75 protein-coding genes and 1 tRNA gene are annotated in these 88,235 nt (G+C 51.9%); 18 read left to right on the forward strand and 58 right to left on the reverse strand.

Annotation, left to right across the window (positions count from 1 at the left end; all coding sequences use genetic code 11):
- The 7 genes from FCN15_RS15165 to FCN15_RS15195 all read right to left on the reverse strand — a co-directional run.
- Positions 1-279: hypothetical protein (locus tag FCN15_RS15165; RefSeq protein WP_138495839.1), on the reverse strand; the 279-nt coding region annotated here is incomplete at its 3' end.
- A gap of 130 nt (positions 280-409) precedes the next feature.
- Positions 410-958, reverse strand: coding sequence for an outer spore coat protein CotE (cotE, locus tag FCN15_RS15170; protein ID WP_138495840.1), 549 nt, complete (start codon positions 956-958; stop codon positions 410-412).
- 91 nt (positions 959-1,049) lie between these two features.
- Entirely contained in the window at positions 1,050-2,021 is a 972-nt protein-coding gene (locus FCN15_RS15175; RefSeq protein ID WP_138495841.1) for an aromatic acid exporter family protein, read from the reverse strand.
- A 236-nt stretch (positions 2,022-2,257) separates the two neighbouring features.
- A complete protein-coding gene (locus FCN15_RS15180) occupies positions 2,258-3,094 on the reverse strand; it encodes an ABC transporter permease (protein WP_138495903.1) in 837 nt (278 codons plus the stop codon).
- A 2-nt stretch (positions 3,095-3,096) separates the two neighbouring features.
- The gene (locus FCN15_RS15185; protein ID WP_238996710.1) at positions 3,097-3,885 is read right to left on the reverse strand and encodes an ABC transporter ATP-binding protein; all 789 of its coding nucleotides are present in this window, start codon (positions 3,883-3,885) and stop codon (positions 3,097-3,099) included.
- A 24-nt stretch (positions 3,886-3,909) separates the two neighbouring features.
- Positions 3,910-4,908, reverse strand: a complete 999-nt coding sequence (locus FCN15_RS15190; RefSeq protein ID WP_138495843.1) for an ABC transporter substrate-binding protein — start codon at positions 4,906-4,908, stop codon at positions 3,910-3,912.
- Positions 4,909-5,165: 257 nt separating this feature from the next.
- Positions 5,166-6,683 (reverse strand): carboxypeptidase M32, encoded by a 1,518-nt coding sequence (locus FCN15_RS15195; RefSeq protein ID WP_138495844.1) that lies wholly within the window; start codon positions 6,681-6,683, stop codon positions 5,166-5,168.
- 255 nt (positions 6,684-6,938) lie between these two features.
- Here FCN15_RS15195 and FCN15_RS15200 point away from each other — a divergent pair, with 255 nt between their 5' ends.
- On the forward strand, positions 6,939-7,505 hold the full coding sequence (locus FCN15_RS15200; protein ID WP_203232163.1) for a beta-class carbonic anhydrase: 567 nt from the start codon (positions 6,939-6,941) through the stop codon (positions 7,503-7,505).
- Positions 7,506-7,701: 196 nt separating this feature from the next.
- Here the strand turns inward: FCN15_RS15200 and FCN15_RS15205 are convergent, their stop codons facing one another.
- The 5 genes from FCN15_RS15205 to FCN15_RS15225 all read right to left on the reverse strand — a co-directional run bounded on the left by FCN15_RS15205 (position 7,702) and on the right by FCN15_RS15225 (position 16,248).
- Entirely contained in the window at positions 7,702-9,774 is a 2,073-nt protein-coding gene (locus tag FCN15_RS15205) for a thioredoxin domain-containing protein (protein WP_138495845.1), read from the reverse strand.
- Positions 9,775-9,953: 179 nt separating this feature from the next.
- Positions 9,954-11,510 (reverse strand): ABC-F family ATP-binding cassette domain-containing protein, encoded by a 1,557-nt coding sequence (locus tag FCN15_RS15210; protein ID WP_138495846.1) that lies wholly within the window; start codon positions 11,508-11,510, stop codon positions 9,954-9,956.
- A gap of 179 nt (positions 11,511-11,689) precedes the next feature.
- The gene (locus FCN15_RS15215) at positions 11,690-13,564 is read right to left on the reverse strand and encodes a beta-glucoside-specific PTS transporter subunit IIABC (protein ID WP_138495847.1); all 1,875 of its coding nucleotides are present in this window, start codon (positions 13,562-13,564) and stop codon (positions 11,690-11,692) included.
- A 157-nt stretch (positions 13,565-13,721) separates the two neighbouring features.
- Positions 13,722-14,582, reverse strand: coding sequence for a BglG family transcription antiterminator LicT (gene licT / locus FCN15_RS15220; protein ID WP_138495848.1), 861 nt, complete (start codon positions 14,580-14,582; stop codon positions 13,722-13,724).
- 208 nt (positions 14,583-14,790) lie between these two features.
- Positions 14,791-16,248, reverse strand: coding sequence for a glycoside hydrolase family 1 protein (locus FCN15_RS15225; protein WP_138495849.1), 1,458 nt, complete (start codon positions 16,246-16,248; stop codon positions 14,791-14,793).
- 378 nt (positions 16,249-16,626) lie between these two features.
- Here FCN15_RS15225 and FCN15_RS15230 point away from each other — a divergent pair, with 378 nt between their 5' ends.
- Positions 16,627-16,869, forward strand: coding sequence for a hypothetical protein (locus FCN15_RS15230; RefSeq protein ID WP_138495850.1), 243 nt, complete (start codon positions 16,627-16,629; stop codon positions 16,867-16,869).
- A gap of 250 nt (positions 16,870-17,119) precedes the next feature.
- On the opposite strand, the gene FCN15_RS15235 is transcribed toward FCN15_RS15230, so the two are convergent.
- The gene (locus tag FCN15_RS15235) at positions 17,120-18,013 is read right to left on the reverse strand and encodes an AraC family transcriptional regulator (RefSeq protein WP_138495851.1); all 894 of its coding nucleotides are present in this window, start codon (positions 18,011-18,013) and stop codon (positions 17,120-17,122) included.
- A 120-nt stretch (positions 18,014-18,133) separates the two neighbouring features.
- Between FCN15_RS15235 and FCN15_RS15240 the strand changes: the two genes are divergently transcribed.
- From FCN15_RS15240 to FCN15_RS15250, 3 genes are read left to right on the forward strand one after another with little or no spacing between them, the layout of a single operon-like run.
- On the forward strand, positions 18,134-19,507 hold the full coding sequence (locus tag FCN15_RS15240; RefSeq protein WP_238996711.1) for an MATE family efflux transporter: 1,374 nt from the start codon (positions 18,134-18,136) through the stop codon (positions 19,505-19,507).
- A gap of 19 nt (positions 19,508-19,526) precedes the next feature.
- The gene (locus FCN15_RS15245; RefSeq protein ID WP_138495852.1) at positions 19,527-20,147 is read left to right on the forward strand and encodes a sugar O-acetyltransferase; all 621 of its coding nucleotides are present in this window, start codon (positions 19,527-19,529) and stop codon (positions 20,145-20,147) included.
- Between the two features lie 46 nt (positions 20,148-20,193).
- A complete protein-coding gene (locus FCN15_RS15250) occupies positions 20,194-21,000 on the forward strand; it encodes an HAD family hydrolase (RefSeq protein WP_138495853.1) in 807 nt (268 codons plus the stop codon).
- Positions 21,001-21,119: 119 nt separating this feature from the next.
- Here the strand turns inward: FCN15_RS15250 and FCN15_RS15255 are convergent, their stop codons facing one another.
- Both FCN15_RS15255 and FCN15_RS15260 read right to left on the reverse strand, forming a co-directional pair.
- A complete protein-coding gene (locus tag FCN15_RS15255) occupies positions 21,120-23,084 on the reverse strand; it encodes an elongation factor G (RefSeq protein ID WP_138495854.1) in 1,965 nt (654 codons plus the stop codon).
- Between the two features lie 63 nt (positions 23,085-23,147).
- Positions 23,148-23,930, reverse strand: a complete 783-nt coding sequence (locus FCN15_RS15260) for an MOSC domain-containing protein (protein WP_238996712.1) — start codon at positions 23,928-23,930, stop codon at positions 23,148-23,150.
- 210 nt (positions 23,931-24,140) lie between these two features.
- On the opposite strand from FCN15_RS15260, the gene FCN15_RS15265 reads away from it, so the two are divergent.
- Positions 24,141-24,947 (forward strand): lipase family protein, encoded by an 807-nt coding sequence (locus FCN15_RS15265; protein ID WP_138495855.1) that lies wholly within the window; start codon positions 24,141-24,143, stop codon positions 24,945-24,947.
- A gap of 94 nt (positions 24,948-25,041) precedes the next feature.
- On the opposite strand, the gene FCN15_RS15270 is transcribed toward FCN15_RS15265, so the two are convergent.
- The 3 genes from FCN15_RS15270 to FCN15_RS15280 all read right to left on the reverse strand — a co-directional run bounded on the left by FCN15_RS15270 (position 25,042) and on the right by FCN15_RS15280 (position 27,647).
- Positions 25,042-25,647 (reverse strand): polymer-forming cytoskeletal protein, encoded by a 606-nt coding sequence (locus tag FCN15_RS15270; RefSeq protein ID WP_138495856.1) that lies wholly within the window; start codon positions 25,645-25,647, stop codon positions 25,042-25,044.
- 130 nt (positions 25,648-25,777) lie between these two features.
- Positions 25,778-26,650: a tetratricopeptide repeat protein gene (locus FCN15_RS15275; RefSeq protein ID WP_138495857.1), complete on the reverse strand. Its 873-nt coding sequence runs from the start codon at positions 26,648-26,650 to the stop codon at positions 25,778-25,780.
- Between the two features lie 40 nt (positions 26,651-26,690).
- Positions 26,691-27,647 (reverse strand): ATP-binding protein, encoded by a 957-nt coding sequence (locus tag FCN15_RS15280; protein ID WP_138495858.1) that lies wholly within the window; start codon positions 27,645-27,647, stop codon positions 26,691-26,693.
- Positions 27,648-27,836: 189 nt separating this feature from the next.
- Between FCN15_RS15280 and FCN15_RS15285 the strand changes: the two genes are divergently transcribed.
- Entirely contained in the window at positions 27,837-28,832 is a 996-nt protein-coding gene (locus FCN15_RS15285) for a serine hydrolase domain-containing protein (RefSeq protein WP_138495859.1), read from the forward strand.
- Here the strand turns inward: FCN15_RS15285 and FCN15_RS15290 are convergent.
- The 8 genes from FCN15_RS15290 to FCN15_RS15325 all read right to left on the reverse strand — a co-directional run bounded on the left by FCN15_RS15290 (position 28,825) and on the right by FCN15_RS15325 (position 34,769).
- Positions 28,825-29,964, reverse strand: coding sequence for a phosphotransferase (locus FCN15_RS15290; protein WP_238996713.1), 1,140 nt, complete (start codon positions 29,962-29,964; stop codon positions 28,825-28,827). The genes FCN15_RS15285 and FCN15_RS15290 overlap by 8 nt on opposite strands.
- Positions 29,965-30,052: 88 nt before the next feature.
- Positions 30,053-31,012, reverse strand: a complete 960-nt coding sequence (locus FCN15_RS15295) for a metallophosphoesterase (RefSeq protein WP_138495860.1) — start codon at positions 31,010-31,012, stop codon at positions 30,053-30,055.
- 235 nt (positions 31,013-31,247) lie between these two features.
- Entirely contained in the window at positions 31,248-31,694 is a 447-nt protein-coding gene (locus FCN15_RS15300; RefSeq protein WP_238996714.1) for a MarR family winged helix-turn-helix transcriptional regulator, read from the reverse strand.
- 227 nt (positions 31,695-31,921) lie between these two features.
- The gene (locus tag FCN15_RS15305) at positions 31,922-32,665 is read right to left on the reverse strand and encodes a nucleotidyltransferase family protein (protein WP_138495861.1); all 744 of its coding nucleotides are present in this window, start codon (positions 32,663-32,665) and stop codon (positions 31,922-31,924) included.
- 46 nt (positions 32,666-32,711) lie between these two features.
- Complete coding sequence (locus FCN15_RS15310) at positions 32,712-33,014, reverse strand: hypothetical protein (RefSeq protein ID WP_138495862.1); 303 nt, start codon at positions 33,012-33,014, stop codon at positions 32,712-32,714.
- A 68-nt stretch (positions 33,015-33,082) separates the two neighbouring features.
- Positions 33,083-33,379: an antibiotic biosynthesis monooxygenase family protein gene (locus tag FCN15_RS15315; RefSeq protein ID WP_138495863.1), complete on the reverse strand. Its 297-nt coding sequence runs from the start codon at positions 33,377-33,379 to the stop codon at positions 33,083-33,085.
- Between the two features lie 51 nt (positions 33,380-33,430).
- Positions 33,431-34,345, reverse strand: a complete 915-nt coding sequence (locus FCN15_RS15320) for a hypothetical protein (protein WP_238996715.1) — start codon at positions 34,343-34,345, stop codon at positions 33,431-33,433.
- Between the two features lie 43 nt (positions 34,346-34,388).
- On the reverse strand, positions 34,389-34,769 hold the full coding sequence (locus FCN15_RS15325) for a MerR family transcriptional regulator (protein WP_138495864.1): 381 nt from the start codon (positions 34,767-34,769) through the stop codon (positions 34,389-34,391).
- A 113-nt stretch (positions 34,770-34,882) separates the two neighbouring features.
- Here FCN15_RS15325 and FCN15_RS15330 point away from each other — a divergent pair, with 113 nt between their 5' ends.
- Positions 34,883-35,299 (forward strand): carboxymuconolactone decarboxylase family protein, encoded by a 417-nt coding sequence (locus FCN15_RS15330; protein ID WP_138495865.1) that lies wholly within the window; start codon positions 34,883-34,885, stop codon positions 35,297-35,299.
- Positions 35,300-35,932: 633 nt separating this feature from the next.
- Positions 35,933-36,202: a hypothetical protein gene (locus FCN15_RS15335; RefSeq protein WP_138495866.1), complete on the forward strand. Its 270-nt coding sequence runs from the start codon at positions 35,933-35,935 to the stop codon at positions 36,200-36,202.
- A gap of 42 nt (positions 36,203-36,244) precedes the next feature.
- Here the strand turns inward: FCN15_RS15335 and FCN15_RS15340 are convergent, their stop codons facing one another.
- Entirely contained in the window at positions 36,245-37,099 is an 855-nt protein-coding gene (locus FCN15_RS15340; RefSeq protein WP_138495867.1) for an AraC family transcriptional regulator, read from the reverse strand.
- Between the two features lie 226 nt (positions 37,100-37,325).
- Here FCN15_RS15340 and FCN15_RS15345 point away from each other — a divergent pair, with 226 nt between their 5' ends.
- The 5 genes from FCN15_RS15345 to FCN15_RS15365 all read left to right on the forward strand — a co-directional run bounded on the left by FCN15_RS15345 (position 37,326) and on the right by FCN15_RS15365 (position 46,077).
- Positions 37,326-40,274 carry a beta-L-arabinofuranosidase domain-containing protein gene (locus FCN15_RS15345; RefSeq protein ID WP_203232164.1) on the forward strand — a complete coding sequence of 983 codons (2,949 nt, stop codon included), beginning with the start codon at positions 37,326-37,328 and terminating at the stop codon, positions 40,272-40,274.
- A gap of 39 nt (positions 40,275-40,313) precedes the next feature.
- Positions 40,314-41,954 (forward strand): extracellular solute-binding protein, encoded by a 1,641-nt coding sequence (locus tag FCN15_RS15350; RefSeq protein ID WP_138495868.1) that lies wholly within the window; start codon positions 40,314-40,316, stop codon positions 41,952-41,954.
- A gap of 339 nt (positions 41,955-42,293) precedes the next feature.
- A complete protein-coding gene (locus tag FCN15_RS15355) occupies positions 42,294-43,151 on the forward strand; it encodes an ABC transporter permease (RefSeq protein ID WP_420819583.1) in 858 nt (285 codons plus the stop codon).
- Positions 43,152-43,202: 51 nt separating this feature from the next.
- Positions 43,203-44,099, forward strand: coding sequence for a carbohydrate ABC transporter permease (locus FCN15_RS15360; protein WP_138495870.1), 897 nt, complete (start codon positions 43,203-43,205; stop codon positions 44,097-44,099).
- A gap of 61 nt (positions 44,100-44,160) precedes the next feature.
- A complete protein-coding gene (locus FCN15_RS15365) occupies positions 44,161-46,077 on the forward strand; it encodes a beta-L-arabinofuranosidase domain-containing protein (RefSeq protein WP_162515377.1) in 1,917 nt (638 codons plus the stop codon).
- 150 nt (positions 46,078-46,227) lie between these two features.
- Here the strand turns inward: FCN15_RS15365 and FCN15_RS15370 are convergent, their stop codons facing one another.
- The 10 genes from FCN15_RS15370 to FCN15_RS15415 form a co-directional block, all read right to left on the reverse strand.
- A complete protein-coding gene (locus tag FCN15_RS15370; protein ID WP_138495872.1) occupies positions 46,228-46,974 on the reverse strand; it encodes a hypothetical protein in 747 nt (248 codons plus the stop codon).
- Between the two features lie 94 nt (positions 46,975-47,068).
- Complete coding sequence (locus FCN15_RS15375; RefSeq protein ID WP_420819584.1) at positions 47,069-47,695, reverse strand: glycosyltransferase; 627 nt, start codon at positions 47,693-47,695, stop codon at positions 47,069-47,071.
- A gap of 225 nt (positions 47,696-47,920) precedes the next feature.
- On the reverse strand, positions 47,921-50,350 hold the full coding sequence (locus tag FCN15_RS15380) for a bifunctional diguanylate cyclase/phosphodiesterase (protein WP_138495874.1): 2,430 nt from the start codon (positions 50,348-50,350) through the stop codon (positions 47,921-47,923).
- A gap of 262 nt (positions 50,351-50,612) precedes the next feature.
- Positions 50,613-51,761 (reverse strand): ABC transporter permease, encoded by a 1,149-nt coding sequence (locus FCN15_RS15385; RefSeq protein ID WP_138495875.1) that lies wholly within the window; start codon positions 51,759-51,761, stop codon positions 50,613-50,615.
- A 2-nt stretch (positions 51,762-51,763) separates the two neighbouring features.
- Complete coding sequence (locus FCN15_RS15390; protein WP_138495876.1) at positions 51,764-52,888, reverse strand: ABC transporter permease; 1,125 nt, start codon at positions 52,886-52,888, stop codon at positions 51,764-51,766.
- Positions 52,889-52,899: 11 nt separating this feature from the next.
- The gene (locus FCN15_RS15395; protein ID WP_138495877.1) at positions 52,900-53,841 is read right to left on the reverse strand and encodes an ABC transporter ATP-binding protein; all 942 of its coding nucleotides are present in this window, start codon (positions 53,839-53,841) and stop codon (positions 52,900-52,902) included.
- A 95-nt stretch (positions 53,842-53,936) separates the two neighbouring features.
- Positions 53,937-55,091: a sensor histidine kinase gene (locus FCN15_RS15400; RefSeq protein WP_238996716.1), complete on the reverse strand. Its 1,155-nt coding sequence runs from the start codon at positions 55,089-55,091 to the stop codon at positions 53,937-53,939.
- A complete protein-coding gene (locus FCN15_RS15405; protein ID WP_138495878.1) occupies positions 55,084-55,791 on the reverse strand; it encodes a response regulator transcription factor in 708 nt (235 codons plus the stop codon). Before FCN15_RS15405 ends, FCN15_RS15400 begins: the two co-directional genes overlap by 8 nt.
- A 180-nt stretch (positions 55,792-55,971) precedes the next feature.
- Positions 55,972-56,283, reverse strand: a complete 312-nt coding sequence (locus FCN15_RS15410) for a PilZ domain-containing protein (RefSeq protein ID WP_138495879.1) — start codon at positions 56,281-56,283, stop codon at positions 55,972-55,974.
- Between the two features lie 104 nt (positions 56,284-56,387).
- Entirely contained in the window at positions 56,388-57,167 is a 780-nt protein-coding gene (locus FCN15_RS15415) for an ABC transporter ATP-binding protein (protein ID WP_138495880.1), read from the reverse strand.
- A gap of 314 nt (positions 57,168-57,481) precedes the next feature.
- Between FCN15_RS15415 and FCN15_RS15420 the strand changes: the two genes are divergently transcribed.
- The 3 genes from FCN15_RS15420 (at position 57,482) to FCN15_RS15430 (ending at position 60,093) form a co-directional block, all read left to right on the forward strand.
- Positions 57,482-58,357, forward strand: a complete 876-nt coding sequence (locus FCN15_RS15420) for a GNAT family N-acetyltransferase (RefSeq protein WP_138495881.1) — start codon at positions 57,482-57,484, stop codon at positions 58,355-58,357.
- A 135-nt stretch (positions 58,358-58,492) separates the two neighbouring features.
- Complete coding sequence (locus FCN15_RS15425) at positions 58,493-59,356, forward strand: class I SAM-dependent methyltransferase (RefSeq protein ID WP_138495882.1); 864 nt, start codon at positions 58,493-58,495, stop codon at positions 59,354-59,356.
- Between the two features lie 2 nt (positions 59,357-59,358).
- Complete coding sequence (locus tag FCN15_RS15430; protein WP_138495883.1) at positions 59,359-60,093, forward strand: RluA family pseudouridine synthase; 735 nt, start codon at positions 59,359-59,361, stop codon at positions 60,091-60,093.
- A 174-nt stretch (positions 60,094-60,267) separates the two neighbouring features.
- Here FCN15_RS15430 and FCN15_RS15435 read toward each other — a convergent pair whose 3' ends face one another.
- The 6 genes from FCN15_RS15435 to FCN15_RS15460 all read right to left on the reverse strand — a co-directional run bounded on the left by FCN15_RS15435 (position 60,268) and on the right by FCN15_RS15460 (position 68,329).
- Complete coding sequence (locus FCN15_RS15435; protein ID WP_138495884.1) at positions 60,268-60,684, reverse strand: MarR family winged helix-turn-helix transcriptional regulator; 417 nt, start codon at positions 60,682-60,684, stop codon at positions 60,268-60,270.
- 247 nt (positions 60,685-60,931) lie between these two features.
- Positions 60,932-63,394, reverse strand: a complete 2,463-nt coding sequence (gene parC, locus FCN15_RS15440; RefSeq protein WP_138495885.1) for a DNA topoisomerase IV subunit A — start codon at positions 63,392-63,394, stop codon at positions 60,932-60,934.
- Between the two features lie 29 nt (positions 63,395-63,423).
- The gene (parE, locus tag FCN15_RS15445) at positions 63,424-65,403 is read right to left on the reverse strand and encodes a DNA topoisomerase IV subunit B (RefSeq protein WP_138495886.1); all 1,980 of its coding nucleotides are present in this window, start codon (positions 65,401-65,403) and stop codon (positions 63,424-63,426) included.
- A gap of 80 nt (positions 65,404-65,483) precedes the next feature.
- Positions 65,484-66,461 carry an ABC transporter permease gene (locus FCN15_RS15450; protein ID WP_420819585.1) on the reverse strand — a complete coding sequence of 326 codons (978 nt, stop codon included), beginning with the start codon at positions 66,459-66,461 and terminating at the stop codon, positions 65,484-65,486.
- A gap of 4 nt (positions 66,462-66,465) precedes the next feature.
- Positions 66,466-67,461: an ABC transporter ATP-binding protein gene (locus tag FCN15_RS15455; protein WP_138495888.1), complete on the reverse strand. Its 996-nt coding sequence runs from the start codon at positions 67,459-67,461 to the stop codon at positions 66,466-66,468.
- 46 nt (positions 67,462-67,507) lie between these two features.
- Positions 67,508-68,329: a GDSL-type esterase/lipase family protein gene (locus tag FCN15_RS15460; protein ID WP_138495889.1), complete on the reverse strand. Its 822-nt coding sequence runs from the start codon at positions 68,327-68,329 to the stop codon at positions 67,508-67,510.
- Between the two features lie 209 nt (positions 68,330-68,538).
- Between FCN15_RS15460 and FCN15_RS15465 the strand changes: the two genes are divergently transcribed.
- Positions 68,539-68,611: transfer RNA gene (locus FCN15_RS15465), tRNA-Lys, on the forward strand.
- Positions 68,612-68,740: 129 nt separating this feature from the next.
- On the opposite strand, the gene FCN15_RS15470 is transcribed toward FCN15_RS15465, so the two are convergent.
- From FCN15_RS15470 to FCN15_RS15540, 15 genes are all read right to left on the reverse strand, one after another.
- Entirely contained in the window at positions 68,741-69,268 is a 528-nt protein-coding gene (locus FCN15_RS15470) for a CAP domain-containing protein (protein WP_138495890.1), read from the reverse strand.
- Positions 69,269-69,362: 94 nt separating this feature from the next.
- Positions 69,363-70,244, reverse strand: coding sequence for a GNAT family N-acetyltransferase (locus FCN15_RS15475; protein WP_138495891.1), 882 nt, complete (start codon positions 70,242-70,244; stop codon positions 69,363-69,365).
- A gap of 182 nt (positions 70,245-70,426) precedes the next feature.
- A complete protein-coding gene (locus FCN15_RS15480) occupies positions 70,427-70,933 on the reverse strand; it encodes a DUF4178 domain-containing protein (RefSeq protein ID WP_138495892.1) in 507 nt (168 codons plus the stop codon).
- A 150-nt stretch (positions 70,934-71,083) separates the two neighbouring features.
- Positions 71,084-71,755 (reverse strand): PspA/IM30 family protein, encoded by a 672-nt coding sequence (locus FCN15_RS15485; protein ID WP_138495893.1) that lies wholly within the window; start codon positions 71,753-71,755, stop codon positions 71,084-71,086.
- Between the two features lie 196 nt (positions 71,756-71,951).
- Positions 71,952-72,959 (reverse strand): galactose/methyl galactoside ABC transporter permease MglC, encoded by a 1,008-nt coding sequence (gene mglC / locus FCN15_RS15490; RefSeq protein ID WP_138495894.1) that lies wholly within the window; start codon positions 72,957-72,959, stop codon positions 71,952-71,954.
- 26 nt (positions 72,960-72,985) lie between these two features.
- The gene (locus tag FCN15_RS15495) at positions 72,986-74,488 is read right to left on the reverse strand and encodes a sugar ABC transporter ATP-binding protein (RefSeq protein WP_138495895.1); all 1,503 of its coding nucleotides are present in this window, start codon (positions 74,486-74,488) and stop codon (positions 72,986-72,988) included.
- Positions 74,489-74,506: 18 nt separating this feature from the next.
- Positions 74,507-75,529: a galactose ABC transporter substrate-binding protein gene (locus tag FCN15_RS15500; RefSeq protein ID WP_138495896.1), complete on the reverse strand. Its 1,023-nt coding sequence runs from the start codon at positions 75,527-75,529 to the stop codon at positions 74,507-74,509.
- Between the two features lie 279 nt (positions 75,530-75,808).
- The gene (locus FCN15_RS15505) at positions 75,809-76,786 is read right to left on the reverse strand and encodes a substrate-binding domain-containing protein (RefSeq protein ID WP_238996717.1); all 978 of its coding nucleotides are present in this window, start codon (positions 76,784-76,786) and stop codon (positions 75,809-75,811) included.
- Between the two features lie 3 nt (positions 76,787-76,789).
- Positions 76,790-78,571 carry a cache domain-containing sensor histidine kinase gene (locus FCN15_RS15510; RefSeq protein ID WP_138495897.1) on the reverse strand — a complete coding sequence of 594 codons (1,782 nt, stop codon included), beginning with the start codon at positions 78,569-78,571 and terminating at the stop codon, positions 76,790-76,792.
- Positions 78,568-80,247, reverse strand: coding sequence for a response regulator (locus tag FCN15_RS15515; RefSeq protein ID WP_138495898.1), 1,680 nt, complete (start codon positions 80,245-80,247; stop codon positions 78,568-78,570). The genes FCN15_RS15510 and FCN15_RS15515 overlap by 4 nt, the downstream gene beginning before the upstream one ends.
- A 223-nt stretch (positions 80,248-80,470) precedes the next feature.
- Positions 80,471-80,860, reverse strand: a complete 390-nt coding sequence (locus FCN15_RS15520; protein WP_162515378.1) for a GNAT family N-acetyltransferase — start codon at positions 80,858-80,860, stop codon at positions 80,471-80,473.
- 69 nt (positions 80,861-80,929) lie between these two features.
- A complete protein-coding gene (purT, locus tag FCN15_RS15525; RefSeq protein ID WP_138495900.1) occupies positions 80,930-82,108 on the reverse strand; it encodes a formate-dependent phosphoribosylglycinamide formyltransferase in 1,179 nt (392 codons plus the stop codon).
- 154 nt (positions 82,109-82,262) lie between these two features.
- Entirely contained in the window at positions 82,263-84,149 is a 1,887-nt protein-coding gene (locus tag FCN15_RS15530) for an ABC transporter ATP-binding protein (protein WP_138495901.1), read from the reverse strand.
- Between the two features lie 4 nt (positions 84,150-84,153).
- Positions 84,154-85,908 (reverse strand): ABC transporter ATP-binding protein, encoded by a 1,755-nt coding sequence (locus FCN15_RS15535; protein WP_138495902.1) that lies wholly within the window; start codon positions 85,906-85,908, stop codon positions 84,154-84,156.
- Between the two features lie 337 nt (positions 85,909-86,245).
- Positions 86,246-88,235: dynamin family protein (locus FCN15_RS15540; protein WP_203232165.1), on the reverse strand; the 1,990-nt coding region annotated here is incomplete at its 5' end.

The raw sequence follows: 88,235 nt of genomic DNA on the forward strand, positions 1-88,235 counted from the left end.
GGCCGCGCCGCTGTTCAGCCGCAGCGGCGCGGCCCCCGGCGGCAGCAGCGCAGCTCCTGCCGCCAGCCAGCCTCCCGCGGCGGCTCGAAGCGCAGCAGCCCGGGCCGCTGCGAGGGGAGCTTTTTCCCCTGCAAAGCTCCCTCCCGCTTCACCCCCCTGCGCTGCTTCAGCTCCCGAATGGAGGAGGCTCAGCCCTCGAAGGAACTGTCTGACAAACAGGTCCCGGCCAGGCCCCTTCCCGACATATAACCACAGCGGCTCTTCTGATTTCCGGTTCATCGGCTGCATCTCCTTGCTTTATGAAGGTTTATTTTGACCATCAAAAAAAAAGAGGGCATACGCCCTCTCCGCTGCCGTCACAGCTGCATAACATACATCAATTGTTAGTGGTTGTGGGGCGGGCTACTTCTTACAGATCTTCGTCCAGAAGATCCGGGTCCAGATCGTCGTAATCCCCGTCGTCTCCGCTGAAGTCAAAATCTTTGTCCTCGTAGTCATCCCCGCCAGGAAGAACGAGCACATTAAGTTTGGTTTCAGCTACCAGTTCAACGGCGAACTCGCGCTCTACCCGGATCAGGACGCTGCCGCCGCCGGACACCGTTGCTTCAACGGTGCTTGGCTCCTGGAGGGCTTCCGCCGTCACTTCCACTGTGGAAGAGCGGTGTCTTCCATCCAGGTAGGTCAGCGGAACATTTTCCACATAGGAAACCTTCTCTTTCGCCACTGCCGTCTGCGAGTTTCTGTCATAGGAATACCAGATGTTCACATCGTAAGTACCAATAACTTCAATTCCGTCTCCCGCAGCTACCGCTTCGTATTGGTGGTTGATAATCCAGGCCCCCAGAATACTCGACGGATTGTGAGGCGGAGTCACGGTATGTGTTACGGTAGAGAACTTACGACCTTTGCCGCAGATCGCCTTCGTGATAATCTCTCTACTTTGATATTTCGATGGCATTTTCGAACCTCCTCCATACAATCATTCAATTCATGTGTATGCAGGACATCAGCCCAGGGTGACAACTATTTTTCTGACCGCAGCATTTTCCTTACGAAACAGAAGGTTTAATCCCCGCCGCCATCGGTTTCTTATCCCTTTTCGAAATGTTCAAATATTCATTAAGCTCGCGGCACAGCTGCAAAATCGCCGCCCGCATCTCAAATTCCTCACGTGTCGTCGGAAGATCCATATCCTTGAAATCGGCCTCAAGCTGCCTCAGCCTGCTCTCCGTCTGGCCGGTATAATGATCCTTCAGCACGTCCTCGCTGAGCTGGTCAAACACCTGGGCGGCAAGCTCCGCCTGGGGCATTCTCCTGTACACCCGGGATACCAGCTCCATCATGCTCTCCACCCGGTCAAGATGCTCTCCCCGCATATAGAAATATACGGCCCAGGATTCATCCGTATGAATGACCTGATTCTCCAGGCTCCGTTTGGCGAGCTTCATCCCGCTCTCGATTTTCTTCTCCGCCAGGATCAGCTCCTCCCCGCTCCACTCATCCTCGGGATTGCGCAGCGTTCCGGCAATATGCTTAAAAATGACAGCAAATAAATGATTCACTTCCTGCCGGATGGAAGCCAGCTTATCCTCATCCTTCGGCATATAAACCAGATTGACCAGCATGGCCGAGCCCAAGCCTATCACCAGAAGCAGAATCTGCTCCATAAACATGTGCAGACTGACATCACTGCCGCTGTACACCCGGAACACGCACACCGAGCTGGTGACGATGCCTTCCTTAAAGTTCATCCTGGCGATCAGCGGAAAGCCGATCAGGATATAAATAATGAGCACCCAGATGTGAAAGCCGACAAGGCGGAATAATATAAAGCACAGCACCAAACCGACCACCGAAGCGAAAAAGCGCGCCGACACCGTTTTAAGGCTTCTCTTCCGGGTGACATCCACTCCCAGGATCGCCAGAAGCCCCGCTGACATGGCGCCCGGAAGCCCGGCCGTATCCGCCGCCAGTATCGCGATCAGCGTCGCGATTGCCGTTTTAATTACACGAAACCCCATAACGTTCCTTCCAACCTTCCCTTTGCAAGTGCGGGAGATCTCTCTATCCCGGTTTCTTCTCTCTTCTTCCATTATTTCACCGTTCTGCGCCGCTTGTCCACGTGACATGACATGTGACAAGGTTGGAGGAGGGCAGCTGCGAAGGGCTCTGCGCCTGAGACAGGTACTATTTTTGAGGGAATCCTCTATGGAAATGCTGGTTGCCTGCCTCCTCGAAAATAAAAAGGCGAAGAGGCTTAATGCCTCTTCACCAGGAAGCGCTCAAGATAAACCACCAATTGATACATCAGCGTCGCCACAACGGCAATAATGACCAGGCTGGCGAACACAAGCGTGAAATTAAACACCTGGAAGCCATAGATAATCATATAGCCAAGCCCGACCTTGGCGACCAGAAACTCCCCGACAATAACTCCAACCCAGGACAAGCCCACGTTGACTTTAAGGGTGGACACGATCGCCGGGAACGAAGCAGGCAGCATCACCTTCATAAAAATGTCTCTCCTGCCGCCGCCAAACGTCCGCACGACTTTGATATAATTGGCATCCGTCTCCCTGAAGCTCGTATAGACGACCAAAGTCGTCGTAATGACGGTGATGGACAGCGTAGTCGCCACAATTGCCGTGAAGCCGCCGCCGAACAGCACGATAAAGATCGGTCCGAGCGCGACCTTCGGCATACTGTTGAACACGACCATATAGGGATCCAGCACCTTGGACAAGAAAGGCGACCACCAGATCAGCACAGCAAGGAGCGTTCCGGCCAGCGTCCCCAGCAGAAATCCGATCACCGTCTCTGTTACAGTCATTCCGATGTGCGGCCAGAGCTCACCGCTCCAGGCATCCCTGCCAATCTGGCGGAACACCTTGGAAGGATAGCTGAAGATCAGTACATCAATCCAGCGCATCCGGCCTGCAAGCTCCCAAAGTCCGATCAGCACGATCAGGATGAGGAGCTGCACGCTGCGCACCAGCCTGATCGTATGCCGCGTCTGCCGCCGGTAACGGAGTAATTCGGCCTGCACGAAGTCTCCGGAAAGGCTCTGGCCGCTGCGGCCGGCCTCATTGGTCATTTTCACAGCTGCGCACCTTCCTTCCCGGCCTCGAGTTCTTTCCAGACCAGATGAAACAGCTCTGCAAAGCTTTCATGGTCTCTGGCGTAAAATGGAGCCGTCTCGCGGATTTCGTCCGGAATAGTAAATGTTCGGCGGATTCTGCCGGGTCCTGCGGCAAGGACAATGACCCGGTCGCTGACCGCAATCGCTTCGCTCAAATCATGAGTGACCAGCACGGCAGTCTTCCGGCGTTCACGGAGCGTATCCGCAATCAGGTCCTCCAGCTGCAGCTTCGTCTGGTAATCCAGAGCGGAGAACGGCTCATCCAGCAGCAGAACCTCGGGGTCTGTCGCCAGTGTGCGGACAAGCGCCACACGCTGGCGCATGCCGCCGGACAGCTGGTTCGGGTACAGGTCCCAGGTTCCTCCGAGACCCATCCCGTCCAGCAGGTCCTTTACCTTCTGAATGCGCTCCTCTGTCAGCTGATGCGTAAGCTCAAGCCCGATCAGGGCATTATCCAGAATCGTTCTCCACGGAAACAGATAATCATGCTGCAGCATGTAACCTGCTCTGCTATTCGCGCCTTTGCGTATCGGGTGTCCGTCCTGCAGCACTTCTCCTGCCGTAGGCTTCAGAAGACCGGCCATCATGGAGAGAAGCGTGGTTTTGCCGCAGCCGCTGGGGCCGACCAGACTCACGAACTCCCCGGGCTGTACCTGCAGGTTCAAATCCTGAAGGGCCAGCTTTGCCTCCCGCTCGGTTACATAAACGTGACTGACGCCCCTCAGTTCAAGAACTGGTTCTGTCATTCCGCACGCTCCTTTCCAGATCATTTACTTGCCGTTCTCTGCCGCTTTCTCCGCAAAAGCCGGATCAACCAGCGTCTTCATATCCACCTTCTCCTTCAGTTCGCCTGCCGATTCCATAATGCTCTGCAGATTGGTCCACTGCTCCTCCGTAATGGCGGGGCTTTGGGCATAAGTGCCCTGCTCTTTATACCGCTTCACCGAGCTTGTAATAATGTCCAGATCCGTATCCTTGAAATAAGGAGCGATCGTTTGGGCGATTTCCTCCGGTGAGTGCTCCTGCACCCAGGTTTGAGCCTTCTGCAGGGCATTGGTGAATTTCTGGATATCCGCATTGTTGTCTTTGATATAGCTTTGTTTAGCCATAAAAACGGTGTACGGCAGCTTGCCGCTCTCCGTGCCGAAGGAAGCGACAACGCGGCCCTTGCCTTCTTTCTCAAAGATCGAAGCCTGCGGTTCAAACAGCTGCACGTACTCGCCAGTTCCGGAGGCAAAGGCAGCCGTAATGTTGGCAAAATCAATATTCTGAATCAGATTGAGATCCTGATGCGGGTCAATGCCGTGTTTCTTAAGAGTAAACTCGCCTGCCATCTGCGGCATGCCGCCCTTTCTCTGGCCGAGGAAAGTGCTCTCCTTCAGCTGGCTCCAGTCAAATTCCCCGCTGCTGTCGCGGGCGACAAGGAAGGTTCCGTCAGTCTGCGTCAGGCCTGCAAAGTCGATGACCGGATCCTCCGCTCCCTGCTGGTACACATAAATCGAGGTCTCGGCGCCGACGAGCGCCACGTTAATCTGTCCGGACAGCAGAGCCGTCATTGTCTTGTCTCCGCCCGGCGTGGTCTGCAGTTCAACATCAAGCCCCTCATCCTTGAAAAAGCCTTTCTCCAAAGCGACATACTGCGGGGCGTAAAATACGGAACGGGTCACTTCCCCGATCTTGATATGTCCATCCTTCGCGCCGCATCCGCTCAGCAGAACGGCTGCAGCCAGTACCGCTGCCAAGAGGGCGGCTATCCGCGGCTTCTTCATGCTCCATCCATCCTTTCTATATGCAGCTTTATCTTTCGGTTTACATCACCTTATGCGGGAGGTGCCCAAAAGGTTAAAAAGCCCAGGCACAATGGAAAGGGGAAATTGCATGACACTGCTTTCCAGTCAAAAAAAGACCGGAAACTCCGGCATCTCACCGGTTTCCGGTCTTTCGTTATTTGCTTATGCACCGTACACTAAATGAAGTGCAAATGAAGTGCGAAATGCGATGGATGCAGCGGGAGGCTGACGCGGTACTACAGGCCGTAAATTTCTTTATATTTGTTCTCGAGATATTCCGCCAGATAATCTGGATTCAGATCTTCGCCTGTAATGTCCTTGATCAGCTCGGCCGGCTTGCGGCTCTTGCCGTAGCGGTAGATTTTCTCCGTCAGCCATTCCCGGATTGGAGTGAACTCGCCTTTGGCAATCAGCTCATCAAAGTTTGGCAGCTCCTTGCGGATGGTGTTTGCAAACTGAGCGGCGTACATGTTGCCCAGCGAATAGGAAGGGAAATAGCCGAAGCTTCCGCCGGACCAGTGCACGTCCTGAAGGACGCCAAGGCCGTCGTTCGGCGGCACAATGCCCAGATACTGCTCGTATTTCTCGTTCCAGACCCGCGGCAGGTCTTTAACCGGCAGGTTGTCGTTAAAGAGCTGCTTCTCAATTTCATAGCGGATGATGATATGGAGATTGTAAGTCAGCTCATCCGCCTCAATCCGGATCAGGGAATTCTCCACCTTGTTGACGGCGCGGTAGAACTGCTCCGGCGTCACGTTATCGAACTGCTGCGGGAAATGCTGCTGCAGGTCCGTGAAATATTGCTCCCAGAAGCCGCGGCTTCTGCCGATCATATTTTCCCAGAAACGGGATTGGGATTCATGAATGCCCATGGAGGTTCCGGTAGCAAGCGGAGTCCCCTCCAGCGCCGGGTCCAGGTTCTGCTCATACAGCGCATGTCCGCCTTCGTGCAGGCAGCTGAAGATCGAGCTGGTTACATCATCGTGGATAAAGTTGGTCGTTACGCGGATGTCGCCCGTGTTCAGTCCGATCATAAACGGATGAACGCTTTCGTCCAGACGTCCCGCTTCGAAATCATAGCCCATCTCTTTGAGCAGGAACAGGCCGAATTTCTCCTGCTGCCCTTTATCGAACAGCTGGTTTAGGAAAGAGGTATCCGGTTTGTTCGGCGATGCCTGGATCGCTTCCACCAGCGGAACCAAACGCGCCTTCAGGCGCCCGAATACTTCATCCAGCTTCTCGGAGGTAAGATCCGGCTCATACATATGTAAAAGGGTATCATACCGGGTCGCGCGCGGACCCCAGTAGTCAATAAACTCCTGCGTCTTGGCAACGATTTCCGTCAGGTTCGGCTCAAAGCCCGGGAAATCGGATTGTTCCTTCGCTTCTTCCCACAGCGTTTCGGAATGGGCTGTCAGCACGGTGTAGCTTTGGAATTTATCTGCAGGAATTTTAATGCTGCGGTCGTATTCTTCCTGCACGTCAAGCACCGTTCTGCGGTCGATATCGCTCAGCTGCTCCAGGATTTCAGGCTTGTTCAGCGCAGCCAGGAGACCCGCCATTTCTTCAGAGGTTCCAAGCTTGAATGCTTCCGTCGACAGCACGCCGAGCGCTTCAGCGCGGGCTGCCGCCCCCTTGCGCGGTGCGCCTGTCCGCAGGTCCCAGCCCATAAGCCCGCAGGCTTCGATATAGCTCTTGATCTTCTTGTTCAGTGCCCGGAATTGCTCAAGCTTCTGCTTCCAATCCTGTTCCATGATCAGGCTCACCCCACTCGTAAAATTAGCTTACTCTATTGATGATACTTTTTAAAAATACTATAATCAACTATTGAGGCGTGACCTAAGTCACATTTCAAGCAGCTTGTTTATGCTTCACGCTATAGTCAAGACTGCAGCCGGAAGCTTGCCTGCTTGCATGATGAGGTGCTTTTTACCTGTACTTATGATCCTCATCTCTTTTCTTCACCAAGATTTGAACCTTGAAACATAGAAAGAATGGAGGAAATCATTTTGAGTAAAATTCAATCCATCCTGGCCTTCAACAAAGAATTCGTGGCCAACAAAGAGTATGAGCCTTTTGTCGCCGACAAATTCCCGCAGAAGAAGCTGGCCATCGTAACCTGCATGGACACTCGTCTTATTGAGCTGCTTCCAAGAGCGATGAACCTGCGCAACGGCGACGCCAAAATCATCAAGAACGCCGGGGCTATTGTCTCCCACCCGTTCGGCTCCGTTATGCGAAGCGTGCTGGTTGCGATTTATGAGCTTGGCGCGGAAGAAGTCATCGTTGTCGGCCATCTCGGCTGCGGCATGGCATCCCTGAATGCAGACCGGATGATTAATTCCATTAAAGAACGCGGCATCTCCGATGATGTGCTGGATACGCTGGAGCATTCCGGCATCAAGCTGAAGGATTGGCTGCGCGGCTTCGACTCCGAGCGCGAAGGCGTGATCGAAACCGTGGGCATCATCAAGAATCACCCGCTGCTTCCTGCCAGCGTACCGGTGCACGGTATGGTCATCGACTCCAAAACGGGCGAGCTTGAGCTCGTGGTTAACGGAACCGTCGAGGCATAGAACCTGCCGGATCACATCCATTTCACACAGATGTATCAACAGAGTATTAGCAGATCTATAAGCAGATTTATTTTTAAAAAATAAGACTGCACCTTTATGCTGAAGCAGAGGGTGCAGTCTTGTTTTGTTCTTCTGTACCTATTCTGCGGCAAAGCGCATACATACTGCAGCAGACTTCCCGAGAGTCTCCCCCATTTTATTTTGCCAGCTGCTCCCGCAGCGCCTCACTACTTGTCAGCGGTGCCTCGCAGGCAAAGTGCCGGCAGATGTATGCCGCCGCCTGCCCGTTAACCGGCTTCATCCCGGCCACGTGCGGCAGCAAGCTCCTGAGCGGTTGTCCCTCTTCCCCTGCAAAATGCACCAGCACCGCCGTTCCCGGCAGATACTGGGACTGCACCTCCGCGATCATCTCGTGCAGGAGCGGGTCGTCCGCTGCGCCGCTGAGCACGATTTCCCTGCCGCCGCTGTAAGCGTTCAGCACGGCCTGCATGTACATCGCATGGCCTGCCGGGTAACGCTTGACCTGTCCGGCAAATGCCTCCAGCAGCTGCTGGACTTTGCCCTGCAGCTCCGCATCCTGCGTAATCGCCGCGAGCTTCTGCAGCTGCAGCGCGGCAACCGAATTGCCCGACGGCAGTGCGCCGTCATAAATTTCCTTGCTGCTTAGCAGCAGCTGCTCCGCGTCATGCCCGCTGAAGCGGAAGCCGCCCTGTTCCTCGTCCCAGAAGAGATGGAACATTTGATTTTTCAAGTCCATGGCCTCTTGAAGATATTCGGCCCTGCTGGTTGCTTCGTACAGCTCCAGCAGCCCCCACAGCAGAAACGCGTAGTCGTCGATATACGCTTCATAAGCTGATTCGCCGTCCCGGTAGCGTGCCAGCAGACGGCCGTCTTCCCGCCGCAGCCGCTCCCGGATGAAGTTCGCTGCTCTTGCCGCAGCCTGCGCGTATGTGTGCTGCTTCAGCACCTTGGCCCCGCGCGCCAGCGCCGCAATCATGAGCCCGTTCCAGGCGGTGAGGACCTTGTCGTCCTTGTGAGGGTGGATCCTCTGTTCCCGGTACTGGAAGAGCCGTTCACGGCATTCCTCCAGCCTTGTCCGGAGGCCGAGCGGGTTCAGGCCCTTGAGCTGCGCAATTTCCTCCGGCGTCCCCTGGATCAGATTCGGGATGTTCGAGCCTTCAAAATTGCCCTCCGGCGTAATGTCATAGACATGACAGAACGTATGCAGATCGTCCAGCTCCAGCGCTTCCGCCACCTCGTCACGGGTGAAGAGGTAAAATTTCCCCTCCTCCCCCTCGGAGTCTGCGTCTTCCGCACTGTAGAAAGCTCCTTCCGGTGAGGTCATGTCCCGCAGCACATAAGCAAAGACCTGCTCCGCCACATCGGCAAACCGCTGTTCGCCGGATGCCTGATACCCGTCCAGATACGCAATGGCCAGAAGGGCGTTGTCGTAGAGCATTTTCTCGAAATGGGGCACCAGCCACCGCTCATCCGTTGAATAACGGGCAAACCCAAAGCCGATATGGTCGTACAGCCCTCCGCGGTGCATCGCATCCAGCGTGGTGCGGACCATGGCTTCGGCCTCGATTTTGCGGTACTGTCTGCTGTAAGCCAGCAGGAAAGACAAATTATGCGGCGAAGGGAACTTCGGCGCATCGCCGAACCCGCCGAATTCCGGATCATATAAGGAATGAAACTGCTGGAACGTTTGATGCAAAATATCTTCATCCAGACTGCCTGGCCGGGAGCTGCGCGACCGTTTCTCAAGCTCAGCCATCAGCTCGTCGCTGAAGGCCAGCATTTCGCCCGGGTTCTTGTCCCATCTGGCCTGGATCTGCTCCAGCATGTCCATCAGGCCGATCCGCCCCAGTATGCTCCTTCTCGGAAAATAAGTGCCCGCATAGAACGGCTTCTTCTCCGGCGTAAGCAGAACCGTCAGCGGCCACCCGCCGTGGCCGGTCATCGCCTGGCACACCGCCATATAGAGGTTGTCGATATCCGGCCGTTCCTCGCGGTCTACCTTGATCGCGATGTAATGCTTGTTGAGCAGCGCGGCGACTTCGTCGTTCTCAAAGGATTCTCTCTCCATCACATGGCACCAGTGGCAGGTCGAATAGCCCACTGACAGAAATACCGGTTTGTTCTCCTGCTTCGCCTTGGCAAAAGCGTCTTCCGACCAGGGGAACCAGTCCACCGGGTTATGGGCATGCTGCAGCAGATACGGGGATTTTTCATTGGCTAATCGATTGGCTTTCTTTGATATCGTCAAAGGGATCACCTCTTCTCATTCAGCTAAAATGCTTTACCCTGTCGTAGTATTGGCCAGACAAGTCCTATTTATATATAAAAGGAATCTATCAAAACCAAACAGCAGACATAAGAAAAACCCACGCATGAGCATGGGTCATTCAAAGTCAGTTTATAAGGGCTTGCGCCCTCTTGCATCCATTAAAATACTTTAGTCGTCCACGATTCGCAGTTCCACGTTTCGGTCACTACATCGCGGTAGAATTCAGGTTCGTGGGAGATCAGGAGAATGCTGCCCTTGTAAGCTTTAAGCGCCCGCTTCAGCTCGTCTTTCGCATCCACATCCAGATGGTTGGTCGGCTCGTCGAGCACGAGCAGATTCGTATCCCGGTTAATCAGCTTGCACAGCCGGACTTTGGCTTTCTCACCGCCGCTCAGCACCGCAACCTTGCTTTCGATATGCTTGGTGGTCAGGCCGCATCTGGCAAGCGCCGCGCGCACTTCAAACTGTGTGAAGGACGGGAATTCGTTCCAAATCTCCTCGATACAGGTATTGTAATTCGCTTCCTTCATTTCCTGCTCGAAGTACCCGATATCCAGCAGGTCGCCAAGGTGAACAGAACCGGAAACTGCCGGAATTTGGCCAAGAATGCTGCGCAGCAGCGTTGTTTTACCGATACCGTTGGCGCCGACAAGCGCAATCTTCTGTCCCCGCTCCATACGCAGGTTCAGCGGTCTGGACAGCGGGGAATCGTAGCCGATCACCAGATCCTTCGTTTCAAAAATCACCTTGCCGGAAGTCCGGCCTTCCTTGAAGTTAAACTGCGGCTTCGGCTTCTCCTTGGCAAGCTCGATGACCTCCATCTTGTCCAGCTTCTTCTGGCGGGACATCGCCATGTTTCGGGTGGCCACACTGGCCTTGTTGCGCGCCACAAAATCCTTCAGGTCCGCAATTTCCTGCTGCTGGCGTTTATAAGCCGATTCAAGCTGCTGTTTCTTCGCCTCATACACCTGCTGGAAATAGTCGTAGTCGCCGACATACCGCGATAGAGCCTGATTCTCCATATGGTAGATCAAATTGATAACGCTGTTCAGGAACGGAATGTCGTGGGAGATCAGGATGAACGCATTCTCGTATTCCTGCAAGTACCGCTTCAGCCATTCGATATGCTGCTCGTCAAGATAGTTCGTAGGTTCGTCCAGCAGCAGGATATCCGGCTTCTCCAGCAGCAGCTTGGCAAGCAGCACCTTGGTCCGCTGGCCGCCGCTCAGATCGTTGACGTCCTTATCCAGACCGATATCCGTCAGACCCAGACCACGGGCGGTTTCATCCACTTTGGCATCAATCAAATAAAAATCCTGGCTCGTTAACGTATCCTGAATCGTGCCGACATCCTCAAGCAGCTGCTCCAGCTCTTCTGCGGATACGTCGCCCATTCTGCCGTACATATCGTTCATCTCTTGTTCCATATCGAACAAATATTGAAATGCACTGCGCAATACGTCGCGGATGGTTTGTCCCTTCGTCAGCACGGCATGCTGATCCAGATAACCGACACGCGAGCGCTTGGCCCATTCTACCTTGCCCTCATCAGGCTGAAGCTTGCCCGTAATGATGTTCATGAAGGTGGACTTTCCTTCGCCGTTGGCGCCGATCAGGCCGATATGCTCGCCCTTCAGCAGCCGGAATGAAACATCATTGAAAATAGCCCGGTCTCCGAAGCCGTGACTGAGCCGTTCTACGTTTAATATACTCATGAATTTAACACCTTTTCCTTTTATCCAATATACTCGTCATATTATAAAGGCTAACGCGCTCTAACACCATATTTGTTCAAAAAATAACCTTCATTTCAGGCCGGTTCCGGGAATCCGCCCTGCAAAAAAAGGGCCCGAAAAGGCCCTTTCTTAAGAAATCATCTGAACCGGGGAAGCGGTTATGCTTTCGCTGTATAAAGCAAATCCCGCTCCTTCACGTTACTCTGACCCGCAGGTTCAATATTTGAATACTGATCCATGTTGGTAATGATGACAGGGGTAATGGTATCATAACCGGCTTTTTCAATTTGCTCACGGTCGAATTCCATCAGCAGATCGCCTACTGCAACCTTGGCTCCGGCCTGGACTTTTGGCGAGAAGAATTGGCCTTTCAGCTTCACCGTATCGATGCCGATGTGAATCAGCATTTCCGCGCCGCTGTCGCTGACCAGCCCAATTGCGTGACCGCTCTTCGAGAGCGAGAACACGGTCCCGTTTACTGGCGATACTACCCGGCCTTCAGACGGCTGAATCGCAAATCCTTTTCCCATAATTTCCTCGGCAAAAGCCGGGTCATTCACCGCCTGCAAGGGTTTCACTTCACCCGTAATCGGGCTGAACACTTTTGTTTCCTGTGCTTTAGCATCGGACGCAAGACCAGGAGCAGCAGCGGCCGGCGCAGCCGCAGAAGCAGCAGACGCATCTTCAAAGCCAAGCACATAAGTCACGAGGGCAGCTGCGACGATCGCAATCACAAACCCGATTAGTGCATAAACGAGCGTTGGACCGACTACCATCGGAATACCGGATACACCAGCAAGTCCGCCAATGACATAGGCTTTAACATGGAACATGCTCAAGAATGCGCCGCCGATCGCGCCGCCGATCAAAGCTGCAATAAACGGCTTCTTGAAGCGCATATTCACCCCGTACATAGCCGGTTCGGTAATCCCCATGATCGCGGTAAACCCGGTGGAAGCGCCCAAAGATTTAATCTGCGCATTCTTGGACTTCAGGGCAACGCCGAATGCACTTCCAGCCTGTGCAAAGTTCGCTACCATCATCAGTGGAATCAGGTAATCAAAGCCTTGAGTGGCAATAGCTCCGATCATAATAGGAACGAGGGCATAGTGCATGCCTGTAATTATCAGCAGGGAGAACACGCCGCCGATCAGCAGTCCTGCGAGGAACCCGGTATGATCAAACAGCCAGTTAATACCGCCAGTCAGTCCGTTACCAATCGTCACACCCAGCGGTCCAATTGCAATCAGTGTAATGGGTACGATAATAAGCAGCGTTACTGTAGGAACCACGATAAGCTTAAGAGAAGCATGCGTAATTTTGTCTACAAATTTCTCGATATACGAAGCCAGCCAAACTGCGAGCAAAATAGGAATAACCGTCGATGAATACGTGGCAACAGTAACCGGAACTCCGGCAAAGGTAATCGGGTTCCCTCCTCCGAGCAGTGCCGTTAAACTTGGATGCAGCAGCGAAGCCGCGATCGCCGCTCCGATATACATGTTGCTGCCGAGCTTACGGGCTGTGCTGATCCCGAGAATAATCGGAAGGAAATAGAACGCGCCGTCACCGATGGCCGACAGGATGATGTAAGTTGAGCTTGTATCGTTCATCCAGCCAAAGGTGATCAGCAGCGCCACGATCCCTTTGATCATACCTGCACCTGTAATCGCCGGAAGAATCGGTGTGAATGCGCCCGAAATAAAGTCAAAGATGGCACTCAGCGGATTCTTCTTTGCAGCTTCCTCACCTGGTGCGGCTTTAGACTTCACTCCTGCCTCCGGTGATTTGGACATATTGCCTACCAGGGCGTTATAGACAACCGGCACATCATTCCCGATAATGACCTGGAACTGGCCGCCGTTAACCATTACCCCCATTACGCCAGGCGTGTTCTGCAGCGCTTGTTTATCTGCTTTGCTGTTGTTCTTCAAATTAAATCTTAACCGGGTCATGCAGTGCGTCACCTGGTCGATGTTCGCTTCGCCGCCCACCAGCTTCAATATTTCCTTGGACAATTGCTGTTTATCCATTGCTGTTATCTCCCTTGAAGTAAATTTAAGAATAAAAAAAACCTAAACAATGACTAGCATGTTCCGCAGAAACGGAATCTACTCATCGTTTAGGTTTTGCCTGTCTTACTGCAGTTACAATCCCATCTTATTCAGTTACTCGACCCAGTTACTTGATTCAATTACTCGATTCAGGTTCCTGGTCACTTCTGACAAGCCTTTCAATATGAATCGTCAAGTACAGCAGCTCTTCCTTAGATAAAACTCTGCTGTATATCTTACGCGTGTAATCGTTGATTTTTAAGACACAGGCATAAGCTTCGGCATACTGCTTGCTCACCAAATCATGCAGCGGATTGTCGGACTCTTTCCCTACTGCAGCAGTTCCCAGCAGCACCCGCTGGGCAAAGAACTTCAAATGCGTCATAAAGCGGTAATAATTGAGCGAATCCTCATTTAATTCAATCACAAAACTCCGTCTGACAATATTTAAAATGTCCTTCACGATGTTTGTAATGCTGATGGTTTCCCGCATCTCACCGTTCATCTGCGCATTGACCAAATGCATCGCAATGAACGCGGATTCATCTTCCGGCAGCGAGACGCCGAGCGTTTCTTCAATAATCTGCAGCGCTTTCACGCCGATCGCGTATTCCTTGCGGTACATCCGCTTGATCTCCCACAGAAGCGCGTTGCGGATCTGGAGACCTTGACGATGGCGGTCGATGGCAAAATGAATGTGATCCGTCAGCGAGATATACACGCTTTCGTGCAGCTTCTCACCGAGTACCGTCTCAGCATAGGTGATGATTTCATCCGAGCATTCCACATATTCCATCGGAATATCGGACAGAAGCGTTTTCAGCTTTTGCGAAATCTCATTGCTTGCCAGTGAAAAAACTTTCTCGACCCGGCTTTCATCAATCAGATCACCCGTATGCTTCTTAAAGGCAATTCCCCGCCCCATGACGACCTGTTCGTTACCATCGCTGTCGATTACGGTAATGACGTTGTTGTTGAGCACCTTCTCAATTCTCATTGTCCTAATCACCTTGCACCGATAAATGTAATAAAGGCAAAACCAAGCTGGCACCCTGAAGTGCCATGACTCTGGTTTTGCCTGACTAAACAGTAACAATCCAGTATATTCAATTGCCTGTTTTTTATCGTAGCATAGATCAGGCAGGTTGACAACGTTTATTGAAAGCGGTTGATCATGTAATTTTCCCCAAAACAGCTTTGGGCAATTACAGCTGCTCCCCGTTTGTTGCAATTACCTTTTTGTACCATTCAAACGAATCCTTTTTCGAACGTGCAAGGGTGCCGTTGCCTTCATCGTCTAGGTCAACATAAATAAAGCCGTAGCGTTTGGACATTTCAGAGGTCGACATGCTGACAAGGTCAATCGGTCCCCAGCTTGTAAAGCCGATCAGATCCACGCCGTCTTTAATGGCTTCCTTCATTTGTGCAATATGCTTACTCAAGTAATCGATCCGGTAGGAATCGTGAATCGATCCGTCTTCCTCTACCTTATCATAGGCGCCAAGACCATTTTCAACGATAAACAGCGGCTTCTGATAACGGTCCCAGAATTTGTTCAGGGTGACGCGCAGGCCAATCGGGTCAATCTCCCAGCCCCAGTCGGACGCTTCAAGATACGGATTCTTCACCCCGCCAGCCAGGTTGCCGGCAGTTTGCTCTGCGGTGGCATCCACCGACTTGGTCACGGTCATGTAATAGCTGAAGGAAATAAAATCCACGGGATGCGCAAGAAGAATTTCCTCGTCGCCAGGTTCGAATTTAAGTTCAACATTGTTCTCCGCAAAATACCGCGCCATATAGTTCGGGTACTTCCCGCGTGCATGCACATCCGTAAAGAACAGGTTAATCTGGTTCTCGAACTGCGCAAGCCGGATATCCTCCGGATTACAGGAATACGGATACGTCTCCATGCGGGCAAGCATACAGCCGACCTGGGAACCCGGAATAATCTCGTGAGCCAGCTTGGTCACCATTGCACTCGCCACAAACTGGTGGTGCAGCGCCTGGTAAGTGGTTTCGAGCTTGTTCTCCACCTTGTCAATCAGAATGCCGCCGCCAGTGTACGGACTAAACAGCATCACATTGATTTCGTTAAAGGTCAGCCAGTATTTGACTTTATTCTTATACCGTTTGAACACCGTTTCCGCATACTTCACATAATGTCCGATGACCTCGCGGCTCGCCCAGCCGTTGTATTTCAGGGTAAGACCCAGCGGTGTCTCATAATGGGACAGAGTCACAAGCGGTTCAATTCCGTATTTGGCCAGCTCGTCGAACACATTGTCATAGAACTGCAAACCCGCTTCATTCGGCTGCTCGTCGTAACCGTTCGGGAAAATGCGGGACCAGTGTATGGACAAACGGAACACCTTGAAGCCCATCTCTGCAAATAAAGCAATATCCTCTTTATAACGATGGTAAAAATCGACGCCGTAACGTTTAGGAAAACGCTCGTCGATCTCTCCGGCCAGGATTTGCTCAATCCGCTCCGAGGAGATTTCCATCGCATGTCCGCCTTTGCGCTGCTCTTTCGGAACATGCGCAATCATATCCGCACAGGACAAGCCTTTGCCGTCTTCATCAAAGCCGCCCTCCAGCTGGTTAGCCGCGGTGGCTCCGCCCCACAGGAAGTTTTCCGGGAATCCTTTACTGACTTCTTTCATCTTTAGCAGCCTCATTTCTTTATATTTTTGGTAACGCAATTACATCCACATAGGCAGGCAGTTCTGTGTTAGTATGCCCGAAACCGCCGGCAGTTTCAGCCCTAAAAACAAGAAAAACCTAAATTCATGGAAAAATGACACTCCGCTAAGGAAGCATGATTTCGCCATCAATTTAGGTTTCGCCTGCTGTGCAGTAACAATCCGCCATCGTATGGGGTTTAGTATTCAGCTGTCTGTTAATTAAAGGTTATCATAATAAAAAGCTGAAATCAACCTGCCGGCTCTTGAGTAAATTCAGCCTCTCTAGGACGAAACACAATCATCCTCTTTATTCTGCCATATAATAAACTATCTTCCAAGTGAAAGAGGTGAAAGTTCGTGAAGAAAGCTACTATTAGCAGTCTTAAGAGAGGCCAGTTTGTAGCTGTCGCTTATCAAACACCAAACGGAATCCGGGTTGCAAATGGACGTTTGGTCAGCATCCACAACCCGAACTTGGGACCCACTACCGTGGTCCTCAAACAAGGAGTTTTCTTTAGATTGTCGACGGGCAGAATCGTGTTCAAGAAAGTAACTTATACGAATGTGGTTAGAATTCAAAGATTTCCAAGCGTGCAGTAAGGTCAGCAGTTCTCCAAAATATAATCTTAAACATTCAGGACGCCTTCGGGCGTCTATTTTTAACCAATGCAAATCTATTCATTTCGGAAAAATCAACGTTCACAGCCTACTTATCGTCATACGGCACAAATTTCAACTGGTCAGCGGCGAATTCTCTCTTAGCAGGATCGAATTTATAGGTGATAGAGAGATCCCCTACATAAACAGGTGCCGCTCCAACACTTGCGCCTAAGGTGCAGACGATGCTTTGCTACCGATCCGGATCATTCTCCCTTTGCTTGCGGTAGCTCTGCGGAGTCATACCGAGCTCTTTGCGAAACACATAGGAAAAATAACTTGAGCTTTGAAACCCGCACGAAACAGCGATCTCACTGATCGTTCTATCCGTATCCTGCAGCATCTCGCAGCTTTTCTGGATACGATACCGTGTCAGATAGGAATTCGGAGTTTGACCTAGATAGCTGCCAAACAGCTCGCAGCATCTGCTCCTGCATACAGAACCTGCGGCTGCAATCTCTTCCAGCGTAATCTTGTTCTCATAATGCCGATGAATAAAATCGGTCATTCCCCAAACCACTGTCCAGTAAGGGTCATCTGCAAGTTGTCCTGAACCTGAAGTTACATGGTCTCCGATACTTGCGCATAGTGACATGGCCTGCGCCAGCAGGCGAAGCGGGTTACGTGTGTCACTGTGCATTTCGTTATAGATCTGCTTCAGCGAGAGCAGAACCTCCCTCTGCCAATCACTTTCCTCAGTTAGCAATAGATAATCATCCGAATTTGAACCAAATTTCTCCTCCCAATACTCCTTCCCCGCCCAGGACTGCTTGCCAATCAGCGAAGGATGAATGGCAGCCACAATATAAGAACAATCGGTCATATTGTAGGAAAAGCCATAATGTAATCTTTTGCTGTTAACGAATATCCCGTTTCCCTTCTCCAGATGTACGATCTTTCCGTTTACAAAAAAGTCAATTGACCCTTCAAGCACTGAGATAAACTCTAAATCCGGGTGCCAATGGCATACAGCGGCATACTTGTCAAACTGGCGGAGCGTGCCTTGACGGACATACAGCTCGAAATTCGGCAAGTTGTAGTTTAAGCGCTCTGACAGATCAGAATAGACGTCCAGTTTGCTGTGCATCGTAACACCTCCTCTGATAATAAAATACGATTTTGATACTATTATAATCAATTCTGATGGTAAGAAGATAAAGAATGTACTATTTTTATGGAGTAATACTAAGTAAAAAGGAGGAAAGCAGTGCAAAGCAAAGCACGATTAGAAGTGCCCGCAGACCGACAATTCAACCTTCAATTGATAAGCCTGGTAGTTCCTATTGCTTTGCAGAACCTGATCTCGGCATCCGTCATTATGGTCGACGTATTGATGTTAGGCTCCGTAAGCCAATCGGCGATGTCGGCTGTATCTTTGGCAGGACAAGTCACTTTCGTATTAAATCTGTTCTATATGGGCCTTGCAACAGGAGTTGGAATTCTGGCAGCACAATACTGGGGAAAGAAGGATATGGGGGCCATTCAACGTGTTCTCAGTATCGCGTTGACCTTTTCGATCGGGGTTTCTATTGCATTTTTCCTCCTATCGCTGTGCGTTCCGGATCAGCTGATGCGTATTTTTACTAATGACAAGGAACTTATCCATTTTGGATCAAATTTCCTGAGGTTAGTCTCATTCTCTTATTTGGCTATGGGACTATCTCAAATGTACCTAAGTGTGTTGAGGAGTATGGAGAACGTACGTATAAGTGCCATGATCAGCACATTCTGTCTAGTATTAAACATTGCTTTAAACGCATTATGCATATTCGTGTTATTCCCCGGTATGCCCGAGAAAGCTGTCATTGGCGTAGCTGGCGCAACCGTCTGTGCACGGTTCATCGAGCTTGGGTGCTGCATCATTTATTCAGTGAGACAAGGGTCTGTTCGCTTTCGCCTGCCTAGGCGAGATAACGTGGAACGGTTCTTGCGGAAAGATTTTATACGATACACCCTTCCTGTTCAGGCCAATTACCTCATTTGGGGTGGTGCATTAACTGCGACAACCGCCATCATGGGGCATGTAAGCGCCGATCTGGTGGCAGCCAACTCTATTGCAGCAGTGATCAAGGACCTGGCTATTGTGCTGTGCAGCGGCATTTCCAGCGGCGGGGCAGTTCTTGTCGGCAAATATTTAGGCAGCAGCAATAAAGAAATGGCAATTAAGGCGGGCAGCCGGATCAGTGCTTACGCACTCCTATTTGGCGCGCTGGCTGGTGTCGCTATTTTGCTAATAAAGCCTGCTGTATTTCATCTGGTGAATTTGAATGATACGGCACAAAGTTATCTTAATGGAATGCTTTATATATGCGCATATTATTGCATTGGCAAGTCGATAAATTCAGCCATCATCGGCGGACTATTCCCGGCTGGGGGTGATTCCAAGTTTGGGTTTTGGTGCGATTTTGCCGTTATGTGGGGAGTCATTTTGCCATTAAGTTATTCAAGTGCTTTTGTATGGCACGTACATCCTATTGTACTGTTTGCCGTCATTAGTCTAGACGAGATAATTAAGATACCGGCTGCTGTGATCCGATACCGCCAATACAGGTGGTTAAACAATATTACAAGGGATTTTTAGAGGAAAGGTGAAGCTGGATATGACAATGAGAGAAAGAATTGAGACAGGAAAATTATTTACAGACTATTGTGAAGGCCTGCCGGAGGACAGAGCCAATGCCAAGCGAAGAATGATAGCGTTTAATGCGACAGGACCGGACACTTTGGACGAGCGTTCCAGACTGATGAAAGAAATATTCGGCAAAGAAACAAAGGCTTGGATCGAGCCGCCGTTTTACTTCTGCTACGGGACAAATATCGAAATTGGGGAAGGCTCGTACATTAACTTTAACTGCAATTTTGTAGACGATACAAAGATTATCATTGGAAAGAAAGTCATGTTTGGGCCGGCTGTAACCATCGCAACTGTTGGTCATCCTATTAACCCTAATTACAGAGAATACATGTATGCTGATCCGGTGATAATTGAGGACAATTGCTGGATCGGGGCCGGCAGCATTATATGTCCAGGAGTTACCATTGGAGAGAACTGTGTTATAGGGGCTGGAAGTGTTGTAACCAAAGATATTCCGGCTAATTCTGTGGCTGTGGGTAACCCCTGCAGAGTTCTGCGCACCATCAATGAGCATGATATGAATCATTATTATAAGGACAGACTAATAACCCAAGAGGATCTGGATGAAGAAGCACGGTTGAGATAACCCTACTGAAGTTATTTACAAGCAAACTATTTTTGGAGGTAATGATATGATCAAGCTAGTGTTAACGGATATGGACGGAACCTTCCTGGATAACAGCGGTGAATTTAACAGGGAACTGTATAAGGATGTCAGAAAATTGCTGCAGGATAAAGGGGTTCATTTCGCTCCGGTTACGGGGAAGCAGTGTGAACGTGTTGAAGAGCTGTTTGGTGAGGACGCTAAAGATTTATGGATTCTGGGTGACAGCGCCACCCGGATCAAGCATAACGGGGAGTTTGTGTATGAATCGCTGCTGAGTAATGAATTAGGGCGAAAAATCATCGGGCTGCTTGAAGATCTCAGTCTGGATCATACGATCATCGCATGTACAAGAAGCGGTGCTGTAATTAAAGATACCTTACCTCCGGAGGAAATTGCTGTTGTCAGAAGATCCTATGCCCAAGTCCGGCAAGTATCCGACTTTAATGAAATAACCGAAGATTTTGTGAAAATTACAGTATTCGACTGCGCCCTTAGATGCTTTGAAACGAGAGAGAAATTATCCAGCTTCTTTGAATCTGCCTATATTGTCGCATCGGATGCAGCCTGGATTGACATTGCGAATGCGAATGTTCACAAAGGCACGACCGTCGAACACTTGCAGCAATTATTAAATGTAACGCCTGAGGAAACGATGGCATTCGGAGACGGGTTTAACGATTTAGAGCTCATGGCTCGCGCTGCATACAGCTTTGCTGTCCGGAATGCGGTTCCGGAATTGAAAGATGCCGCGAACTATATTACACGTTCCAATGAAGAAGATGCGGTGATGAACACGATCATTCAAATCTTATCCTTACAGGACAGTCACTAGGAAAAAATACGATAACAAGCATCCAAAGCAGGGCTTGTTCAAATAATGCGAATCGACAGCTCCATAAAAACAGCGGCAGCCAGGACTTTATTTATTCGTCCACGGCTGCCGCTGATTCCCTATATTTCACTATGCATCAGGCGCTCTGCCTCCTCCCAGGAGACCGAGTATCCCGCTCCTTTGGCGCAGAAGATTGAAGAAGACGTATACAGCGGATCCGCATTCTTGTCGTAGCCCCGCCGGGCGATGACTTCGGCCTCATTATGGCACCGGCCGTAGCCGCCGAAGCTCAGCATGAGCGAGCCTTTTCCGCGGGAGATGGCGGCGAATTCGGCAGGATAGTCAAGAAAGGTTGCGACCGGAACACGTCCCTGGACATATACATTTCCGTCTGCCGTTTCCGGCGGCTCGAAGCTTCCGTGCGCCTGCTGAATATCCGACAGCACCCGGCCCATTTCATCCAGTCCGACGCGGATTTTATAGTTGTAGTACGGCTCCAGCAGCACATTCTCCGCCTTCTCCAGCCCCTGCCGCAGCGCCCGGTAAGCCGCTTCGCGGAAGTCTCCGCCATGCGTATGCTTGTTGTGCGCCCGCCCGGTTAAGAGCGTGATGTGAAGATCGGTCAGAGGGGAACCGGTGAGCAGGCCGTGATGCTCCCGCTCCAGCAGATGATGGCGGATCAGATTCTGGCTGCCTACCGCGAGATCCTCTACATGACAGGCATTCGAGACAGTAATCCCGCTTCCCCGCTCTCCCGGTTCCAGCTTCAAATGAACCTCCGCATAATGGCGCAGCGGCTCAAAATGGCCGTATCCCCGGACGGTGCCAGCAATCGTCTCCAGATACAGAATATCCGGCTGTCCGAAGGTGACTGCGAGCCCGAAACGCTCCTTCGCCAGCTCCTCCAGCACCTCAAGCTGAATGACGCCCATTACATGGATGTGGATCTCCTGCAGCTGCTCCTCCCACAGCACCTTTAAGGTAGGGTCTTCGGCCTCCAGCAGCCGAAATACGCGCAGCACCTCCTTCACCGGGATTGTGTCCGGATGGAACACCTTCGCCGTTAAGGTCGGCACCAGCTCGTAGCCCCTATGGCCGCTGAGCTCACCGAGTCCCTGCCCGGCTGCTGCCTCCGTCAATCCGGTTACAGCGATCAGCTGCCCGGCAGACGCTTCCTCAGCCGTTTTGAATTTATGGCCGGACACCAGCCGGATTTGGGTAATTTTGTCCCTCACCCGCTCGCCATCAGGACCATAAATCACCTCGTCCCGGACTCTGAGCCTTCCGCTGAGCACCTTTAAATAAGTGGATCTTACGCCGCTGTCATCGTGGCGAACTTTATAGACTCTCCCCGAAAAATCTTGCTGCTCCGCAGTCCGGTAATCCGGACGAACAAGCGCGTCCAGCCACTCCAGCAGCTCCTCCACTCCCTCGTCCTGGAGCGCACTCCCGCTTAATACGGGGAACAGGCGGCACTGCTGCACCAGTCTGCTTAATGACTGTGTCCATTCTTCGGGCGTAAAGCTCTCTTCCAGGTAAGCCTGCAGACAGGCTTCATCCCGCTCTGCGGCAAATTCCTGCAGCTGTTTATCGGCCCCGCCCTGCAGGAACAAGGAGTCTGTGCAGTCAAACGCGTCGCCCGTTAACTGATGCCGGATCTCCTCAAGGACTCGGTGCTTGTCTGCGCCTGTCCGGTCCATTTTATTGATGAAGATCAAGGCCGGCACCTCATGCTTGCGCAGCAGCTGCCAAACGGTCTCCGTATGTCCCTGCACCCCCTCGGCTGCACTTATGATCACAACAGCGGCGTCCAGCACCTGAACAGCCCGCTCCATTTCGGGTGAAAAATCGACGTGCCCCGGCGTATCAATCACCTGCAGCACTGAATCCTTGTAAGGCATGAGCGCCTGGTCGGCAAATACGGTAATGCCACGGGCTTTTTCAATGTCATGATTGTCCAGATAGGTGTCCCGGTGATCTACCCGTCCCCGCTGCTTAATGGTTCCCGTATGAAAAAGAAGCTGCTCAGCCAATGTCGTCTTTCCTGCATCGACATGGGCGAACAGCCCGATCGTCTTATACATGCTGTCCGCTCCTTTGATGTACTTCTCTAGATTATATCAAGAATTAGGCATGAAGCGATCCGCCTAAGCCTGTCCCACCAAAGTGACCTCGTCCCCGGTCCGGACCGTTCCTGTTCTGACAACCGACGCGTAGACACCGAAATGAAGACCGAAATCCTCGTATACTTTCCGTAACAGCGAAGGGTCCTTCTCCTGGGAATCAGGATCTATTGTAATAAAGACGCATCTTTCACAGAAGCTGTCCACCTGAAGCCTTGCCCCGCCAATGTCCAGCTGGCGTCCGATCCAGTCCCCTTCAAAGAGCGAGTCATCGTTCAAATCGATCACAAAGTTCCCGCGAAAGCGGCGCTGATCCACCGGCTTGCCCCATAACTGCTCAAGCTTGCGCAGGCTGGCATCTGTCACAAGCAGCACACTGGCTCCGTCTACCGACAAGAGGCTGGAATGCTCAGCTTCCGGATGGGGCTCCATAAGCCGTGACATGGAGATTGGCTTCTTGACCATCCCTTGAATTTCCTGCAGCAGCTCCTCATCCCAGCCCATTATCCTTCCGTCCGGCGCTGTTACCCGAATTCCGCGATCCTCCTGGAAGGAAGCTTTGTAATTAAGCATAGCTGGCGTATTCCGTGCCGTGACAAATTGTCCCCAGCCTTGTTTGGTCTCATCCCGGAAAGAACAGATGCGGTCTCCCTGCAGCCCGTATGACTCTATTTCACACATATCCAGGGTTTCACCGCCCAGCGATTTTACCGGATAACGGCTGATCTCCCGAATGGTGCCTACTTTAACATGATTATGAGTAACTTTAACATGATTATGAGTAACTTTGCCTGCTGTATCGTGCAAATTGATCCCCCCGCTTGCAGCTTTGGTTTAAGCTCTATTTTCCTACATCTATGATTGCTTTAACTCTATTTTAGCTGAACCGGCGGGGATATTCCTATAAATAATATTTCTATAAGAAATGTTCCTATAAGAAATTAAGCTTTTCGCATGCAAGCAGGCATCCATTGCCCTTTCTCCTCATAAATAAAGAAGTAGAAAGGTGGGAGAACTGTGGCAAACAGCAGCAGCAATCATCTGCAGCGGGCAATCTTTCTGGCAGCCGTCTGCGGGCAAACGTATGTCCAGTATAATAACCCTGACGGCTCTTTTACCGTTCCTTCACCTTATGAGGTCCGTCATGTCATCCACGCAAAATCCATCACTCGCGAATGGGAAACCTTCGGCTTTATTCTGGAAGCCCCCGAGGAGCTGATCCTCGCTTTCCGCGGAACCGTCTCCACAACCAACTGGATTGCGGATATGCTGGCCTCGCAGAAGAGATTTAAGTACATTAAAGAGCCTGTCCTGACTCACCGCGGCTTTACTTCCATCTATGCTTCGGCGCGGGATGAGCTGCTCGCCGCCCTTGCCAGGCTGCCTTCCGGCAAACCGCTGTTCATTACGGGCCATAGTCTCGGAGCTGCTCTTGCTGCGCTGGGCGCCTTGGATATCGCTGTCAACAGCGCTTTTAAGCATCCGTTTCTGTATACCTATGGTTCGCCGCGTGTCGGGGATCCTTCCTTTGCCAAAGTCTTCGGGAAATACGTCCAAAGCAGCTGGCGGTTCGCCAACAGCTTTGATGTCGTTACATTAGCGCCTCCAACCGTCTACAAGCTTCCGAAACGGGAAAAGAGGTATTATTACAGCCATGTCCAAACGCTTTCGCCCATGTCTTTTCTAAACGGCGCTGTCGGCTCCAACCATGTTATCGGCAGTTATTTCAGCGAGCTCTCCAAACAGGATCCGAACTTTGCAAAGACTTTACAACTGCTGTATCCGGGCTTTTGCCCGACTGATGTTCTAATTGAAATTCCGTGATCAAAAATGAAAAAAGCCTGCAGACCCGCCGCTCTGATGAGCATTCAGGTCCACAGGCTTCCGGCGGTTCAGCCGCCAGCAACTATGATTTGACTTATTCTTTGACTTCGTTTGCGCCGGTCAGTTTACCGTCGAGAACAGCTGTTTTTTGCAGATCAGCGCTCTTGAAGTAGAGGTTGCCGTCGATGGTAGCTGTTTTGTCAAGTGTAAATCCGTTTGCTTCTACGTATACGTCGCCTTTAACTGTGCCGCCTTGAACTTTGAAGTTTTCACTTTGTACAGTCAATTTAGGTACAGTCAGTGTGTAGGTAGCTGTGATGTTGTGGTCTTCATCCTGGGAATAAAGCGCAAGCTTGCGGTAAATGGCATTAGCAGAATCGCCTTTATCATGGAACTCGCCAGATACGACAACTTCTTGGTCAACTGTAAGGTCATTCAGAATCGCTACGATCCAGTTCCCTTTATCGCTGACGGCACTAATAAAAGCGTCCGCTTGGTTTACGATGGAAGCTGTTGTAACAGCATCAGTTGCCTCAGCGCTTGCACTTGTATTGGCACTTGCGCTTGTATTAGCACTTGCGCTTGTGTTTGCACTTGCGTTTGCGCTCGTGTTAGCCGCGTTATCGTTGTTATTTGAGCCGCAGCCTGCAAGCAGAGCTGCTGCCATTCCCATTACTACCAAACCTTTTGCTACTTTCATTTTCATTTCCCCCTTAGTGATGTTTATGAGTGAATTATAAATAGCGGAGGCCCTTTAAGTATGTGATTTTTTTCACCAATAGTGTAAAAAAATGCTCACAGGCTGAAAACCTGTGAGCAATGGGAGCTGATCAGCGCCTGCGCCTCCATCCAAACACCTTAACATGGACGATGAGTTTGGACAGCCAATGGGCAAGCACATACAGGAGGATAAAAACTATGACCAGCGGCCTGAACAGGAGCCAGGCAGCAGCCCAGATGAGAAACAGCTGCCAGCCCTTCAGCCTGCGGATCCACTTGGACGGCCAAAGAAAGACCCGGAACAGCTTATGGTTCTGCTGGAGCGCCTCCAGATATTCGTCCTGAAATTGTCTGCTGTCCGGGTTAAGCCGAACCGCGCTGCGGATATAAGTCTCCCTCAGCTTGAAGTCGCCCCGCCGTCCTGCCGCCCAAGCCAGATAGAGGAGGACATAGGGCATTTCAGCGCCGTATCTGAGGGCCTCGCGCTCCAGTTCGCGAGAAGCCCCGTCTTTGCCCAGCAGAGCTTCCGTATAGCTGAGCGTGGCCAGGTACAGCGGAGCTTCCGGCTGAAGCTCCAGCGCTCTGACCAGCTCTTCTTTCGCCTCATGAAAGCGCGCCTTCTTGTTCAGGCGGTTTGCCTGCAGGAAATAATAATGCGCTTCATAAGGGTCTACCCGGAGTGCTTCCTGCAGAGCTGACTGGAACGACGATTCATTATCGGTTTCGTAATAGACATTCACCCTTACAAACCAGGCAAGCTGTTCCTCCGGATTCCGGCGCAGCGCTTCCGAAGCCCAGTGCAGCGCTTTCTCGTATTCACTCATCAGCAAATAAATATGAGCGATCATGGCAAATACATCCGGATCCTCCGGTTCCAGCTTCAGCAGTTCCTGGGCTTCGGCCAGCGCCTCCTTGTATCTCTGCCACTGAATGAGCTGCTGGACGGCCGTATAACCGGCCTGGTAAGCCTCTTGTTCATGCACCTGGCTCTCTCTCCTCTCTCCCTTCAGGCTCTTCCTCTTGCTACTTCACTCCATGTTTCTTCGCGTAATCAAGTACAGTCTGATAGTCCTTGTTCACGTCACTGAAGGTGGCATAATTTCTGGCAGTTGCAAACCATTCAAGGGTTGTCGCTTTGCGTGATTTAGCCGCTTTCTTCAAATCTTCATTCGTAATCGGCTCGATATTCCCGGATTCAAATGTCCGTTCCATTGCCGATTCCACTGCGTCCTTCACCACCTGCTCCAGGTCAGCGCCGGAGAACAGCTTTGTCTCTGCCGCGATTCTGGCCAGGTTCAAGGCCTCAACCGGTTTGCCGGCCAGCTTCAGCTCCAGAATGGTCTCGCGTTCAGCTTCCTCCGGAGGCGGTACAAAGATCAGGTGGTTGAACCTGCCCGGCCGCCGCAGTGCAGAATCGAGATACCAGGGAGTATTGGTCGCTCCGATAACAAATACCTGTTCATTATGGGCCTGCAGCCCGTCGAGCTCCAGCAGCAGCTGGTTGACAAGCATCCGGTCATGATGCTGGCGCATTTGATGACGGCTTCCGCCCATGGCGTCGAGCTCGTCGATGAAGATCACGCACGGCTTGCTTTCTCTGGCCTTCTCAAAAATATCATGCAAATTATGCTCGCTTTGCCCGGCATACATGGACAGAATGGCCTGCAGCTCAATGTGCAGGAAATTAGCGTCGATTTCGCCTGCTACAGCGCGTGCGAGGAACGTCTTCCCGCAGCCGGGAGGCCCGTAGAGAAGCAGGCTTCCTCCGGCTTCTTTCCCGTATGCGGCGAATATTTCCGGCTGCTTTAATGGCAAGATAAAGTTCATGCGGATCTTCTTCTTGACTTCCTCCAAGCCGCCGACATCACGGAACGTCTCCTGAGGCTTCTCCGATTCGACCAGCGACTGGTCTTCTTTGCTGAAAGTAATAAGCTTTAGCTTCTTGCGCCTTTGATCGGCAATATCATCGCGATCGGACATCATGTTCTCTCCCTTATTCGAACATCGGCATGATATTCGTATCATTTGGTATGATTAAGGCGTGCAGCTGATTCGTGCCGCGTACACGCCATAGTTTACCATATTCCAGTAGATTACTGCTTCCCAATGAGGGTAATTCAATGAATAAGGCTCTAATCCACTTACTACGACTAGAAAAGGACGAACGCTATGAACCTCAATCCGCTACATGATCTGCTGTCTCCTGTTAACCTCAGAAGCTGTCTGATCAGCCGCCGGGGCGAGCTGGTCTATGAGCAGTACAGAAGACCGCAAACGGCCCGCGAAACGGCCAAGATCAATTCCTGTACCAAAAGCATTCTGTCCTCGCTGCTGTGTATAGCCATGGACCGGGGGCTGCTGCCGGAGCCGCATACTCCTGCGTCAGATTTCTTTCCCAAGCTCGCCCATTCGGAGGACTCCCGCAAACGAAGCCTTACTCTTGGACACTTGTTAACGATGACTGCAGGCTTTGAATGGACCGAATTCGGAGGACCGAATTCATTCCCGCACATGACGCGCACCTCCAATTGGATCGACTATGTGCTGGAGCATCCTCTTGCGGATGAGCCCGGAACGAAGATGGTCTACAATTCCGGCGTTTCCCAAATGCTCTCCACGATTCTGGCTCAGGCGGCCGGTATGCCTGTCGCAGAGTTTGCCGAGAAGAACCTGTTCGGGCCCCTGGACATCACGTCCTATGAATGGGAGACCGATCCGCAGGGCGTCCATACCGGCGGGTTTGGGCTTAAGCTGCGTCCCTCAGACATGCTGAAGTTCGGCCAATTATTTCTGCAGGAAGGACGCTGGAAAGACCGGCAGCTCCTCTCCCCTGAGCTTGTGAAGAAATCCGTGACGCCTTATATCACCGTCAATGAGCCCTGGCGCGGGCATTACAGCTGGCACTGGTGGGCAGATACGTTTGAAGAACAGACAGAGCAAGATACAGAACCGGCTTTATCCTTTGATTACTTCTATGCCCGGGGATTCGGCGGGCAGTTCATTCACATTATCCCGTCTATGGAGATGGTTGTCGTCTTGACTCATGATAATCGGAAAAATAGCAAATATCCGGATGTGTTCCGTTCCTATATTGCCCCGCTGCTGCTTGAACAGCCCGGCAGCTCTGCCCTTAAGCCGGCTGCCCCGGTGAACCGGATCAGCTGAGTGCTGTTTGAAGCAAAAATCGCCCGGCCGCTTCCTCAATCCGGCGGCGGCTGGCCTCCAGGCGGTTCAAACTGGCTGACAGCAGGCGAATCTGCTGCTGTAGGACATCAGGGCCGTCTGTTCCGTTCCAATACCGGCTTAAGAAATGAAGGAACACATCAACAGACCTTAGAGCAATTAAGACAGGGATAGCCTGGATTTCTTCCGGGCTGTATCTGACCCGCTCGCCATATCCCCGGCAGAACTCCTCCATAGCCTCCTGCCCAGTCTGGCCTACATCGCCGCTGGCCTGTCCATCCCCGCCTTCTTTCTTCCCTACTTCGCCGTCTTCCCCATCATCGCGTCCGTCTTCCAGAAGACCTGCCAGCACCACCGCAGGCTCCATGACTGCAGCATCCCGGGTACAGAATTCAAAATCCAGCAGAGCCGCAATGTGCCGGGGCTCCTGCTCCTTCACAAGCAGATTGGAATAATTCAAGTCGCCGTGCACGAGCTGCTGCGGCAGCTGCTCCAGTCCGCCAAGGCGGGAGCACACATCCACCCAGGCCTTCTCCAATACGGCGAGCGGCTCCTTCAGCGCCCAGAACGGTTCTGGCGGATGCATGCAAAAGGCGTGCACGGATTCCGGCGTGCAGTCCGGATAGGCTTTGAGAAGATCATAGTAAGGACTGTAAACCGGAGCAAGTCCGATTGCTTCTTCCGCTGCAGCCAGCGATACAGCCAGTTCACCGGCAGCTTGTCCGAACGAATAGGCACAGCGGATATCTCCGTCCTTTGCCGGCAGGCCCTCTATGTATTGAAACAGGCAGGCGTAGCGTTCGCTTCCGTCGTCTAGACGGAGGAAGGTTTCACCTGTTAAGGCTGCTACGGGAACCGGGGTTTGAACAGACAGCCCCGCCTGGTGCAGCGCGGCAAGAACCGCGTGCTCAAATTTGATCCGGGCGGGGTCGCGGTGGGTTTCGTACAACCTCAGCACGGCTGCCGTGCTGCCGGATTCTTTTTTAATCAGCCAGGTCGAATTGTTCCATCCGCCTTCCCTGCGCTCCGGCGTTCCCCTCCATTCCCTCCCATATTGCTCCAGCAGCTGCTCCAGATGTTTGTGCATCCTGTCATCCTTTCCGATTGGTCTCATTTCCATTATTTCATTCCATTATTTCATTCCCATTATATAACAAAGGGCAATAAAGAAGCCCGTCTTCGCAGACAGGCAGGCGCAGCGGCTATAGGTCGATTGTGAACTCATCTTTAGCCGGATACTGGGCTGGGGAATAATAGTTATAGCGGTCTAAGTAGGGTGAGTAGGTTTTGACAAAGACCTTCTGCTGTTTCAGGTCAAACTGGAGCAGCCGGATGAATCCCTCGCCGCCCTTTCTCGCTTCCTGGTAGTCAGCCAGCATCTGAAACACTTTGCGGTCCTGATGCCCGTCATGGTTGTCATCCAGCTCGTCGACCTTCAGCTGCGAATTGTGATAATGGCCGCATAATACAGCAAACACATTCCGGTTCGGAACGACGACATCCTTGTAAATCCTGTCTGCAACCGGTGAGCGCGTGCCATCCGCCAGCAGGTATTCGTGGAAGGCCAAAATGGCTTTCCTGTCCTTATTTTTGGCCAGCACCTTATTCATCCAGCTGATCTCTTTGGAACCGACTCCCCAGCCCATATAGACGACGATCAGCTTCTCGGCTCCGGCGTTGATCAAATCATAATGTCCCTTATTGTTATCGTAGGATTTGCCGAAGACGCCATTTTTCTTGAAGCGGCCGGCCCCAAACCATTTGTAGTAATTGACGCCCGTCCGGCTCCCTTCTCCGACATCGTGGTTCCCTGCGAGCACGCCATAAGGAATCTTCGCTCCATCCAGCACCTTCATGGCAAGATCCGCCTTCTCCCACTGGGTATCTTCATTCCAGTGATTTACAATATCGCCTGTGTGGATGACATATTTAATATTCTGGTCACTCTGATGCAGCGCCGTCCAGTTCACAATGGAATTGTAGATCTCGGGATAGCTCTCCGAGTAATACTGGGTATCGGACATCCAGACGAATGAGAAATCAAATGGGCGGTCCGGATGCTCTTCAGCCTCAGCCTGCACAGGGACGTTCAGCCCCATGACGAAACAAAGAGACAGTACGGCGATTCTGTACACTGCTTTCTTCAAAAGAAATCTGTTCATCGTTCTATTGCCCCCAGTTGGTCTAGTCTTAGGTCGAGTTTAGATCTAGCGTGCGGTCGTCTGTTTATCATTTTCCAAATGTAGAAAAATTAATCGGACTGCGCCATTAGAGGGCGGTTCAGGTTCAGTTCAGGGAACGGTTCAGGTCCTGGTTTGATTGCCCGCAACAAAGCAAAACAGGCTGTCCCCCAGAGGGAACAGCCTGCCGCACTAATCCATTTATTGAAATTCTTAATTAAACCTGCTTCTCGGCACTTTGTTGAACGACATGTTCCGAAAGCATCTTGATCGTTTCATTTAACTCCTGCAGCTTCTTCAGATCCAGGGAACTGGAAGAGATCAGCGACAAAGGAATGCACATTGCGTCCTTCTTCAGCGCTTCTCCGTTCTCTGTCAGCTTGATCATGACTACCCGTTCGTCCTGCTTCAAGCGCTCACGATTGATTAAATGGTTCGCTTCCATCCGCTTAAGCAGCGGCGTCAAGGTCCCGGTGTCCAAATCCAGTTCCTCTCCCAGCTCCTTAACGGAGCATTCGCCTCGCTCCCAGAGGACAAGCAGCACCAAATATTGAGGATAGGTGATCCCCAGCTTCTCCAGCATCGGGCGGTACATCCGTGAAATGGCTCTTGAGCAGGAATATAATGAAAAACACAAATGGTCTTTAAGTTTAAGCTCGTTCAAACCTGATCCCTCCCCGCGCAAAGCTTGCTCTTGATGACTTTAAGAACTAAAAACAGCGTAATTAAACAGCTTTTTCCGATTACATCGTGCGCAACGAAAATATAACCTAATGTGATTATATTGTCAACAACTTATTTAACATTAGGGATACCCCGGCGCTGTGGTTTTTGGCCAGCTTAGCATGTGGAGAAACGTTCGGGATTATGCTTGTGGTTAAGCTTCACTGCTCACTCTCCTGCAGCAAACAGCTTCCGGATCTCCTCGTAAGCTTCATGCGTGCCAATGTCATAAATCCCGCCATCCGCGCTGTAAGCACGGACGTCCTTCTGACGGACAAGCCATTCCGGAAAATGGCTGGGCGAATCGGGGCTGTTGCCTTCTTCCAGATAGTCCGCAACCAGCTTCAGCGTCTCTTTCTTGTACAGATAAAGCGCGTATACGCCGATATTGGAGCGGGGCTCGGCCGGTTTCTCTACCAGCGCAGTCACCCTGCCGAGCTCATCGACTTCCGCTACCCCGATGCTTCTCAGCTCCTCCAGATCATTCGTCGGCTTGACCAGCAGGCAGTCCCGGTCCACAGCGTAGAAGTAATCCACATACGGCTCAAGCTCAAACGAAAATACATTGTCACCGGCCAGCACAAACAAATCGTCCTGCAGCTGTTCCTGTTCGATCACAAACTGCAGATCTCCGATGGCGCCCCGTTTATCCTCCACAGAGGTTGTTCCATCGTCAATAATCTTTATTTCTTTGCCGGATTCCCGGCCTGCCAGCCACTCTTCAAACAGCCCCGCATATTTATGATTGGTCACAATCAAAATTTGGGTGACAGACGCCAGCTTCTCCAGCTTCTCTACAATTAGATCCAATACGACTGCATTCTCCGACACCGGAAGCAGCGCTTTAGGCTTGTTCACTGTAAGCGGATAAAGCCGGGTGGCGTATCCTGCCGCTAATATTAATGCTTTCATTGGCTCCTCCCTCCGGATTGCTGCAATCCATTCGCTCCCTTCCCCCTTAATCCGCAAGCATCCACAGGAGAAAAACGATTACGGTGAGCGCCAGATGAACAACCGGGATCACCGAGGTAAGTCTTTGTTTATTTCTCCTGACTAGATGCACAATCAAGCTGATCAAATAGGTCAGTATATAGGTTGTACTCAGGAAGACAAACAAATAAACGACAATCAATTTGTAAAAATCCGCACCTGCCGCATCCCCTGCCACCTGCATCAAATTGGCAATCAGCACTAACGGGTAAGCAAGCAGCGGCAGGCCGCTCAAAATAAATAAAATGACGTTGACCGCTTTTTTACTCATGATCCTCCCAAGATACGAACCTATAAGCAGGCTGATTTTTTTAAAATTTAGAAGTGAATCCATCCGGACTAGTCCAGTTTAATGTTCACATAATGCTGCACGGAAGGAAACGGATCATAGAAATGGTGAAGCAGGCTTTTCCATTCCTGATATTCCTCCGACTCTCGAAACCCGACCGTGTGATGCTTCAGCGACTGCCACCGCACCAGCAGGATGTATTTGTCCTTCTCTTCAATGCATTTGTGCAGCTCGTGGTTCAGATAACCATTTGCCTTTGAAATAATTTGGGATGCCTTTCGGAAGGCACTTTCAAAATCGTTAATCATCCCGTCTTTAATGTTTAACAGGGCAACCTCAAGAACCATGTGAAGCCTCCTTTAAGAGCTCTGGATTCAAGCTGGTGACAGCTGGCACGTTTATTCAAAGGCTATTCTTTGAAAATCCTTTAACACTTTAAGGTTCTTCAGTGTAATGAAGCCTTGCCATTCTTCCCTGGCGGCCTGCCATTCCTCTTCAAACCGGAACCAGCTCCAATTCGGCTCCCATGAGCCGTCCTGAGCCTGCGAATGGATTAACCGATCCAGTTCGTCCGGCAGGACATCTGCGTATAAAGGGTAGTACTTTGAATCCGGACTGCCGGCAATCTGCAGCGGCGTGGCGCCGTATCCGGCCCGGTCAGCGGGCTGCTTCGGCACACAGTTCGCAATAAACTGCAGCAGCTTCTCCTCAATAAGCGCGTACTGCGAAGGAGTCAATTTCTCAGACAAACGCAGGTAGCAGAAGAGCTCGTGCATTTCGTTCAGCTCACACTCATTGTTCAGATAATGAAGGGAATAGTCCAGGAGCTCTTTCAGCAGTTCCGGAGCAATGGAAGATGGACAGCTTATGAAATAGCCTGCCACCTCCGCATTCGGATTCCCCCAGTGGTCACGAAATGCCCCGAAATCCCACCAAACAGCCCTCGGCGATGCTTCAGCCTCCAGGGGGATAATGTCCCAGCCGTTCCGTTCACTGATGTAGGCTGACAGCAGATAGTTCATCGCCCGGCTGATCATGCCCTCGGCTTTAGCATCCTCGGAGTCCAGACCTTCGAGCAGCTGTAAGGCGGTTGTTGTAGCCAGGACTGAAGATACCGGCGTTCTGAGATCAGGCTCAAGCGCTCTGCCAAAACCTCCGTCCTCATTCTGGAACCTCGCCAGCTCCCCCAATACGTCCTGAATAGAGCCGGATTCAAATTCATAGGCGAATAGAGCTTTTTCTAGCGGCCGCGCCTTATCCATTACAAAGGCTTTAGCTCTTACAAACTGTTCCCGAGATAACTGTACCGTCACTGGTCACGCCCCCTGTTCAAGAATTGTCTTCCTGATTATACCATTACGGGTTCCTGTCCAGCTCCATTGTTTTATAGATTTCAATCTTGTCTTCAATCGCCTTCAGATTTTGGAGGAGTTTGCTGATCTGCGCATGAACCTCGTCCCGGTGGCTTTCCAGAAGCTCGCGTCTGCTGCTTATCGTCGATTCCCCTTGACTGCGGAGCTCGGCGAACCGGACCCTGCCGCTGATCTTCATCCCCGTTTCTTGCAGCCGGATGAGAAATTGAATCCATGAGAGATCTTTGTCCGAGTATTGACGATAACCGCTCAGGTCCCGGCTGATCTCAGTAAGCAGCCCGATTTTTTCGTAGTAACGCAGGGTATGCGCAGACAGCCCCGTCATCTCGGAGATTTGCTGGATGGAATAGGTATTGGTTGTCATGAACAGGATTATATCATATCCGGGGAGACTCGCCTTCCAGAAAATGGCTTGCTTTAGAGCGCGCTCTAAACCTTAAGCTTTTAAACAAGAACATTTTTCGAGGAGGAATAATGATGGATAATGTACGTTACTCACGCGGCTGGTATAAGCTGATGCAGATCGACGGAGAAGGAGGAGAGCGAGTTATTGAGTCGTTAAAAGAGATTGCGCCCGACCTTGGAACGTATATCGTTGAATTCGCATTTGGCGATATCTATTCACGGGACACGCTGGATGCCCGGCAGCGCCAGCTGATTACGGTCTCTTCCCTCACTGCCCTTGGAGGCTGCGAGCCTCAGCTTGAGGTTCATATCAATGCTTCGCTTAATGTAGGGCTGACCCCCGATGAAGTCGTTGAAGCGATCATTCATTGTGCGCCGTACGTTGGTTTTCCGAAGGTATTAAACGCTGTGTTTACCGCCAAGAAGGTGTTTCAGGCACGTCAGCTAATCGGTTCAGCGGATGACCAGGCAGACGGCTCCCCGCTTTGAGACGGCTCCCCCTCATAATTAGGCTCAAGCCCGGGGCATAGGCGGGCCAGTGCACATACTATAGCCGTAGAAGGAAGCAAGCAAGAAACCGCATGTGCACAGGTACGTCCAAAACTGCGGCCACATAACATAAATTAGAATTATGAGGTCTGGCAGCAGAATGCGCCCGGCTAAGCGGCTCAATTCATATGCAAGCGGGAGGATGGGAACCTTGGACACGTTCGCCGATCCCAATTTAAAAGACTTTTTCATCATTCTCATTACTGCCATACTATTCTACCTTGTTTATGTTGCCCCGCTGGGCGGTGAAGAACCTTAAGCCCTAACTAAGCCTTAGTCATAGACCTAGCTCAGGCTGGCATGCCCTGGAGAGCTGCAGGCAGGCGAAGTATCGCGGTCAGCAGAGTGCCCGTTCGGGTTCCGGCGGCTTTCCGGCAGCTTTGGCAGGATGGATGAGGCGGCAGCTTGTGACGGGGGGGAGGGATTGCAGATGGAAGCAAGCGATCCAAAGCGGAACATTAATCTGATCTTGTTTATTATTGTTATTCTGTCATTCATCTTCGGGTATGGCAAAGCTTCGGCACCATCCGAAACGATTATTCCGTCCTAAATCTCAGCAGATGGAGGGGGCTTATGGCTAACGGCAAACAAGGGAAACGCAAAAACTGTGCTAGTCCGCCTCCCTCTCCTATTCTGTCCAAGCTCACGCCCCAGCAGATCGCAGTCATTGCCGGCCTGCTGAGCAATGCCTTATCTGTCGACTCCATACTGATTGACAAGGATCAGCGCCTGGAAATCGTGCTTGGCGGTTCGATCAAGAGAAAGACCCGGCTGGATGAGCTGATCAGCGAGCTCGGCAGCATGAATGTCCAGGATGTATTGGATGCCTTAATGGGAAAGTAGCTTTTGAAATTGAAATGCGCCCCGCTCTCTTCCGCCTCTCTCTTATTCGTAAAATAGCAGCCTCTTCGAATAAGCATTTCGAAAGTCCGTCGGAGTCAGTCCCACGTGCTTCTTGAATGTCTTCATGAAATGATGCGCGTCTTTATAGCCAAGCTGCAGGGCGACCTCCGTAATATTTTGATTCGTGTCGGTCAGCAGATATTTGGCAGCCTCCATCTTCTGGAGCAGCATATGCTGCTTCAGCGTAATTCCGGACAAGCTGGTGAACAGATGGGATAAATATTTTTCGTTATAGCCGAAATGCTCAGCGACTTCGCTGACTTTAATATTTTCATGGCGCCGGTACTGAATGTAGTCTGAAATGTCGTTGTAGAGCTGGTCCTGCTTGGATTTCTTGCGGGGCACTTCGCTCATGCTGGACAGCTGGTTATACAGCTCGCACAGAATCACAGTCGCCATATAGTTGTTCAGCGTCTTCTCATTGTACCCTCTCACAGAGTCCTGGAGCTGCTTCATCATGACGATGATCTTGTCCAGGCTCTTCAGCGTACCCTGCTGGGGGATCATCAGCCTTCCTTCCGTCCTCTCCTGCAGGCTGGAGGATAGGTCCACTTTGCGCGTCTCGCTGTTCAGGGAGAAGTGCAGCCAATAGAAGCTGCAGGCCGATGCCTTATAACCGTATTGGTTCGTTAGAGGCGGAAGCAGCAAATACTCCCCTTTGCTCACCGTAAACTGCTGCTGGTCTCCTGCCAGGTACAGCGTCCCCTCCGTCATAATCATCAGCTCATAATCCAGCAGCAGCCTGCTCAGATGAATCCAGTCCGGACTCGGGGCCTGAAACTTGCCTGTTATCGCCATGGTTACCGGGGAATCCACGATCAGCTCGTAGGCGTTCATCTGAAGTAACACCACCTTATCTGACTTTTTGACACCTGATTAGAAATTGATTCCAGTCCGATGCTATTATATTGCCGCTAGAGGCCGTCACATATCTGTAACATCTAACCTTTTTACACTTATTCAAACTCCAAGCCATTTACCGTGCAGCTGAAAGGGTCTAAGCTTTACCTATAAGTCAAGCGCGCGCCAGACTTCTCTCATATTCCAGGATTGGAGCAGAGCAATGAAGCAGACAACATACCGTGTAAGGCCGCTGATGGCTCAGCCTCTGCGGGACTTCAGGATGGATCAGGTCAAACTGGAAGACGGCTATCTGTTGAACGCGGAGAGCAAAGAGCATGCCTACTTGAAAAAGCTTAATCCCGACCGCCTGCTTGCCGGGTTTCGGGAAAACCGGGGATTGGCACCTCGGGCGGTGAAATACCCGGGCTGGGAAAGCAGTGAAATCCGGGGCCACACCCTCGGGCATTATCTGACTGCCTGCTCCCAGGCTTATCAAAGCTCCAGAGATCCGGAGCTGCTGAGCCGGCTTGAATACCTGATGGAAGAGCTTGCAGACTGCCAATTTGAAAGCGGATACATCTCGGCATTCGAAGAGCAGCTCTTTGACCATGTGGAAAATGGACGGCCAGCCTGGGTTCCCTGGTATACGATGCACAAGCTGATCGCCGGGTTGACAGCGGTTTATCAGGCAACCCGCAGTCAGACTGCTTTAACACTAGTTTCAGAGCTGGGCAATTGGGTCTATGACCGCACCTCCCGCTGGGATGAAGCATTGCAAAGCCGTGTCTTGTCCGTTGAATACGGGGGTATGAACGATTGTTTATATGAATTATACAAGGTAACCCGGGATCACCGCCACCTGTTTGCGGCGCATCAGTTTGATGAGCTGCCGCTGTTTCACAAGGTTCATGACGGCGAGGCTGTGCTGCAGGGCAAACATGCCAATACGACGATTCCCAAATTTATCGGTGCCCTGAACCGCTACAGGACGCTTGGAGCAAGCGAGAAGTTTTATCTGGAGACGAGCGAACGGTTCTGGGAGATGGTCGTGAATCATCACAGCTATGTGACGGGCGGCAACAGTGAATGGGAGCATTTCGGCGAGCCGGATGTGCTGGATGCGGACCGCACGAATTTCACCTGTGAGACCTGCAACACCTACAACATGCTGAAGCTGACCCGCGAGCTATTCAAGGTGACCGGAGATGTGAAATATGCACACTTCTATGAAAATACCTTCCTCAACGCGATCATCTCCTCCCAGAATCCGGACACCGGAATGACCATGTATTTCCAGCCGATGGCTACCGGATATTTCAAGGTGTACAGTTCTCCGTTCGAGCATTTCTGGTGCTGCACCGGTACGGGCATGGAGAGCTTCTCCAAGCTGAACGACAGCCTGTATTTCCATAATGGCCAAGACAGAATTTATGTAACTCAATATTTCAGCTCCACCCTTTATTTGGACCCGGAAAAGGATTCGGCTGAACTTTCGGCTAAAGTTTCCGCTCAAGCTATTGCCGAAGACTTCGCTGAAGCTATTGCTGAAGTCTCCGCTGAAGCCCAGAAAGCTCAGCCGCTGTCCGCCTCCAGGCTCCTGCTCCGGCAGCGCTCCAGTCTGCCGGAGCAGGACACCGTGGAATTTGAAATCGGCATTCCGGACCAGGTGCCGCGCAAGCTGGATCTGTGCCTGCGGATTCCGGACTGGATTGCCGGAGATGCAGAGATCAGGGTAAACGGGGCTCAATATGGGTCTCTAAACGGATCTCTAAACGGGTCTCTAAACGAATATAATCAGGCGGGCCAAATCCATAACGGCTGGCTGAGTGTGAACCGGATGTGGTGCGACGGCGACCGGCTTCAACTCCGGCTGCCGATGGCTGTCCGCGCCCACACACTTCCGGATGCGCCGCATGCTGCCGCATTCCGCTGCGGGCCGGTTGTGCTCAGCGCAGCGCTCGGTTCCGAGCAAATGGAGCTGTCCGCAACCGGCGTCAACGTCAGCGTTCCGACGCGAAGCATGCGGATAAAGGACTTTCTCGTTCTGCAAGAGACGTCGCCTCAGAAGTGGCTAGAGAACATTGAGCACAATCTTATTCGTGCTGAGGATGGCGGAGAAGACGAACACAGGGATGTCAGCGGCGGCCGGCAGATCAGCCGGAATGAAGCGCCAGCCGGTGCCGGCTCTGCCGGGAAGCTCGCTTTCAAGCTGAGGGGAACCGATGAAGACAGCCGGCTGGTCTTCACTCCCCATTACAAGCAGCACCAGCAGCGTTACGGCATCTATTGGCGCATTGTTGAAGGAGATTCACCTGAGCTGCAGCGGCATCTGGTGCAAGCCAAGCTGGACCGCCGTACTGCCTCAGCAACCCTTGACAGTCTTCGGGTAGCGAATGACCAGTATGAGCTGGAGCATCGCATTCAGGGTGAGAAGACGTTTACGGGCAGCTGGGACGGCTACAGCTTCAGGCGGATTGCACCCGGCGGCTGGTTCAGCTATGAGCTCGGCGTACAGCCGGATTCGGACAATTGGCTCTCGGTATTATGCTTTACCGGTTGGAGCAGCTCGGTTCCAATAGTGAAAATGGACGGGACTGAGCTCAAGTCTGTCGCTCCCTCCGCTTCTTCTGCCGATGATCTGCACCTGCTGCTGGAAGCCGGCCTGTTCGGACAGCCAGAGGGCAGCGGTGCCGGCCAGAAGGCGAAGAAGGCTGGCCGGCTATTTTTCGAGCAGCTTTATTTGATTCCCGCAAATGCTGTTCAAGGCCGTGACAAGGTTGAACTCCGGTTTGAATCCACCGGAGACAACGGCTCTGTCTATGACATTCTTCGGACCATGCGTCCCTTCCGGACAAATGCGGAGCTTGCGGCGCTGTCCTTCAATCAGGGAGAACTGACGCCTGCCTTTCATCCGGCTGTTACCGAGTATACGCTGTCGATCCCGCCACAGAGCGGATCCAGCGCCGAGCTCTCTATGCTCACCGCTCCTGCTGACTCTAACGGGCTGGTGCTTGTGGACGGGGTTCTGATCGACGAATCGCTGCCGCGGGTTATCCGGCTGCAAGGCAGCAGCCTTGAAACCGTGCTGCGTGTCACGGTCAAGGCTGAAGACTTGAGTGCGGAGTGCACTTACCAAATTGCGGTCAGGCAAGATTCAGGAAGAGGATGATTCTTCATCAAATATGTATATAAAACGGAGGGGCGTTATATGAAAAAATGGTTGAGTGCCGGTCTCGTATTGTGTCTAAGCACGGCAATTCTGTCTGCCTGCGGCGGAGGCAATTTGGAAAATGACAGCGCTGCCAGCAGCACCGGCAGCAGCGGGAGCACCGCTGCAAGCGGTAAAGTGAAATTGACCGCCATTATTACGAAGCATCCGTTGACCCAGGAGCTGTCCAAGATGAAATGGCTGCAGGAGGCCGAAGAACGCGCCGGTGTCGAAATCGAATGGCAGGAAGTTACGGCGGACTGGGATCAGAAGAAAGGCGCCCTGCTGGCAGGCGGGGATGTTCCTGATCTGATTGTTGGGCCGAATGCCATTACAGACGCCGATTACGCGCAGTTCCCGGGCTTGTTCCAGGATCTCAGCGAGCTGATTCAGAAGGATGCCCCTAACGTGCAGGCAATGTTCACTGCCAAGCCGGAAACCAAGGTTATTGCCACCCAGACGGACGGCAAAATCTACGGCCTGCCGAAATACCAGCGGTTCTGGCCGGAGACGACCACGCGGCAGTTTATCAACCAGAAATGGCTGGATAATCTGGGTCTGACAATGCCGACCACCTGGGATGAGCTTTATAATGTCCTGGTAGCCTTCAAGGATAAGGACGCGAACGGCAACGGCGATGCGAATGACGAAATCCCGATGGATTTTGCCCCGACCGGAACGGTAGCTTTCGGCGCCTTTATGCCGACCGTGCTGCTTGGCAGTGAAGGCATTACCCTGACTGATAACAGCGGCTTCGGCTATTTTGTCGAGGACGGCAAGGTCAAGAACTTCTTCTCTGATGAACGCTACAAGGAGCTGGTTGAATTCCTGAACAAATGCTACAGCGCCGGCCTGATCAATCCGGAAGTGTTCACACAGGACTATACAAAATATCAGTCCGTCGCGCGCGGCAGCGGAGATACGGCTAAGGTCGGGTTCACCTGGGGCTGGGAAGTCACAGACCGCTTCGGCAACACGCTGGCTCCGCAGTATACTTCCATGTCTCCTCTGAAAGTATCGGCGGATTCTACAGCCAAGCTCTCCTGGTCTTATGATTACAATTCGCTCAATTACGGCGTCAACATGGTGACCATGTCCGCCAAGAGCAAGCATAAGGACGAAGCGATGAAATTCATCAACGAGCTCTATGATCCGAAGGTGAGCATGCAGGTGCTGTTCGGTTCGATGGACACGAACATCAAGGATAACGGCGACGGCTCCTACAGCATCCTTCCTCCTTCCGATACTGCGATGGACCCTGGCACCTGGAAGTGGACGTCCACTTGGGCGGACAACGGTCCGATGTACATTTCCGATGACCTGAAGCTCACCCTCGGCACTGACATGCAGTCTGTCGGCAAGCAGACAGAGCCGCTGAAAGCCGCACTGGACAGCATTAACAAAGACACCGAGGTGCTTCCGAGCATGTTCATCAAATACACCTCCGCCGACAACAGCACCATGGCGCTGAACAACACCAACCTGATGTCCCTCGCCCTCGCCAAATGGTCGCAGTGGATCACCAAAGGCGGCATCGACAAAGAATGGGACGGCTATGTGAAGGACATTCAGCGCACCGGCGTTGAGCAGAATATCGAAATTATGCAGAAATATTATGACGATTATAAGAGCAAACAGTAAGCTTCCCATGCCGCTTGGATCCTATCCAGGCAGGCCGGAATGAGGTTTCCTGACGTTGATTCATGACTGGAGAATGTTGATTGTTGATCTTTGATCTTTAATTGTTAATTGTTGACTCCCTAAAAAACTTCCTTCCGGAGGGATTTCCGCCCTGCCCAATCTTCACGTCACCAAGAAACAAGGCAGCTTCCCGCAAGCAAGGCGGAAATCTCTTCTCCGGCTGTAAAGGAGCGAAGGCTAATGGTTCCCGAATCCAAGCATTCCGAAGCCCCTCTTGTCCTGAAAGCCAGGAAAGAAACTGTGCTGAACACCTTCAGACGCGATTACCAGCTGTGGCTCATGATCTTACCGGCCATCATCGTCATCTTTATATTCAACTATATTCCGATGTACGGCATTCAGCTGGCCTTCCGGGATTATGACTTTACCAAAGGCCTGACAGGCGGCGCCTGGCGCGGCTTTGATTATTTTAAACAATTTTTTGACAGCTATATGTTCGGAGACCTGATGAAGAATACGGTGGTAATCAGCCTGACCACCATCCTTCTGAGCTTTCCGGCTCCCATCATCCTCGCCCTGCTCATCAACCAGCTCCGCTGGAAGCGGGCGAAGAAGGCGCTCCAGACTACCGTTTATCTGCCGCATTTTATTTCGATCGTGGTTATGGTCGGTTTGCTGAACGTGCTGCTCTCCCCGAACTCGGGCATTATTGGTCATCTTCTGACCTCGATGGGACTCGGCGATGTCAATCTGCTCGGCTCGACCAAAACCTTTGTGCCGGTATATGTCATATCAGACATCTGGCAGCACTGCGGCTGGAACAGCATTATCTACCTGGCCGCCTTGTCGACCGTTGATCCGCAGCTGTATGACTCTGCCAAGATGGACGGCGCCAGCCGCTGGCAGACGATCCGCTATGTCGATCTGCCCGCAATCGTCCCGACCATCATCATTCTGTTCGTACTGAGCATGGGCAATGTGCTGAGCACCGGCTTCGAGAAGGTCTTCCTGATGCAGAATCCGCTGAACCTTCCGGTTTCGGAGGTTATCGCCACTTATGTATACAAAATCGGGATTATCAGCAACCAGTTCAGCTACTCGGCTGCAATCGGCCTGTTCAATACCGTCATCAACTTTATTTTTCTGTATGCCATGAACGCCTTTACGCGAAAATCTTCCGACATCAGCTTGTGGTAACCGTAATTGTCACCCCTGCCTGAAGCCGTATCCCTTGGAGGTGTGCCCTGAATGAATCCGACCTATGGCAAAAATCTCAATGACCGGGCGGCGGACGCGGTCATTGTTCTGCTCAGCGTGCTGGTGTTTCTGATCATCGCTTACCCGCTTTATTTCGTCATCATCGCTTCTGTAAGCGATTCAACGCTGGTATCCACCGGCCAGGTGACGCTGTACCCGAAGAACATCAGTTTCTTCGGTTATAAGGAAATTTTTCATGATTCTCGAATTTGGACCGGGTACAAGAACACGCTGATCTACACGCTGCTCGGCACCTTAGTCAATCTGCTGTTTACACTGCCGGCCGCTTACGTATTGTCCAGACATGAATTCCGGGCGAGACGGGTGATCATGTTCCTGTTTGTCGTAACGCTGTTCTTCAGCGGCGGTCTGATTCCAACTTATCTGCTTATGAAGGACCTGCATTTGACCAACTCAATGTGGGTATTTATCCTGCCGTTCAGCGTCAACGTCTACAACCTGATTATTGCACGCTCATTCTTCGAGCACTCGCTACCTAAAGAGCTGTATGAAGCGGCGTCTATGGACGGCTGCAGCCATTTTACCTTCTTCGTCAAAGTTGCCCTGCCTCTGTCCAAAGCCGTTGTGTCCGTTATCGCCTTGTATTACCTGGTTGCGCATTGGAACGACTTCTTTACCGGGCTGATCTACATCCGCAGCAATGATCTGCAGCCGCTGCAAATTGTACTGCGTGATATCTTGCTCTCCAACCAGGTATTCTCACAGGGGGCGGGCGCGGGCGGAGCCGCCGGCGGTTATGCCCAGCAGTACGCGGATCAGGTCAAATATGCCGTCATTATTGTCTCCACCCTGCCGATCCTGATCGTCTATCCGTTTATTCAGAAGTATTTTGAGAAAGGGGTAATGATCGGTTCGGTCAAAGGCTGATTCGCTGTCCATAACGGGCAGCCTCATCAGTGGGCTAAATCAGTTCGGGAGGCGTTAGATGATGGAATCTGCAGTAAACCTTGGATTCAAAGGATTAGAAGGCTTCGGCTATGACAGCGTTCAGCTTAAGGACAGCCACTGGAAGCAGCAGCGCGACGAAACGATTGAGCTTTATTTGAATATTCCGGATGATGAGCTGCTTCATTTATTCCGGGTGAAGGCCGGCCTGCCCTCTTCTGTGAACGGATTGACAGGCTGGTACGGCTCAAATGCGAATACCTTTGGCCAGAAGCTGGGCGCCTTCGCCAAGCTTTACCGGGTGACCGGGGATCAGCGGCTGAAAGAGAAAGCCCTCCATTTGGCGGAAGAATGGATGAAATGCGCAGAGACTTCAGAGCTGCTGTACGAGCACGATACTTATGTATTTGATAAGCTTCTGGGCGGATTTCTCGATCTGGTAGAGTTTCTCGATTGCCGCGCTTTGCTGCCCCACTTGCTCCAGCTGACCCGCGCTGCCGACGCCCGCTTCAAGAAGGACATCAAACGCGACGGCCTGCAGGACCATGAATTATGGCATAACCAGATGATCGAATGGTACACCCTTCCGGAGAACCTGTACCGTGCCTGGCAGCTGACCGGGGAACCGCTGTACAAATCGTTTGCCGAGCAGTGGGATTATGATTATTTCTGGAACAAGCTGAACAGCCGGGATTTCAGGATTGGGCCCCGTCATGCCTACAGCCATGTAAACAGCCTTTCCAGCGCTGCCCGGGCCTATGAAGCAACGGGTGACGAGCGGTATCTGACCGCGATGACCGCCGCTTATGACGAGATTACGAGCCATCACATCTTCGCAACCGGAGGATATGGCCCTGCGGAGTGCTTGTTCCCCGACAAGGAGGGTTATCTGGGGGATTCACTGAAATCGACCTGGGACCCGACGCTCGGCAGCTTGACGTATACCAATTTCGGCGGCTCGGAGGTCACGAGGAACGACACTTGGGGAAGCTGCGAGGTATCCTGCTGCGCTTGGGCGGTCTTCAAATACTGCAACTATCTGCTGAAGCTGACCGGTGAGGCCAAATATGGGGACTGGGCAGAGAAAATGCTGATCAACGGCACCGGCGGCCAGCTGCCGGTTCACCCGGATGGCAAAGTCATGTATTATGCCGATTACTTCCTGGACGGCGGGCTGAAATCCGTGGAGGACCGCAGGCTGCAGGAGAATGGCGAAGCCTTTGAATGGCAGTGCTGCACCGGCACCTTCCCGCAGGATGTGGCGGAATACGCCAACATGCTGTATTACCGGGATCAGGATGGGCTGTATATCAGCCAGTACCTGCCTTCAACCGTTACCTGGACACAGGGCAGCTCTCTGCTCGCCTTGGAAAATCATTCGGATTACCCGGATACCAGCCGGATCCGGCTGCGGCTCGCCGTGATGGAGAACCTTAATCATCCCAGCGATGATTCGTCCAGCCAGACAGCTCCCTCTCCCTCCGCCAGCCGGCAGGAATCCTCCGGACCCCGGTGCTCTTTCCGGCTTCGTCTGCGGGTGCCGTCCTGGGCAGACGGCGCCAACACGATTAGCGTGAACGGAATCCGCCAGTCCATCGCCTGCAGCCCTGGTGAGTGGGCTGAAATCGACCGGGTCTGGCATGACGGCGATGTGGTGGAGGCCGATTTCCCGTATCGTCTTTATTTTACTCCCGTAGATGAACAAAATCCCGGCATCGCTGCCTTAAGCTTCGGGCCGCTGGTGCTGACTGCCGACAAGATGACGCTGTTCGAAGGCGAGATTGACCGGCCGGCCGAGTGGATCCATCCTGTTCCCGGCCAGCCGCTGACGTTCATGACTCTTCCCGGGCATGTGCGGCCGTATGCGCACCTGACCCGCACTTTCACTCCATACTACAAGGTAGGAGAAATGGAGTGGTACTATATGTACAACCGAATTGCCCCGCCGGAGAATCGTTAAGCTCATTACAAAAGAAAAGCCCGCAAGGCAGAAAAGCCCGCAAGGCGCAGGAAAATGTCATCATTTCCCTGGGCTTTGCGGGCTGCTGCTTTCTGAGGAAAGCTGCTGCTTCTGGATCATCATCTATTCCCTTACACTAGCATCCTCTAATTAGTTGCCGTCAGTAGTTCCGGATTGCGTAGAGTCGGTGCTGCTGCCCGAACCATCTGCAGCCTGTCCATCCCGGCCCTGGCCGCCGCGGCCTCCCTGCTGCATTCCGCTGCTGATCTGAATACTCTCAGCCGTAGTTGTGCCGTCTGTCAGAACGTAGGTGATAATATCGCCTGCTTTCAGATCGGACAAGGCAGCATCGGTTTCCGTCCGCTCTCCGTTATCAAACGTCACCTTCGTATATTTCGTGGAAGAGGTAACGGTGATGTCTGTTGTTTCATCAGAGAACATCTGACCGCGCTGGCCTCCTCCGCCCATGCCCTTCTGGCCTGACGGGTCGCCGCTGGCCGGAGCTGCTTGTCCGCTGGCGTCTGCGGAAGCTGCAGCCGGTTGTCCATTATCCTCCGGTGCGCCGGATGGCGGAGTGCCGTTGCTGCCGTCTGGTCCGCCGCCTCCCTGCATTCCTGCAGGCATTTCCGACTCATAAACCTTTATTGTGCTGTCGCTGATGCTTTCGATTTTGCCCATTTTCGCGGAGCTGTCCACCGCTGCCGCCGCTGTTCCGGATTGCGGATCAGTTGACGCAGAAGAGGAATTGTCCGCCGCTGCCGCCGAGCTTGAGGTGCTGGTTTCGGTCGTAGTTCCTGCTGCAGCAGCCGAATCCGACTGGCTTCCGCAGCCCTGCAGCAGAAGCATCATTAGTGCAGTAATGGCCAGCAGGCCGGTTATTTTTGTTTTTTTATTCATCAGGTAAAACCCCTTTCCAATAATTAGCTACTTCAATAGCTAACCACAGGAAACTGAATGGAGCTTTAAATTTACCTGAAAGATTGTTGAAAATTTAAAATTTGTCAGGGAACTGTTTGATGATCCCTTCTGTCAGGATGTCCGCAAGATGAATCATATGAATCTCGTTCTTGTCGGTCACCGCAATATCCGATTTCCAGTCGCCTTTAAGACAGTACATGACCAAATCCGTAATCAGCTGAAGATGCTCATACAGCATATCCTGCAGCGTCTTGAACTGCCAGTTCGGATTCGCAGTGCTTAAAAATTTCGCGATGTCGTCGGCATTTCTATGCCAATCCGCATCAAGCTTCTTCACATCCGCCTGATTGCCCGCTTTGGCAGCGGCCACAATTTTTCCCGCGATTACAATATGCTCTTTCAGGAGCTCAGCCAGCTTGTTGCCGGCCGCTTCTCCGTAGTAAGGCTTAATCAGATTGCCGATGTCCTGCTGGTTCTGCAGCAGCCGGTCCAGCACATCCTTCTGATCCGCCCGGTCAGACAGGGCACTGACAATATAACTTCGTGTCCATATCGTATGGTCGATCCAAGCCTTCTGCATATCGCTTTTCAGCTGTACCATTTTGGGACTTAAACAGTCCGGATCTTTCCTTTCTCCCTTCACTGCTTGCGCCGTTTCTTGCGCCAACCCTTGCGTGTTCGCTAGCGTCTTCGCTTGCATCTTCTCCTGCACCATCGCTTGCGCAGAGCCTGCAGCCGGCGTCATGCTGCACACAAGCGCCGCTGTCAGCAGCAGCGCTGGCAATCCTTGTCTCGTCACATTCATCTGCTCCTCTGTATCTCTGGAATAAAAACAGGCTGTCTTATTATGACTGAATTATCCAGTATTATACAGAAGTTAGCTGCCCTCTTTGCTGGCCTGCTGGCTGTTCTGCAGATGCCGGCCCTATTTCTGTTCAAAAGCTATTCTTTGCGGAATGAAGAAGCTCTCCTCCACGTCTTTGGCACTCAACGGCTTGCTGTAGTAGAAACCCTGGATTTCTCTGCAGTCCGTATCGGTAATCGCCTCAAGCTGCTCTTTGGTTTCGATGCCCTCTGCAATGACATTCAAGTCCAGGTGGCGGGCCATGGAAATGATGGTCGACACAATCGCCTGGTCGCTTTTGTTCGTTACGATGTCACGTACGAAGGAACGGTCGATTTTCAGCTTGTGAATCGGGAACATTTTTAAATAGCTGAGCGAGCTGTAGCCTGTTCCGAAATCATCCAGGCTGATCCGGACGCCCAGCCGGCTCAGCTCCTGCAGGACCGAAATCGAAGCAGCTGGATCCATCATCATGCTCTCCGTGATTTCGAGCTCCAGATACTTCGCTGCAAGACCTGTTTCGTTCAAGACTTGGGAAATGTACGCGACCAGATTCGTTTGGTGAAACTGCTGGGAGGACAAATTCACCGCAACGGAAATGAGCGGCCCGCCGTTATCATGCCACTCCTTCATTTGCCGGCACGCCTCGCTCAGCACCCAGTTCCCCAGTTCAATGATCAAACCCAGCTCTTCCGCAGCCGAAATGAACTGATCTGGACCCACAATTCCCCTCTCGGGATGATTCCAGCGGACAAGGGCTTCGACGCCGACCATTCTGCGGTCTTCAGGCTGTATCTGCGGCTGGTAATAAAGCACAAACTCATTCTGATTCAGAGCCTTGCGCAGGTCATTCTCCAGCTTCACCTTGCTCTGCAGCTTCTCGTCAAGCTCCTCAGTGAAGAAACAGTAGCCGTTCTTGCCGTTATTCTTCACCTCGTACATCGCCGCATCTGCATGCTTGACTAGCAGCTCCTCATCCTGGCCATGATCCGGGAACATGGCAATGCCCACGCTTGCGGTTACAAAGAAATCATTGTTCTTGAGCCTGAACGGCTTCTGAATCGCTTGGGTAAACTTCCCGGCAAGCTCTGCCGCCATGTCCGCATCACTGTTCGCATACAGCACGGTGATTTCATCCCCGCCGATCCGGGCCAGGCTGATGCTCCGGCCATCCGTAATTTCGCGGATTCTCTGGCTCATCTGCCGCAGGAACAAATCCCCGTACATATGGCCCAGCGAGTCGTTTATAGACTTGAACCGGTCCATATCCATCACCATAACGGCAAACCGGCTGCCGCTGCGGTTATGGTCCATAATCATCTCTTGTAACCGCTGGTTAAACCTGCGGCGGTTGTCAAGGCCCGTTAACTCATCGTGAAAAGCCAGATAATGAATCCGTTCCCGTGTCCGCTTCTCGTCCGTGATATCCCGGATGATGAGATAATGCCCCACCAGTTTATCGTCCACCTCAAGCGGGACGGTCATCAAATGAAGGTCAGCAGCAGTTCCTGCCAGGATAAACGTCATATCGTAGCTGTTTGACTTCTGGCTTAAGCTGTCCAGGACATATTCAACGTCTTCCTCATTCAGGGTACCAGTGAGCAGGTCGTATAACGGCTTATTGTAGAACCGGATTTCTTCAACCTGAAAAATACCGGCAGCAGCCGCATTAATGCCAATGATCCGCTGCTGCAGATCTACGGTAATAATACCGTCCTGATTGTTCTCATACAGGGAACGGAACATTTTTTCATTCTCGATCATCAGATTCTGCTGGCGCTCAAACCGTCTCGCAATAAGCAGCCCGGCCAGCGATAATCCGAGTGTCAGCATTGTGCCAATGACAATCGTATAAGCCAGCCAGCGGTGATTCAGAACAATTCCGTCCGCTGCTGATGCAGAGCTCATATCGCTGAACGAAGCGCCCCACATGCCTGTATAATGCATGCCGGCAATTGCGGCCCCCATCAGCAGCCCGCTGCCTATTTTGCTCCAGAGCGCGCGTCCCGGCGCTTTCCTGCGGAAATAGAAAGACAATGCAAATGCGGTCAGGGATGCCGCAACGGCAATCAGCACAGAGAGCAGCACCAGCTTGTAGTTGTACGTAATATGCACCAGCATGGCCGACATGCCGATATAGTGCATCGCCACTACGCCCGCAGCCAGCAGCAGTCCGCCGCCGATCCAGCGCCAGAAGCCGACCTTCTCCCTGCCTACCAGATGAAGCGCTGCGGCGGAAGAAATAATAGCGGCCCATACTGAGAACAGCACCCGGCCAAGATCATATCCAACCTCCATGGGAAGCGTCATGGCCAGCATGCCGACAAAATGCATCGACCAGATGCCAATCCCCATTGCTGCTCCGCCAAAGAGAAGCCATAATTGTCTGAACCATCCCTTGGACAGGCTTAATCTGTCTACGAGATCCAAAACGGTGTATGAGGCAAGTACCGCTACACCATATGAGAACAAAACCAACTCGGGGTCAAAAGTTCCATGTACATGATTCATCTGCCAACCTTCTTTCTTCTGCTATTCCTTTGGTTGGACTTTCTAAACGACAAACAGCCCGGTAGAATCCTTTGCCAGAATTCACCAGGATATAAGTCTGATCTGCCCATTGAACCTAGTCTAAGAGAAAGCTTGTCGATTTGTAAAGACAATCTTCCTGGTCCGGAAAGGATTCCCTCCAAAACTAGAAAGGCCTCCCAAATCACTCAGGAAGCCTGTGGTAACGCATATAGAATCTGGTTCTTCTGGTCCGATCTGCCGCCTACACGAAGGTCCGGGTGTCGTTATTGCGGCTGAACCGGTAGATGGCAATGAAGGCGAAGGCTGCGGCAAAAGCCAGCAGGATAAATAGATTCAGATACAGCTGACCAAACGCGGTTCCGTTCTGCAGATCATCGACGGTTTGAAGCAGCCAGTGCTGCGGAAGGAAGGCAGCGATCTTGCGGACGCTGTCCGGCATGATGTCGACCGGAAAATAACATCCGGCAAGCAGGCAGGTTGGCGTAATGATCAGATTCTGCAGCGCGCCGGCCATGCCGGAATTTTTGGCAAAAGCGACAATGACCAGCGACAGGCTGATCGCCGCAAGCCCGTAAAGCATGAGCGCCAGCACGAGCTCGCCTGCCGGGATGCCCGAATTGATGCCGAACACCTGTTTGAGCATAAACAAAGTCAGGGCAATCTGCAGCATAACCAGCAGAATATTAACCATTACATTAGACAGCACATAGTTTCTTGCTGAAATGGGAGAGGTCAGAATCCGCAGGAACGTCCGGTTCTCCTTCTCCTTGATGATGAGCTCCGTCAGGTTGCAGGCGGAGAACATCATGAAGGCGATCAGGAAGCCCAGCGACTGATAGGTCATATTTTTAGCCTTGGAGGTATCCTCGACCACAGAGGCATCCATCCCAAACGATTTCTGGCTGTAGCCATTATAAATCTTGTCAAATACAGTCTGATCAGCTCCTGCAGACAATCCGATCGCAGCGATATTATCCACGTAGTTGTTCAGCATGGACTTCAGGTATGCGGTCACCTGCGCCCCTTTCAAAGAGACAAGCGTCAAGCCTTCGGGATGGCCGCTGCGCACCGAATCCGCAAACCCCTTCTCCAAAATAACGCCTGTGTCCAGCTCGCTTGCAGCGATCTTCTGCTTCATGGACTCCTCATCCAGCACCGTTACCTCCGCCTGCTCCATCCCTTGAATGAAAGAAAGGGTGTCTTTGGTAATCCGGCTGTCTCCATCCTCGTTCACAATCCCGACCCGGAGCGTCCCCCCGGTGCCGCCGCCATAAATCATCATGCTGACCAAAATACCTGCAACAGGCAGAAGAATGAACATGATCCAGCTTGATTTCTTGCGGAAGGTGGCGATCAGCGTTCTCCGTGCCAGCCATAAAATATCCTTCATAGTTAGATTGCCTCCCGTCTGCGCATGAATAACCCGGAAATAATCAGAAACAAAGCAACAAGCGCGACGTTAAGTCCGATGACCGGAAGTGCTGCCGCTGCACGGTCTGAATAGATAATGTCATTCAGTGCATGATTGGCCCAGCGGAGCGGCGAGATGAGGACGATATTTTTAAATATTCCTGTAGCATCATCAGTCGGAAAATACGCTCCGCCCAGAAAGGAAACCACCTGAATGACGATGACCAGAAAAGCGCGTCCGGAGCCGTCCTTGAACAGATACCCGCAGAGCAGGCCAAAGCTTACGGCAAGCGCAACCTCGGTTAACAAGACCAGACCAACCGCCACATAATGCGTGCCCCAATCGGCCCGGAAAGCAAGCGCACTGAACAGCACGACCACCAGTACACAGACAAAATTGATCAGGGTAGCGCCGATAACCTTGCCTGCAAAAATCTGCCCTTTCGTTGCCGGTGAGGCACTCAGCCGGATCGAGGTCTTCCGGTTCCGTTCCGACTGGATCAGACTGGACGAGGACATGCTGGCATAAAGCGCAATCATGGTAGACATCGCGATGGCATAATAATCTATTGCTCCAGGCTGCTTCTCCTTGTTCAGCGAGGTTTCTTTAATGAAGCTTCCGAATGAATCCACACTTGCCATGATGGTCTGGACGGAAGCCGGATTGGCCTTCAAGGCAGCAGATGCGAGGTTGTAGCGGTCGGCATAAACCGAAAGCATTCCCTGGATAATATTGTTCTCGATCGTTTGCTGCGAGCTGCCATAATAATGAATACCGTCATCGTTCAGCTCCGCATAAGCCGTATACTGGCCATCCATCACGGCCTGCTGGCCGTCTGTCCCCTCTTCCCACTTCGTCAGCTGGACGCCTTCCTTCTGCAGAATCTGGGAAAAATCCTGCCAGGAAGCTTCCAGCTGCTGATTCTGCACATTTTCCTTGTAGAGCAGTTTCAGATCAGACACAGAGATATTGCTGGAGAAAGCGCTGCTCAGCGCTGTGCCAAGAATCAGAATGAGGACAATGGGAAAAGCGATCATAAAGGTAAAGGTTTGTTTATTCCGGAACTGAATGAGCAGCTCCTTGCGTGCAATCCGCAGTATATTCATGTCATTTCCTCCTAATCGCGAAGATTTCTGCCGGTCAGGGTCAGAAAGACAGTTTCCAAAGTCGCCGCTTTCTCATCAACGGAACGGATTTCGACCTGGTTTTGAATCAGCTGCTGCAGGATCAAATTCAAGTTGTTAATCTCCGCTTTCGACCAGACGCGCAGCAGCTGTTCCTGCTCATCGTCCAGAACCTGCGTGACGCCCGGAATCTGCCGGATGCGCTCGGTGTCCAGCGGCTGCTCCGACTTGTAGCTGATCCAGATATCCTTGGTATCCGTGATGCTCGATTTAAGCTGCTCCTTGGTTCCCTCTGCAATCAGCTTCCCATGATCCACGATGGCGATCCGGCTGCAGATTTCTTCAACCTCCTCCATGTAATGGCTGGTGTAGATGATGGTGCTTCCCATTTCGTTCAGCTTGCGTACCGAATTCAGAATATAATTTCTGGACTGGGGGTCAATGCCCACGGTCGGCTCATCCATAATGATCAGCTTCGGTTTATGCGCAATCGCACATGCGATATTCAGCCTGCGCTTCATACCGCCGGAGAAATTCTTCGGCAGCTCCTTGGCTCTGTCGGACAGTCCTACAAACTCCAGCGCTTCGGCCGTTCTTTCCTTCAGCTCATTGCCCCGCAGTCCGTACAGCCCGGCAAAGAAATAAATATTCTCATACGCAGTCATTTCTTCATATATGGCCAGATCCTGCGGAACGATGCCGATGTTCATCTTGGCAAAACGGCTGTGCTTGGTAATATTTTTGCCTAGCAGCAGAATTTCGCCTTTCGTAATCCGCAGCAGTGATGAAATCATGTTGATCGTCGTGCTCTTGCCTGCGCCGTTCGGGCCCAGAAACCCGAATATTTCACCCTCGCGGACCTTCAGATTCATGTTGTCAACCGCTACAAAATCGCCGAATTTACGTGTAAGCTCATGAATTTCAAGTACATTCATTCCGTCTCACTCCTGTTATTCTTGATGCCTCTACTATAAAGAAAAAGGATGCCCTTACGACAGTGCATAAGTTCATCCTTTGAATATGAGAATATTCATGATCCGGCTCCATGAGGAACCTCCTGGCCGCCGGTTGGCAGCAGCGTAATGACGCTAAAGCCGTTCGAACCGTCCGTGATGACCGTGCCGCCGAGGGAGGCCGCCCTCTCTTCCATGCCCAGAATCCCCAGTCCTTTGACCACCTTATCCGACCCTTTGCCGTTGTCCGCCACGACAGCCTTTACCAGCCGGTTCAGCACCTGAACGTGGACATGGACATGATCGGCTTCCCCGTATTTGATCGTATTGGTGACCGCTTCCGTTGCGTTCTCCAGAATCACTTTCCACTGAATCGGCGTGACCGCATCCAGATTGCCTTCATGAGTCAGGGAGGCGGCTAGTCCCTGCTTGGCCGAGAGCTCGTCCACAAACAGCCTCAGCCGGTTAATGCCGATCTCCTCGGATTTGGGCTTCATGTCCTTCAGCGTCAGCCTGATCTGCTCCAGCCCCTCCTTGGAGATGGCGATGGCATTGCCAAGCAGCTCTGCCGCTTTATCCGGATTTGAGGCAAGCAGCCGCTTCGAGGCCTCCATCTGAATCAGGGCGCCGGCCATGGAATGGCCGATCTCATCATGAATCTGCTGGGATAGCCGGTTGCGCTCCTCCAGCTTGATCGTATATTCCGACTGCCTCGCTAACTCCCTGTTCTCGATTAATGCTTTGGTCAGCCGCTGCAGATCCGCATTCATCGTCTCATTGCGCTCATTCTGAACGCCCAGCTTCTCCACGCTTACCCGGATCAGGGTGTGTCCCAGCCAGCTGATCCCGGCAGCAGCGATGTACAAGGCCAGCACCTGCTGCGGAATCAGCCAGGCTGACACAAAGATCAGCACGGGCCCGAGCACCTTCGGCTTCATGCCGGCCGCAAACTCCGTCAGACTGGCGGGAAGAAGCAGATACAGCAGCGGAAGCTCGAAATGACCGGCGCAATAAGCAAGAAAGCCGGCGGATAATAAAGCTGCAGCCTGCCTGGGCTTTGGCTTCCGGAGCACCTGTCCTGCAAAGAGAAAGCAGATTACGATCAAATAAACAAAAATAGACCAGCCGCTGCCCGGCTTCCGCAGAAAATACGACTCCCAGATCACAAACCCCAGCAGGAATAGCCTGCTGAAGATGCTCCAGGTCTCCAGCATGATTTTGGGGTTATTCATCCTGAATCAGCACTTCTCCGGTCAAGTAATAGATCGCGATCTGCGTCCGGTGCGCAAGCCCTGTTTTGTTAAGTATGGAGGTTATATGGTTCGCCACGGTTCCCTCAGACAGAAACAGCTTCTTCGCGATTCCCTTGTTAGACAGCCCTTTGGCAATCTGGGTCATCACTTCAAGCTCTCTTTCAGTAAACTGGCTTAAATCCATCCCGCTGCTCGGCTTCGGCTCCTCGCCTGTACCGGCCTCGGCACTGCTGCCCGCCCTGCCCGTTCCTCCGGCTCCAGGGTCCTGCAGTCCGGTCTTGAGCCTGTCTAACACGACTCCCTGAAGCACATGGTGGTTGTGATATACGCTCGTAATCGCGCCCCGGATCTGCTCCGGGTCGTTATTTTTCAGCAAATAACCGCGGGCTCCTGCCTTGATGGCTTCAATAATGGACTCGTCATCATCAAAGGTGGTCAGGATCAAAGGTTTGGCCAAGTTCTCTCCGGCGATAATCCGTGCCGCCTCCACCCCGGTCATATTCGGCATCCGGATATCAAGCAGCGCCACATCGACGACGTGATTCCGGCAGAAGTCTACCGCTTCCGCTCCATCCTGAACCGTTCCAAGCACCTCGAATTCATCGAAACTGGACAGAATGATCTTCATTCCTTCACGGATAAAGGAGTTATCATCGGCAATCATCACTTTTATTTTCATTTCCAGGCTCCTTATGTAAAAAATAGCCAGACAACGCGTCTATCTATTATAAGCGCTTATTGGAACGGGTGACTAGACAGAAGGAGCGGAAATCTTCCTCCGTCGGGGCAATAAAAAAAGCGGACGCCCATGAGCCCTGAAAGGAATCATGAACCTCCGCAGTATAAGTGCTGCCTGCCCTTAAAAATATTCGTTCCCCTGTTCAGACTCGGCAAAGAATTGAAGCCCGCAGCGGTATCTTCCATTCTCCAGCTTCATCGTCCAGGAGACACGGCCCTGAATCAGCTGATCTTCTGACAGCTCCGGCAAATCCAGCTGGATCAGATCGCCAGGCTTCAAATCAAGATCGGTAATAATACGCATCCCTGCCTCGCTGATATCTTCCAGAATCATGGATACTCCGCTGTAATCCCTTTGTCCGCTGGTGAGCCGGTTAACCACCATTTCCATGGGAGGCAGCTTTGTCCGTTCAAATTTCCTTTTATCTTCCATTTTCTCAAGCGCTCCCCTTATAGGATAGCCGGATGGCCATAAGTATTCATCGGCAGGTTAGTGCTTCTTGTTGAGAGCGTTCTAGCGGCGGCGATGGCATTCCCTTAACCTTTTGCAAGCCAGGCCCGTTCCGCGCTCCAGGTCACTTGCACAGACATTTCGAAGAAATCGGTAAGCACGCTGCTGTTCATCATGTCGGCTGTCGCGCCTGCCCCAAACACCTTGCCGCGTCTGAGCAGCAGGGTATGATTAAAGACCGGCAGAATTTCTTCGGTATGATGCGTTACGAACAGCATATGAGGCGCCTCGGGACCCTGAGCCAGAGCTTCAATGCTCTCCAGCAGCCCTTCCTTGGATATGAAATCCAGCCCGTTGCAGGCTTCATCCAGAATCAGCAGTTTGGGCGAAGCCATCAGCGCCCTGGCGATCAGCAGCTTCTGCTTCTCTCCCTGGGAGCAGGTTTGATAAGTGCGGTTCAGCAAATGCCCGCAGCGCAGCTGCTCCATCAGCTGTCTGGCTTTCTCGTAATCGTCCTCCGAAGTTTTCTCATAGAGGCCGAAGGATGCATATTTTCCGCTGACCACCAGATCCTGCGCTTTCTCTGAGCCATAGACTTTCTCCTCCAGCGACGAACTCACCCAGCCGATTGAACGGCGGAGCTCGCGGACATCCACTTCTCCAAGCTTATGCCCCAGGATTCGGATTTCGCCTTCCGTCGGCCACAGGTAGCCGCAGAGCATATTGAGAATGGTCGTTTTGCCGGAGCCGTTAAGTCCAAAGACCGCCCAATTCTCCCCTTCCTGTACGCTCCAGTTCACATCGTCAAGTACGGTTTTGCCGTCGCGCCGCCAAGATACGTGGTTTAGTTCGATAATGCTGCTCATATTGGTGCCTCCTTTAACGGTTTAACGGATAAACGGTTTAACGGTTTGCCTCAACTCTCGAATGGGGTTCAATAGTTACAAAATTACGCCCGGTTCCCCGGCTTGTCAAGAAATAGCTTGATAGACAGCATAGAAAGCCCGTCCACCCGCCGAAAGTGCCTCTTAAAGCTTCCACTAAATATAAAAAATGGATTAAATCATGTTAGCCCTGCCAGACTGCCGGAGGATTTAAGTACAATCATTTAAGTACAATCATTTAAACACGAGGATCTAAGGATCCCGGATGAAGAGAAGAGATATGGAGGCATTGAAGAATGCTTAATGAACGGGACTGGGAACAAATTAGAGCCCTTCAGCAGGAGGTTGAACAAGCTGACGGGATTTCGCTTAAGCTGAACTGGGATATGCTGCGCAGCCGCAGGCCGGGCGACCGGGACGATTTCGTATTTCGCAAGGATGGACGGATTGCGGGGTTTCTTGCTTTATATGATTTTGCTTCAAAAATAGAGGTTTGCGGAATGGTTGCCCCTTCCTTACGCAGACAAGGCATTTTCTCCGCTCTGCTCGCGGAAGCTCTGCCTGCGGAACGAGCCTGTCAGTATAAGGACATTCTATTCAATTTACCCGCCCGATCAAGCTCCGGACGCGGGTTTGTAGAGAGCCTGGGACTAAAGCTGACCTTTACCGAATATCAAATGAAATTTAATCCGGAGCTGATTGGAGAGCTCAGACCTGCGCTGCAGGAAATTACACTGCGCCCGGCCCGGATGGAGGACTGGGACTACCTGATTGATCTGGAAATAGATGGGTTTGGATTCACCAGGGAGGAAGCCGCCAAATTAAATGAGGAAGCGCTGCGAAAAAATGCTGAAGCCGGCACCAATGAAATTCTCTTTGTGATTGAACTGCAAGGCCAGAATGCCGGCAACGTGCGGGTTCAATACGAGTCTCACGAAAGCTGGATCTACGGCTTTGTCATTGACAAGAGCAGACGCGGGCGGGGAATCGGACGTTCCGTGCTCACTCATCTTGTCAATGAGGAGCAGCCTAAAGGAAGGGATGTATTTCTTGAAGCGGCCCTTGAGAACGAGCGGGCCCTCCATCTGTACCAGTCCTGCGGCTTTGAACGCGTGCAGGTTCAGGAGTATTACCGGTATCACCCCCGGTATCTTCAGGCAGCGAAACGTTAGGATGCAAAAATTTGACCCCTCTCTTCTGGCATCATCAGGCCCTAATGAGGTACAATAAAAGGTAATTGATCAAGATCGGCTCCGCTGGATTATCAGGCGGGGCCGATATTTGTGCTGGAAGGAAGGAATATAGATATGTACATGGCTACAGACTGGAAAGATTACGAATTGATTGACACGGGAGCCGGCGACAAGCTGGAGCGCTGGGGCGACGTCATCCTGCGCAGACCCGATCCTCAAATTATATGGCCTATCGAACAGGAAACAGGAGACTGGAAGAACCTGCACGGCCATTACCACCGTAGCTCCTCAGGCGGCGGCAGCTGGGATATGAAGAAGCCGCTGCCGGAGAAATGGACCATTTCCTATAAACATCTCAAGTTTCATATTAAGCCGACCAGCTTCAAGCACACCGGCTTATTCCCGGAGCAGGCAGCCAACTGGAGCTGGATGATGGACAAGATCAGCCAGGCAGGCAGGCCTATTTCCGTCCTGAACCTGTTTGCCTACACAGGAGGCGCAACAGTGGCCGCTGCTTCAGCAGGCGCTTCCGTTGTCCATGTCGATGCCGCCAAAGGCATGGTTCAGTGGGCCAAGGAAAATCTGCAGCTGTCCGGGCTTGGTGACCGACCCGTCCGCTTTATCACGGACGATGTCTTCAAATTCGTCCAGCGGGAACAGCGCCGGGGCAACAAATACGACGCCATTATTATGGACCCTCCTTCCTACGGAAGAGGCCCGGGCGGTGAAATGTGGAAGCTGGAGACGAGCCTGTACCCGTTCCTGGAATCCTGCCTGAGCATCTTGTCGGACAAGCCGCTGTTCCTGCTGATTAACTCTTACACCACCGGCATCTCTCCTACCGTGCTGAACAACATGCTGTCCATGACTGTCAAACGCAGATACGGCGGACGCATCTCGGCAGGAGAGCTTGGACTGCCGATCACCCGCTCCGGCCTCACGCTGCCATGCGGCATTCTCGGCCGCTGGGAGGAATAAAGATGTCAGAGCAACTGGCCAGAACATGGAGCACGCCCTCCATGACGATCTTATACGAGGACAATCATCTGCTTGGCATTGAGAAGCCGGTTAATGTCCCTGTGCAGGAGGATGCCAGCGGTGATCCCGACATGCTTACGCTGCTGAAGGAAGACTTGAAGGAACGCTACAATAAACCCGGCAATGTTTATCTCGGGCTGGTCCACCGTCTGGACCGCCCGGTCGGCGGGGCGATGATCTTTGCCAAAACCTCCAAAGCCGCTTCCCGGCTGTCCGAAGCTGTTCGCAGCAGACAGTTCGAGAAGACCTATCTTGCCGTTGTACATGGCGTCCCTGCTGTCCGTCAAGGGCGGCTCACCCATTATCTGTTAAAGGATGAGCGGACGAACACGGTCTCCGTTGTCCCCAAAGGAACAAACGGAGCCAAGGAAGCCATCCTTGAATACGCGGTGATCGGCCAGCCAACTGACGGCCTGTCCCTGGTGCGCGTCGAGCTTCATACCGGTCGGCCGCATCAGATCCGGGTTCAGCTCAGCCACACGGGAACCCCGCTGTTCGGTGACCAGAAATACGGAGCTGGCTTGAACAAGCCGGGCCAGCAAATTGCGCTGTGGTCTGCCTTTGTCGGCATTCCCCACCCCGTTACCAAAGAGCCGGTACGGCTCGTTTCGGTTCCCCCCGAGGAGGACCCCTGGTCCCGCTGGAGCAAGGAGATCGCCAGCCTGCGCTTTGAATAAGCAGGACTGGATTGCTGTATAAATGAACAAATAAAGGGCTGATTCAGGCGGCGCTGCTCAGGCACCGCTGCGGATCAGCCCTTTTTGTCCTGTCACCACTTAATTTGAATCGTCGCAGCAGGCGTCCAAGCAGGTTTGTTCCCTCTCGCCAGGCCCGGACAATGCCAAGGCCAATCAGGCTTCCTGCACAGCCGTTATTTTGCCAAGCAGGAACAGCAGCAGCTGCTGATTATGGGTAGAGATGCGGTCAAGCATGTGGCCCAGAAACTCCGTCCGGACTTCACGGCCGCGCTTTACCTGCTCTCCCCCTTTCTCCGTTATCGTAATCCACACAATCCGGCGGTCCGCTTCATCCCGCTCGCGGGAGATCAAGCCGCCCTTCTCCATTCTGTCGAGCAGCATGGTTACCGCGGCCGGAGTTGTATTCAGGAATGGAATCATATCCGATGGCTTCATTTTCTTCTGGTCGCCCAGCAGCTCCAGTACGGTCAGCTGAGCTTCCGTCAGAGAAGGCGACAGCTCATTCTCCATATGGGACTGATATTCTTTGGACAGTCTCGCCCAAAGTCTGGCAAATTCTTCCGTGTACACGATAAATCCCTCCAATATCAGCGTTTCCACTTCTTTCACTGCCTTAACTTTCGCCGCCGGAGTTTGGTTTCCTGCCTCTTCGCACCAGACGACAAAAGAAGAACTTTTCCACTAGGCGCACCGCCAGGAAAAGTTCTTCTTCGTCAAATTTATTGCTCTCTATTATTGCGCTCTATTATTGCGCTCTATTATTGCGCTCTATTATTGCGCTCTGTTACTGCTTTCTTTTCTTGCTCTCTATCGGCTTCTAGCTCTCGGAAGCCCCTGAACCGTAGTTTGGAAGCAGAAGCAAATCGGCGATGCTGTCATTTTTGTCCATTGAGACAACTGCTTTGCCGATTGATTTCCGGTCCGCAAGCGGCGCCTGCTCGGAAGAGAAGCTGAAGCTTTTTCCTTCACGGGTAATTGCGGTGATCATCAATGGCTCTTTGGTCCAGTAGGCGCCAATAATAGCGCTGCCGTTAGGCTTGACGCGTTTGCCTTCTTTAAACTCAAACGTTGGAATGCCTTTTCCGCCGCGGCTTTGGGTCGGGTAATCAAGCAGCAGTGAGCGTTTGCTGTAGCCCAGATCGCTGATGACCATAATCTCCCCTTCATCCCCGCTCAGCCAGATGGCGGCTGTTACCTCATCCTCTTCACGGAGCTGAATTCCCCGGACACCTGCAGCCACACGGCCCATGCTGCCGACCTCCTGCTCGTTAAAGCGGATCGACATGCCGAGCTTCGTAATAAGAACAAGATCCTGATCGCTCTTGCTTGGTGTAACTGAAATTACTTCATCCTCGGCTCCAACCTTGCTGGCGGCGACGGCAGAAGAACGCTTGGTTTCATATTCACTCAGCAGCGTTCGTTTGACCTGTCCGCGTTTGGTCACAAATACGAGGCTCACATCCGGCTGGTCGAAATTGCGAATCGGAATAACGCTGACGATCCGGTCTTCTTTCGTAAGAGGAATAACATTGACAATGGCTGTTCCGTTGTCCTTCCACTTGAATTCCGGAATTTGGTGCACCGGCAGCAGGAAATACTGTCCGCGCTGTGTAAAGATCAGCAGATTCTCAAGCGTATTGACGCTTTGAATAAACTTGATGTAGTCGCCTTCCTTCACTCCTGCGCTTCCGATTTCTCCTCCCGACCGGGTAAAAGAAAGCATGCTTGTCCGTTTAATGTAGCCTTCGCCCGACAAAGTGACCAGCACATCCTCCTGCGTCACCATGACTTCAAGGTTCACCTTGAGCTCCTCAACCTCGCCCTGAATGACGGAGCGGCGCTCGATGCCGTATTTATCACGGATTTCGACCAGTTCCTTCCGGATGACCGAGACCAGCTTCTTGTCGCTGTTCAGGATCGCTTCAAGCCCGGCAATCTTCTTCTGGGTTTCATCCAGCTCCTTCTGCAGCTGGTTAATCTCAAGGTTAGTCAAACGGTACAGCTGCAGCGTAAGAATCGAATCAGCCTGGCGTTCAGAGAACCCGAACATCCACTGCAGATTATTCTGCGCATCCTGACGGTTCTTGGACGCTTTGATCGCCGCGATCACCTCGTCCAGAATATTGAGCGCCTTGACGAGGCCCTCCAATACATGAGCCCGGTCCTGAGCTTTCTCCAGCTCATACTGCGAGCGGAAAGTAACCACTTCCCGCTGGTGGGCAATGTAAGCCTGCAGAATCTCCCTTAAGCCAAGCTGCCGCGGCGCTTTGTTCACGATCGCTACCATGTTGAAGTTGTAGGTTACCTGCAGATCGGTCTTCTTGAGCAGGTAAGCCAGAATGCCGCTGGCATCTGAATCTTTCTTCAGTTCCACGACAATGCGCAGGCCCGCACGGCCGCTTTCATCGCGGACCTCCGCGATGCCTTCGACCTTCTTCTCCAGGCGGATATTCTCCATGGCTGTGACAAGGCGGGACTTGACCACCTGGTACGGGATTTCCGTAATGACGATCTGCTGCTTGCCTCCGCGCAGCGTTTCGATCTCCGTTTTGGATCGGATATAGATCCGTCCTTTGCCCGTCTCATAAGCCTCACGAATGCCCTCTTCGCCCATGATGATGCCGCCGGTCGGGAAGTCAGGCCCCTTTATGATCTGCATCAGCTGCTCCAGGGTGGTGTCCGGCTTCTCCATCAATTCAATGCAGGCGTCAATCGTTTCCCGCAGGTTATGGGTTGGAATTTCGGTTGCAAAACCGGATGAAATCCCGCTTACCCCGTTGACAAGCAGGTTGGGAAAACGCGCCGGAAGCACCACGGGCTCCTTCGCCGTATTATCGAAATTGTCCTTGAACAGCACCGTCCGTTTCTCGATGTCACGGAGCAGTTCAAGCGCAATCGGCGAAAGCCGCGCTTCGGTATAGCGCATTGCCGCCGGCGGGTCATCATCCTGCGAACCCCAGTTGCCGTGGCCGTCCACAAGCACATGCGCCATTTTCCAAGGCTGGGCCATCCGCGCCATACCGTCATAAATCGAAGAATCGCCGTGCGGATGATAGTTGCCCATGACATCCCCGACGGTTTTGGCCGATTTCCGGTAAGGCTTGTCCGGCGTATTGCCGGAATCGTACATCGCGTACAGAATCCGTCGCTGCACCGGCTTCAGACCATCGCGGACATCAGGAATCGCCCGGTCCTGAATTATATATTTGGAATATCTGCCAAACCGGTCTCCTACGACTTCCTCCAGGAAAGCCGGCAGAAAATTCTCAAGTGTCCCCATGCCAATTCACCTTCTATTCCTCAAACTCTCTATTCCACATACTCTGTAAAATCTACGTTCTCAACGATCCAGCGTTTGCGCGGCTCAACTTTATCCCCCATCAGCGTCGATACCCGGCGCTCTGCCTTGGCGGCGTCATCAATCTGAACCTGCAGCAGGGTGCGGGTTTCAGGGTCCATCGTTGTCTCCCACAGCTGATCAGGATTCATCTCGCCAAGTCCTTTGTAGCGCTGCAGCTCGAAATTTTTGCCGAATTCTTTCAGGTAGTTCTGAAGCTGCTCGTCCGTCCACGCGTAACGAATCGTCTCCAGCTTGCCGGAACGGCGGGTGATTTTGTAAAGCGGCGGCTGCGCGATATACACGCGTCCCGCATCAATCAGACCTTTCATGTATCTGTAGAAGAAGGTAAGCAGCAGGACCTGGATATGGGCCCCATCCGTATCGGCATCCGTCATAATAATAATTTTGGAAAAATTGCTGTCCTCAATTTCGAACTCATTTCCGATTCCTGCCCCGATTGCCGTAATAATGGCCCGGTATTCTTCATTTTTCAAAATATCCGCAAGCTTGGCCTTCTCGGGATTCATCGGTTTGCCCTTAAGCGGCAAAATAGCCTGAATCTTCGAATCGCGCCCCTGCTTGGCCGATCCGCCTGCGGAATCGCCTTCGACGATGAAGAGCTCTGTCCGTGTAAAATCCTTGGACTGCGCCGGCGTCAGCTTCCCGCCGAGATTCGAGCTTTCACTGCGTTTCTTGCCGGTGCGCATCTCATCGCGGGCCTTGCGGGCTGCTTCGCGCGCTTTGGACGCCTGAATCGCCTTCTTGATCAAGGTCTGAGCGACGCCCGGATTCTCCTCAAGGAACAGCTGCATCTTCTCGGATACAATGGCGTCCACGGCGCTGCGGGCCGAGGCGCTGCCAAGCTGGTCCTTCGTCTGGCCCACAAATTCGACCTCGGACATTTTGACGCTGATGACAGCCATCATGCCTTCACGCAGATCCGAACCCTCGAGATTCTTGTCTTTCTCCTTAAGCATGCCGGCTTTGCGGGCATATTCATTCATGACCCGGGTATACGCCGTCTTGAATCCCGTTTCGTGCGTACCGCCGCCTCTGGTCGGAATCGAGTTAACGAATGACGCAATGGTCTCCGTATAGCCCGCGTTGTACTGCATCGCCACTTCCACTTCAATCTCATCCCGCTCAGCGAAAAAGTGAATGACATCATGCAGCACATCTTTGCCGTCGTTCAAATATTCAACAAACTGGCTCGCGCCGCCTTCATAATAATATTCATCCTCGCGCCCGGAGCGCTCGTCTTTAAGCACGACCCTCAGGCCGGAGTTCAGAAAGGCGATCTCCTGCAGCCGCTCGGATAAAGTATCGTAATTCAGCGAAATTCCGTTCTGGAATACGCGGATGTCCGGTTTAAACGTCACCTTGGTCCCGTTTTTGTTGGTATTTCCGAGCACCTCAAGCCCGGTTACAGGCTCGCCGACATGCTCTTTGCCGTCCTTGTCGGCCCAATATTCAAACCGCATGCGGTGAACTTTTCCTTCACGGTAAATCTCAACTTCAAGCCATTCCGACAATGCATTCGTTACAGATGCGCCGACGCCATGCAGTCCCCCGGACTTCTTGTACCCTCCGCCGCCGAATTTGCCTCCTGCGTGCAGAATAGTATATACGACCTGCGGTGTCGGAACACCGGTTTTGTGCATGCCTACAGGTATGCCGCGTCCATTGTCCAAAACCGTTACCGAACCGTCTTTGTGCAGGGTAATGTCGATTCTGGAGCAGTATTTGGCAAGATGTTCGTCTACGGCGTTGTCGACGATCTCCCAAACCAGATGATGTAATCCCGATGAGCTTGTGCTGCCGATATACATCCCTGGCCGTTTTCTTACCGCGACAAGTCCTTCGAGCACTTGAATATCGTCCGCGTCATATCCTGCCTGGTCAGCTCCGTTCCCGGAATTGGCCGCGAACAAATCGATCTGCTCGGCCATTCATGCTCCCCCTTTAAAGTTTTGCGCTATGTAGGGCTGCCGCCCCGAATGCAAACAAATGTTTTTAGTCCTTGTCCATTTTAATTCAATATATCCTGTTTCGTAAAGACAAGGAAGGAAACAACCAAGGAAGCAAGGCCCCAAACCGCCAGCACGGCAAGTGAGAAGCCAAGCGTCATTCCTTCGATTGGAGCCGGTGTCCCCGACAGGTAGTCGGTCAGCTCCAGGTTCACCATAAACAGATATTTCGCGCTCTGCCAGGCGGATGCCATATTCGTCAAAATACTTCCCGCAATCAATGCGGCCATCATAATCACAATGCTTGCCGCCGTGCTGCGGACGAGTACCGAAATCATAAAAGCCAGCATCGCCACAACCGCGCTGACGAACCAGATCAGTCCAAGCTGCAAAAAGAGGTACAGCCACTGCGGAACCGCATGCACAGCGGATAAATCCACATCGCTGCCATTCAGCTGGAATCCCGTGAACACAGGCATGTCAAACCCTTGGTATCCGAACACCAGGCCAGATATCGCATAACACATCACGAAGGCCGCCATCACGGTCAGCGAGACGAACATCATTAAGGTGACCAGCTTGCTGAACAGCACCTTCCACCTGCGGACCGGCTTGGTCAGCAGCATTTTTATCGTGCCTGTTGTCCGTTCAGAGGATACTATGTCCGAGGCCAATCCCATGATCAGCAGCGGGATAAAGAGCGAGGAGGCGTTATCCATAAATTCCCTTGTGAAAGTCACCCCGCCCGGCTCCTGCGGATTAACATCATGATCCAAATAATATTTCATCTGCTGGATGTAGATCTGGCGGTATTTCTTCCATTCCTCCGGCAGACGGGAGCTTCCGAGCGAATTCTGGTTATCGGTAATCGCCTGCTGAACGGATCTGCGCCAATCCGTGCCAAATTTTTCCCTGTTCCGTTCCGTCACTTTCATTTGAGCATAGGTAAACATCGGGACCAAGACAAGCAGCACCAGCAAAATGACGTAAAAACGCTTCTTCCGGACCATCTTGATCGTTTCGTTGCGGATGAGCGGCATAAGATCAGTCAATGGATTCGCCTCCCGTCATTTCGAGGAACAGCTGTTCCAGAGTAGGATTTATTTTATAAACCGATTGTATTCTTAATCCTTCTTCAGCAAAAAGAGCTGTATAGCCGGCCATGGCGCTGCCTTCCATCTGACAGACAATCGCGCCTTCCGGAATGCCGGCCATTACGGAATCGTCCAGCACCGTCTCCGGCTGCTTCAGCACCGTGATTTGGTTATTTGACAGAATCTCCAGCGCCCGGGCGCGGGGTTCCACATCCCAGACTACATAGTTAGACCTGTTCTGAATGAGCTCGTCCACCCGGCCTTCTGCAAGCACTTTCCCGGAGCTTATGATCGCCACGCGGTCGCAGAGCAGCTGAATTTCACTGAGCAGATGGCTAGAGACAAACACTGCCATGCCCTGTTCCGCCAGCCTGCGGATAAAATCGCGCATCTCCTTGATGCCCTTGGGATCCAAGCCGTTTGTCGGCTCGTCCAGGATCAGCAGCTTCGGCCGGCCCAGCAAAGCCTGGGCAATGCCCAGACGCTGCCGCATGCCCAGTGAATACGTGCGCACCTTGTCGTGAATCCGCTTATCCAGCCGGACCAGTTCTGTTACTTCTTTAATGCGGGCCTCGTCCACACCCTTCAGCATTCTTCCGAACTGCTCCAGATTCTCCCAGCCGGTTAAATAGGCGTACACCTCCGGATTCTCCACAATGGCACCGATCTGTCCAAGCGCCTTTTCAGGGCTGCTGCGGACATCATAACCGCCGATTTGAATAGACCCCGCAGTCGGTTTAATCAAATTCACCAGCATGCGGATAGTTGTCGTCTTGCCGGCCCCGTTAGGACCCAGAAAGCCAAAAATTTCCCCGCCATATACGGTAAAGGATACATCTTCAATAATCCATTTTCTGCCGATTCTCTTGCGCAGGCTGCGCACCTCAAGTACCGGTTGTCCTGAGCGGATCTGCGCCGCGCTGCTGATGACGGTCTGCTGTTCCATAATAGGCTTCACTCCTTCACCCGTCTGTTCTGGTTCTCTTCCTCTTCTACTGCTTCAAGCTCTGCACGATGCGCTGCGCAATCTGTTCATACCCATCCCCATTTGGATGAAAATGATCACTGGACAAGAAACGTTCCAGGTTACCCGCGAATAAATCATAAGTCGGGATCATCAAGGCGCCGCTGTATTTGTTAACCGCGGTTTGAGCCGCAGTATTCCAGCGTGTTACGCCGGTATTGCCAATCGCCCGCATCTGCTCGATATCTGAAAAAGGATTATATAAGCCGACATAAATCAAGGCAGCTTCAGGATTCAGCTTCTTAATCGCCGGGATTACGGCTGCCAGTCTTACAGATGCTTCATCAATTGCTTTATTGAGCTCAGCTGCAGTCGGAAGATCCCCGCCCTCCTCCAGTGCTTCTGCACCTTGAAACAGGTCGTTCCCGCCAATGGATAAGAGAATGACATTCGCTTCTTTCAGCATATGCTGAACCCCATTCTCCTTCAGCTCATCTAACAGGCCGGTGGTGAGCAGACCGTTAATGCCCAGGTTGCCATACAGCTTGACCTCCCGGCCCGGGTTCTCTTGCTTCAAAAGTTCAACGGTGCGTCCGGCAAAACCTTCGCCCTCATCGTCTCCAGTTCCTTTGGCGAGCGAATCCCCGATGGCTACGATTCCTATCTCATCAGAGGCAGAGGGAGCCGGCTGCTCTGAGCCGCTGTCAGCACCGGGTGAGACGGAAATCCCCGCTGCGGAGGAAGGATTAGAAATATCTTTGACCGCGTAAAAGAACCCGCAGATCAGCAGCACGGTCGCTATGCCGGATAACAGGCTGATCATCCTCCAAAGCTTTGCAGTTGATCGCATAAATGAACGTCCCCCTAACCTGAGTAAATAAATAAGCGAGTGAACAACTAAGCAAGTGAACTATACTGTTTTAACCGAATAAACCGTGTCCCTTTACCTTTTCTTAACATAATTCTTCTGTTCTTAATTTGCAAACTCTTAGAAAAAGCTGGAATTAACTCTTGTCCTCCTCCCATAACAGGCGTATAATGAGCTATGTAAGTTTTTACGGGTTATTAGCTTAGCTGGTAGAGCAGCCGACTCTTAATCGGCAGGTCGCAGGTTCGACCCCTGCATAACCCATCAGAGATCAGAAACTGCTTCTCACCTGAGAAGCAGTTTTTGTTTTTGTGTCCTAAATTATGAATAATTGCACCAAATGAAAAACACCTCTCGCAGCGGACTGCGAAAGGTGCCTCATAAACCATTTTCTTATTTGCCGATAAATTCCTGGGACCAGTAACCGTTATAATAACCAACGCCGATTAAAGTGTAGTTCGGATTCAGCATATTGGCCTTATGATCCGGGCTGTTCATCCAGTCCTTGACCACTTCAGCAGGCGTTCTTTGCCCTCTGGCCAAATTCTCACCTGCATATTCGAACGTAATGTTGAAGCTGTCCATCATATCAAATGGTGATCCGTAGCTCGGAGAGGTGTGGCTGAAATACTTGTGATTATACATATCCACTACTTTTGTTTTGGCCATCTTCGTCAGGTTGGTATGTACAACTAACGGCTTCAGCCCGGCCTTCTGGCGTTCGATGTTGACCAGCTTCACTACCTGGGCTGCGTTATCTGCCTGAATCTTCGCATATTGAAGCTGAGCCTTCGAAAGGGACGGGACCGGTACTGCTGCGGCATAACTTGTCCCAGCAGGCAGCATAGCAGAGAGGATTAAAGAAACGGCTGTCCATACTGCAATAATCTTCAAATGAGTTCTGTGTCTGTTCTTCTGCATCTCGTCTCTCCTATGTCCAAATTTCCCAGTAGAACGGTGTTCTTGTCACATTTTAACATAATTTGTTCGTTCGGTCATCCCCCAAACTTAGGCATTACAGCGCTTTTGTCATGTATATCTGCTGCACGACCGGCGTAAATCCCAGACTCTTCAGGATGAGGCCCGTCAGCGCGCTCCCGCTCTTCGGAAGATTGGGGACGGTTCTAGTGATGGAATCCTGCAGATCCCCGAAAATATGCCAAAGCAGCACTTTCAGAATCAGCGCACTTTCCAGATTCCCCGGCTCCGCTTCGCATTGATGAAGGATGGTCGCTGTATGCTCTCCTGCCGGGTTGTACACTTTCCGCCAATAGGCGTAGCCGGCTGTCTGCCCGGATGGCTTCCGGACGATCACAGCCTGTCCATCCCTCGCGTTCTGCCATTGGGTCTGCCAAGGGTGACTGGCTTTATAGAAGGAAATCCCCGCTGTCTTGGCCGGATGAACGGGGACAATCTCATAGCCTTTGGCTGAGGGCTCCGTAAAGAGCTGCTCGGCTGGTCCCTTAAGACTAAGATGTTCCAGTTCATCAACCTGAGCATAGCCCATTTTCCTATACAAGGTAACTGCCGGGGTATTGTCGCTGAGTGCTTCAAGTGTTGCTAGATGAACCCCATTCTCCTGCAAAATGTTCAGGGCTGCTGCGATCAGCCGCTCCCCAATGCCTTGGCCTCTGAAGGAGAAGGCTACGCCGGTTCCCCCGTTCCAGCCGATGCTCTTCCCTCCAGCTTCCCTGATTCCATTTAATACGATTCCGGCGGGAATTCCGTCCTGGAAGGCAACAATCGACAGTTCGCTTGACAGCTCCTCTGCAGCCAGCCTTTTCAAAAAAGCATCCGGTGTAGTAGCAGCATCAAACGCATATCCCCGGAAACCTTCATTCCATGCCTGCACAGTCTCATCCAATGAGCACGTAGATAATCGTTTGATTTCCAGCAAGGCGGCTCCTCCTAAATTTTTCTACTAAAAAGACTGAACTACTATGTAGATACTGCTTAGTATGAAATGATTCGACAGCTCCTCGACAAAATCCTTCACCTTCGTCCAGGTGATCCTGAGCCGCCACGAGACACTAAGAAGCCCAGCCAGAAGGCTGAGCAGCAGTAATTCTAATTCTAATTCTAATTCGAGCGGATGACTTGAACATCACCCGGGATGACCATTGCTCCTTCATACAGCATAAATCTCCCGTCCTGCCATTCTATGCGCAGCAAGGAAAAATCATCGGCCTGAAACTGCCAGACATGCTGCTCGCCGCCCTGCCGGAAAGGAGCTCTTCCGTTGACCATAACCCGGCCTTCGTACTCTTCCTCAAGATAATGGATTCTGCCGTCCAGCTCCAGCTCTGCCGGTACCTCGGCCGGATTGTCAAGCCGCCCGTCAATTTCATCATAAAGCGCAAACTCCAGCTTTTCCCGTTCTTCAATATGAAGGTATTTAATCCGGCTGCCGTCCTGCAAAGTAAGCACAACAGCGTTCCGTCCCGGGTTGCGGACACTGCCTGTCACCTGATAGGTCACAAGCTCCACCTCGCAAATATCTCCAGGGCCCAGACTAAGCATACTCTTCTCCGGAACCGGCGGCTCTTCCTTGGCGAATAAACGGCCTATTCTCTTGACCAGATTCATTGCTGCTTCCCCTCTCATCGGAATAGCCCTGCCATGCAGGGGATGTCATAAGAGAAGGAGAAACCGAATTCGTTTCTCCTTCAGATTGCGCAGAACGCAGATTATTTAGAACAGTATTTTCTGACTGCGCTGCGTACGATTTGAAGACAATCAGGATTTCTGGTCGTACTGCTTCATCAAAGCAGCCAGTTCGTCTTCTACCTCTTTGTCTTTGCCCAGGGCTTCGATTTCATCGTCCAGCGATTTGGACTTGGAATAAACCTCGCCTGAAGCTTCTGCCTGGGCTTCCATTTGCAGCATTTTCTCTTCCATGCGCTTCATTCCTGCTGCCGCGCTGTCGGAGTCAAATCCGGAAATGGATTTATTGATCTGATGCTGCGCTTTGGCCGCATTGTAGCGGGCGACAAGGGTTTCGCGCTTATTCTTTAGTTCTGAAAGCTGCTTGCGCATTTCATCCAGCTTGTCGCGGAGATTGTCAGCAGCGGTCTTGTTCTGGTCGTAATTCGCTTTGTATTCTGCTGCCTTCTCTTCTGCAGTCTTCTTCTCTTCCAAAGCCCGGCGGGCCAAGTCTGCATTGCCGGCTTTAGCGGCTGTGTGGGCCTGCTCGTTGCGGCGGTTCACCAGCTCTTCCTGCTCTTCATACAGGGATTTGAATCTCTTCTCGATGGCGATCTGGGCGGCTACCGCTTTCTCGGCATCCTCAAGGTCTTCCTGCATGTCGCGGATATATTGATCGGTCATCTTGATCGGATCTTCCGCTTTGTCGATCATAGCATTGATATTGGACATGGTTAAATCGCGAAGTCTTTTGAAAATGGACATTATTCGTTCCTCCCATGGATCAATCGTTTTATGATCATATTTACGTGCAGTACTTGGAACAGTTTCATTTTTTCACAAAAATTTATAAAAATCAAAGGTCTTTGGCAGAAAAATAGGCACGAAAAAACCGGCTCTCCAGGCTGAATTACCCGAAGAGCCGGTTCGGTAAAACCATTTTTGTTAAATGGCTTACGAATTATTTCTTAGAAGCGTATTTGCGCATATCGAAGGCAACCGCTGCTACGATGATCAAGCCTTTGATGATCAGCTGCCAGTATGGGCTTACGCCGATAAAGGTCAAACCGTAGTTGATAACGGTGAAGATCAATACGCCTGTTACAACGCCAGGAACGGTACCGATACCGCCTGTTGTGGATACGCCGCCGACTACGCATGCCGCGATGGCGTCAAGCTCGTACATGTTACCGTAGTTGTTGGTCGCGCCGCCTGTTCTTGCAGCTTCCAGTACGCCGGCCAAGCCGTAAAGCGCACCAGCAATACCATAGATCCAGAGCAGGTTCTTCGCAACGTTGATACCGGATACGCGGGCAGCCTGTTCATTGCCGCCGATTGCGTACATATTCTTACCAAGCTTGGTTTTGTTAAAGACCACCCATACGATAAAGGCTACAAAGATAGCAATGAGTACGATGTAAGGAATGGAGTAATCGCCGCTGCCGATGCTGCCGGAACCGATATCTGTAAAGTCCTGACGCAGACCGCCGATCGGCTGGGATTGGTTAGGCTTGGTGTCAAAGTACAGGGAGTTAACGCCATAAATGGCGACCATTGTACCCAGTGTTGCGATAAACGGCGGAACTTTAAATTTGGATACGATGAAGCCGTTCAGCAAACCAAACAGCAGGCCTGCGATCAATGCGATGATGATAGGAATACCTACCCAAAGCTGCGGCAAATCCGGGAAGAACCGGCGTCCATAGTCACTAACCTGCAGCATGGAAGCTGAGATTACCGCTGTTAAACCTACCATACGGCCAGCGGACAAGTCGGTTCCGCCGGTGATCAGGATAAATGCCACGCCCAGCGCGATTATGACGCGGGTTGCAGACTGGATTAGAATATCCCGAAGCGTACTTACCGCAAAGAATGACGGGTCATAAGCGGTAATCGCAATTAATAGCACAACAAGTACGATGTAAATGGCATTTTGAGAGATTGCGCCTCTCATTTTCTGTGTATTCATCTTAAATGTTCCTCCCTCTCCTGCCCTTAGTGCTGGGCCGCCAAACGCATAATTTCTTGCTCTGTTGCCTGCTCTCTGTCCAGAATACCGGTCAGCCGGCCTTCGGACATGACCATAATGCGGTCAGACATTCCCAGCAGCTCAGGCATTTCTGAGGAGATGACGATAATGCTCTTACCCTGCTCAGCCAAATCCGCTATGATCGAGTAAATCTCGAATTTCGCGCCGACGTCGATTCCCCGGGTCGGTTCGTCCAGCAGCAGGATATCAGGGTTTGTAAGCAGCCAGCGGGCGAGCAGCACTTTCTGCTGGTTACCGCCGGACAAATTCATGATCAGGGTCTTCATATTTGGCGTTTTGGTCCGGAGCTTCTCAATCTTCTCGTTCACTTCCGCCTTCTTCTTGCGTTCATCAAGCAGCAGATAAGGTGTTACGTAGGCATCCATATTGGCGATGGCGCCATTTTCATGAACGGATAAAACCGGCAGAATCCCTGTCGCCCGCCGCTCCTCAGTGAGCAGTGCCATACCGTATTTCTTGGCGTCGCCAGGCGATTTGATGCTGACTTCCTTTCCGTTAATCGAAATGGTGCCCGAAGCAATGTCACGCAGACCAAACAAGGCCTCGACCAATTCGGTGCGCTGCGCACCAACCAGGCCGCCAATACCGAGAATTTCCCCTTTACGGAGCTCGAAAGTGATATTTTTAAACGATTTAGGATCGGCTGATGTCAGGTTTGCGGTCTTGAGAATTACTTCTCCCGGATGATTGTGGCGCTCCGGAAATCGCTGATCCAGGTCACGGCCGACCATTTTGGAGATGATCAGGTCGGTTGTCATTTCTTTGGCAGGCCAGGTGCCGATTTTCTTGCCGTCCCGCATAATCGTCACATCGTCTGAAATCCGGAGAATCTCTTCCATCTTGTGCGAAATGTATATGATCGCTACCCCTTTGCTCCGCAGCTCATTGATAATACGGAACAGATGCTCTACCTCGACGCTTGTCAGCGATGAAGTCGGCTCATCCATTACGATAATCTTTGAGTTAAAGGAGACAGCCTTGGCGATTTCAATCGATTGGACTTTGGATACAGACAGTTTGCCGACCAGAATATCAGGATCAATATCAATATCCAGCTGTTTGAACAACGCTAACGTATCCTCGCGCATTTTGCTATGGTCAATAAACTTCAGAGGGCCTTTGGTAGGGAACCGGCCAAGCCAAATGTTCTCCATCACGTCCCGGTAAGGGATCGGATGCAGCTCCTGGTGAATCATTGAGATGCCGTGCTGCAGCGCTTCGCTGGAATTGTTGATTTCGACTTTCTGTCCGTTCAAATAAATTTCGCCGCCGTCCGGGTGATAAATGCCGAACAGGCATTTCATTAAAGTAGACTTACCGGCCCCGTTCTCGCCCATAAGGGCGTGAACGGTACCGGGTTTAACTTGCAGAGTAACTCCATCCAGCGCTTTGACGCCGGGAAATTCCTTCGTAATGCTCTTCATTTCAAGCAAATATTGTTCAGGCATGGTTACTCCACTCCCCACTTATTTCGCGTCGTCTATATTGTCTTTAGTGATCTTTTTGTAAGGAATCCAGATATATTGGTTGTCAGTAACATCAAACCCTACAGAATCTTTAGTGATTTCTTTGCCTTGAGCAAGCAGGGAAGCAACGGTAACCGCAGCTTTACCTTGGTTCTTCGCATCGTTCAGAACGGTACCGAGCAAAGTTCCATCCTGCAGGGCTTGAACCGCAGGAGCAGTAGCGTCTACGCCTACAACCGGCATATATTTGCCGTCTTTGAAGTAACCGGCTGCTTTCAGAGCTTCAATTGCGCCGAGAGCCATGTCGTCGTTGTTCGCGAATACGGCTTCGATCTTGTCACCGTTGGAACCCAGGAAGGCAGCCATTTTGTCTTGGCCTTTAACGCGGTCCCACATTGCTGTATCTTCAGCAAGCTTCTCTACCTTGATGCCTGCATCTTCCAAAGCTTGAATGGAATACGTTGTGCGAAGCTCAGCGTCCTGGTGTCCAGGCTCGCCTTTCAGCATGACATATTGGAGAACGCCGTCGCCGTTCTTATCTGCTTCAGGGTGAGCTTTCCAGTAGTCAGCCACGATTTGACCGGACAGGGTGCCGGATTCTTCCGCTTTGGCGCCTACATAGTAAACTTTGTCCCACTTCTTCATATCTTCAGGCATCGGTTCGCGGTTGAGGAACACGACCGGTACCTCTTTAGCTTTCGCCTTGTCGATAATGACGCCAGCTGCCGTACGGTCAACCGGGTTGATGATCAGCGCTTTGTCTTTCTTGGTCAGGAACTGATCGACTTTATCGTTCTGGGTTGCCTGAGAGTTCTGGCTGTCTACGATGTCCACTTTGGCAATGCCTTTTGCGGAATCTTCAATTGCGTTGCGGACACCTGTCATAAAGGTATCGTCAAATTTGTAGATCGCAACGCCGACCTTTGGCTCCGAGCTGGACCCGCTGTTGCTGGAATTTCCGCAGCCTGCAAGCGCTCCGCCAAGCAGAGTTGCTGCTGCCACTACCGTTACCATCTTTTTCATTGAATGACCTCCTGAATAAATAATCTGATGATTGGTTACCCCCATATCCCTTCGGTGGATACGCTTTCATTATGGGGCCTAATTGCTTAATTTCGAATTAAAAATTCTGAGATGTTCTATTAAAATTCTAATGAAATTCTAATAAAACTTTAATAAACCGCTAATAAAACTCCTCCTTTAGTCCTTTTTATAAGGCTAAACACCATCCTAAAAGACCTAAAAAAGCAGGCCGGCGGCCTGCTTTCCTTCTTTACTTATGCGTCTGTTCCGCCTTATTGCTTATTTGACAAACGGAAATAACAGCTTCTGATTCTCCGGCCACAGCATATTCTCCAGGTCAATAACCTTCGTCCCTGTATCATAACGTTCTTCAACACTGCTGCCTTGAGCAGACCGGAGAGCCGTTACGACGGCCAGATAACCGTTGCTGAACGCATTCTGCACGACCATAGCCTGAACTTTCTTCTCCTGGAGCAGCTCGAGCATTTCGGGCGGGTTATCAAACGTAATGACCTTTACCCTGCTGGACGAGCCCACCTCTTCAATCGCCCTGCCAACTCCAATGGAGGCTTCCGCATTCATGGCGACAATGCCGTCCAGATCCGGATAATGCCGCAGCATTTCGGCCGTTTGCTTCTGGGCAAGCTTCTCATCTGATGCGCAGTAAGCTGTTTCAACAATCTTCACTCCGGGGAACCGGGCTGCATAATCTGAAAATCCTTCTTCCCGCTGGTCGGCGTTTCTGGCTCCCTTGACGAAATTGATGATGCCGATCTTGGCGGAGGTTCCTGTTAACTGGATCAGCCGCTCCGCTGCTTGTTGCCCCGCCTCATAGTTATTGGCACCAATATAAGACTTGACCTTCGTTGAGGCTACTTCCGCATCCATGGAGATCACGGGAATGCCCGCATACGAGGCGCGGTCCGTCACCTGGGCAAGCGCCATATAATCGCTGGCTGACAAAATGATGGCATCCGGCTTCTCCTGGATGGACTGCTCCATCAGCCGGATCTGTCCATCGGTATCATTTTCATTGGTTGGAGCCTTGAACTTCAGATTTACGTTATACTCCTTGGCGGCTACCTCTGCTCCCATCCGGATGGTGTTCCAGTAGTCGCCATGATCCATTTTCACAATCATATCAATGACCATTCCTGAACTATTTGCCCTTAGTTCGTTCCCGCCCGAAGAACAGCCGGCCGACAGGAAGAGTAAAACGGCAGCTCCTGTACGCATGACCGTATGTCTAATTCCCACTGTTCATTCCTCCGATGCTCCGTCCATTTTGACTGCAGGAAGAGTAATCGTTATGGTTGTCCCTTCCTCAAGTTCACTTTCATAGTGAAGACCATAATCCGCTCCATAATACAGCCGGATCCGTTCATGCACATTATGCACGCCGACGCCTGATCCGCTGCCCTTGGAACGCTTCCTGCCGCTCAATATCCCTTCCAGCACTTCCTCCGTCATCCCGATTCCGTTATCGGAAAGCCTGATGACCAGCTGATCTCCGCAGACTTCAGCCGTGATCCGGATATGTCCCGTTTCGGCCAGATACTCTATGCCGTGGTAAACTGCATTCTCGGCAAGCGGCTGCAGAATAAGCTTCAGGCAGGTGCAGGATAAAGCTTCATCTGTAGCTTCAATTTCAAATTCAAATTTATTCTTAAAGCGGATCTTCTGAATCACCAGATAATGGCGGACATGCTCAAGCTCATCCCGCAGCGGAATGATGTTGTTGCCCTTGCTCAGACTGATCCGGAAAAATTTGGACAACGACGTAATCGTCGTAACGACCTCATCGCTTCTGCCCATCTCGGCAAGCCGGGTCATCGCATTCAAGGTATTGTACAGAAAATGCGGATTGATCTGTGCCTGCAGGACGTCCAGCTCGCTCTTCCGCTTGGCCTCCTGCTCATGGATGATCTGGTCCATCAGCTCCCGGACCCGCCTGAGCATCAAATTAAACCGTTTGAACAGCTGCTCGACTTCATAGGGGCCGCTCACCGGCACCAGAGCCCTGAAGTCCCCGTTCTCAATCCGTTTGACAGACCGTTCGAGCTTGCGGATCGGCTGGGCAATTTTATAGGACACAAGGATGGAGACAAGCAGGACGAGCGCGATTGCGATAATCAGAAAGCGGAAAATAAACGTATTCAGGTCCTTCTTCGTCGTCATAATTTCGTCCGCATAGGAGACGCCCACCACACGCCAGCCGGTCGGATTCACTGTCTTGATCGTAATAATCCGCTTCTCGCCAGTCGAATCATCTTCGTAGCTTCCGTAAGAATAGTTCAGCACCGGCTCCAGGTTCTCATACTTCAATCCCGCATAGATCAGCTGCTGCTGCGGATGGTAAACAATGTTACCCTGCGGATCAATGATGTAAATGTATCCTTTCTTGCCCAGGCTGATCCGGTGGCTGAGCTCATCAATCGTTCTGAAGTTGACATCAAGCACCAGCACCCCCGTCTTATTCAGGCCGTGGTCGGTATAGCTGATTTGCTTGCTCAAGGAAACCACCCAGCGGTACTGCCACTTGAACAGGTTCTGGATATGCGGCGGGGAGAACTGGACGTCTCCAGGATTCTTCCGCGCGGACATGAACCAGCTCTGCTCTGTCAGCTTCGTGTTTGGACGTAAAGGTACGGATGGAACATTCAGAACCAGCTTCCCGTCAGGCTTGAACAATGCGGCAGAGACCAGATCGTCCCTCGTTTCCAGAATGGTCGTAAGCTGGCTTCTCGTCTGCGTTCCTTCCAGATCGCTCGTGCTGTCAATCTTCTTCTCCAGAATATCAAAAATGTTTTGGGTTCCTCCGATATAAAATTCCAGATTTGAGCTGACCTGCTCAATGATCTGGCCCATGTTCAGATAAGTATTCTCTTCAGCCGAAGACGAAAACTTGTTGTACAGCATCAGACTGGCAATAAGGACGGAGAAGACCGTGACTGCAGTAACGGTAAGGGTGACAATCACCTGAATCTGCTTGATATGAAGTCTTCCGGGCAGAGAAATCAGCCATCTAAACCGCTTGTTCATTGGCGCACGCCGTTCCTGAATTCTTTAGGTGATACGCCAAAGCTCTTCTTGAAGCAGAAGCTGAAATAATTCGGGTCACTGAAGCCGACCTTCTCGGCAATTTCAAACGCCTTCAAATCGCTCATCATAAGCAGCTCCTTGGCCGCTTCCATTCTTATGCTCATCAAATAAGCCACAAAGGTCATTTTGGTTTCCTTCTTAAAAATATTGCTGAAATAGCCGGTGCTGATGTGCAGATGCTGGCATAAACGGCCGATCGACATATCCTCTTCCATGTAGTGGTCCTTCACATAGCTTTTGGCGTCTTCGACAATCCGCTGGTAACCTGACTGGCGGTCGGCGGCAATAAAGCTTCTCAGCCTCAGACAGATGCCGGTGAACCACTCCTTGGCATCCTCTGCAAGCGTGAACATGGCGATTGCGGCAAGGCCGTTACTGCTGTCGCCGAATACAGCATCCAGATCGGCCCCCTGCTCCTTGGCGGTCTTGACCAGCACGGTAAGCATTTCCAGCAAAAATAACTGATAATCGGCATAGGGCTTGCCCGAGCCGATTAACTCGGAGAACAGATCGTCCATCATATCCAGCAGCTCATCATCGTCTCCAAGCTTGATTGTCCGGACCAGCTGCTGCTCCAGATTCGCGTCAAAGACAAGCGTGCGGACTTCCCTGTTCTCAACGTCACCGATCAAAATGACCTTATTGGTTCCCAGAATCATGCGGTAATCGAGCGCCTGCCTTGCCTCTCTATAGCTTTCAGGCATACTTGACAGCTGTCCTCTGGATAAACCAGCCCCGATGGTAACGGTCAGCTTGAGATACCTTTCGACGTTATGGCGAATCTGCTCCAGCAGATGCAGGGACTGCTCCATAAAAGGTTCATCTTCGCTTTCATCGCCCTTCAGCAGCAGCACTACCTCGCCTGCATGAATAAAAGCATAGCCCCGCTGGTGATCCTTCAAGGTTTCCTGCGCAATATTCAGCACCGCAAAATTTTTCAGTTCGATATTTGGCGTATCTCTCAGGGACAGCGACTCACCCGCTGACGACGGTTCAATCTGTCCAGGGGAATACGAGTGATAAGGACCCTGCAGCCGTGTCAGCATCCGGTCAAGGCTGATCAGCGCGATGCCGTACTGGCTGCCCTGAAGGTTCAGCTGATAGCTCCGGCATTTCTCCTCCAGCTCCGTCTGCGCGATTTGACGGGTAACCATACTCGCCAGAAATAGATTCTGAAGCAGCGGCAGGTTCTGCCGGTAATGCTCCCTGAGAACCTGAATGTTCTCCCGTTCGTGAATCTCCTGGTCTATGCTCAGCTTAACCTTTGTAAGCACCTGCTCCAGGTCTTTGGAGGAGAAGGGCTTCAGGACGTATTCATCAATTTGAAGCTTGATGGCTCTCTGCGCATATTCAAATTCCTCAAAGCCGGTCAAAATAATGATCCGGGTAGCCGGATAATGCTCCCGTATCCATTCCGCAAGCTGAAGCCCGTTCATAAACGGCATTTGAATGTCCGTTACCACCACGTCCGGCCGGGTCTTCTCGATCATTTCGGAAGCTTCCTTGCCGTTCTCTGCGGTTTCCACCGAATCGAAGCCCAGCGCTTCCCAGTCGATCTGATGCAGCAGTCCTTCCCGCACATCAGTCTCATCATCCGCGAGAATTAACTTGTACATGTACTGACCATCCGCCTTTCTCTATAGCACCCGTGCAGCACGGGGTTGTTGATAAGTGGAAACGCTTTCTAATCTACCATTTCAATTCCCGATGATAGCTTATGTAAAGAGAATTGTAAACCTGCATTAAATGAAGACAAAAAAAAGACATGCAAAACGTTTGCATGCCTCAAACAGAAATCAAACAGGTAAATCTATTAAAGTGAAGCCTGGAAATCATCGTTTACAGCGGTTTGCTAAGACGATAGCCGGTACACTCGAAACCTTGCTTCAAATAAAAATCTTTGGCTGGACCCGGGCCTCTCTCGGCTTTGTAGCCAACATGCATGTGGCTGCAGGACAGATCGGATGCCATCTCTTCCACTTTGTCCACCAGCCTCTTGCCCAAACCCATCTTGCGAAATCTCTTATCCACAATCAGCGAAGTAATAAACATAACCGGTTTCTCCATGTCCTGCTTGCGGACAACTTCCAGACCGACTGTGCCCACCACTTCACCATCCAGTTCCGCTACATACGAGAACTGCGAGGATTGCTTATCCATCATAGTGAGACGTTCTTTCATCACGTTCAGTGTAGTCGGATAACTTAACTGGCGCATCAAAGACGTCATGGCTTGCGCATCATTCGAGGAGCATTTCCGAATGACAAACGCGGGGGCACAACAACTCTCACTACTCATTTAAGACCACTCCACCTTTAATAGATTTGCCGCGGCTTTGGCGCGGCTGCGTGCGGTTTCCACATCTTCTGCAGCGCTGAGCGCTACAGCCATTCTCCGGCCCGGCTTCGTATTCGGCTTCCCGAAGATCCGAACCTGCGTGCGGGGCACTTTCAAGGCTTCCTCCATGCCGGAAATGTTAAATCCGGTGCCTTCACGGTCTGCTTTCAAGGTTGCCGAGGCACCCGGTGTATGTAAATGCACCTCTTCAACCGGCAGACCCAAAACAGCCCGGACATGAAGCGCAAACTCCGATAAATCCTGAGTAGCCATCGTGACCATCCCAGTATCATGCGGTCTTGGAGAAACCTCACTGAACACGATGCCGTCAGCAGTTACAAACAGCTCGACGCCGAACAAGCCGTATCCGCCAAGCTCGTCTGTCACTTTCTTCGCAATCGCTTTGGCTTCCTCGAGCTTCGCGTCTGTCAAGAAGTGCGGCTGCCAGGACTCCACGTAATCTCCGTCTCTCTGAACATGTCCGATTGGCGGGCAAAAAATTGTGCCGGAAACAGAACGCACCGTCAATAGTGTAATTTCACTGTCAAAATTCACAAAGGCTTCTGCGATCACTCTTGTGGTCCTGCCCCTGGCTCCTTCGACAGCTGCGTTCCAGCTTGCTGCAGCCTCTTCAGCGGTTCTGCAGACCGTCTGCCCTTTGCCTGAAGAACTCATCAGCGGCTTCACGACGCATGGCGTGCCCAGTTCTTCAACTGCTGCCCTCAGCTCTTCAAGACTGTCTGCGAACCGGTAAGCTGCAGTAGGAAGCGCGAGCTTCTCCGCCGCCAGACGGCGTATGCCCTCCCGGTCCATGGTCAGCCGGGCCGCTCTTGCAGTAGGAACCACATGGAACCCTTCCTCCTCAAGCTCGATGAGCGCATCGGTTGCAATGGCCTCAATCTCAGGAACAATAAGGTCCGGACGTTTCGCTCGAATCAACTCTTGAAGGGCCGTTCCGTTTAACATATCGATGACATAACTTTCGTGGGCTACCTGCATAGCAGGAGCGTTCTCGTACCGGTCAACGGCGATGGTTCTGACACCTAGGCGCTGTGCCTCAATAATCACTTCCTTGCCAAGCTCGCCGCTGCCCAGCAGCAGCATGGTTTTGGAGCCTGAATGAAAAGGAGCACCCCGCATCGGCTGTTAAACCCCCTATAGATAATCTGTCTCTATTATCTATTTTCCGGGTTTCTTAGCCATAATGCAAGAGTGCTCTTTAAAGAATTTACAAACTTTTCGACATTACCTTACAAATATCTGGTGATCTTTTTACATTCTTCCTGTTAATTCTTTACAAGAAGCGGAACTGCGCCTCAATTAACCCATTATAAATGCCTTCCCGTTCAACAAGTTCCCTGTGGCTGCCCTGCTCTTTGATCTCGCCGTGATCCAGCACAATAATCTTGTCTGCATGACGGATCGTAGACAGCCGGTGGGCGACGATAAACGAGGTTCTTCCCTTGAGCAGAACTTTCAGCGCTTCCTGGATCTTCAGCTCGGTCTCTGTGTCGATGCTCGCCGTAGCCTCATCCAGGATGAGAATCCGGGGATCCGCAAGCAGGGCGCGTGCGAAGGAGAGAAGCTGACGCTGTCCCATGGACAATGCGCTGCCCCGCTCCTCAACTTCTGTATCATAGCCGCCGGGCAGCTTCTCGATAAATTCATGCGCATTGACCGCCCGGGCCGCCTGCTCGACTTCCTCATCCGTTGCGTCAAGCCGGCCAAACCGGATGTTATCGCGGATGGTACCGGAAAAGATAAACGTATCCTGAAGCACGATTCCGATCTGCTGGCGCAGGCTCTGCACGGTCACATCCCGGATATCGTATCCGTCGATCGTAATTTTCCCGCTGGAGATATCGTAGAACCGCCCGATCAGATTAATGATCGTACTCTTGCCTGATCCGGTATGTCCGACAAGCGCAATAGACTGGCCGGCGTGAACGTCAATGTCAATGCCTTTAAGCGCGGCGCGGCCTTTTTCATATTCAAAGACTACCTTCTCAAACTGGATATCCCCGGTAATCTTCGGCAGCGGCACTGCGCCCGGTTTATCCTGGATCATCGGTTCCTCGTCCAGATATTCAAATATCCGCTCCGAGGAAGCCATCGCAACAAGAAGCTGGTTGTACATTTGACCCAGCCGGTTGATCGGGTCCCAGAAGTTGCTGACATAGTTGCTGAACGCAACCAGCAGACCGACGGTTAACTGCCCCTGCTGAATCAGATAGGCGCCCAGCCAGAAGAGAATCAGGGTGCCGAGTCCGCCCGTAATTTCAATGATTGGACCGAACGCCTGGTTCATTGCCGAAGCTTTGTCCCAGGATTTACGGCTGTCCAGGTTCATGCGGTCGAAGAACTTCATGTTCTCCTGTTCCTGCGTGTAAGCCTGGGTAACCCGGATCCCCTGGATCGATTCGTTCAAGTGGGAGTTAATCCGGGAGTTCTTCAGGCGGACCTCCTGCCAGGCGATCCGGATCTTCTGACGCAGCTTGGTTGACACCACGAACATAATCGGAACCGTCACCATGACGGCAAGACCCAGTTTCCAGTTGATCAGCAGCAAAATAATGACGATGCCGACCAGCTGCACGCAGTCGATCATCAGGTTGACGACCCCGCTCGTGAACAGCTCCTGAAGAGAGTTAATGTCGTTGGTAACGCGGACCAGAACTGATCCTGCAGGACGCTTATCAAAGAAGTTGAACGACAGCTTCTGGATATGCTTAAACAGGTCAGAGCGCAGGTCATAAATGACTCTTTGGCCGATAATATTGGTGTACTTAATCCGGAATACACCGGCAATCCATTGGATCAGGTATAGAACAATGACACTTACCGTAATGATAAATAACAGCCTTGTGCTGGGACTGCCGTCCTCGGGAGCAATCGCCTTGTCGATTGCCATACTAGTCAGGAAGGGAACCGCAAGCTTCGTTACCGTTCCCAGCACCATCATAATGAGGACAAGCGGCAGCATTTGTTTGGCGTAAGGTCTCATATAGCCGAACAGTCTGGTAAACTGCTTCCAGTCGAACGCTTTGTCGATGACATCGTCGTCTTTATAAACAAAACGGTCCTGGCTGACGGCGGCTGCACCTGTGTTCCCGCTGTCAGGAGCGGGTGAGCCGTTCACAGAGCCGTTTACTTTTTGCTTAGGATCAAGATTACTGCTCATCTGCTCACTCCCTCTCCCCAGCGTTCACTTTCGCCAGATAATCCGCGTATTGTATTTTGTAAACATCCTGATAAGCGCCTGACTCTTGAATGAGCTCGTTATGGGTGCCGCGCTGGATGACACGTCCCTGATCCAGAACAAGAATCTCGTCAGCATGGCGGAGCGAAGAGATGCGGTGCGCAATAATAAACGTTGTACGCCCTTTCATAACCTCCTGGAAGCCGGCCTGAATTTCATGTTCGGTCTCCATGTCCACCGCACTGGTAGCATCGTCCAGAACCAGAATGCGGGGATTTTTCAGCAGCGCCCGCGCAATTGCAATCCTTTGCTTCTGTCCGCCCGACAGCCCCATGCCGCGTTCACCGACTACCGTATCATAGCCGTCCGGCATTTCCATAATGAAATCGTGAGCTTTCGCCAGTTTGGCAACCCGCATTACATCCTCCATGGAAACGTTATTCAGACCATAAGCAATATTATTTCGGATAGAGGAAGAGAACAGGAACGTCTCCTGGAACACGGTGGAGATTTGGGAACGCAGACTGCGGATGCCATAATCCCGGATATCTATTCCGTCGAGCTTTATGGATCCTTGATTAACATCATAAGCCCGCATGAGAAGCTGGATAATGGTCGATTTTCCCGAACCTGTACCGCCAAGAAAGCCGATTATGCTGCCAGGCTTAGCGTCAAAGTTAATGTCAACGACAGCAGGCATCTTGTTCCCGTAAGCAAATGTTACATGATCAAAAATTACATGCCCCTTCACCTGCTCCAGCTCAACTGCATCGGGTTTGTCATCGACATCAACCTGCTGGTTCAGCACTTCAAGAACACGTTCACCGGATGCCTTGGACTGGGTATAGTTATTGATATGGAAGCCTAACCCCCACATGGGGCCGATAATATACCAGATCAAGCTGAAGAAGGCTACAAGCTCCCCGATGCTCATCTTGCCGTTAATGACCAGCGACCCGCCGAAGCCCAGCAGGATTGCGACACTGACTGAAGCCAGAAGCTCCATAACCGGGAAGAACTTACTCCACAAGCCGGAAGTAAAAATCTGGTTCGTCTTATACCGCTCGTTGCGGTCGGAGAACTTCGTCACTTCATGATCTTCTCTTGCAAAAGATTTGACCGTTCTGACGCCCGTAATATTCTCCTGAACGGCTGTAGTCAGCGAGCTTAACGCCAGGCGCATCTCCTGAAATGCCGGGTGAATCTTGGATTCAAAGCGGAGCGCAACCGCTGCCAAAAACGGCATCGTGACCAGAGTGACCAGCGTTAACTGCCAGTTGATCGAGAACATCATGATACATCCGAACAAGACCATAAAGAATACATTCAGCAGCTGGGCAAAGCCGAAGCCGATAAAGTTCCGGATTGCTTCAAGGTCCCCGGTAAGCCGGGACATCAAATCACCTGTTTTGGCGGTATCATAATAACGAAACGATAAGAACTGCAATTTCTCATAACACGCATTTCTCAGCCGGTAGGCCAGAAAATTCCCCAGCCGTCCGCCGAAGAAGCCATGCGCAAACTGAAGCAGGCCTTTCACAATCACGACCAGCAGCACGGTAACAGCGAGCATAGGCACCGTGTCAAAATCGCCCGGTATGATAGCGTCATCAATTAATATTCTGAGCAGGTTCGGGGTTATCAGCCCGACTGCGGTCGCGGCGGCCAGACACAGAATCGAAAGAACCAGATAGCTCATTCTCTCCTGATAATATCGCCGCAATTGCCTGAGAACTTCCATGTCTCTCCTCCTAAAAGTTTTGTGGCGCGCAGCTTAAGCGGAGCAAGCAAAACTTGCTTCGAAAGCATACGCTTAAGTTTTGTGGCGCGCAGCTTAAGCGAAGCAAACAAAACTTGCCTCGAAAGCTTACGCTTAAGTTTTGTGGGGCGCAGCTTTAGCGGAGCCTGTTAGCGCTTTGCCAAAAAAAGGTGAAAACCGTCTCCCCCTCCTGAGATTTTGCTTCACTTTACTTAGCTTTTAGCAGTTTATCACTCTCGTTTTAATGCGGCAAAGGGGAGAAAAACGCGAATTCTTCTTTATTTCCGTATGAGAAGCGATCTTCCTCGTATAAAACGTGTTATACTTCATAAAATGCTTCCATTTCCTCGCAATATCGGCCTAATTGAACTGCTGTGAATTTCCATTGCTGCAAGTCTTCCGCGGATACTCCGGAATTTTGAATACTTTCCTGCCATTCCATCCAAAGCTCAAGGAAATGCTGAGCAATTTCTTCCTGTTTGTCTTTGACGGCCTGTAAATAATGGGCTTTGAACAATTCCTCGCCTCTGCTAACCGCTTCTTTGAGGCGTTCAACCAGCGGCTTCTCCAAAGCTTCACGCAGAGCCGACCGGCCGCTGCCCTCAAAGAAATGTTTAGGATTCTTAAAATAGGACCAGTAGGCAGCCGGGGTTATGCCCTCCGAACGGAGAAGTCCTTCCGGAATGGCAGCACTCTCCCAGTCTGCAAGCGCCGCTGGTGCGGTCAGAGGCATGTCAAAACCTTCACTGTGGGAACGGCACCATGAAGCAGCTTCTCTCAGCAGAAGTGCTTCTCCTTTGCGCTCTAACCGGAGAGAAGTGGCAAGAAGCTCGCGTTCCAGCTCCGAGGACGTTTGGTCAAGCCATCCCCGCATCGCAATTGCAAAATGATGCTTCAGCTCACCCTGCCCCTCCTGCAGAAGCGAAGGATGGAAAAATTCCGAGAAAAGATCAAGCGCCTGCAAGCGCAGCCTTTGAATGACATGGAAGAGCAGCTCTTCGCATTCCTGTGTCCATTCTGCACGGATATCCGCTTCTTTCAGTCCGGTAACCGCCTGTTCAAAATTCACTCGCTCCTGCTGCAATGCCTCTAGCTGCGCGTCCCTGTCGCTTAGGAATTGTTCAGCCGTTTCATTCCATTTGCTCAGTCTGTCTTTGAGCTGAATCAACTCGGCCGCTGCAGCTGCCGCAGCAAGGCGGCTCAAGTCCTCTTCGAGGAACGAAGAGAAACGCGAAGCAAACCGGGAGAATCCGCCGGCCGCTTCCAAAGCTTCCTCGCTGTTCACACCATTCACTGTATCTGCAAACAAGGCAGTCCCGCCCTTGTTCTCCTTAAGGGCCTGATGACTGGACAAGGCAAAAATGTTCGGCTCGGATATTCCTGCTCCCCGCAGGCCATCCCGCACATGTTCGACAACCTGGTCCAGCTCCTCCCCGGAAGCGGCCAAATCGGCTGCATTGACGATAAAGAACATTTTATCAAGGGCAAAGCTGCCTTTGATCCGGCCAAGCTGGGACAAGAACTGCTTATCTGCTCTTGAGAAAGCATGGTTATAGTACGTAACAAATAAAATAGCATCCGAATTCTTCATATATTGAAAGGTAACGCCCGTATGTCTCGCATGAATGGAATCTGCACCAGGAGTATCCACCAGCACAATGCCCTGCTCCGTCAGCGGGCAGCTGAAATAGAGGTCAATGGAGGCCACAAAGCAGGCTTTGGTCTCCTCTGCCACATAATTCCTGAACTCTTCAAGACCGGTTATCTTGCTAGAGCCTAAATTCGGCGCCATGTCTTGCCACCCGGCGGCTGCAGCCTTCAGAAAGCTGAAATGCGCCCGCCCCGCTGCAGGAATCTGGCCTGCCTTAAGCTTGTTTACGGTATCCAGCCAGCTGGACGGCTTCCAGTCTCCAAGCTGCAAGGCACTGAATGAGAATGCAAGGTCCTCTTCCATTGCCTGGAGCGTCTTGAACTGGATGTTGGCGGTAGCATGCTCAAATCCGTCTTCCGGGGCCAATATCCGGCCAATTGCAGCGGTGGTCGGATGCGGAGACACCGGCAGCACCGGTTCGCCGAGCAGGGCGTTGGCGAACGAGGATTTGCCCGCGCTGAACGCTCCGAACAGCGCGACCGTGAAGCGGCCGCGGCGCAGCTCCGCGGCCCGCTTGCGCAGCTCCTCCACCCCGGTCCCGAAGGCGGGGTGAGGAGCAAGCAGTCCGGCCGCGGCCTCGAGCCGCGCGGCCGCTTCCAGTGCGCGCCGCCGCAGCCTGCGCGGCGCGCGCGGCCCGCCGCCGCCGGGGCCGGGGGGG

This window comes from Paenibacillus pinistramenti (assembly GCF_005869875.1).
Classification (GTDB): domain Bacteria; phylum Bacillota; class Bacilli; order Paenibacillales; family Paenibacillaceae; genus Fontibacillus; species Fontibacillus pinistramenti.

Excerpts from the sequence above, each read along its gene's own strand:
- FCN15_RS15520 (WP_162515378.1), bottom strand. The coding sequence starts at position 80,860 with ATGACGTCTTTGATGCGCCAGTTAAGTTATCCGACTACACTGAACGTG.
- FCN15_RS15285 (WP_138495859.1), top strand. The coding sequence starts at position 27,837 with ATGAACCTCAATCCGCTACATGATCTGCTGTCTCCTGTTAACCTCAGA.
- FCN15_RS15195 (WP_138495844.1), bottom strand. The coding sequence starts at position 6,683 with ATGGAACAGGATTGGAAGCAGAAGCTTGAGCAATTCCGGGCACTGAAC.
- FCN15_RS15340 (WP_138495867.1), bottom strand. The coding sequence starts at position 37,099 with ATGAACGCCTACGAGCTGATCGTGGATTCCCCGGTAACCATGGCGATA.
- FCN15_RS15420 (WP_138495881.1), top strand. The coding sequence starts at position 57,482 with ATGCTTAATGAACGGGACTGGGAACAAATTAGAGCCCTTCAGCAGGAG.
- FCN15_RS15290 (WP_238996713.1), bottom strand. The coding sequence starts at position 29,964 with ATGAGACCAATCGGAAAGGATGACAGGATGCACAAACATCTGGAGCAG.
- FCN15_RS15215 (WP_138495847.1), bottom strand. The coding sequence starts at position 13,564 with ATGGATAAACAGCAATTGTCCAAGGAAATATTGAAGCTGGTGGGCGGC.
- FCN15_RS15190 (WP_138495843.1), bottom strand. The coding sequence starts at position 4,908 with ATGAAGAAGCCGCGGATAGCCGCCCTCTTGGCAGCGGTACTGGCTGCA.
- parC (WP_138495885.1), bottom strand. The coding sequence starts at position 63,394 with ATGGGGACACTTGAGAATTTTCTGCCGGCTTTCCTGGAGGAAGTCGTA.
- FCN15_RS15375 (WP_420819584.1), bottom strand. The coding sequence starts at position 47,695 with ATGCAAGCGAAGACGCTAGCGAACACGCAAGGGTTGGCGCAAGAAACG.
- FCN15_RS15175 (WP_138495841.1), bottom strand. The coding sequence starts at position 2,021 with ATGGGGTTTCGTGTAATTAAAACGGCAATCGCGACGCTGATCGCGATA.
- FCN15_RS15270 (WP_138495856.1), bottom strand. The coding sequence starts at position 25,647 with ATGAAAGTAGCAAAAGGTTTGGTAGTAATGGGAATGGCAGCAGCTCTG.
- FCN15_RS15415 (WP_138495880.1), bottom strand. The coding sequence starts at position 57,167 with ATGAGCAGCATTATCGAACTAAACCACGTATCTTGGCGGCGCGACGGC.
- purT (WP_138495900.1), bottom strand. The coding sequence starts at position 82,108 with ATGCGGGGTGCTCCTTTTCATTCAGGCTCCAAAACCATGCTGCTGCTG.
- FCN15_RS15370 (WP_138495872.1), bottom strand. The coding sequence starts at position 46,974 with ATGAATAAAAAAACAAAAATAACCGGCCTGCTGGCCATTACTGCACTA.
- parE (WP_138495886.1), bottom strand. The coding sequence starts at position 65,403 with ATGGCCGAGCAGATCGATTTGTTCGCGGCCAATTCCGGGAACGGAGCT.
- FCN15_RS15235 (WP_138495851.1), bottom strand. The coding sequence starts at position 18,013 with ATGCACAGCAAACTGGACGTCTATTCTGATCTGTCAGAGCGCTTAAAC.
- FCN15_RS15500 (WP_138495896.1), bottom strand. The coding sequence starts at position 75,529 with ATGAAAAAGATGGTAACGGTAGTGGCAGCAGCAACTCTGCTTGGCGGA.
- FCN15_RS15385 (WP_138495875.1), bottom strand. The coding sequence starts at position 51,761 with ATGAAGGATATTTTATGGCTGGCACGGAGAACGCTGATCGCCACCTTC.
- FCN15_RS15245 (WP_138495852.1), top strand. The coding sequence starts at position 19,527 with ATGACAATGAGAGAAAGAATTGAGACAGGAAAATTATTTACAGACTAT.
- FCN15_RS15530 (WP_138495901.1), bottom strand. The coding sequence starts at position 84,149 with ATGAGCAGTAATCTTGATCCTAAGCAAAAAGTAAACGGCTCTGTGAAC.
- FCN15_RS15535 (WP_138495902.1), bottom strand. The coding sequence starts at position 85,908 with ATGGAAGTTCTCAGGCAATTGCGGCGATATTATCAGGAGAGAATGAGC.
- FCN15_RS15380 (WP_138495874.1), bottom strand. The coding sequence starts at position 50,350 with ATGAATCATGTACATGGAACTTTTGACCCCGAGTTGGTTTTGTTCTCA.
- FCN15_RS15515 (WP_138495898.1), bottom strand. The coding sequence starts at position 80,247 with ATGTACAAGTTAATTCTCGCGGATGATGAGACTGATGTGCGGGAAGGA.
- cotE (WP_138495840.1), bottom strand. The coding sequence starts at position 958 with ATGCCATCGAAATATCAAAGTAGAGAGATTATCACGAAGGCGATCTGC.
- FCN15_RS15250 (WP_138495853.1), top strand. The coding sequence starts at position 20,194 with ATGATCAAGCTAGTGTTAACGGATATGGACGGAACCTTCCTGGATAAC.
- FCN15_RS15355 (WP_420819583.1), top strand. The coding sequence starts at position 42,294 with ATGATCTTACCGGCCATCATCGTCATCTTTATATTCAACTATATTCCG.
- FCN15_RS15495 (WP_138495895.1), bottom strand. The coding sequence starts at position 74,488 with ATGCCTGAACAATATTTGCTTGAAATGAAGAGCATTACGAAGGAATTT.
- FCN15_RS15330 (WP_138495865.1), top strand. The coding sequence starts at position 34,883 with ATGGATAATGTACGTTACTCACGCGGCTGGTATAAGCTGATGCAGATC.
- FCN15_RS15430 (WP_138495883.1), top strand. The coding sequence starts at position 59,359 with ATGTCAGAGCAACTGGCCAGAACATGGAGCACGCCCTCCATGACGATC.
- FCN15_RS15345 (WP_203232164.1), top strand. The coding sequence starts at position 37,326 with ATGAAGCAGACAACATACCGTGTAAGGCCGCTGATGGCTCAGCCTCTG.
- FCN15_RS15335 (WP_138495866.1), top strand. The coding sequence starts at position 35,933 with ATGGCTAACGGCAAACAAGGGAAACGCAAAAACTGTGCTAGTCCGCCT.
- licT (WP_138495848.1), bottom strand. The coding sequence starts at position 14,582 with ATGAGAATTGAGAAGGTGCTCAACAACAACGTCATTACCGTAATCGAC.
- FCN15_RS15350 (WP_138495868.1), top strand. The coding sequence starts at position 40,314 with ATGAAAAAATGGTTGAGTGCCGGTCTCGTATTGTGTCTAAGCACGGCA.
- FCN15_RS15455 (WP_138495888.1), bottom strand. The coding sequence starts at position 67,461 with ATGGAACAGCAGACCGTCATCAGCAGCGCGGCGCAGATCCGCTCAGGA.
- FCN15_RS15295 (WP_138495860.1), bottom strand. The coding sequence starts at position 31,012 with ATGAACAGATTTCTTTTGAAGAAAGCAGTGTACAGAATCGCCGTACTG.
- FCN15_RS15185 (WP_238996710.1), bottom strand. The coding sequence starts at position 3,885 with ATGACAGAACCAGTTCTTGAACTGAGGGGCGTCAGTCACGTTTATGTA.
- FCN15_RS15425 (WP_138495882.1), top strand. The coding sequence starts at position 58,493 with ATGTACATGGCTACAGACTGGAAAGATTACGAATTGATTGACACGGGA.
- FCN15_RS15400 (WP_238996716.1), bottom strand. The coding sequence starts at position 55,091 with ATGAATAACCCCAAAATCATGCTGGAGACCTGGAGCATCTTCAGCAGG.
- FCN15_RS15480 (WP_138495892.1), bottom strand. The coding sequence starts at position 70,933 with ATGAATCTGGTCAAGAGAATAGGCCGTTTATTCGCCAAGGAAGAGCCG.
- FCN15_RS15310 (WP_138495862.1), bottom strand. The coding sequence starts at position 33,014 with ATGAGTAAAAAAGCGGTCAACGTCATTTTATTTATTTTGAGCGGCCTG.
- FCN15_RS15390 (WP_138495876.1), bottom strand. The coding sequence starts at position 52,888 with ATGAATATACTGCGGATTGCACGCAAGGAGCTGCTCATTCAGTTCCGG.
- FCN15_RS15305 (WP_138495861.1), bottom strand. The coding sequence starts at position 32,665 with ATGAAAGCATTAATATTAGCGGCAGGATACGCCACCCGGCTTTATCCG.
- FCN15_RS15485 (WP_138495893.1), bottom strand. The coding sequence starts at position 71,755 with ATGTCCATTTTCAAAAGACTTCGCGATTTAACCATGTCCAATATCAAT.
- FCN15_RS15255 (WP_138495854.1), bottom strand. The coding sequence starts at position 23,084 with ATGTATAAGACGATCGGGCTGTTCGCCCATGTCGATGCAGGAAAGACG.
- FCN15_RS15510 (WP_138495897.1), bottom strand. The coding sequence starts at position 78,571 with ATGAACAAGCGGTTTAGATGGCTGATTTCTCTGCCCGGAAGACTTCAT.
- FCN15_RS15365 (WP_162515377.1), top strand. The coding sequence starts at position 44,161 with ATGGAATCTGCAGTAAACCTTGGATTCAAAGGATTAGAAGGCTTCGGC.
- FCN15_RS15395 (WP_138495877.1), bottom strand. The coding sequence starts at position 53,841 with ATGAATGTACTTGAAATTCATGAGCTTACACGTAAATTCGGCGATTTT.
- FCN15_RS15225 (WP_138495849.1), bottom strand. The coding sequence starts at position 16,248 with ATGAAAGAAGTCAGTAAAGGATTCCCGGAAAACTTCCTGTGGGGCGGA.
- FCN15_RS15410 (WP_138495879.1), bottom strand. The coding sequence starts at position 56,283 with ATGGAAGATAAAAGGAAATTTGAACGGACAAAGCTGCCTCCCATGGAA.
- FCN15_RS15180 (WP_138495903.1), bottom strand. The coding sequence starts at position 3,094 with ATGACCAATGAGGCCGGCCGCAGCGGCCAGAGCCTTTCCGGAGACTTC.
- FCN15_RS15470 (WP_138495890.1), bottom strand. The coding sequence starts at position 69,268 with ATGCAGAAGAACAGACACAGAACTCATTTGAAGATTATTGCAGTATGG.
- FCN15_RS15450 (WP_420819585.1), bottom strand. The coding sequence starts at position 66,461 with ATGCCGCTCATCCGCAACGAAACGATCAAGATGGTCCGGAAGAAGCGT.
- FCN15_RS15360 (WP_138495870.1), top strand. The coding sequence starts at position 43,203 with ATGAATCCGACCTATGGCAAAAATCTCAATGACCGGGCGGCGGACGCG.
- FCN15_RS15405 (WP_138495878.1), bottom strand. The coding sequence starts at position 55,791 with ATGAAAATAAAAGTGATGATTGCCGATGATAACTCCTTTATCCGTGAA.
- FCN15_RS15325 (WP_138495864.1), bottom strand. The coding sequence starts at position 34,769 with ATGACAACCAATACCTATTCCATCCAGCAAATCTCCGAGATGACGGGG.
- FCN15_RS15315 (WP_138495863.1), bottom strand. The coding sequence starts at position 33,379 with ATGGTTCTTGAGGTTGCCCTGTTAAACATTAAAGACGGGATGATTAAC.
- mglC (WP_138495894.1), bottom strand. The coding sequence starts at position 72,959 with ATGAATACACAGAAAATGAGAGGCGCAATCTCTCAAAATGCCATTTAC.
- FCN15_RS15210 (WP_138495846.1), bottom strand. The coding sequence starts at position 11,510 with ATGAGTATATTAAACGTAGAACGGCTCAGTCACGGCTTCGGAGACCGG.
- FCN15_RS15280 (WP_138495858.1), bottom strand. The coding sequence starts at position 27,647 with ATGTCCGATCGCGATGATATTGCCGATCAAAGGCGCAAGAAGCTAAAG.
- FCN15_RS15460 (WP_138495889.1), bottom strand. The coding sequence starts at position 68,329 with ATGCGATCAACTGCAAAGCTTTGGAGGATGATCAGCCTGTTATCCGGC.